A 113,069-nucleotide genomic window follows, 5' to 3' on the forward strand; every position below is an offset into this window, starting at 1 on the left:
ACCGCCCACAAGCTGCGCTTGTGGGTTCCCTTCGCGGCTTCGCCGCTACGGCGGCCCCTCACGTCAAACGTTAGCGCTCATCATGAAAATCTTCACGGTCTATTGCGATAACACGCTTGTTGGGCAAACGGAGCTAGAAAACGGCGACCCGCCAATGGGCGTTGCCTTTGGCCGATTCATTCCAGCCGAAGCGTACGGAGCGATCCAAAAGCAGTGCATTGAAAATCACTCAGATCAAAGTGCTTTGAATCTGACGGTTAGAACTCCTAACAATGAAACGATCCAGTGCGTTGGAGTTGGAATCTTGGATTGCTCGCCAGGAGCAGGAGAGGAAGGCATTGAGATAAATGTTTTGGGCATCTCACACCCGCCATATGAAGACCTGTTTCCTCATCATGTGGCTGGTTACGAGAAGCAATTCAAGTAACTGCATGACCTCGCATCTTTTCGCTGCGAGCGCTAACAATTCCGTCGAGAGGGACGGCCACAAGCTGCGCTTGTGGTTCCCTACGCCTTCGGCTCCGGCCGCCCCTCACGTCAAACGTTAGCGCGCAATATCTTCGGGCCTGATTACGATGCCTGTCCTGATCACCGTAGCTGCCTTGTTGTTGCTCTGGGGCTTTATCGTCTGGGATCGTCGAAAACCTTCCCAGAAGATGTCTCGCCATGAAATTGAAAAGGGGTGGTCCGCGAAGCCGTTGCTGAAGTGGCCATTGCTTCTCGCCCTGTCACTAGTTTTTCTCATGCTGGGCACAATCGAATGGCTTGATCCAAGCCTTCCGCCGTTCACAGGAAAACTGTCCGTTATCGTTTCCATTGCACATACGTCGTTTGGCGCACATGGCCCTGCGTATGTATATTTCTGCGTCGGCGTCATGCTGCTTGTCTTGGCCTTCGTTCTTTGGCAACGCAAAGAAAGGCAAGAGCCGTGAGCGGGCTGCGCGCTAACCATTCCGTCGAGAGGGACCGCCCACAAGCTGCGCTTGTGGGTTCCCTTCGCGGCTTCGCCGCTACGGCGGCCCCTCACGTCAAACGTTAGAGCGATTCAGATGAGTGCAATGCGAACGCTTGTCAGATTAAGCAAATCATGTGGTTTCGGGCTGCTTGCATCGTCGCTTGTCACATACGTGTTCGGTGAAGTGTGGTGGCGTATCTATGTCTGGAAAACAGGCGTCGGTAGTGCATCCGAGCTAGCGGAAGATTACGGCGGAGTGTTCTTTCAGCTTATTGCGATGCTTTTTGTTTTTATTGTCGTTTTTGCGCTGTCGTCCATTTTTATGTGGCACAAAGCCAAACCCAAGCTTAATTTTTCCGAAGGTGATGCTAAAACATCGCTCTAACCATTCCGTCGAGAGGGACCGCCCACAAGCTGCGCTTGCGGGTGCCCTTCGCGGCTTCGCCGCTACGGCGGCCCCTCACGTCAAACGTTAGCCGCTCTTCCTTAAGATTTTGCAGCCATTATTTTCACAAATCCTTCTTGTGATATGACGACGATAACTATCAAGGTTCTCCATGTGGTTGATGGGCACCAAGAATTGGTTCGCACAGTACACACTGAGTCAGGCTCAGAAAAAGCACTTAATGGAGCGCGGGCACTAAAAGCTCTGCGCCGCGAGTTCCCTGAAATTGGCTACGTTCATTCGCTCCGCAAAACCGTAGATGGCTGGCTACTCGCACGAACATTGGAGCCAAAAGAAACGTGTAGCTTTCACTACAAGTGGGTGCACTACATTGTGTCCTGATCTCGGGAAAGGCTGACCATGCTTTTTAAACTGTTAAAGTCAATCCCAGCAAGGAAATTTTGTGCTTAAAATTCCGCGGCTAACCATTCCGTCGAGAGGGACCGCCCAAAGCTACGCTTTGGGTTCCCTCCGCGCTTCGCGCTCCGGCCGCCCCTTAGCTCAAACGTTAGGCGCAGAGTTTGCCGCAGCTACTGGCGCCTTTTTCAACCTTGCGGCACAAAGGAGATGTGATGCGTCTATTGTTGGCAATTCTTCTGCCTTGGCTTCAATTTTTTACTATTGGCAGGCCATTCGCCGGAATATTTTGTTTGATCCTACAAATCACGATTATTGGCTGGATTCCGGCTGCCATATGGTCTGTATATGCGCTTAGTCAATACAAGACTGACAAAAAGATTGAAAAGGCTCTTGGTGCACAACGCACTTGAATTTATATAAATAGAAGATGGTTTTGCGTAGTCTAAACATTCAGGCAAAACAGTCGTCGTGAGAAATGCGCCTAACCATTCCGTCGAGAGGGACCGCCCACAAGCTGTGCTTGTGGGTTCCCTTCGCGGCTTCGCCGCTGCGGCGGCCCCTCACGTCAAACGTTAGGCCGCACGATGAAGCCCTGCCGGCCGCTCTTAGCTAGCCTTATGAAACATCTATTCCTGTCGTTCCGCCTTGCCGCAACGCTTCTAAGCCCAGTCGTTGCAATGATCTGCGCTTCTCAAATTAGCCAAGCAATCCTGCCTTCCGTCTACAGCGGCCCCAGCCCGGCCACAAGCGCAGGAATGGCAAATATCGGCCTTGCCATCGTTGTCCTTGGCGTTCCAGTTATTTATGCAATCGGCTATGGAGTCCTTCTACCTCTACTACTCCCACGCGTCGCAACCAGTAAAATCTACTCCCCCACATTTGCGGTTGGCCTGCTGTTGATACTTGGTTTCTTCACGTATCAATCACTCGGTCTTTTCTCAAGTAGCTTTGAATCCGAAGGCGGAAGTGGCTTTTTGTTGGTTGTAGTCGCCATGCTAATCATTGGGGCGCTCGACTACCTCCTTGCTTTTCACAACAACGTCGCGCTGCGAGAGTGGCATGGTCCATTCAAAAAGTGGCTCCTTCAGTGCTTGGTCCGTTGAAATACTCACACAAGCCAGCGATGCGGCCTAACCCTTCCATCGAGAGGACCCGCCCCGGCAAGCCGGGGCGAGCCTCTCATGTCAAACGTTAGGTGACTATGCGCGTCATCGATTACGAACCACAGTTTTGGTACCTGCTTACCGAGAATGAACAGCTCATTCTCAACGTTAGCTGTGAGCACAGTTTTGTTGGTTATGATTTCACGCTGCTGCTTTCTGAAGAGGAAACTAAGAAATTCAAAGAGGGCGGAAAGCCTTATATCAATTCCCTGGCAGAAGCCATCAACTATTCGGCGCCAATCGCCAGGGGCAGCTCTTCCGAGTACAAAAACCGCAATAGTCAATCTAAGTACGAAGAGTTCATATTGGATGCAATTGAACAATGGCAAAAAAAGACCTAGCTCTTTTGGGCGAGTCACCTAACCATTCCGTCGAGAGGGACCGCCCACAAGCTGCGCTTGTGGGTTCCCTTCGCGGCTTCGCCGCTACGGCGGCCCCTCACGTCAAACGTTAGCGCGCATATGAAAACCTTCACCGTCTACTCTGGTAGCACGCTCGTAGGACATACAGATTTGGAAAACGGCGATCCGCCAATGGGTGTTGCCTTCGGCCGGTTTATTCCCGTTGAAGCGTACAGAGCGATCCAGAAACAGTGCATTGAAAACCACGAAGACCAAAGTGCACTAAATTTGACGGTCCAGACACCAAACAACGAAACCATTCAATGTGCTGGGGTTGGAATTCTCGATTACTCACACGAAGCCGATGAAGAATTCATTGAGGTAAATGTTCTTGGTATTTCGCACCCGCCATACGAAAAGATGTTCCCACATCACGTCATCAGTTATGAGCAGCAGTTCAAGTAGTTTCCTGCGCGCCGCTCGTTCCACCGTGCGCGCTAACAATTCCGTCGAGAGGGACCGCCCACAAGCTGCGCTTGTGGGTTCCCTTCGCGGCTTCGCCGCTACGGCGGCCCCTCACGTCAAACGTTAGGGGGCCGCTAGTAACAGGCTTCCGTTTAGTTTCACACCGCCAATAAATTTGATTCGGAGAAAGTCATGATTGAAGCGCTTTGGTCAGTTGAGTTCAAATCCAGTTTCGGCTTAGGTGGTCACGGCATTGCTGTGTTTGAAACCGGCCGAGTTTTCGGCGGTGACAGCGCAATGATCTACACAGGCAGCTACAACATCGAGGGCGGCGTCATCCAAGCCAAAATTGATGTAAAGCGCTACGCGCACAATTCAATGGTGTCTGTCGTTGGCCTTGAAAAATTTACGTTGCAAGTAACGGGTAAGGTCGATACAAAATCTATGTCTTTCGAAGGCTTCGTTGTTGAAGATCCATCCCGAAAGCTTGCTATCCATGCAATTCGTCAAGCAGAGTTACCGTAGCCCCCTAACCCTGCAGTCGAGCGGGACAGCCACAAGCTGCGCTTGTGGTTCCCTCCGCGCTACGCGCTCCGGCTGCCCCTCACTTCCACGTTAGAGCTTGCTGGTTTGGGTTGTTGGTTGAGGGCTTGCGCGTTTCAGGTTGGCCGTGCCGATTTTCGCCAAAAGCTCCTTGTTCGGTCGTGCGGCTTTTGCCTTTGTTGTTTTCTGCTCTTTGCGCAAACAGTTTGTTTCGTATGCCAGGCGTGTAGCTGCGTTCACCGCGCTTGGCCGGTGGTAAATTCGAGGCTGTTCCGTGCGGTTTTGATTTCCGCAGTTCCGTTTTACCGGTGGCCCGTCACGGCGGGCTGTTGAAATTTAGTCCGGGTGCCTGCGCTTGAGGCTTGAAAGGTCGGGGTTTTCTGTCCGGTTTCTTAACCGCAAGCCCTAACTAATCAGTCGAGCGGGACGCCCAAAAGCTTCGCTTTTGGGTTCCCTCGCTGCGCTCGGCGCCCCTCACCTCAAACGTTAGGTGCATCTATGCCGTGGCTTCCCATATACGCGGATGAATCTGATTGCTCTGTTCTTCTAGACCATCTCAACCACTTGGAAGAAATTGCATTCATAGTTTCTGGAGGTATGGGGAAGTGGTTCGCAGTCAATCAGCTGAATTCACTAAAGTCAGGGCGTTATTGCCTTTGGCATGTTTCTAGCGGCCCTCTGCCACTCTTTCGTGGCGCAAGTGAATCTCCGGGTCAAATTGCCAATCCATTCGAAGGTTGGCTTGAAGTAAAAGCAGGCGCAGATTCTTCTCAGCCATATTTTGGTGCAGGTCATCCTGGAGTTTTTTGGCTAAACGTCAGGGGTACTGAAATACATCACTTGTCTGGTCTGGCAAGCATTGGGCTTAGCTCCTTCGAGTGGGTCGGAAATCACTACAAATCCATTGGCAGCTCTGCAACTCCAGAAACAGAAAAGCTATGGAAAAGCCTAGGGCGCTGGGTGAAGAAGAGCACTGTCAAAGTTCCTCGTGGCGGTCCAAACCAAGGAACTTCCCCCGAAATCTGGGCATTCCCCAATGCCGAAGCGCGGTTTGAAAATGGAGCAATTGGCGGCAATGTGTGAATATGCACCTAACAATTCCGTCGAGAGGGACCGCCCACAAGCTGCGCTTGTGGGTTCCCTTCGCGGCTTCGCCGCTGCGGCGGCCCCTCACGTCAAACGTTAGGCATCTCCTGCGCTATGAGCAGAATTCTATTGGGCACCGCGCTACTGATGGCGCCGATCACCTCGAATGCGGTTTATTTAGCGGAGCCAGAATTTAGTTATTTTGTTATTAAGATCCTTGTAGCTGCGGGGTTTGTTCTTGGCCTTGCCACACTAGGCTTGTCCTCCCTTCTAGCGAGGCCGCCACGCAAGGCGAAGATTATGAAGAAAATTGCCATCTGCTATTTCTCAACTTATGCGATTTTGTCAGCAAGTCTATTGTGGGCAATGGATTCAGCTCCAGGGTTTTCAATAAGCAGCAGGTTTGAAAAAACATGCGAAGCTGCCATCTGGATAGCACTGCTTGCATCCTTTGCCTTAGTGTTCTATGCGTACTTTGGTTCTCGTTTTCCAAAACGCCCCAAGCCACCGAAGGTTTAGCGCACCTCTCGATGCTCTGGCACAACGCGACTGATAAAAATCCGCGTAGTCTCAACATCGAAGTGCAACAATCATTTGAAGCGGCGATTTTCCAGCATTTGGACTGATCTAATCACTAAGCATCTTCGGCTCACCTGTACTTGGTCGGCACAGCCGTCAGGAAAAAGTGGGTAACCGCCTCAAACGTGAGACTGATCCGCGCAGCTGAAATAAAAAAGGGGAGCAAGGCTCCCCTTTTTTATTTCCAAGCGTCTGTTTACTCTTTCAACCCGCCACCCAACTGCTTGTACAACTCAACCCGGTTTTGCTCGCGCGCAAGGCGCGTGGTGATCAGGTTCTGCTGTGCGGAGTAATCGCTGCGTTGGGCATCGAGCACCAGCACGTAGTTGCTCACGCCTTTGTCGTAGCGGGCCTGGGTCAGGCGCAAGGCGTCGCTGTAGGCTTGGGACAAGGCCTGCTGGGCTTCAAGTTGCTCGCCAATCGTGGCCCGCTGTGCAAGGGCGTCCGCCACGTCACGGAAGGCGCTTTGCAAGGTCTTTTCGTAGGTGGCGAGCTGAGCACGCTGGCTAGCTTTGGCAGCATCGAGGTTAGCGATGTTGGCGCCGCCGGCGAAGATCGGGATGCTGATCTGCGGGGCGAAGCTCCATGTGCGGTTGTCTCCCGAGAACAGGCCTTCAAGCGAAGGGCTGGCAAAACCGGTGGAGGCCGTGAGACTGATGCGCGGGAAGAACGCTGCACGCGCTGCGCCGATGTTGGCATTGGCAGCGATCAACTGCTGCTCGGCAGCGCGCACATCCGGCCGCTTGAGCAGGGTTTCGGCGGGCAGGCCTGCCGGTAGCTCTGCGGCCTGGGTGACACGCTCAGGCAGGGCAAGCGGCAACAGCTCAGCCGGCACTTCGCCGCCGGTCAGCAGGGTCACGGCGTTGAAATCCTGCTCTACCAAGGCTGCGTAACGGGCCACATCGACGCGTGCCGCTTCAAGCGCGGCACGCGCCTGGGCCAGATCCAGCCCGGACGAAGTGCCGACATCAAAGCGGCGCTGGGCCAGGTTCAGGGTATTGCGCTGGGCGTCGAGCGTGGCCTGGGAGAACTTCTGGCGCTCGCGATCGGCAGCAAGGGTCAGCCAGGCATTCGCCAGCTCGGCGATGAGGCTGATCTGGGTGCTGTTACGGGCTTCTTCGGTCGCCAGGTATTGCGCCAGGGCCTGATCCTTGAGGCTCTGGATGCGGCCGAAGAAGTCCAGCTCCCAGCTGGCCATGCCGATGCCGGCGCTGTACTGGCGGCTAACACGATCCTGCCCGGTGGTGGAGAGCTGCGCCGGGGTGCGGGTGGCGCTCTCAGCGCCGGTGGCGTTGATGGCCGGCAGCTGAGCCGCCCTTTGCACCTGGTACTGGGCGCGCGCCTTGTCGATGTTGGCAGTGGCCACACGCAGGTCGCGGTTGTTTTCCAGCGCCAGGGTAATCAGGCGCTGCAGGCGCTCTTCGGCGAAGTACTCGCGCCAGCCGAGTTCAGCGGCGTTGTACTCACCTGCGCCGGCGGCTTTCCAGCCCTGGGCCACCGGTGCCACCGGGCGCTCGTAGCTGGGGGCCATCGAGCAGGCGGCGAGCACACTGGCGGCCAGCGTCGTAATGATCCATTGCGGGCGCTTCATCATGCTTGCTCCTTGCCTTCTGCAGCGGCTTGCTCACGCTGCGAGGGCTTGTATTTGAAAATGCTGCGCACCACCACGAAGAACAAGGGAATCCAGAAGACCCCGAGCAAGGTGGCGCTGATCATGCCGCCGAGCACGCCGGTGCCGATGGCGTTCTGGCCGCCGGAGCCGGCGCCCGTGGCAATGGCCAGTGGCAGCACGCCCAGCGCGAAGGCCAGCGAGGTCATCAGGATCGGGCGCAGACGCATGCGCACCGCTTGCAGCGTGGCGGCCACCAGATCCATGCCTTCCTCTTGCAGCTGCTTGGCGAACTCGACGATCAGGATCGCGTTTTTGGCCGCGAGGCCAATCGTGGTGAGCAGGCCGACCTGGAAGAACACGTCGTTCGACAGGCCTCGGCCGGAAGCGGCCAGCAGCGCGCCGATCACGCCGAGCGGCACCACCAGCATCACCGAGAAGGGGATGGACCAGCTCTCGTACAGCGCGGCGAGGCTCAGGAACACCACCAGCAGAGAGATCGCATACAGGGCAGGCGCTTGCGAACCGGCCTGACGCTCTTCGTACGAGATACCCGTCCACTCGTAGCCAACGCCTTCCGGCAGCTTGGCAGCGATTTCCTCGACAGCCTGCATCGCAGCACCCGTGGAGAAACCCGGCGCCGGTTGACCAACGAGTTCCACCGAGGGATTGCCGTTGTAACGCTCCAGACGCGGCGAACCATAGGTCCAGCGGCCGGTTGCGAAGGCTGAGAAGGCAACCATCTGGCCCTTGCTGTTGCGCACGAACCACTTGTCGAGATCCTCCGGCAGCATGCGCGAGGCAGCCTCACCCTGCAGGAAGACCTTCTTCACGCGCCCCTTATCGACGAAGTCGTTCACATAGGAACTCCCCCAGGCGGTGGCGAGAGTGTCGTTGATGTCAGTCAGCGACAGGCCCAGCGCGGTGGCGCGGGCATTGTCGATATCCACCTGGTATTGCGGCGTATCGTCCTGGCCGTTGGGACGCACGCCAACGAGGCGTTTGTCCTGCATGGCCATACCAAGGAACTGGTTGCGTGCGGCCATCAGCACTTCATGGCCCACACCGGTGCGGTCCTGCAGCTTCACATCGAAACCGGAGGCATTGCCCAGCTCGGGCACGGCCGGCGGGGCAATGGCAAACACCATCGCATCGCGAATCTGCGAGAAAGCCATCATGGCGCGACCAGCAATCGCCTTGACGCGCTGGCCTGCGCCGTGGCGCTCTTCCCAGGGCCTGAGCTTGACGAAGGCGAGGCCGGTGTTCTGGCCGCTGCCGGCGAAGCTGAAGCCTGCTGCCGTGAAGATGGATTCGACCGCCTCGGTCTCCTTCTCCAGGAAGTGCTTCTCGACTTGCTTGAGCACTTCAACCGTACGCTCCTGGGTGGCACCCGCCGGCAGTTGCACGATGGTGAACAGTACACCTTGGTCCTCATCCGGCAGGAAGGCGGTGGGCAGGCGCATGAAGAGCAGGCCCATGCCGACCACCAGCAGGCCATACACCGCAAGATAGCGGCCACGCTTGCCAAGGATGTTGCCTACGGTGCGGGTATAACGCAGCACCCCCGCGTCGAAAATGCGATTGAAGCCGCGGAAGAACCAGTTCTCCGAGAAGTGCTCGCCCTTGTGAATGGGTTTGAGCAGCGTGGCGCACAGAGCCGGGGTGAGCACCAGCGCGACGACCACCGACAGCACCATGGCGGAAACGATGGTGATCGAGAACTGACGATAGATCACACCCGTGGAGCCGCCAAAGAAAGCCATCGGCACAAACACGGCCGACAGTACCAGGGCGATACCGATCAGCGCACCCGTGATCTGGTCCATCGATTTGCGGGTGGCTTCATAGGGCGACAGGCCCTCTTCACTCATCACCCGCTCGACGTTCTCCACCACCACGATCGCATCATCCACCAGCAGGCCGATGGCCAACACCAAGCCGAACATGGTCAAGGTGTTGATCGAGTAGCCGAAGGCGGCCAGCACACCGAAGGTGCCCAGCAGCACCACCGGCACCGCAATGGTCGGGATCAGGGTCGCCCGCAGGTTCTGCAGGAACAGCCACATCACTAGGAACACCAGGATCACGGCTTCGATCAGGGTCCACACCACTTCCTTGATCGAGTTCTGCACGAACGGCGTGGTGTCATAGGGAATTTCAGCCTTCACGCCCGCCGGGAAGAAAGGCTTCATCTCCTGGATCTTGGCCTTCACGGCCTGCGCGGTTTCAAGCGCATTGGCGTTGGCCGCCAGCTTCACAGCCAGGCCGGAAGCGGGCTTGCCCTTGAAACGGGCCACCACGTTGTAGCCTTCGCCACCGAGCTCGGCGCGTGCCACATCCTTGAGGCGCACCGAAGAGCCATCGGGATTGCTGCGCAGCAGGATCTGGCCGAACTGCTCAGGCGTCTGCAGGCGGCTCGCCACGTTGATGGTGGCATTCAGCTGCTGGCCCTGCACGGCCGGGGCACCACCGAGCTGGCCCGCAGAGACCTGTACGTTCTGCGCCGTGATGGCGTTCTTCACGTCCGCCGGGGTGAGCTTGTAGCTGTTGAGTTTGGCCGGGTCCACCCAGATGCGCATCGCATATTGCGAACCGAACAGCTGGATCTCACCGACGCCTTCGACGCGGCTCAGCGGATCGATCACGTTGGCGACCATGTAGTCCGCCAGGTCGTTCTGACCAAGACTGCCGTCTTCAGACGTAAAGGCCACCACCATCAGGAAGCTGGAGGAGCTCTTGGTGACGGTCACGCCCTGCTTCTGCACTTCCTGCGGCAACGAGGAGAGCGCGGACTGCAGCTTGTTCTGCACCTGCACCTGAGCGATATCGGCATTGGTACCGGCAGCGAAGGTCAGGGTAACGCTCACCGAGCCGGAGGAATCGCTGGCCGAGCTCATGTAGAGCAAGCCATCGAGGCCCTTCATCTTCTGCTCGATGATCTGGGTGACGGAGTCTTCCAGGGTCTTGGCCGAAGCGCCGGGGTAAGTGGCGTTGATCGCCACCGTGGGCGGCGCGATCGTGGGGTACTGCGCAACCGGGAGGGTCTCGATGGAAAGCGCACCGGCCAGCATGATGACCAGCGCGATCACCCAGGCAAAGATCGGGCGATCAATAAAGAAACGTGCCATGGATCTTCTCCTTCTCAGCGGCCAGCGGCCGGCGCGGAAGCAGCGCCTGCCGGCACAGCATTGATCACGGTACCGGGGCGCAGGCGCTGGAGACCTTCCACGATGACCTGATCACCGGCCTTCACGCCTTCAGTCACCAGCCACTTGTCGCCGATGGCCTGGGTCGTCTTCACCACGCGCGGCGCGAACTTGCCTTCCTCGAGCGCCACCATGACCACCGCTTCGCCCTTGGTGTTGCGGGTCACAGCCTGTTGCGGCACGAGGAAGCTGCCTTCACGCACGCCAGTCTGCAGGCGCGCACGCACAAACATGCCCGGCAGCAGTTCCAGTTTCGGGTTCGGGAACACCGCACGCAGATTCACTGAACCGGTGCCGGCGTCCACCGTCACATCGGTGAAGGCCAGCTTGCCTTCGAGCGGGTAGATGCTGCCGTCTTCCAGCTCAAGACTCACCACAGCCTGCTTGGCTCCGCTCTTGAGGGCACCACTGGCCAGTTCGCGGCGCAGCTTGGCCAACTCGGCCACCGACTGGCTCACATCCACATACATCGGATCGAGTTGCTGCACGGTCGTCAGCGCCGTGGCCTGGTTGGCGGTCACCAGGGCGCCCTGGGTCACAGCAGACTTGCCGATACGGCCCGGAATCGGGGAAGACACACGGGTGTAGGCGAGGTTGATGCGGGCCGTGTCGAGTGCGGCCTTGTCGGATGCCACACTGGCTTCAGCCTGCTTCAGGGCTGCGTCAGCGTCATCGTAATCCTGCTGGCTGACGGCCTTGATGCCGACCAGATCTTTGTAGCGCTCAGCCTTCAGGCGGCTGCTGGTCAGCGTGGCTTCTGAGCGGGCCAGCGCGGCCTTGGCGCTCTCGAAGGCATTCTGGAAGCTGGCCGGCTCAATCTGATACAGCGTCTGGCCAGCCTTCACATCGCCGCCTTCGGCAAACATGCGCTGCTGGATAATCCCCCCCACTTGCGGACGAATCTCGGCAATCGCATAGGGCGCGGTACGTCCGGCCAGGCTGGTGGTCAGTGCCACACTGGCCGGGGCCAGGGTCACCACACCGACTTCGGCGGGCGGCATCTGGCCACCGGCCCCCTGAGCGCCGGGCTGGCCCTTGTTGCAGGCGCTCAGTGCCAGGACGGCGAGCAGGGCAGCCGGCAGCAGGCTGTTCTTGTGCGAGGAAAGCTTCATGCGATTCTCCGTTACGGGGGATGCCGTCTGGGCGGCTGGAAGTCAGATATGAAATGGTTGTTAAGCCCAACCATTTCCTTGGGTAGAAATATACATACATCCGTGCATGTATGTAAGTCATCAGCTAAGATGATTTACACGAATTCACCCACGACCAAATCAGTATGGCCCGAAAAACCAAGGAAGAAGCCCAGGCCACACGCGAGTTGCTGCTCGATACGGCCGAGCAGCTGTTCAGTACACACGGCGTCAGCCACACCTCGCTGAACGATATCGCCCGCGCTGCCAGCCTCACCCGCGGGGCTGTGTACTGGCATTTCGACAACAAAGCCGATCTTCTGAAGGGTCTCTGGGAGCGCGTCGCCCTGCCGCTTCAGCAAGGCCTCGAAGCGGTGGACCGGGAACAGGCAAGCAATCCTCGCGCCCGCATCGTGCAAAAAGCTTGCTGGATGGCCGACCATATTGGTGCTGACGCCCACATGCTGGCGATCATGAACATCCTCATGCTGCGCTGCGAGTTCACCGCAGAAACCGAGGGCGCCCGTGCGCACTTTCGCGAAGTGCGCGAAGAATGCCTGGCCGGCATGACCGACGAATTCCGCACGGCCATCGCCCAGCAGCAGCTCCCGCCGACCCTGGATGCCGAGCGCAGCGCATTGGGTCTATTCGGCCTAGTCGACGGCCTGTGCTTTCACTGGCTGATCGATCGCGAGCGCTTCTGTATCCAGGCATGCACCCGTGCAGCCGTCGAGGCCTACTTGAGCGGCCTTGAATGCACCAGATAAAGCCGTAAAATTAGTGTTTCCTCGGTATCGCCACACCAGATTGGTGCATACACTGAGCAAAGAAGTGAGTGACATGCCCAAACGTGCCGATTGGTACAGTTTTCGCATTAAGCTACTTCTATCGCCCTGCGCTCGCCGGGCGTCTGATTTCAGACAGGAGACCCTTTATGACCAAGTTCCACCTGCTTCTCGCCAGCGCCCTTCTCTGTAGTCTTGGCACCGCCCAGGCCCAGGTAGACGGCACCCTGAAGAAGATCAGCGACACCAAGAGCATCACCCTGGGCATCCGCGAATCATCCTTCCCGCTCTCTTATCTGGACGCGAACCAGAAGCCGATCGGCTATCACATCGACGTGTGCATGGCGATCGTGGAGGCCGTAAAGGCCCGCCTGCAGAACCCCAAGCTCGAAGTGAAGATGCAGGCCGTCACCTCGCAGAATCGTATTCCGCTGATGGTCAATGGCACCATTGATCTGGAGTGCGGCTCCACCACCAACAACCTGGATCGCCAGAAGCAGGTTGCCTTTGCCCCCACCACCTTCGTCACCAATGTGCGCATGGCGGTGAAGAAGGCCTCGGGCATCACCGATCTGGATCACTTGGGCGGCAAGCCAGTCGCCACCACCACCGGCACCACCAGTGTGGCGCTGATGCGGGCCAACGAAAAGGGCAAGAGCATCGACTTCAAGGAGGTGTATGGCAAGGATCACGCCGACTCCTTCCTGATGCTCGAAACCGATCGTGCCGTGGCCTTCGTGATGGACGACAACCTGCTCGCCGGCCTGATCGCCAACTCGAAGAGCCCGTCTGACTACGCGCTGGTGGGTGCCCCGCTGTCGATCGAGCCGATCGCCATCATGCTGCGCAAGGATGATCCGCAATTCAAGGGGCTGGTACACGCCACCATTTCCGACATGGCCAAGACCGGAGCCCTCACCAAGCTCTACAACAAGTGGTTCCTCGCGCCGATCCCGCCCAAGGGCATCAACCTGAACTTCGCCATGAGTGATGCACTCAAGGCGCTGATGGCCAAGCCCAACGACAATCCTGCCGAGATGTACAACACCAAGAAGTAATACACTCAGCAAGGAAGCGGCCGACAGGCCGCTTCCTCTTCATGCCTCCGGGAGAAACATGTGAACTACCACTGGAACTGGAACGTCTTCTTCCAGACCATCCCCTCTGGTGACGAGACCTACCTTGCCTGGATCATCCACGGGCTCGGCTGGACCGTTTCCATATCGCTGGCAGCCTGGGTAATCGCCCTTGTGCTGGGCAGCGTGATGGGCACCCTGCGTACCGTCCCCAACACCGGCCTGCGCCTGATCGGCCACGCCTGGGTCGAATTTTTCCGTAATGTACCGCTGCTGATGCAGCTCTTCATCTGGTTCTTCGTAGTGCCCGAGATGCTGCCGCGCGACTGGGGCATGTGGGTCAAGCAGGACATGCCTGCCAAGGAATTCATCACCGCCTTCGTGGCACTGGGCCTGTTCACCTCGGCACGGGTTGCCGAACAGGTGCGCGCCGGCATCCAGGCTCTGCCGCGCGGCCAGCGCAACGCTGGTCTGGCCATCGGTTTCACCCAGGCCCAGACCTATCGCTATGTGATCCTGCCGATGGCCTTCCGCATCATCATCCCGCCGCTAACCTCGGAATTCATGAACGCTTTCAAGAACTCCGGCGTGGCCTATACAGTGGGCGTGTGGGAGCTGATTTTCGTTTCGCGCCAGATGGTAGAAGAAACCGGCGGTCAGGTCATCGAATCATTGATCGTGCCGACTGTGCTCTACATTCTCTGCGCCTATGCCGCCAACCAGCTGATGGCCGTGATAGACCGGCGCGCCCATGTGCCCGGCTTCATCGTGGCGAAATAAGGAAGACGGCCATGTTCAGTACGCTCGATTTTTCCGTCATCCCGCTGGCCTTGCCCGCCATCTTCAAGGGCCTGGCTTTCAGTCTTGAACTCACCTTGATCGCCATGATTGGCGGCGTAATTCTCGGCACCCTGCTCGCCCTCGCCCGCCTCTCCGGCGGCAAGTGGCTCGGCCGCGCCGCCAAGTTCTATGTCGACATCATGCGTTCGATTCCACTGCTGATGATGATCCTGTGGTTCTTCTTCCTGATCCCGCTGCTTACCGGGCAGCCGATCGGCCAGGAAAAGTCCGCCATCATCACCTTCACGCTGTTCCAGGCGGCCTTCTACAGCGAGATCATGCGCGCCGGCATCCAGAGCATCCCGCGCGGTCAGGTCAATGCGGCACTGGCCATCGGCATGACCTACTGGCAAAGCATGGGGCACGTAATCCTGCCGCAGGCCTTCCGCAACATGGTTCCGGTGTTGCTGACCCAGACCTTCGTGCTGTTTCAGGACACCTCGCTGGTCTACGCTATCGGCGCTACCGATCTGCTCAAGGCCGCTGAAAACGCCGGCATGCTTTACGGCCGCACGGTGGAGATGTACCTCTTCGTGTCGCTGATCTATTTCGCCATCTGTTTCGCGTTGTCCATGCTCGTCAAATACATGAACAAGCGCATCGCCATCATTCGCTAGCCAGGTCTCCTCACCATGATCCAGATCCAGAACGTTTCCAAGTGGTATGGCCAGTTCCAGGTGCTCACCGATTGCACCACCAGCATCGCCAAGGGCGAAGTGGTGGTCGTCTGCGGCCCCTCCGGCTCCGGCAAGTCGACCCTGATCAAGTGCGTCAACGGCCTCGAGCCGGTGCAGCAGGGCAAGATCATCGTCGACGGCATCCAGGTGAACGCCCCCGCCACCAACCTGCCCAAGCTGCGCTCGCACGTCGGCATGGTGTTCCAGCACTTCGAACTGTTTCCGCACATGAGCATCATCCAGAACCTCGCCATCGGCCAGGTCAAGGTGCTCGGTCGCAGCCAGGACGAAGCCAATGAACGCGGCATGAAGCTGCTCGATCGCGTCGGCATCAAATCCCACGCCAACAAGTTCCCGGGCGAGCTCTCCGGCGGCCAGCAGCAACGCGTGGCGATTGCCCGTGCGCTGTCGATGGACCCGATCTGCATGCTCTTCGACGAACCCACCTCGGCGCTGGACCCCGAAATGATCAGCGAAGTGCTCGACGTGATGGTGGACCTCGCGCACGAAGGCATGACCATGATGGTCGTCACCCACGAAATGGGCTTTGCCCGCAAGGTGGCACACCGCGTGGTGTTCATGGACCAGGGCAAGATCGTTGAGGATGCCAGCAAGGACGAGTTCTTCGGCCAGCCGCGTTCGGACCGTGCCCAACAGTTCCTGTCCAAGATCCTCAACCACTGAGAACCAGACGGAGCCATGAGGACTGAGTGCCGAGCAGCATCTCGCGGCCCTCAGCCCTCAGCCCTCACGCCATGCCACGTCTAGCCTTGATTGCCACCGGCGGAACCATCGCCGGCAGCGGCTCGCAGGAGAACTACACCGCCGGCGTGCTCGGCGCTGATGTGCTGCTCGGCGCGGTCGCGGAGTTGCGCCGGCTGGCGGACTGGCATGTGGAGCAGCCCTTTGCACTGGACAGCCGCGATATGGAACCGGCTCACTGGCTGCTCCTCGCGGCCCGTGTGCAGGCCATGCTGGACGACCCGGCCATCGACGGCATCGTCATCACCCACGGCACGGACACGCTGGAGGAAAGTGCCTTTGCGCTGGACCTGTTGCTGCCTGCCGGCAAGCCGGTGGTGCTCACCGCCGCCATGCGCCCGGCCACCAGCCTGTCCTCCGATGGTCCGCTGAATCTCTTGCAAGCCGCCTGTGTGGCCCTGCATCCGGCGGCACGGGAGCGCGGCGTGCTAGTGGTGGCCAACGGCCTGATCATCGCGGCACAACAGTTGCGCAAGACCAGCACCCATGCTGTCGAAGCGCTGCAGCCACAGGCCGGCGCGGCGCCCCTCGGCCAGGTCATAGGTGAAATCGTGCAGCTGCCCCCCGGCCAGCCGCCACGCTCCGCGCCACTGCAAGTCCAACCGGGCGAATTGCCGCGCGTAGACATCCTGTATGCCCATGCCGGCGCCACACCAGATCTGATCGCAGCCTGTGTCGCCGCTGGCGCACGTGGGCTGGTGCTCGCCCTGAGCGGTCACGGCTCCATCCCACAATCCTGGCGCCCGGCGCTGGCACAAGCCCGGGCGAGCAGCCTGCAGGTGGTGCGCGCCACGCGCATCAGCGCGGGTGGTGTGTGGCCAAATTGCAACGAAGACGATACCGCTAACGGCTGGCTCGCCGCCGGCCCGCTGAGCCCACAGCAGGCGCGCGTGCTCCTCATCCTGGCACTGGCCGGGCAGGCACACCCTGATCCGCAGCCGCTCTCCGGACTATTTGCGCGCTACCACGCCTGAGACCGGCCTCGCCCAGCCCCGTTAGCAAGGGGGAAACCCCTGTGTAAAAGCGCCTGACACCCCTTGGAGCAGCCCTCTGGTCATGTTGCCAGCCCCTTCGGCGAGGAGTTGAATCGATTCATCCTGCGGGTGAATCGGCGGTCACACAGTTTTGCAAGAAAGGGCTGCCATCCACCTCAAGTTCAGCGCTGCTCCGACGTTAGCGTATTTATCCACGCAAGCGCCCACGGCAGCCGGGCTGATTGCGGGAATCGGGGTGAGGCCTGCGCCGCACTCTGCTCAAATCGACCACGCAGATGGTAACCAGCATGAACACGATGACCCGCCCCGCCCCGGCAGCAATCGAAACCTACAGTGACGAAGTGCTCAATGCCAACTGGCTGCCCCAAGCCATGCTAGCCGCCCTGGGCTTGCCGCCCGGCAACACGCGCAGCCGCCATGCCCGCAGCAGCAGCGTAAAGGATCCGGAGACCTTCATGGCGCGCCTGTACCGCGCCCAAGAATAAGCCCAGCCTCCGGCTTGACGGCTCGAGCAGGTCGCCACGAGCGATCTGCACACCTACCCGCACCACTGTAGCTCAACGCCGGCCGGCGTTGCTGGCCACCGCCGGCGCAGCATCACGTACCAGCCGCATATAGGCCAGCGCCGATTCATTCATGATCTGGCTGATGCGCTCGCTGGTCGTAGCCACATCGCGACGTGCGAACTCGAAACTCTTCTCGCGATCATTCACGGCCAACTCGAAGAACATCCACTGCTGCCGCGCAACCTCCAGATTGGCGCGAATCGTCGGGGTGTTTTCGGCTGCAGCCGCCAGCTCGCCGAAGGCAGCCTTGAATTCCTTGCGGGTCTGCTCCAGATCCACCTCCGCAGCCTTGCCACCCATTCCCGCCCGCATCTGCATATAGATACGCGCCAAGCGCTGCGCCAGCATGTCGCTGCGCGAGGCCAGGTCAACCAGGCGATAGAGTGGCGACTCCTGCGCCAGATCGAACTGCACGGCCAGGCTCTGCGCCGCAATCGAGATCTGCTCGGCTTCAGCCGACAGGCTGCTCGCGGCCGGGCCATTGAGTGGGGCCTCCAGAGCTTTGCGGAAACTCTCCCATTCACTCCCCATACGCCGTGCCGAGCGCGCCGCCGAACCGCTTTGGGCCGCGGCCTGCACGATCGGCAGGCAACGCTCGAACTCGGCAATGCTCTCGGCCAGACGCTGCTGCGCGGGTCCCTGCTCCACGCCCACACGGGCCTGCAGGTAAAGCTTGGCCTGACGCTGAGCCAGGCTACGCAGCTTGCCGGCCGCTTCCATCGGCGTCATCACGGCCGGCGAGGACGGCGCTGCCACGGCCGAGCAGGCGAAAGGAAAGCACAGGATCAGGCAGCGCGCCCACCAGCGTGAATTAATGCACATTTATTTATTACCAAAGTAGTAAGCAAATGTGAATTCTGCGTTGGCTGCATTAAAGCCAGATGACACCCCCGGTCGGTGCTGGACTTGAAGCCCGGCCCAGCAACGCCATCGCGAGAACTACAGGGCGTGGGTACGATCCCCGCGCAGAACGCCGAGCCAGGCTTCGTCGAGGCCACGCGTCAGCAACAGCACCTTGAACAGCTCGCCCATTTCATGCGGCGCCACCAGACGCAGGGCCGCGCGCGCAGCGCGCAGATAGGCCGGCGAATCACTGGGACCAACGCTGCCCAGCAACTCAAGCACACCACAGTTCTGCAGGAAGCTGGCCTGGCTGGTGTAGCCGGCCACGCTGAAGCCCGCTTCATGGGCTGCGGTCGCGATGGCCGTAAAATCAACGAAGCTTGTGATGTCATTAAGGCCGGGCCACAGCAGCACTTCGGGGTGGGCGCGGTGGCGGTAGTAGCACTGCAGGCTGCCGCTAGAGCGGCTGGGCAGGTAGTACTCAGCCTGCGGATAGCCATAGTCGATCAGCAGCAGTGCCCCACGTTCGATGCACGAAGCCCACTCAGCCACCCAGGCCTGGGCGGCAAGACAAATCTCGCTGAGGTATTCCCCCTCCTCCGGCATGTCGACGGGCAAGGCCTCGGCGGCTGCCAGCAGACGACCCGCAGCCGGGCGATCCTGCCAGGCAAATTCACCCTCCGCATCGAGCACCACACCGCGCTCGAAAATGGCGCCGTCGCGCCACACCACCAATTGCACCGGCATCACGTCGAGCACTTCGTTGGCCAGCACGCAGCCACTGAAATTTTCGGGCAGTGCATCCAGCCACACCACCCGCCCAGCCAGATGCGGCACCCGGGCCTGAATAGCTTCCGCCTGACGCACGCGCAGCTCGCCCGAGAGTTCAAGGATGCCGTACTGCGCGGGCAGGCAGCCACGCGCTTCAAGCTCCAGTAAAAGGTCGCAGGCCAGCGCCCCGGTACCAGCGCCCACCTCAATGAGCTCCGGAGCAGAAGCCTCCATGATCTGCAGCACCTGCGCAGCCAGTGCGCGGCCAAAAAGCGGCGAGATTTCCGGTGCGGTCACGAAATCCCCGTCCGGACCAAATTTGCGCGAGCCGCCGCTGTAGTAGCCGAGACCAGGGGCAAACAGGGCCAGCTCCATGAAGCGGGCAAAGCCGAGCCAGCCGCCGGCATCACGGATCTCCGTGGCGATCCGGGCAGACAGGCGGGCGGAATGTTCCAGCGCGTCGGCGCCGGGAGCGGGAAGCTGATTGTGCATAGCCGGATTGTAGCGGCGGCGGTGCTCGCCCGGCATCCACTACAATGACGCACCTGTTCAAAGCGCCCGCCCATGTCCGCCAGCCAGTCCCTGCCGCTTTTCCCGCTCCAGAGCGTGCTTTTCCCGCACAGCCGGATGAACCTGCGAGTCTTCGAAGCCCGTTATCTGGACATGATTGGCCGCTGCATGCAGGCCAATGCCCCCTTCGGCATCTGCCTGATTGCCGAAGGCAGCGAGGTGGGCGCCCCGGCCCTACCGCACCGCATCGGCACCGAGGCCCAGATCGTGGACTGGGACATGAGCCAGCCCGGTATCCTGGGCCTGGTCGTACGCGGTGGTCGGCGCTTTCGCATTCTCGAGCAGGAGGTCGATTCCCAAGGCCTCCTGACCGGCGAAATCGAATGGCTCGGCGAGCCCGACAATGAACCGCCTGCAGCGGAATTCCTGAATCTTCTACCGCTGCTGGCCGTGGTATTGAAGGACGCGGGTGAAGCACGCATTCCACGCCCCTATGCACTCGATGACGCGAGCTGGGTCGGCTATCGCTATGCCGAGATCCTGCCGATCCAGCCTCTGGCGCGCCAGCGCCTGCTGGAGCTCGATGATGCCCAGCTGCGCCTGCGCATCATTGCAGATTACCTCACTCAGCAAGGCCTGCTGAAGAGCGCCAGCTGATGCCGCCAGCCTATTGATTGTTTCAACGAATCAATCATTTGGCGGTTGCAGCCTACCATTCATAGCGGATATCCGCCCCTCGTCCGACGCTGGCGTAAAGCGTGACGGATTCCCTTGTACGCCGAAGGGGAAGCGATCGACACTCAGCACTCACCTGCCCCTAAAATGGACCGGAGAATCTTTCCGGGAGAGATGCCATGAGCGATTCAACGATGGATTTCAGCCAAACCATGCTGGAACTGAACGAAGCCATCAACCAGCTGCGCGAGCGCGAGCCCGAGGATGTCTGCTGCTCCTTCTGCGGCAAGCCGCAGTCTGCCGTAGGCATGCTGGTGCCGGGGCCCAACTCGGTCTATATCTGCGACCTGTGCGTCACGCGTGCCGCGCGCCTGATCTCAACCCGCAGCTAAGCCTCCAGTAGCTTGCGGATCGGTGCCGGGAGCCCCAACTGCGCCAACGCCTCACGCGACACCCAGCGCAAGGCCGCCTGCGCCACGCCAGGCGGCACGCGAGCGAGGCAAGTCCGCCAGGGCTGGATTTGCAGACGGAAATGGGTAAACACATGCTGCACCGGCGGCAGAGCCTCCCAGTTCTGAGGCGCCTGACCCAGATAGCGTAGCGCGGCCTGCGCCGGTGTTTCGCCCTCGATCATTTCGGGCAGGCTGAAGAGCCCTCCCCAGATCCCCTGCAGCGGCCGCTGCTCAAGCAAAACAGTGCCTTCAGCCTCGATCAACAGCAGCTCGGCACTGCGCTGAGGCTGCGCTTTCTTGGGCCGCGGCACCGGCAGACTGGCAGTCAAGCCATGCGCACGGGCATGACAGGATTCACTCAAAGGGCAAGCTTCACAGCGCGGCCGGCTGCGCGTGCACAGCGTTGCACCCAGATCCATCTGGGCCTGCGGATAGATTTCGAGCCCGGTCTCCGGCAGCAAGGATTCCGCCAAAGCCCACAGTTGCTGCTCCACCGCCCGCTCGCCGGGGAAACCACTGATGCCGAAATGCCGGCACAGCACGCGCTTCACATTGCCATCGAGAATCGCCACCCGCTCGCCGTAGCAGAAGGAGGCTATCGCCGCAGCAGTCGAACGGCCGATCCCAGGCAGGCTGGTGAGTAGCGCTGCGGTGGCCGGGAAGCGCCCACCATGCTCACTCATCACGGCCTGTGCGGCCCGATGCAGGTTGCGCGCCCGGGCGTAGTAGCCCAGCCCGGCCCACAGCGCGAGTACCTCGTCGAGCGGGGCTGTCGCCAGCGCAGCAACATCCGGAAAACGCACCAGAAAACGCAGGTAGTACGGGATCACCGTATCCACCTGGGTCTGCTGCAACATGATTTCAGACAGCCAGACACGGTAGGGATCGCGTGTGTTCTGCCAGGGCAGGTCGTGGCGGCCATGTTGGCGCTGCCAGGCCATCAGGCGGGTAGCAAAGTCACTCATGGGGCCGGAGCCTAGCATCGCTGACGACCGTCCGGGCCCAGAAGTATCGCACTCCGCTCAAGGCAGCCCCCCGCTGTGCCGCTAAGCAAGGAAGTTTCCGCATATTCCGGGTGTGATCATGGGCAAATTTTCTGCTGGGCTGCTCTGTGCCGTATGTTGCCTGCCACTGCAGGCGGCCGACTGGCTAGTGGTAGCCAAAGACAAGCTGCGCAGCATCGAGATTGATCGAGGCAGCGTAATGGAGTCCGACGGTGGCTCACGAGTAGCTTGGGGGCGCATCGTGCTCACCGAGACTCAGGCCGACAAAGCCGGCTACAAGACCCTGCGTGCACTGAACCGTTACGACTGCCGCACGCGCAGCTTCACCCTCGTCAAACGCGTCTATCTGTCGGCAGATGACCGCGTACTACGCGAGGAAAACGTTGATGCCAGCAGCCCCAGCGTCGTTCGCCCGGGCACCGTCGATGAGCGCTTCCTGAACGAAATCTGCCCGCCTCCTGCCGCTGAAACAGCGAAGAAAACCAGCCCGGCCAACAAACGCAGCCTGCAGGAAATCGCCGATGAGGCCGGTCGGCGTGCCGCCGCGGCCGGCAGTACGGAGGGCAGCGAGCGTCCCTTTCGCCGGGCCGAGCTCCGGCTCGTCAAGGACGAATCCCCCGCCGCCAGCGCAAAGCCAGCCGCTCCGGGCTCCACAGCCGCTCATGGAGAAATCTCCGCCAAGCCGCCGCTGAACCCGGAACCCAAAGCCGCCAGCCAGGAAGCTCCCACTCCGCCGGTGTATCGCGCGGCACCGCCGCAATACATGCCCCGGCCGGTCGCACCGAAAGCCCCCAAAGCCCCGGCCAGCCATGAGGTCGCGGCGGCTCCGGTAGCTCACAACCCACACGCCCACTGGAGTTACGAAGGCGAGACCGGCCCTGAATTCTGGGCCTCGCTGAATCCGGCCAACAGCACATGTAGCCGCGGCAGCCGGCAATCCCCGATCGACATCCGCGACGGCATCCGCGTCGATCAGGAGGAGCTGCTCTTCGACTACAAGCCCTCATATTTCCGCATCGTCGATAACGGCCACACGATCCAGGTCAATTACGGATCCGGCTCCATGCTCACGGTCATGGGGCGCAACTACGAGCTGCAGCAATTCCACTTTCATCGGCCGTCCGAAGAGCGCGTCGGCGGACGCTCCTTCGCGATGGTGGCGCATCTGGTGCATAAGGATCTGGAGGGGCGCCTGGCGGTCGTCGCGGTACTGATCGAGGAAGGCGCAGCCAACCCTCTGATCCAGACCCTGTGGAACAATCTGCCGCTGGAGAAGAACGAGGAATACACGCCAAAAGCCTCCATCCGCATGAGCGAACTGCTGCCCGCCAGGCTCGATTACTACAGCTACATGGGCTCACTCACCACCCCGCCGTGCACCGAAGGCGTGCTGTGGCTGGTGCTCAAGCAACCGATGAGCCTATCGCGCGAGCAGATCGAAATCTTCAGCCGCTTCTATAGCAACAACGCCCGCCCGCTCCAAGCCCAGAAGGGACGCGTAATCAAGGAGAGCCGCTAGGCAATGGAAGGCGCCGCGCCAGACCGTAGAACACCGGCTCGGCGCCACTTGCCCGTGCGGCGACATGGCCAAGGGTGGCGGCCAAAATCAGCGGGATCATCAATTGCTGATTGCTGCTCATCTCCAGCACCACCACGAAGGAGGTGATCGGGGCCTGAGTCAGCCCTCCCAGATAGGCAGCCATGCACAGCAAGGCCAGCGCCCCAAGCGTGCTGCCGGGGCAGAGAAACTCTACGAAACCGGATAAACCGGCGCCGATGGCCAGCGAAGGCGCAAAAATGCCGGCCGGAATGGAAGAGGCGAAAGTGATCAGCAGAGACAGCATCTTCAGCGGACTGTAGTACAAGGGCATACTGGCGGCGCTGGTCACGGCCTGTCGCGCCTCCTCATAGCCGGTTCCCCATGTCAGCCCGCCACTGGCCAATCCTAATAAAGCGGCGCAAAGCCCGCAGGCCGAGGCAAAGTACATCGGCCGCCCGACCCGCAAGCTGCGCAGGCGCGCCGGCAGAAGGCGTTCGACGTTGATCGCGGCACGCGAAAAGAGGCCGCCAGCCAGCCCACCCAATACACCGCACAGCAAGAGCGCATCGAGTTCGCTGAACACAGCCAGAGTGGCCGCACTGCGGCCGAAATACAGGTAGTTGCCAAGCAGTGCAGTTGAAGCCAGACCTGCCAGTACGACAGCCATCAGGGTGGTGGCATTGGCATTGAAGCTGCGCTTGCGGCTGAGTTCCTCGATCGCAAACATGATGCCCGCCAATGGCGTGTTGAAAGCCGCGGCGACCCCGATCGCACCACCAGCCACCAGCAACTGGCGCGGGCTCGCAGCGTGACGCAGGTAGGACCAGCGCGCGCCCCCCTGCATGATCGCAGCCCCCAGAAAGATACTTGGCCCTTCACGCCCGGCTGCCGCGCCCCACAACATGGCCAACGGCGTCAGCAGGAGTTTGCCGAGTGCGGCACGAAAGCCTGGCATGCGCACCCCATGATCGAGGGCAGCGGCGACCGTCTGTGGAACCCCACTCCCCTGCGTACCGGCAAAAATCCGCAGGCTCAGCCAGCTGCTCAACGCAAAACCGGCCGGCATCCACAGCAGGGCCAGCCAGGGCGACATCGCCATCAGCCGCAGGTGCATCAAGGCCGCCCAATCCGCCAGCACCGCCAGCAGGATCACCCCGCACGCAGCCAGCAGGGCCAGCGCACCGAACAGCCCCCGCCCCTGCCAGCGCCCGGCCCGCAGCGGAATCCGCCAACTGCGTGGCAACTTCGCCATCAGTGCTTCAAATCGCACATGCCTCTCCTCGTCTAAACAGCAACGAACTCATGCAAGCGACGTGCCTTCAGCCTTGCGCATCCAGCGCCTCACCCAGAAAACGCTCCAGGCGCACATCACCGCCATAAGCCACGTTCAGGCGCAACCACGGAGATGCCTGGCCTTGCGGGCGGAACAGGGTACCGGGCGCGAGAATGATGCCCTGCTGCGCAGCGCGTGCGGCCAGCGCTACGGCATCGTCCACGCCGGGAATCCTCGTCCAGATGAAGACCCCGCCTTGCGGCGCGATGAAGGGCGTGAGCCCCACCTTGTCGGCCAGGCGCAGGGTGCGCGCACTGGCCTCACCGAGACGGTTGCGCAAACGCTCCACATATTTTCGGTAGTGCCCCTCGGTCAACATCCGATACACCATATCCTCGGCCGCTTCAGGGGTGGCCAGCGAGGTCAGCACCTTGATGTTGGTGAGGGCCTCGGTGATGTCCGGACGGGCCGCCACAAACCCCACCCGCAGATTGCCGGACAGGGTCTTGGAGAAGCTGCTGATGTAGACCACCCGATCCAGGTGATCGAGTGCCGCCAGGCGCGTCGTAATGCCCGGATGCAGATCACAGTAAGTATCGTCTTCGACGATATGGAAATCGTGGCGCGCCGCGCACTGCAGGATGCGATAGGCATTAGCTGGCGAGAGACAGGCACCGGTCGGGTTATGCAACACCGACTGGGTGAAATACACCTTCGGTTTGTGTTCGGCGGCCAGGCGCTCAAGCTCGGCCGCATCCGGTCCCTCGGGCGTCCACGGCACACCGATCAGGCGCGCACCATGCAGGCGCAACAGGCCGAAAAGCGAGAAATAGCCTGGATCATCCACCAGCACCGCGTCACCGCGCCGGACGAAGTGGTGCACCGCCATATCCAGCGCTTGCGTGGCACCATGCGTCAGCACAATCTGCGCCGGCTGCACCGCGATACCCAGTTCGGCCAGCTTGAAGGGCAGATGCTGGCGCAGCGGCAGGTAGCCCTGCGGGCAGCCGTAGTCGCCCAAATTGCTGCCCTCGTCGCGCAGCATGGCACGTAACTGGCGCCGCAAGCCCTCCTCATCCAGCCAGCTGCGTGGCAGCCAGCCGGCACTCGCGCGCAAGCCCTCGGCCCCCGCATCCAGTGCCTGACGCATCAACCAGGCTGCATCCACAGCCGCACTGGCAATCGGTGCGGGATGAGGATTACTCGCTGGCAAGCTGCGATTAGCGACGTAAAAACCGGACCCACGGCGCGACTGGACATAGCCCTGAGCCACCAGCCGGTCATACGCCTCGACCACCGTGAAGCGGCTCACCTCATGGTTTTCGGCGAACTGGCGGATCGCCGCCAAGCGTGCTCCCGGGCGCAACACGCGATCTTCGATCTGGCCACGAATGGCGTGCACGATCTGATCTACGAGCGGTACGCCGCTCTCGGGGGAAAGGCTGATTTGCAGCATGTGTCGGCTCCTCCGGCCATGTCCGTGCCGGTGATTGGACCGGTACAGTGCGTTGCATTGCCAGAATTATTGTACCGGTCGGAAAACAGAATTGTCCGCTATTGTCTTGCTGCACGACAACAAAACCGGGAGCCATCATGTTGCCGCAAACTACCTCAGCCACCTCCAGTTTTTCACGCCTGCAAACCCTCGCACTGTGCGCTGGCGTCATCGCCATCCCACTCCTGCTGGGCCTGGCCGGCGAGAAAATGCGCGCCATCACGAGCCCGGCTCCGACGCTGCAAAGCTTCGACGCCAGTCGCCAGATGCTCTATGTAGCGCAGGCCGATGGCAGCGTGCGGGTGCTGAACCTGCGCAACACCGTCGGCGAAATCGGTGCTTTGCGCAGCGCCGAACGGCGTGAGGTGCGAGCCATGAAGCTGCAGGCAAACGGTCACGAACTGTGGCTGCGCGGCGACGATGCCGATTACCGCTACGACGCGCACAGCCTGCGTCTGATCGCTCGCGAAGCATCCGTTGCGCAAACCCTGGCCATGAGTGCACCGGCCGCCGGCCCGTTGCAACGCTGAACAAAAGAAACGCAGAAAAACAAAAAGGGACCACGAAGGTCCCTTTTTCATTTCGCCAGAATCTCTGGCGAAGCACCCGGCACTTACTTCACACGGCTCTTGTATTCATCGGTACGCGTATCGATTTCGATCTTGTCGCCGATTTCAACAAAGGCCGGTACCGGCAGTTCGAAACCGGTCGCCAGGCGAGCCGGCTTCATCACCTTGCCGGAGGTATCGCCCTTCACAGCAGGTTCGGTGTACTCGACCACGCGGACCACGGAGGTGGGCAGCTCAACCGAGATGGCCTTCTCGTTGTAGAACACCACTTCGCACTTCAGACCGTCTTCCAGATACTTCAGCGCGTCGGTCATGTTGTCGGCTTCGATGTCGTACTGGTTGTACTCATCGTCCATGAACACGTACATCGGCTCGGCGAAGTAGGAGTAGGTCACTTCCTTGCGGTCGAGTTGAACGACTTCAAACTTGTCGTCAGCCTTGTAGACGAATTCAGAGCCGGCTTCGGTGAGCAGGTTCTTGAACTTCATCTTCACTTGAGCGGCGTTACGGCCACCCTTGGAGTATTCAGCGCGTTGCACGACCAGCGGCTCGGAGCCGACCATCACGACGTTGCCGACGCGGAGTTCTTGAGCGGTTTTCATAGGGGACACCTTAAAGCGGCGCCCGGATGTGCGCCTGACAAGTTTACAAAGCCGGGCATTCTAGCAAGTTTTTACAGAAAATCAGCAGCTTGGAAGCCAGATCAGGCTCTGAAACAAGATTTTTTGTCCATCGCTGTGCGTGCTTCTGCAAGCCCGGCAGCTCGGCCAGCAGATCGGGCCAACAGGCGTCAGCCCCCTCCTCGTCTTCCCAGGCCTGCCAGAATTTGCACTGCGCACGACTTTCCATTTCCCCCAGAGTCTTGCAGTAAAGCGCGAGAAAAGCCGCCAGCTTGGGAAGATGGGCGCCCTCCTCCTGCTGATAGATGTGCCACACCAGAGGCCGCGCGGCCCACTGGGCACGCACAAAGGAATCTTCGCCGCGCACGAAGTTCAGATCACAGGCGGCCAGCAGCAGGTCGTAATCCTGCTGGGAGAGGAAAGGCAGGAAAGCCAGGCGCAGGCGCCCCACCTGCGGAAGCGGCCGGTGGGCGCGAGCCGGCATATCACCGCCGTTGGCCACGCCCTTAGCGGCAAGCCAGGCCTCAATCTGCGGCAGATGCCGCCCGGCAGTGACAGCGCAGAAGATTTCACGCTCGCCGTTTGCCCAAGCATCAAGCAGGCCCGGCAGCGCAGCGTTTTCATAGGCAAACATCGAGATCTTCAAGACCTCATCTGCCACGCAAGCGCCGCTGATGCGCTGCCAGAATGCGTTCTGAGCCGAGGCACTCGATTGAAATATGTGCAGCGTGTCGACCAGCCGGCTTTCGCGAATCAGACCACCAGTTGCTGGCGTAAAACCCGGAAAGAAGAAGTGTTTGACCAAGGGCAGGCGTGGATGCGGCGAGGGCAAGGCATGGCTGCCGGCGGCCCAGTCTTCCGCGGTGAGGTATTCGAGATTGATCCAGACCGGCCGGTGGGCGCGCGCCGCCATTGCCCGCACGTAAGCCTCGGGTGGGTCACAAGCAAAAGCTTCGATCACGAGATCAGCAGCTTCGGCCTGCACAGCGTCCCGCCAGCGGCAAATGCGCACCCCAGCCACCTCCTGCACCGCGACATCCACCGCCACGCCCCCTTCCAGCCGGGCAAAGACTGCCAGATCATCGACCCACAAGCACACGGCCAGGCCATGCTCGGCCACCAGTTGTCGGGCAAGGCGCCAGCACACACCGATGTCGCCATAGTTATCGATGACTTTGCAGAAGATGTCGCAGCGCGTGACGGACATGACAGGATTGATCAGAATGCGGGGTCCCCACATTGTCCCAGCAAGTCACAACAAGATGGAAAAACAGCTCAAAGCCGATGTGCGCGGCCTGCTTGGCCGCCTGCCGATGTTTGCCGCCGTGGATGGCGAAGCGCTGGACCGGATTGCCGCCAGTGTCACTGAACATCGCCTGGCGCGCGGTGATGTGCTGTTCCGCCAGAACTCGCCCTGTACCGGCTTCTATGTGGTGGTACATGGTCAGATGAAGCTGGCGGTGACGGCGCCCAACGGCAACGAAAAAGTGCTGGAAATCATCCCCGCCCACATGAGCTTCGGCGAGGCTGTGATGTTCCTCGGCCGCCCGTTCCCGGTGACTGCCGAAGCCCTGACCGACTCGCTGATACTGGGCGTGCCGCGCGACCCGGTGCAGGACCTGATCGACAGCGACAAGCTGTTTGCCCGCAAGATGCTGGCCGGCCTGTCGCTGCGCCTGCACTCGCTGGTCAAGGATGTAGAGGGCTATGCCCTGCGCTCCTCCACCCAGCGCCTGATCGGCTACCTGCTGCGTGAGGCGGGAGACGATGCCGCCGGCCCGGTCGAAATCGACCTGCCAACCAGCAAACAGGTACTGGCTTCGCGTCTCTCGGTCACCCCCGAGACCTTCTCGCGCATTCTTCACAACCTGTCGGCCGACGGGCTGGTGGAGGTGGATGGCAAGACCATCCGCGTCGCAAACCTTGCCCGCCTGCGCGACCATGAGGCCTGACGGCCTCCGAAACTTGTCAGACAAAGGCGCTAGAATGCTGCAATGCAGCTGACCCGCAACCAGATCCAGCTCTTTTCCCTCATTGCCGTCTCGATGCTGGCCCACATCACGATGGGGGGCGGGCGGATCGCTGCATCGCTCTACATGCTCAAGCATGGCGGCTCGGAAGCCCTCGCAGGCATTGCCTACAGCGGCTACAGCCTGCTGCCGGCCCTGCTCTCGCTTGCGATGGGTAAATGGATAGACCGGGTCGGCGCTCGCAAGGTGATGCGCACCAGCCAGCTGATCATGATCGCTGGCCTGGCCCTGCCAGCCTTGCAACCTTCCATGTTCACCGTCCTCGGCGCCGCGCTGGTTTGCGGTTTCGGTTTTGCCAGCTACATGCTGGCCGCGAACGTTGCCGTCAGCCTGATGCCTTTCCAGCACGAGGGCGAGCGCGTGGGCATGCTGGGCTGGCTGGGCATGGGAAATTCGGTGGCCGCCGTTGGCGGGCCGACCATTGCCGGCTTCGTGATCGACCACGGCGGCTTTGCGGCCGCCTACGCCACGATGGCTGCCATCGTGCTGGCCAGCCTGGCCATGTCCTTCTGTGTAAAAGTACCAGGAGGCGAAGCACAGCCACGCAAGGGCAAGGGGCAAGGCAGCAGCGTGGTAAAAATGGTGTTCTCGGATCCTCGCCTGCTACGCATCTACCTGCTGGCGATGGCGGTTTCGATGGCCTACGACTGCTTCGCGTTCATGACACCGGTGCTGGGGCATGAGCGCGGCCTGTCGGCCACGAGCATCGGCCTGATCATGTCCTGCTTTGCGGTGGGCACGTTCTCCTCGCGTGCGCTGCTGCCCTGGCTGTCCCGTCGTATGGTCGAATGGCGCTTGATGACGCTAGCCTATGCCATCACGGCGACAAGCTTCGTGTTGCTGCCATTTGCGCATCAGGTCTGGCTGCATGCCGCACTCGGCTTCTGCTTCGGCCTGTCCGCAGGCGTTGGTCAACCCGCCATCCTGGGCCTGATCTACCGGGTGATGCCAGCTGACAAAGCGGGTGAAGGTGCCGGCCTACGCGCCATGATGGGGAACACCATGGGGCTGACCGCACCCTCCTTGTACGGCGCAGTCTCCGGGCTGGTCGGTGCAACGCCAGTCTTTCTGGGTGTCGGTCTGGTCGCCGGTTTTGCCAGCTGGCAAGCGGACCGCGGCTGGCGCCTCAGTCGCCGGAGTTGAAGCGGGCGCGGTCAAAGCATCAGAAGCTGATCGCCATACCCAGAGACCAGCCGGACACCCCTTCACCAAACACATGACGCGCCACCAGGCGGGCGCGCTGAGTCAGCGGCAACCAGGTCGCGCTGGTATCCAATTCCAGACCAAATCCGAGCGAGAACAAACGCTTGAAACCCAAGGCATAGGCCTGATCACCGAAAAATTCGGAGTAGGTGCCTTCATAAACATAACGAACCGGCCGTTCGAACGCGACCCAACCGGTCGGCACCCGCAGTCGGCTCCATACATTCAGGCTTTCTGCGGTGGCACTGCCATTCATGGACGCATCCAGATCGCTCTTGGTGCGCAGAGTGACGTTCGTATAACGAATCTCCAGATCCGTGTCGTACTCAGGCGTGAATTTCTCCCAATCCAGCATCAGCGAACCGCCATTGCCATAGGCGCTCATCTTGCCGCCTTTCAGAAAATCGATATCCGAGCCGGTCCTGTAATTGATGAAACTCGCCGCAAGCGAAGCATCGCTACTGACATAGCCCTGGGTGTAATTGAAGATGGGTCGCAGAGAGAGCTCCGGCATCAGCTTAAAGTCCCAGCCAAGGCCTACAGTCACCGAAGCGGTATTCCATTTCGTCGGAACTTCTCGCTCTTCCGTACCGTTGCTGACAAGGAATTTCGGATCAAAGCGCGAGTAGGCCGCGTTCCCCTCCATATAAACAGGCACGTCTTTGCTCAGCGTGAAGCCGCCCCCCAACTGGGACATCTGCAAATTCGGATTACCCGTCGAGCCACTGCTCAGTGACAGGGAGCTGGTGGTGACGTCCGGCGTAATGGTGAAGGTCATCAGCGTCAGCACTGCATCAGCATTCCTCTTTACGTTCGTGCCGATGACTTGCTGCGCCTGTGCTTCCGACAGCGCACCCGCAGAGAACAGAAGGAGGGCCGCAAGACGGACTTGAAAGAAGCAGAGGCGAGGGTTGCGCATGGCATTCAAGGCAGAAGTAATGAAGTGATTCTGAGCGTACACTCCGAATGCTGCAATATGCCTGCAGGGACGGTCTCCATCGCAAAAGTCAGTACGGGAACCACGCCGAAGTATGCAAGTCGAACCAGTAAGCCCCGATATTTCAAACACTTCTGTTATTCACTCAGCGCACTCATGCTCCATCCAACCAACATCGAATTGCTCGCCGCGATCCTTTTTGCGCTGGCCCTGATTCACACATTCTCCACCCGCCTGTTTGAACGCTTGGCTCACCAGCACCCCAAACACGGAGGACTGTTTCACCTGCTGGGCGAAGTCGAGGTCGTCTTCGGCTTCTGGGCGATGGTGCTGTTCGTACTGATGCTCTTCCTCGATGGCAAGACTGCTGCTACCACTTACGTTTCTTCACGCAGCTTCATCGAGCCCCTGTTCGTGTTCGTCATCATGGTCATCGCAGCCAGCCGACCGATCATGGAGATGGCAGCACATCTAGTCAGAAGTCTGGCCAGACGCTTGCCACTTCCCCGCGACACGGCCCTCTACATTCTCTGCCTGGGGCTGCTGCCGCTGGCAGGCTCTTTCATCACCGAGCCCGCCGCAATGACCGTCGCCGCCTTGATGCTACGCGACAACTTCTATGCGCGCGAAATGAGCGAGCGCTTCAAGTACGCCACCATCGGTGTGCTCTTTGTGAATATTTCTGTCGGTGGCCTGCTCACCTCCTACGCGGCCCCCCCTGTGCTGATGGTGGCGGGCGCTTGGGGCTGGGACACCGGCTTCATGCTTAGCATGTTCGGCTGGAAGGCCGCCGTTGCGGTGCTGATCAATACCGCTACAGTCTGCTGGCTGTTCCGTAAGGAGCTGATGAACCTGCCTGAACGCGAAATGGCCGGCGGAGCGACGACCCCGTTAGCGGTCAATCTTATTCATATAACATTCTTGGCCGCCACGGTTTTCTTTGCCCACTACCCTATCGTTTGCATCGGCCTGTTAATGGCGTTCATCGGCTTCACGCATGCCTACAAGCGCTACCAGAGCCCATTGATGGTGACCGAAGCCTTGCTGGTGGCTTTTTTCCTCGGTGGTCTGGTGGTGCTCGGAGGCTTGCAGGAATGGTGGCTGAGCCCACTCCTGATGAGCATGAGCGAACAGGCGGTATTTTTCGGCGCCACCGCGCTGACAGCGATTACCGACAACGCAGCACTGACCTATCTGGGCTCACTCGTTGAAGGCCTCAGCGATGGCTTCAAATACGCCCTGGTTGCCGGGGCGGTCGCTGGAGGCGGCTTGACCGTGATTGCCAATGCACCGAACCCGGCCGGCGTTTCGTTGCTGCGCGGCCACTTTGCCGACGAATCGATCGGCACGCTGCCACTTCTACTGGCCGCATTGCCTCCCACGCTGGTCGCCATGGCGGCGCTATTCCTGCTTTGAGCGCAGCACACGTAAAAAAGCCTGCTGATGTGCGGGCTTTTTTACATGTGCCAACGCGGAATCAACGATCGTAAGGATCATCCTGATCCAGCACATCCCGCTGCCGCTGCACGAACTCCTGAGTGGAATCGATCCCACGCAACTGTAGGATGGTGTTGCGCACGGCCGCTTCCAGCAGCACAGAAAGGTTGCGGCCCGCAGCCACTGGCAGCACAACCCGGCGCACCGGCACCCCCAGAACATCCTGCGTGTCTTCATCATCCAGCGCCAGGCGCAGGGGCTCGTTCTGGGCCCCGGTACGGCGCTGCAAGTGGGCGATGAGCTTGAGCTTCATCTTGCGTCGGCAGGCCGTTTCGCCAAAGATGGTGCGGATATTGAGAATGCCCAGGCCACGTACTTCGAGGAAGTCCTTGAGCATGTCCGGACAACGGCCTTCCAGCACTCCGGCGGCTACGCGCGAGATTTCGACTACATCATCAGCCACCAGACCGTGGCCACGCGAAATCAGTTCCAGCGCCAGTTCAGACTTGCCGGCCCCCGAGTCGCCGGTGATCAGCACCCCGACCCCCAGCACATCCATGAACACCCCATGCAGTGAAACCCGCTCGGCCAGCTTGCGCGAGAGATAGGCGCGCAGTACATCGATTATCCGGGCGGACTCCAGCGGCGAAGCCATTACTGGCACCCCAGCCTCATCACAGGCGCGGCGGAAGAGCTCGGGCACTTCACAGTCATCTGCCACGATCATGCCGGGCGGGGTGGCGGCAAAAAGATCCATCATGTGCAGATCGAGCTTATCCCGGCTCTGCCGGCGCGCCCAGGCGAACTCAGCCTCACCGAGGATCTGCAAACGATTCGGGTGAATCATGTTGAGGTGGCCAACCAGATCAGCGGGCCACACCCGATTGTCAGACACCGACAGGAAGGAATCCAAACGCCCGGCCACATGGCGCAGCTGCAAGGCTGCGCGATTGACTTCAAACAGCTGAGCTACGCTCGCTCGCCGCATGGAGGCTCCAGTTCTGGAAGGCTGCCGCAATGGCGGCGGAATCTGGTGCGCTCAGCAGGGTGTCACGAAACCCCTTGTCACTGAACATCTGGGCGAGTTCGGCGAGCAGACGCAGGTGGGTCTCATTGGCCTGCTCCGGCGCCAGCATCACGAAGAACAGACTGACCGGCAACCCATCCGGCGCATCAAAAGGGATCGGGCTAGCTGTGCGCAGGAAAGCGCCCAGCGGCTCTTTGAGACCTTTGATGCGCTGATGCGGAATCGCAATTCCCATCCCAAGCCCTGTCGAACCAAGCTTTTCGCGCTGGTTCAGTGCATCCACCAGCTTGCGGGCCGCGAGGCCACTGTCGCGCTCGCACAGCTCGCCAATGGCGGCGAACAGGCCGTCACGCGCGGAGGCCGCTACATCGACACGGATGCGCACGGGGTCAAGGATCTGCGAAATCAGGTTCATGAGTCTTTACAGCACAGCGGCGAGTCTCCGGACCGGAGCTCGCCGCTTTCTGGGTTTCAGAGCGGTTGAGGCAGAAAGCCTCAACCATCGCCGGCCGGACAATTCTGCCTGTCCAGACCGGCTGCGTCCAGCGCTTCAGCTGGCGCTCTCAGCGCCTTGCCGTTTCATCGATTCACGGTTGTGATCGCTGATCTTTTCCTTGTGCTTGAGAACCTGACGATCCAGCTTGTCTGCCAGCGCATCAATGGCGGCATACAGGTCGTCGTCTTCACTTTCCACGTGGATATCCTTGCCGCGCACGTGAACAGTCACCTCTGCTTTCTGCTTAAGTTTCTGTACCGAGAGGGTCACATGGGTCGCCGTAACATGATCGAAATGGCGAATCACCCGATCGAGCTTGGAAACCACATATTCGCGCAAAGCGGGAGTGACTTCCAGATGATGGCCGGTGATGTTGAGATTCATAAAACTACTCCTCTCCTGTTAGATCGACTTGCGCTGACTGACCGGCGGAATATTCAGCGACTCCCGGTATTTCGCAATCGTCCGGCGTGCCACCACGATACCCTGCTGGCCCAACAATTCGGCAATCCTGGCATCCGACAGGGGTTTTTTCCCGTCTTCGGCCGCGACCAGCTGGCGAATCAGCGCGCGTATCGCCGTTGCTGAACATGCACCACCGGTATCGGTGGAAACATGACTGCCAAAAAAGTATTTCAGTTCGAACACACCGCGGGGACTGGCCATGTACTTCTGGGTGGTCACCCGCGACACCGTTGACTCATGCAGCTCCAGCTCTTCGGCGATTTCCCTCAGGGTCAGCGGACGCATGGCCACTTCACCATGATCAAAGAACTGGCGCTGACGTTCGACGATGGCCTGCGAAACACGCAGGATGGTGTCAAATCGCTGCTGCACATTCTTGATCAGCCACTTGGCTTCCTGCAGCTGTCCCGATAAGGAACTACTTACGCCCCTGTTCTGTTGAAGTATATCGGCGTAGACCCGATGGATCCTGAGTCTCGGCATGGCCTCTGGATTGAGGCTCACCGTCCAGCCGCTACGTTGCTTGCGCACCACCACGTCCGGAATCACGTAGCGCGTTTCCATCGGTGCAAATTGAGCCCCCGGACGCGGATTCAAATGACAAATGAGTTCCTGAGCTGCGCGCAAGGCATCATCATTGCAGCCCAGGCGCCGCTTGAGGCGCGCGAAATCGCGCGCAGCCAGCAATTCCAGATTGCCGTCCGCGATCAGCATGGCGTGATCGCGCGTGGCACTTTCCGGCAAAGCGCGAATCTGCAGGAGCAAGCACTCCTGCAAGTTGCGAGCGCCGATGCCGGCGGGGTCAAGGTTCTGGACCTGATGCAAGGCAATGTTCAACTCATCGAGTTCTACTTCCCATTCGGCCGGAATCAGCGGCAGAAGTTCCTCGAGGTCCTGCAGCAACAAACCGTCGTCGTCCAGCGCTTCGATGATCAGCTGCACCAGCGCACGATCACGATCAACCAGCGGCATCAGGGCGACCTGCCCCAGCAGGTGATCCCGCAAGGAAGTAGCGGCGGCCTGGAATTCCTGAAAGTCGGAATCATCGTCGTCCCCACCGCCATTCCGCGAGGCGCCTTCCGTGCGCCATTCGGCAGCTTCGCCGATATCATCATCCGAAACGCTGTCGTAAGCCTCTCCGATGTTGTCCGGCATGTCCGTCACGCTCGGCGACTCGAAATCCTCATCGCCGGAGGATGAAGCAGAGGATTCGATGCGGTATTCCTCACCCGCCGTCGCCACACTGGCTTCGCCCGCCTCGACAGGGACGGGTCCATCACTTTCTTCGTCACCGCCTTCACGCTCCAGCATCGGGTTTTCGAGCAGGATGCGTTCGATCTCCTGATTGAGTTCGAGCGTGGACAGCTGAAGCAGCTTGATGGATTGCTGCAACTGCGGGGTGAGCGCAAGTTGCTGGGAAAGGCGGAGCTGAAGCGAGGGTTTCATTCTTTACAGACGGGGAGGTGCGGAGCGGCCAAGCCTAGAGGCGGAAGTGTTCGCCAAGGTAAATCTGCCGTACCTGTTCATTCTGCACGATTTCTGCCGGTTTGCCGCCAGCCAGCACCTCACCCGCATTGATGATGTAGGCGTGATCGCAAATACCGAGGGTTTCGCGCACATTATGGTCGGTAATCAGCACGCCAATACCGCGCGCCTTGAGGTAACTGATGATTTTCTGGATATCAATCACTGCAATCGGATCAACGCCGGCAAAAGGCTCATCCAGCAGGATCAGACGCGGACGGGTGGCCAGCGCACGCGCGATTTCGACGCGGCGGCGCTCACCGCCGGACAAGGACATAGCGGTCGCTTCGCGCAAATGGCCGATGTTGAGTTCATCCAGCAGCTCATCCAGACGTTTTGCCATGTCTGCGCTGGAGAGCTTTTGCAACTCCAGCACCGCCATGATGTTCTCGGAGACCGTAAGTTTGCGGAACACCGAGTTTTCCTGCGGCAGATAGGAGAGCCCTTGGTGCGCCCGTTTGTGGATCGGCCAATGGGTGAGCTCGGTTCCATCGAGATGGATCTTGCCGCCATCGGCACGTACGAGGCCGACGATCATGTAGAAACAGGTGGTCTTGCCTGCGCCGTTCGGCCCCAGCAAGCCCACCACTTCGCCACTGCCAACCTCGAAGGACACGTCGTGCACCACGGTGCGTGCCTTGTAGCGTTTCTGCAGATTGCTAACCCTGAGCAGACTCATCCAGTGTTTCTTTCAAGAGTTTCCTGATGATGTCGACCGCAAACCCTCTGGTCTGCAGGAAGCGCGCCTGACGCGCCCACTCCCTGTGATCCTGCGGCAACACCCCGAATTTTTTCTGCCACACGCTGCGCGCGCGCATCAGTTCATCTTCCTGCAAAGCCTCGCCCATGGCGCCAGCTGCCGTCTCGCGATCCACTCCCCGGTCATCCAGCTCACGACGGATGCGCGCGGCACCAAAGCGGCTGGCGCGCGATCTCACGAAACTCTCGGCAAAGCGCTCGTCAGACTGCAGACCTGTCTCTGCCATGCGATCCAGCACGGCTTCGACATCATCGTCGGCGCCGGCTCTTGCCGCCAGCTTGCGCCGCAGCTCCAGCCTCGAATGTTCGCGCGTGGCGAGCAGACGCAAGGCTGTCGAGCTGAGCGAAGCGGCGGGCTTCTTCAAACAGCTTACTCCGCTTCAGCCACAGTAGGCATCACGGCAACCCCCACACTGGCACGCACCTTGTTTTCGATCTCGAGTGCCAGCGCCGGATTGGCACGCAGGAATTCACGTGCATTGTCCTTGCCCTGGCCGACCTTCTCGCCGTTGTAGGCGTACCAGGCACCGCTCTTGTCGACGATTTTGTGATCGACGCCCATGTCGATCACTTCGCCTTCACGCGAAATGCCTTCGCTATAAAGAATGTCGAAGTGGGCTTCCTTGAAGGGAGGCGCTACCTTGTTCTTGACGACCTTGACCTTGGTTTCGGAGCCGACGACTTCGTCGCCACGCTTGATCGTGCCGGTGCGGCGAATATCCAGACGGACCGAGGCGTAGAACTTGAGTGCGTTACCACCGGTGGTGGTTTCCGGGTTGCCGAACATCACACCGATTTTCATGCGGATCTGATTGATGAAGATGACCAGCGTATTGGTGCGCTTGATGTTGGCCGTCAGCTTGCGCAGAGCCTGACTCATCAGGCGCGCCTGCAGACCGGGCAACTGATCGCCCATTTCACCTTCGATTTCGGCCTTCGGCGTAAGCGCGGCGACCGAGTCGATAACCACGATATCGATACCGCCAGAACGCACCAGCATGTCGGCAATTTCAAGGGCTTGCTCACCGGTGTCGGGCTGCGAAATCAGCAGATCCTCGACCTTGACGCCAAGCTTTGCTGCGTATTGCACATCCAGGGCATGCTCTGCATCGATGAAGGCGGCCGTACCGCCAATTTTCTGCATTTCGGCAATGACCTGCAGGGTCAGCGTGGTCTTGCCGGAAGATTCCGGACCATAGATTTCCACCACCCGGCCACGCGGCAGGCCGCCGATGCCCAGCGCAATGTCCAGCCCGAGAGAGCCCGTGGAAACGGCCTGGATGTTTTCTTCCAGTTTGCCGTCACCCATGCGCATGATGGAACCCTTGCCGAACTGCTTCTCGATCTGGGAGAGTGCGGCGGCAAGTGCCTTGGCCTTGTTGTCGTCCATGAAAGTCCTCACTGAGTGGTCTGAAGGATTATGGCACAGAGCTTGCTGTACGAAACCGAAGTCCGCCCCGCATGCCAACTCGACTCCGCCCGGGAGCCGACTGCGCCAACTACTGTACAAATATACACCATCATTTCTGCGACACAAGTCACAGCTCGAAAACTTGCTTTGTGAGAACAAGTTAAGGCACTTGGCGCCCCTAACCGCTTAGGTGATGATTCGCGTCCGCAGCTCATGAATACACCGCCCCCAGCCCCGGAACCCCACCATGCTTCGTAAGTCGCTTGCCCTGCTCACCGCGTGTTGCCTGCTCAGTGCCTGTCAGAACAAGGAGGCTGCGCCAGCGGCAGAAAGCTCGGCTCCCGTCAGCGGGGTATCTGCGCCCGCCGCATCTGCTCAGGGCAGGCCGCAAAGCGTATCAACCACCATCAGCCGGGTGGAGGACGTGCCGATCGTGATCGAGACGCAAGGCAGCGTCGTACCGCTGGACGAAGTGGATCTGCGTCCGCAGAAAAACGGCATGATCACCGCCATTCATTTCACGGAAGGCCAGGAGGTACGCCGCGGCCAGTTGATGTTCTCGATGGACTCACGCGACGACGATGCCAACGTCGGCAAGGCCGAGGCCGGCGTGGCCAGTGCCGAAGCACAGGCGGCAATTGCCGAGCGTGATCTGAAGCGCGCTCAGGAAATGTCTGAAAAACAGTTCATCTCACCCTCGGCACTGGACACGGCACGCAACAAAACCGATACCGCCCTTGCCAATCTGGGTCAGGCACGCGCCAGTCTGGAGCAGGCTCGGGTCGGTCGTACCTATACCCGCATCGTGGCCCCTTTTAATGGTCGTGCCGGCGTGATCAATGTACGCCCCGGCAGCCTCGTGACTTCCAACTCCACCGCCACTGCACTGGTGCGCCTGACTCGCATGGATCCGATCGGGGTGAGCTTCTCGATCAGCGAACGTGACATGGGCCCCTTGCTCGTCGCGCTGCGTAAGGGCCCGGTCAAGCTCAGCGCGCGCACCAATGCGCAGGCCGTGCTGAAGGGCGAAGTGAGCTTCGTTGACAGTTCGGTAGATCGCGCTTCCGGCACCTTGCTGATCAAGGGGCGCTTGGAGAACAAGAATCGACTGGTATGGCCGGGCCAATACTTGTCGGTAAAACTCGAAGCCGGCAAGCTCGACAATGCCGTTGTGCTGCCGGCGCAAGCGGTGGTGAACGGTCCCAACGGGCGCTTCGTGTACGTGGTGCAGGACGATCAGACCGTGCAGCCGAAAAACATTGAACTGCAGCGCATCGCGGATCAGCGCGCCGTCGTGTCCGGCATTCCGGCGGGCGTGAAGGTTGTCTTGGAAGGCACCCAAAACCTGCGCCCCGGTGTGAAGATCACGGAAACGAAGGGGGACAAGGAAGGCAAAGGCAAGCGCGCCGAGAAAGCCTCGGACGACAAGGCCGCAGCCCAGCCCACAGCTGCCGCCAATACGGCCGGAGGCGTTGAAATACCCCCCGGGTTCACGCCACGCGACCCGGACCGCTGGGCTACCGCCAGCGACGAGCAGAAGCGCGAGATCCTTGCCCGCTGGCGCGAGCGTCAGGCACTCAAGGCGGCTGCGCAATGAAGTTCACCGAGCAGAGCATCCATCGTCCGGTCGCCACGACCCTGCTGTGGCTAGCCGTGATGATTGGCGGTATCGCCGCCTGGTTCAAGCTGCCGATCGCAGCCCTGCCCTCCTTCAACCAGCCGATCATCCAGGTCAGCGCCAGCCTGCCCGGAGCCAATCCGGAAACCATGGCCAACTCAGTGGCCACGGTACTGGAGCGCCAGTTTTCGACGATCTCCGGCCTCAAGATGATGACCTCCTCCAGCACCCTGGGGAGCACCAACCTGACGCTGGAATTCATCCCCTCGCGCGATATCGATGCCGCCTCGGTGGATGTTCAGGCAGCGATCATGCGCGCCAACCGCCTGCTGCCCAAGGACATGACCACGCCGCCAAGCTACCGCAAGGTCAATCCGGCGGACGATCCCATCCTCTTCATCACCCTGGACTCACCCTCGCTATCGCTGGACCAGCTCAATGACTACGCAGACAACCTGATCTCGCCGACCCTTGCCACGCTGGACGGGGTGGCCCAGGTCAGCATCAACGGCCAAAAGCGCTATGCCGTGCGCGTGACGGTCGATCCGGCTAAGCTCGCCGCACGCGACCTCTCCATCGGTGAGCTATCCACCGCTCTGGCCGCCGCCAACTCCAACACGCCGATGGGCTCACTCGAAGGTGCGCGCCAGACGCTGGTGATCACCGCCAACGACCAGCTCATGAACGCCACCGACTTCGGCCGCATGATCGTTGCCGTGAAGAACGGCCAGCCGGTACGCCTCGCCGATGTGGCTGAAGTGGTCGACAGCGTGGAGAACATCAAGAGCGCCAGCTGGGTCAATGGCAAGCGCGGCATCAACCTGCAGGTCCTACGCCAACCGAGCGCCAACACCGTGGCCGTGGTGGATGCGGTACGCGCCGCCATCCCCAAGCTGCAAGCGCAACTGCCGGCCTCGGTGGATATCAGCATCCTCAATGATCGTTCGACCTCGATCCGCGAATCCATTCACGACGTGAGCCTCACCATGCTGCTCACGATCGGGCTGGTGATGCTGGTGATCCTGATGTTCCTGCGCCGCATCTCGGCCACCCTGATTCCCTCGGTTTCCCTACCCGCCTCGCTTCTGGGCACCTTCGGCCTGATGCTGTGGGCCGGCTTCAGCCTCAACAACATCTCGCTGATGGGCCTCACCATCGCCATCGGTCTGGTCGTCGATGACGCCATCGTGGTGCTGGAAAACATCGTGCGCCACATCGAAAACGGAGTGAAGCCTTTCCCGGCCGCCGTGCGCGGCGTGCGCGAAGTGAGCTTCACGGTGATCTCGATCTCGATCTCGCTGGTCGCCGTGTTCATTCCGATCTTCTTCATGCCTGGCACCGTGGGCCTGATGTTCCACGAGTTCGCGGTGGTCGTGACGCTCTCCATCGCCGTCTCAGCGCTCGCCGCCCTGACCGTGATTCCGATGCTGGCGGCGCGCTTCATCCATCACCATCCGGAAGAAGCAACGCACGCCCCCGCCTGGAGCCGGGCCTTCGAGCGCGGCTTCGAGGCGGTGCTCAACGCCTACGGCCACAGCTTGGCCTGGACGCTCAAGCGCCGCTGGCTGATGCTGCTGCTTGCGCTGGCCACCTGCGTCGGCACCGTGTGGCTGTACCTGATCATGCCCAAGGGCTTCTTCCCGGATGAAGACATCAGCCAGGTGCGCGCTCCCGTCACCCCAGCTCAGGATATGTCCTGGCAAGCCGTACGTGACATGACATTGCAGTACGACGAGCGCATCCGCCGCAATCCCTACGTGTTGGATGTGGTCTCCAACATGAACGGCAGCGGCACCCGTGGTTTTATCTTCATCACCCTCAAACCCAAGGGTGAGCGTCCGCCTATGAAGGAAGTGCTGGAAAGCCTGCGCAAGGATGCGGCGGGCATTCCCGGCGGACAAATCTCCTTCTCCGCGATCCAGAACCTTCGCATCGGTGGCGTGAGCTCGGCTTCGCGCTTCCAGTACACCCTGCAATCGGTGGACTACGACCTGGCCGCCAATCAGGCCGAACGCATGCAGCGCCGACTGCGCGAATCGCCTCTGCTGAAAGATATCGCTACCAACTCCGAGCGGCGTGCCGTGCAGGCCAAACTGGTGATCGACCGCGATCAGGCCCTCGCCCTCGGGGTGGACATGCAGAGCCTGCGCAATGTGCTCAACGCCTCCTTCGGCGAACGCCAGGTGACCTCGATCTACGCGCCGCAGGACAACTTCCCGGTGCTGCTGCAGTGGGCCGACGAGTACCGCGATGACGAGAGCGGGCTGGACTTCCTGCGCGTGCGCGCCAAGGGCGGCCAGCTGGTGCCGGTCACCGCCTTTGCGCGCATCGAACGCGCAGCCGTCAACAACTCGGTGAACCACCAGGGACAGATCGGCGCGGTCACTCTGTCCTTCAACCTCGCCCCGGGTGTCACGCTCTCGCAAGCCATCGACGAAGTGAAGAAGATCAAGGAAGACCTGGCCATGCCGGCCAACGTCTTCGGCGCCTTCGCAGGTGATGCAGCGGTCTATCAGGAATCCCAGGGCAGCCAGCTATGGCTGATCCTGATCGCCATCGCCGTGATCTACGTAGTGCTGGGCGTGCTGTACGAAAGCTGGATCCACCCGATCACCATCCTTGCGGGCATTCCCTCGGCGGCCGTGGGCGCACTGCTCTCGCTGCAGCTCGCCGGGCTAGAGCTCTCCTTCATCGCCATGGTAGGCATCCTGCTGCTGATCGGCATCGTGAAAAAGAACGCCATCATGATGATCGACTTTGCGCTGGAGGCGCAGCGTAAGGAGCGCCTCTCACCGCACGACGCCATCCGCGCGGCCAGCCGCCTGCGTTTCCGCCCGATCATGATGACCACCCTGGCAGCCATCATGGGCGCGCTGCCAATCGCCCTGGGCCTCGGTGCCGGCGCCGAACTGCGCCAGCCGATGGGGGTCGCGATCGTGGGTGGCCTGATCTTCTCGCAGCTAATCACGCTCTACATCACGCCAGCGCTCTACCTCTCCTTCGACTGGCTGCAGCACAAGCTGGGGCTGGTCGAAAAGAAGGCGCACTGACAATACGGGCGGGCACCAGGCAGTTTGCCAGCCCCCGCCCCATGCCGCGTAAGATGGGCGCTCCTGCCCATCTCCTCGCGAGGCCCCCATGCACGCAGATCGCTTCGTAGCGCTGTTTATTGATGCCGACAATGCGCCGGCCAGCCATGTGGACGTCATCCTCAACGAGCTCGCCGGCTTCGGCACCGTCAGCATCCGCCGCGCCTACGGCAACTGGAAGGGCGAACGTCTGAACTCCTGGGAAAAGCTGCTGCATGAATACGCCATCCAGCCGATCCAGCAGTTCGATCTCACCAAGGGCAAGAACGCAACCGATATCGCACTGGTGATCGACGCCATGGACGCGCTCTACGCACGCCACGTGGACGTCTTCGCGCTGGTTTCGTCAGACTCGGACTTCACCCCGCTGGCGACCCGCCTGCAGGCCGACGGCAAAACCGTGGTCGGCTTCGGCGAACGCAAGACCCCGCTGCCCTTCGTGAATGCCTGCTCCAAGTTTCTCTACCTCGACCGCGAGGAAGAGCAGCCGGAAGCGGCCAGCGGCAACATCGTCAGCGTCAGGAAATGGAATGCCAACGAGCTCAAGGGCGACGCCAAGCTGGTGACCCTGCTGCGCAACGCCGTGCAGGCCGCCGAAGGCGATGATGGCTGGTCCCAGCTCGGCCGGGTCGGCGGCCACATCGCCAACCAGGCCTCCTTCGACGCACGCAACTACGGCTACAAGAAACTGGTGGATCTGTTCAAAGCAGTCGACCTCTTCGAGCTCGAGCAGCGCGAAGGCAAGGGCGTTTGTGTACGCGACAAGCGCCGCGCCAAGTCAACCTCCGGCGGGTAAGCCCAGATCTAGAACCCCTTGCAGCGCCCTTAGTACGGCCGCCTCGCGCACTGCGACCCGATCGCCAGGCAGCAGAAACGTGAGGCATTGGGCCGGGTAGCCACGCCGCTGCCAGCCGAAGCACACCGTTCCAACCGGCTTCTCGGCCGTGCCACCGGCCGGGCCAGCGATGCCTGAAATCGCCAGCACGACATGCGCAACGGACTTCGCCAGTGCGCCGGCCAGCATCTCGCGCACCGTTTCCTCGCTCACCGCCCCGTGAGCATGCAGCGTCAGCGGCGACACACCCAGCATCTCGACCTTGGCCTCGTTCGAGTAGGTCACGAAACCGCGATCGAACCAGCCGCTTGAGCCGGCAATTTCGGTCACCGCAGCGCAGACCAGTCCGCCAGTGCAGGACTCGGCCGTCGCCAGTTGCCAGCGTTGGGCCTGCAGGGCGATACCGACCTGCGCGGCGAGGGAGATGACTTCAGGCGACATGGGACACTCCGATTACGGGGATGTAACGGCATCTTACGCCTGGCATGTTGCGGCCACGCTCAGGCTGCGGGGGTATGTTCGCGTCTACCAGAAACGCAGCACCAGCCACAGACAGAGCAAGGTATAGAGCGCCGCGAGCAGATCATCGAACATGACGCCCAGGCCGTTCTTGAAGCGGCGATCCGCGATGTAGATCGGCCAGGGCTTGAGAATGTCGAAGAAACGGAACACCACCACGCCCGCCAGTTGCCAGCCAAAGCCCTGCGGAATCAGGGCCAGCACCAGCCACACGGCAACAAACTCATCCCACACGATAGCGCCATGATCCACCTCGCCCAGCGCCTTGCCGGTGTGCTCGATGCATACCGCGCCCAGCATGAAGCTGACAAGGATCAGCATCACGGCCATGCCCTCGAAGTGCCACGCCGCCGGCACCCGCCAGCTCAGCAGAGCGTAGACGCCCCAAGCCGCAAAGCTGCCGAAAGTACCTGGCGCTTTCGGCGCAAGGCCGGAGCCAAAGCCGAGCGAAATGAAATGGGCGGGATGGGAGAGCAGGAGCTTGAAGGTCGGTTGCATGGCAGCCTTGAGGACAATCAGCGCCGGAGGGGCAGGCCTCCAGGCCGTCAGTCTGTCTGGAAGTGATCGAAGCCGCCTGCCTGCAAAGCCTCGGCCACGCCGTCACCCCGTTGCAGCCACAGACCGGGTTTGTCGAGAATGCGGCCGATGCGGTGCAAGGGTAGTTCGAGGTGGCGGCCGATGGCTTCCACGTGCCCGCGCTGCTCACGTGGGGCGGCAAACAGCAGCTCGTAATCATCACCTCCGGAAAGCAGTGCTTTGGTAGCCGCCTCGGTACGTTTACAGGCGGCCAGCAAGGGCTCCAGTGGCAGGAGGGTTTCGTCCAGGATGGCGCCCACTTCGGAGGCCTCGAGAATATGACTGAGGTCCCCACACAGGCCATCCGACACGTCCAGCATGGCGCTCGCCACGCCGCGCAGGGCCAAACCTAACGCGACCCGCGGCAAGGGGCGGTGCAGGCGTTCGAGACAAGCCTCGCGCCAGTCGCTCACCAGTTCCAGGCGATCCTGCAGATGAGCCAACCCGAGCGCAGCCATGCCGGGCCAGCCGGACACCCACAGATCGTCACCATGATTCGCCCCCGTTCGGCGCACGGCTTTATCCGGCGAAACTTCGCCGAAAATGGTGGCGCAGAGGTTCAGCGGCCCACGCGTGGTGTCGCCCCCCACCCAGTCAACGCAATAGGCTTCGCAGCAGTCGCGAAAGCCCCGCGCCATCGCCCCGACCCAAGCCTCGTCAGCCTCTGGCAAGGCCAGTGCCAGCGTGATCCAGCGCGGCTCTGCGCCCATCGCGGCCATGTCCGAGATATTCACGGCCGCAGTCTTCCAGCCCAACAGAAAGGGATCGGCATCGGCAAAGAAATGGCGCCCGGCCACCAGCATGTCGGTCGACACGGCCAGTTGCATACCGGGGCGCGGCTGCATCAGCGCGGCGTCATCCCCAACCCCGAGCACAGAGTGACTCACGGGGTAGTGGAAGTGGCGCTTGATCAGCTCGAATTCGCCTGCCATGGGGAGTGGGGAGTTGGGAGTGGGGCCGGCTTGCCGACTCCCGACTCACTACTCCTTATTTTTTCCTCTGCTTGGCCGAGTGTTCAACTTCTGCCGCGCGCACAGTCGGCGCGAACTTGTCGAGCACGCCATTGATGTAGCGGTGACCATCCGTGCCGCCGAAAGACTTTGCAAGCTCGATGGCCTCGTTGATCACCACGCGATACGGCGTTTCGATGCGATGAGTCAGCTCGTAAGCGCCCAGCAGCAGGATGGCGCGCTCGATCGGCGAGATTTCGCCCAGGGGACGATCCACGAAAGCAGCCACGCTGGCTTCTAGCGCATCGGCGTTTTCGGCTGCGCCGCGCAGCAGCACCAGAGCCAAGGGCCGGTCAGCGCGCGTCCAGGCTTCATTTTCCTGTTCCAGGTGATCTTCGATCACCGGCAGGGAGTTGCCACTCATGCGCCACTCGTAGAGGCCCTGCATCGCGACTTCGCGCGCCAGGCGACGCGGAGTCTTCTTCGGGGCTTCTTGCGGGATCAGTACTTTGTCGTCGCTCATGCGCGGATTGTCCTCAACAGCTTGGCCATTTCAATGGCGCATTCGGCGCATTCACGCCCCTTCACATCCATGCGCACTTCAGCCTGTTCATCGGTATTGGTGGTCAGCACGCCATTGGCCACCGGAATATTGCAATCGAGCTGGACGCGGGTGATACCCGCTGCCATTTCATTGGAAACCACTTCGAAGTGGTAGGTATCGCCGCGAATCACGGCGCCGAGTGCGATCAGCGCATCGTATTTGCCGGTTTCGGCCAGGGTCTTGAGGGTCAGCGGCATTTCCAGTGCACCCGGCAGCTTGCAGACCAGGATGTCGCTGGCGGCCACGCCCCGAGCCAGCAGCTCGGTCAGGCAGGACTGCAGCAGGCCTTCACCGATGTTGGCGTTAAAGCGTCCGATCACGATGCCGATGCGCAAACCCTTGCCATCCAGATCGGGAGAAATTTTGGGGATGTTGTCAAAACTGGACATGGAATGCCTTCAGCGAGGTTCTTCGTAAGAGGTGACTTCGAGCCCGAAGCCAGTCATGTTCGGGATGCGGCGGGCCTGCGCCATCACACGCATTTTGCCGACACCGAGATCGCGCAGGATCTGCGCACCGATGCCGAACAGGCGCGGATCCCACTTGGCGGCTGGCTTCTTTTCCTCGCCCTTCACGCCCAGTGCAACGAGCATTTCTTCGGTGGACTCTGCGCGGCGCAACATCACCAGCACACCATGACCGTGGGCAGCAATACGAGCCAGCGAGTCATCGACCGGGAAGCTGTGACGGCTACCGGCCGGGTCGAGGAAGTCGAGCACCGAGATCGGCTCATGAACCCGCACCAGGGTCTCGACCTCCGGCTTGATCTCACCCTTGTAAAGCGCCAGGTGCAGATCGCCCGAAGCACCATCGGTAAAAGCAGCCAGGCGGAACTCGCCATGCGCGGTCGCCACTGCTTTGTCAGCCACGCGCTCAACCAGCTTCTCGACGGCCGCGCGATAGTGGATCAGATCACGAATCGCGCCAATCTTGAGGCCGTGCTGCTGAGCAAAGGGAATCAGGTCCGGCAAGCGGGCCATGCTGCCGTCTTCATTCATGATCTCGCAGATCACCGACGCCGGCTCCAGCCCGGCCAGATCAGCCAGATCGCAACCCGCTTCGGTATGGCCGGCACGCACCAGCACGCCGCCCGGCTTGGCCTGGATCGGGAAAATGTGGCCCGGTTGCACGATATCGGCCGGGCGCGCGTTACGCGCCACGGCGGCCTGCACCGTGCGGGCACGATCCGCTGCCGAGATGCCGGTAGTTACCCCTTCAGCCGCTTCGATGGAAACGGTGAAGGCCGTGGTGAACTGGCTACGGTTGTCGCGCGCCATCGGGTTCAGGCCCAGCTGGCGGCAGCGCTCTTCGGTGAGCGTGAGGCAGATCAGACCGCGCGCGAACTTCGCCATGAAGTTGATCGCCTCGGGCGTGACGTGCTGGGCGGCAATGACGATGTCGCCTTCGTTTTCGCGATCTTCGTCATCAATGAGAATCACCATCTTGCCGACACGGATGTCTTCGATAATGTCGCGAATCGGGGAGAGCTGGACGCTGCTCATGACTGGGCCTTCCATTCGAGCATGCGCTCCACGTATCGGGCGATCAGGTCAATCTCGAGATTGACCTGGCTGCCCGCCTTGAGGCGCTTGAGGGTAGTGACTTCAACCGTGTGCGGAATCAGGTTGATCGAGAATTCGCGGCCTTCAACCCGGTTGACGGTGAGGCTGACGCCATCAACCGTGACCGAACCCTTGCGCGCAATATAGCCGGCAATCGCGGCCGGGGCGCGAATCACCAGCTCATGACTTTCAGCCAGCGGCGCGAACTTCACGACCTCGCCGACGCCATCAACGTGACCCGTCACCATGTGGCCGCCAAGGCGGTCATTCAAGCACAGAGCTTTTTCGAGATTCAGCTCGCCACCCGCCTGGTCCAGGCCCACGGTGCAGTTGAGCGACTCACGCGACACGTCGTAGCGCAGCACACTGCCCGCCTTTTCAATGACGGTCAGACACACCCCGTTATGCGCGACCGAGTCGCCAATGGCGACATCCGACACGTCCCAGGCACCGACGTCCACGCTGATGCGTACGCCATCCTGCAGAGGCTCGCATAACTGGATGCGGCCAACTGCTGCAACAATTCCGGAAAACATGTGGGGGACAATCCCTTGATTTGATTCGCGAGTTGCAATTTTACGTCATTCCCCGTCGCGCCGCCTGCAAAGCTGCACGGCAGCACCGAGCGGGCACTTGCACGGCGGCCTGCCGGCAAGCAATGATCCGCACCAACCAAGCCTCGAGACTCATCATGAAACAAGCCCTCCTGTTCTGCGCATTGGCTCTGCCCGCCGCACTGGCACAAGCAGAAACGACGGATTCAGAACGCGTAAAGCTGTGCATGATCGAAAAATTCGTCGAAGCCAGCCCTGACACAACCGTTGGCCAGATCCGCAGCGAGTGCCAGCAACGCCCGGCCGAGTCCTTTGTCGTGGAAAGAGCCAAGGCAGAACAGCTGACCTATGCCGACGGTTACGCGATTGCTCCGCACAAGCCGAACTACATGCTCGGAGTGGTGCAGAGCAGCCACACCCCGTCCAGCCCACCTTTCCAGAACGCTAACAATGGGCAAGGCTCGGCCAACAAGACCGAAGCTGAATTCCAGATCAGCCTCAAGTTTCCGATCATCCCTGGCGACCTGGGCAGCATGAAGTGGATGGTGGCCTACACCAATCGCTCGTTCTGGCAGGTCTACAACGAGAACTGGTCGCGCCCCTTCCGCGAAACCAACCATGAACCGGAAACCTGGTTGCAGTTTCCAGTATCGATTTACCTCCCCGGCACCGGCCTGACCCTGCGCGCAGCCACAGTAGGCTTTAACCACCAATCCAACGGCCAGACGGCCGAATGGTCGCGCAGCTGGAACCGGATCACCTCCAGTTTCGTGGCCGACAGCGAAAACTTCGCGCTGGTGCTGCGCCCCTGGTGGCGCATTCCGGAAAGCGCCGCAAGCGACGACAACCCGGACATCAATCACTATCTCGGCAACTTCGATCTGAACGGCACATGGCGCTTTCAAAACCGCCATCGCCTGTCCTTCATGTTGCGTAACAACCTCGAGTTCGAGCACAACCGCGGTGGCTACGAGCTATCCTACGGCATCCCGATTCCCGGCTCCAACCATCTGCGCCTCTACTTTCAGGGCTTCAGCGGCTATGGCAAGAGCCTGATCAGCTACAACCACAAACAGGAATCCATCGGCGCCGGCATCGAACTGGTCGACTGGTAAGCTGCAGCGAACACGCCGGGCTTGCATTCAGCTCCGGTGCCCCCATCTGAAACAGGACTCCGCTCCTCCAAAGAAAGATCGCGCCATGGTGCCGCACCTGACTACCGCCCTCTCCGGGCCGCTGCAAGACCTCGAACGCGCGCTGCTGGGCAACGCGACCCGCATCGAACAATGGTTCCGCAGTGAATGGATGGAGCACACGCCACCCTTCTATGGCTCGGTGGACCTGCGCAATAGCGGCTTCAAGCTCGCTCCGGTCGACATGAATCTGTTCCCGGGTGGCTTCAACAATCTGGGGGCCGACTTCCTGCCTCTCTGTGTGCAGGCTGCCAGCGCGGCAGTTGAACGCCTCTGTCCGCAGGCCAGCCGCCTGCTGCTGATTCCCGAGAACCACACCCGCAACCTGTTCTATCTGCAGAACGTAGCACGCATTGCCAGCATCCTCAGCCTTACCGGGCTGGAGGTACGCATCGGCAGCCTGCTGCCGGAAATCACTGCACCCACGCCCCTCGAGCTGCCCGACGGCAGCACGCTATTACTCGAGCCGCTGGTACGCAATGGCAACCGTCTCGGCCTGAAGGACTTCGATCCCTGCGCAATCCTGCTCAACAACGATCTCTCCGCTGGTGCGCCGGCAATTCTGCACGGGCTGGACGAACAGTGGCTGCTACCCCCCATCCACGCCGGCTGGGCCACACGCCGCAAGTCCATCCACTTTTCGGCCTACGATCAGGTCGCCGCGCGCTTCGGCCGCCTGCTGGACATCGACCCCTGGCTGGTGAATCCCTATTTCGGCCGCTGCGGCTCGATCAACTTTCATGAGCGCACCGGCGAGGACTGCCTGGCCACCCAGGTCGACTCCCTGCTCACGATGATCCGCCAGAAATATGCTGAGTACGGCATCACCGAAACGCCTTTCGTAGTCGTCAAAGCGGATGCCGGCACCTACGGCATGGGCGTAATGACGGTGCGTGACGCCAGCGAAGTCATCGGCCTGAACCGCCGTCAGCGCAACAAGATGAGCGTTATCAAGGAAGGCCAGCAGGTCTCCGAAGTCATCATCCAGGAAGGCGTACACACTCTCGAAACAGTCAACGGCGGCGTCGCCGAGCCGGTCGTCTACATGATGGACCACTACGTGGTGGGCGGCTTTTATCGTGTCCATGCAGATCGCGGCCGCGACGAAAACCTCAATGCGCCCGGCATGCATTTCGAGCCACTAGCCTTCGAAACCTGCTGCAATATCCCTGATTGCAAACAGGCCCCGGATGCCGCACCGAACCGTTTCTATGCCTACGGCGTAGTCGCCCGCCTGGCCTTGCTGGCAGCCTCGCTGGAGCTGGAGCAAACCGCCCCGACGGAGTTGGTCCACGCATGAAAATCGCCTTCATCGTCGACCCGCTCGACAAGCTCAAACCCTACAAGGATTCCAGCGTCGCCATGATGCGAGCGGCACAGGCTCGCGGCCATCAGATCTTCGCCATCCGGCGCGAAGCCCTGCTGGTCCGCGATGGCCATGTGAGTGCTCACACCGTCGCCCTGCAACTCAGTGCGGACGACCATGCCTGGTATCAAGCAGCTCCCTCAGCGTTAACACCCCTGACGGACTTTGATGCCATCCTGATGCGCCAGGATCCGCCCTTCGATGCCGAATACGTCGCCGCCACCTGGATCCTCGAACGTGCCGCCGCCCAAGGTGCGCGAATCTTCAACGATCCACGTGCGATCCGCGATCACTCGGAAAAACTCTCGATCGCCGAGTTCCCGCAATTCACGCCCACCACGCTGATCGCACGGGATACGGCAGATCTGCAAGCCTTCATTGATGAATTGGGCGATGTCATCCTCAAGCCGCTGGACGGCATGGGCGGCAGCGGTATCTTCCGGGTGCGCCGCGAAGATCCGAACCGCAACGCCATTCTCGAAACCCTCACCGATCTGGGCCACCGTACGATCATGGCGCAGCGCTACCTTCCGCAGATCAGCGAGGGTGACAAGCGCGTACTGCTGATTGGCGGACAAGTCCAGCCTTACAGCCTGGCGCGCATCCCGATGGCCGGCGAAACCCGCGGCAACCTTGCCGCCGGTGGCAAGGGTGTGGCCATGCCACTCACGCCACGCGAACGCGAAATCGCCGAAAGCCTCGCCCCGGTATTGTGGCAACGCGGCCTGCTGATCGTCGGACTGGATATGATCGGTGGCCATCTCACCGAGATCAATGTCACCAGCCCGACCTGCATGGTGGAGATCGAACATCAGACGGGCCACGCTGTCGCCACCCAAGTCATCACCACCCTGGAAAGTCTGTAAGAAGCAGCTCACGATCTTACTGCGAGGCCGCTCATTGATAACTGAGAGGGCTCATGCGCAGCTCGGAATCCTCATTGATCAAAATAAATTCCGGTTCCTGTGCGGCGCTTCCCCACGGTTTGCTTGGCACAGCAAACCGGCCGCGGCAGCGCAGAGCAGGCTCTGCTAAACCCGGTCTCGCCCCTGCGACGGCCCCTCGCTACAGATCGTGAACAACCTCTAACAGCCCTCAATCCTCGCTGCAGCGCAGCACTCAAGCCATCCGGGACCTACCCTTTTTTGCGTACCGACCTACGGGCGCGCCAAGGATTGGTATCCGGCCGCTACGCATAATCAACTCACCAGCCCCCACTGCGCGAGTCTCTCGATCATGCGAACGTCCTCCACCCTCCTGCACCGCGGCAGCGTCGGCACCGTACTTGAGCATTCGCGCGCCAAAGGCTCCGACTGGCAGCATCTGGCTCCGGGAAGTGGCGAAACGCGTACCCGTCCAAGCCTGCTCAAGCGCCTGCAAGCACTGCTACTGTTGATGTCTGGCCTGCTCGCACTGGGGCTGGGTCTGCACCTGCTGAGCCCGATGCTCGCTCGCTCGCTGGCCGCCAATCTGCCTACAAACTGGATTCACGGCAGTTCCGAACGCGTCCTTGCCCGCCTCGACGGCAGCCTTCTGCGCCCCAGCCAAAGCGATGCAGCCCGCCAGACTGATTTACGCAAACGCTTCGCCAATCTCAACGCTCCGACCACAGGTGCCCCGCCTTACCGCCTCGTGTTTCGCCAGGGAGGCAGCGCCAGTCCGCTGCTGTTCTCACTCCCCAGCGGCGACATCGTAGTCACCGACGCCTTCTTCACGCACGAGCCAGACCCCGTTACCCAGCTCGCCCTGCTGTGTCAGCAACTGGGCCATCTACACCACCAGCACGCCTTGCACAACGCCATCGAACTCAAACTGCTGCGCCTCGCCACTGCCGCACTAGCTGGCAGCGCCGAACACAGCATCGGAGCGCTGACCGAAGGCCTGCAACGTGTCGAATACACACTGCCGCAACTGCAGGAAGCCGACCGTTACGCAGCCGCCATGCTGGCCGCAAACCGAATCGCTCCCGGAGTCCTGCAGGGGCTGCTGAGCGAACATGGAGAGAATGGCGCCGTCGGACAATTCAGCAGCCCCGAGCGCCTACCTGCCTACACTGAAGCGCGTCGCTACGTTCTGATGCTGCAACAGTGACCAAGCGGGGGCCCTACCGTATCATGCAGGCATGCCTGCCCCTACCCTGCCCGCCCTGCTGCGCCTGCTCTGCCTGACCCTTGCCCTGTTTCTCAGCGCCTGCGGTGACGGCCCTCTGGTACGACAGGAGTCCTTCGTTTTTGGCACTCGTGTCGAGGTGGTCAGCTACGGCAGTCCGGAAGCCGAAGCCCGCACCGCACTCAATGCCGTGCTACGAGAATTCGATCGCCTCCACCGCAGCTATCACGCTTGGCAACCCTCCGAGCTGACCAGCTTGAACGCCGCCATCGCCGCCGGCAAATCCACTCCGGTCAGCCCCGAAATGCTGAGCCTGCTGCAGGCCTCACAGCGCTATGCGGCGCTCAGTGACGGCCTATTCGATCCGGCTATCGGCAAGCTGATCGAACTGTGGGGATTCCATGGCGACAGCTTCACGCCGCACCTTCCAGAGCCTGCAGCACTGCAAGCTGCCATCGCCGCCGCGCCCAGCGTGCGCCAGTTGAGCCTGCAGGGAGAACTCGTTCGCAGCAGCAATCGTGCCGTGAACCTGGATTTTGGCGGTATCGCCAAAGGGTATGCGCTCGATCGCGCCGCAACCATCCTGCGCGAGCACGGCATCAAGAATGCCCTGATCAATATCGGCGGCAACGTAATGGCTCTCGGAGCCAAGGGCAAGCAGCCCTGGTCGGTCGGCATTCAGCATCCACGAGCGTCCGGCCCCCTGGCAACCCTCGCGCTCTATGACGGTGAGGCCATCGGCACCTCCGGCGACTACCAGCGCTTCTTCGAATTCGAGGGTCAGCGCTATAGCCACCTGATTGATCCACGCACTGGTGTACCCGCCAAACATACTGCTGCGCTCACCGTACTCGTCACCCCGCGCGAGAATGCCGGCATGCTCTCAGACGTTGCCAGCAAGCCGCTTTTCCTGGCTGCTGACGACTGGCCCGCGATGGCCCGTCGTTTTGAGATCCACCATGCTTTGCGTGTCGATGCGGCCGGCCATATCAGCCTGACACCGGACATGCGGGCACGACTGCGATGGGCGGACGGTGTGGGTCCGGCGACGGTGGTAGAGTAAGGGCTGGCGGGCATCTCGCCCGCATGCACCCTCCGCTCTGGTTTCACGCATGATCGGCATCCTCCTCATCACTCATGGCACGCTCGGCGAATCGCTGATCCAGTGTGCATGTCATGTCGTGAACAGGCGCCCGGCCCGGCTGGCCCAACTTGGTGTCGCTGCGCAGGATGATCCGCACGAATTGCTGCAAGAGGCGCAGCGCCTGCTCACCGCGGTTGACGACGGTCATGGAGTGCTGGTGCTCACCGACATTTTTGGCGCCACTCCCAGCAATATCGCAATGAAACTTCTGCAGCCGGGCAAGGTCGAGGGAGTAGCCGGGGTCAATGTTCCAATGCTGCTTCGCGTCTTGACCTACCGGGAAAAGCACGATATCGATACCGTAGTGCATAAGGCCATCACCGGTGGGTGTGATGGAGTGCTTCACATTAAAGGGAGTATCTGAAATGCCAAGAGCGATTGCCGAAATCGCAAACCGCCTGGGTCTGCATGCACGTCCCTCAGCCAAACTCACCCAGCTCGCCACGCAGTTCCGCTCTGACGTCTGGCTGGAGCGAGAAGGCCGCCGAGTAAATGCCAAAAGCATCATGGGAGTCATGATGCTGGCTGCCTCGCATGGCACCAAGCTCACTGTCGAAACCGAAGGTGAAGACGCCGATGCGGCACTCGCGGCCATCGTCGAACTGATCGCCAGCCGCTTCGGCGAGCGAGAGTAAGGCTCACGCATGCCCTTCGTCATCCACGGCCTGCCCGTATCGCAGGGAATCGCCATTGGCAATGCGCATTTGATTTCTCATGCGCTGCTGGAAGTCGACCATCTGCTGATCGCGCCACGCCATGTTGATGCCGAAGTCATCCGCCTCGAAGACGCCGCAGCCAAGGTACGCTTCGAGTTACGCGCACTGCGTGAAGTCTCTGCCAGTGCCCAGTCAGAAGTGTCTGCTTTTGTCGATCTGCACACCATGCTGCTCGACGATCCGATGCTGGTCGAAAATGCCATCAAACTGATCCGTGAGCGCCGCTGTAATGCCGAGTGGGCGCTGGTACAGCAGATGGAAGCAATCGTCGATGATTTCGACAATATCGACGACCCCTACCTGCGCGAACGCAAGGCCGACGTAATTCAAGTGGTGGAACGCCTGGTCAAGGCCTTGCTGGGCCACCCGAGCCACGTCGGCACGAAACGCAACAAGAACGGGCTGGACTCCATCGTGGTCGCCCACGATCTCTCGCCAGCGGACACCATCCATTTCAAGGACAGCCAGATTGCCGGCTTCGTCACCGATGTCGGTGGCGCAACCTCGCACACGGCAATCGTGGCGCGCAGCCTGGGTATCCCGGCGGTGGTGGGCCTGCGCCACATCCGCCAGATCACCCGCGACGGCGACATCATCATCATCGATGGCGCACGCGGGGTGGTCATCATCGACCCGGATGAGCGCGTCCTCGAGGAATACCGCCTGCGCCGCAGCGCGCTGGAGCTGGAACGCTCCAAGCTCAAGCGCCTGAAAGCCAATCGTGCGGCCACCATCGACGGCCACGAGATCGCCCTCCAGGCCAATATCGAGTTGCCGCGCGACGTGCCAGCAGTCAAGGATGTGTACGCGGACGGCATCGGCCTGTTCCGCACTGAGTTCCTCTTCATGAACCGTGACACGCTGCCCAATGAAGAGGAGCAGTTCGAAGCCTACAAGAGCGTGGCCCGCGCCATGGGCGGCAAACCGGTGGTGATCCGCACGCTGGATATCGGAGCCGACAAGGCGCTCAGTACCGGTGGCCCGCGCCCCGAACTGAACCCGGCCCTGGGCCTGCGCGCCATTCGATTTTGCCTAGCTGAACCACAGATGTTCCTGACCCAGTTGCGGGCCATCCTGCGCGCTTCCCTGCATGGCAAGATCAAGATCCTGATCCCGATGGTGGCACATGCCCACGAAGTGGACGCTGCGCTGGGTGCCATCGAGCAGGCCAAAGCCCAGTTACGGGCTGAAAAGATCAAGTTCGATGAGGACATCAAGGTCGGAGGGATGATCGAAATCCCCGCAGCCGCACTGGCGCTGGGCATCTTCGTGCGACGCCTGAATTTCCTCTCCATCGGCACCAACGACCTGATCCAGTACACCTTGGCCATTGATCGCACCGACGAGGCTGTCGCCCATCTCTACGATCCGCTCCATCCGGCCATCCTGCGTCTGATTGCTGCCACCATTCATGCTGGCGCCAAGGCCGACATCCCGGTTTCAGTGTGCGGTGAAATGGCGGGTGACAAGAAGTTCACCCGCCTGTTGCTGGGCATGGGCCTGCGTCAGTTCTCCATGCACCCAACGCAGATCCTTGAGGTAAAGCAGGAAATCCTGCGCTCGGACGCCGCCGAGCTCGCCATCAAGGTCGGCCGCCTGCTCAAGCTCGATGAACCAGACAAGATCCGTGAAGCAGTGGATAAACTGTAGTGACCGAACGCATGGTTTGACATCATTTTCCTGCGGGAGTAAGTTCTCTGCATTGCGCCGATTTGATTCAGCTTGCGGGCGCGTAACAAATACGGCTAAAGCGGATGGGCGCCCTCAAACCCGATCACGCTTTGGCTGATCGGGTTTTTGCATTTCATGACTACACATTCTCATAGCGTCGGCATTGTCACTCCGCAATGTGCGCACTTCGACGAGCCCTTGCCCCTGCGCAGCGGCAGCAGCCTGCCGGCTTACGATCTGGTCTATGAAACCTACGGCACGCTCAACGCAGAGCGCTCGAATGCCGTGCTGGTGTGCCACGCGCTCTCCGGCTCGCACCACGTTGCGGGCACCTATGCTGGCCAATCCAAGAGCACTGGCTGGTGGGACAACCTGGTCGGCCCCGGCCGGCCGCTGGACACCAACAAGTTCTTCGTGATTGGCATCAACAACCTGGGCGGCTGTTTCGGCAGCACCGGCCCGAAGAGCCTCAATCCAGCCACCGGCAAACCCTGGGGAGCCGCCTTCCCCTTCGTGACCGTGGAAGACTGGGTCGACAGTCATGCCCGCCTGATGGACCGCCTCGGCATCCAGCAACTCGCCGCAGTACTCGGCGGTAGCCTCGGCGGCATGCAGGCCCTGGCCTGGACTTTGCGCTACCCCGAGCGCGTGCGCCACGGCATGATCATCGCCGCCGCGCCCAAACTCTCCACCGAAAACATCGCCTTCAACGAAGTGGCACGGCAGGCCATCCTGACCGACCCTGAATTTCACAACGGCGACTACTACGAACATGGCGTGGTGCCCACCCGCGGCCTGCGTCTGGCGCGCATGCTGGGGCATATCACCTATCTCTCGGATGACGCGATGGCGGACAAGTTCGGCCGCAAGCTGCGCCACGGCGAACACCGCTACCACTTCGACGTCGAGTTCGAGATCGAATCCTATCTGCGCTATCAGGGCGACAAGTTCGCCGGCTTCTTTGACGCCAACACCTACCTGCTCACCACCAAGGCGCTCGACTACTTCGACCCGGCTTACGCCTTCGAGGGTGATCTGGAAGCGGCCCTTGCGGCTGCACGCGCCAAATTCTTCATCGCCTCTTTCTCCACCGACTGGCGCTTCTCGCCGGCCCGCTCGCGCGAACTGGTCTTCGCTCTGCTGCACAACGGTCGCGACGTGAGTTATGCCGAGATCGAGAGCGACGCCGGGCACGACTCCTTCCTGCTCGACGATCCGACATACCACGCCGCAATGCGCGCGTACTTTGCCAACATCGAGGTATGAGCAACATGGTGAAATTCGGCAATCAGGAACGCCACGACTACGACGTGATCGCTGGCTGGATCAGCACGGGTGCGCGTGTGCTCGATCTGGGCTGCGGCGATGGCGAATTGCTGCTGCATCTGGCCAGCATCCGTCAGGCACGCGGCTACGGCATCGAGCGCAACCCGGCGCATGTCATCAACTGCCTGAGCCACCGCATCAACGTACTGCAGAGCGACCTTGAACAAGGCCTCGCCGGCTTCAAGGACGGCGAGTTCGACTACGTGATCATGAGCCTCTCGCTGCAGGCGGTGCACAACACCGAAGGCATTCTCGCCGAGATGCTGCGCGTGGGCAGGGAAGCAGTTGTGAGCTTCCCGAACTTCGGTTACTGGCGCCATCGGGTCTCGATCAACGAAGGCCACATGCCGGTCTCCGACAGCCTGCCCCACCAGTGGTACAACACCCCGAACGTGCGCTTCTTCACTATGGCGGACTTCGAACAGTTGTGTGAACAGCGTGGCATTGCCGTGCTGGAGCGCGCCGCCTTCGACGAAGACCGTGCGATCGACATCGATCCCAACAATTACGCCAGCGTGGCGCTCTACCGGCTCGGTCGCAAAGCCGACTGAGGCCTCATCGCAGGCGTATTGCGAAGAACTGCACAGTCCTGCGGCGGTGCAGCTTGTGACCGATTTCACCCTGAGTTACTTTCCTGTTTGCACTAAGGCGCCCACAGCTCATCACTGATAGGGCGCCATAAAACAAACGGAGGTGACAAGGATGATTGCAGCAATTCGCCGCACGCTAGGCGTGCTTTGTCTCGGCTCGGCCATGCTCGGCCTGCTCGCTGCCTGCGGCGGCGGCGGTTCCAGCGGCACAAATTCCACTAGCAGCAGTGGCAATAACGGCGGCAGTGCCGCCAGCAGCCAGGCTACGAGCAACAGTGCCAGCAGCCAGAGCGAAGGGGACAGCGCTAGCAGCGCAGCTGCCCAGACCTCGGCCGCCAGCGCCCTCAGCGTACCGGTTGGCGTGACCGGCTGGGCCTCCCAAGGCACTGGTACCACAGGCGGAGCCGGCGCTCCGGCCAGCAACATCTACGTGGTGCACAACCGCGCCGAGCTGAAGGCGGCTCTGGCCAACCAGAACAGCCCGACCTATGCCACCAATGCCACCACCGCCAAGAGCGAAGCCAAGATCATCTACGTGGTTGGCTCCATCTACGGCACCGATCTGGGCAATGGCCAATTCGCCAACGAGGCGTATTACAAGACACTCACCACGACCTACAAGAACATCAACAACTGGGATTTTGAAGCCTACATCGGCTACGTGACCGCACAAGCCACCGGCGGCACTGCAACGACAGAACAGACGGCAGCGGCCTCGGCGCGCAGCATCATGCAGAACGCGCAGAAAGCCCAGATCGAATTCTCGGTTCCATCCAACACCACTATTCTGGGTGTTGGCGCCGACGCCAAGATCATCGATGGTTTCCTCACCGTTAACGCCACCAGCAACATCGTGATCCGCAATCTGGAGTTCCAGGCTCCGCAGGATCTCGGCACGTCCTACACCTGGACCGCAGGCAAGGAAGAGTGGAACGCCAAGTTCAAGGCCATCAACATGGTCACCGGCAAGCAAATCTGGATTGACCACTGCACCTTCAGCGACGGCGCCAACTTCGACAGCAAAGAAGTGCGCACCATCAACGGCGTGACTAAACACGTCCAGCGTCACGACGGCCTGCTCGACATCGAAGACAGCTCGGATTACGTCACTGTGTCCTACTCGATCTTCAAGAATCACGACAAGACCAACATGGTCGGCGGTTCGGGTGACGGCAACGGCGCCAAGGAGCGTGCCTACAATCGCCTCACCTTCAGCAACAACATCTGGCAGGACACCACCCAGCGCGCACCACGCGCCCGCTTTGGCCAGATCCACCTTTACAACAACAGCTACAGCGGCAATACCGACTCTGCCGACTACCCGGTCAGCTACTACGTCGGCATGGGCGCGGAATCGCGCATTCTGTCGGAAGCCAACGTCTTCGACATGAGCGGATCCAAAGCCACTGTCGCGCGCGTGATGTCCAACCTGAACGGCTACCAGTTCAAGGATGTCGGCTCCTGGTTCAACGGCGTAGCGGCTTCGGCCGAACTCGAAGCGGCCGCCAAGGCAGCCCTGGACGCTCGCTGGAATGATGCCCGCAAGGCCGCGGATGGCTCGTCCACTCCGACTGCTGACAAGATCAACAGCGTCTTCACCCTCGCCGCCTACACCAATCAACTTGGCTGGACGCCAGCCTACAGCTACACCCCGGGCAGTTCGGCGAACGTTGTACGGGCTCACAACCTGGTCAACGCCGGGGCCGGCAAACTGCCGGTAACGGCCGCCAGCAGCACACGCCCGATGCTCGACGATACGGCCGCCAGTAACGCCACCGTAGCCAAGGCGCTTGCCGGCTCGGACGCCTGGGCGCCGCAGAGCGTGAACGCCGGTCAACCGAATGCGGGTCGTCTCTACCCGGCAGGCTTCACTGCTGATTTCATCGTCACCAAGGATGGCAGCACGCCCTACAGCACGATCCAGTCCGCGCTGAACGCCGCCTCCACCAGCACCGCCGCGCGGGTCTACATCCAGGTCAAGGCGGGGGACTACAACGAGCAACTGATCGTCAGCAACACCGCCGCCGCCATCACCCTCTACAGCAGCGAAGCCGATGCCACCAAGGTACGCATCTACAACGCACTGTCGCAGGGCAGCCTCGGCGCCAGCTACAACACCTTCGTCACCAACAGCACTTACACCGGCAATACCGATGCCACCACGCTGTACAACGCGTGCTCAAAGAAAACCGGCAGCGTCGGCAAGGAGTGCTCGGCCACGATCCGCGTGCGTAACAACGGTTTTCAGCTGGTAAACCTCAGCGTTGAAAACGCCTGGGTGGAAACCGGCAGCAGTGATCAGGCGGTTGCCGTGATGGTCGACAAAGCCGACAAGGTGGTGCTCGATGGCGTACGCCTGATCAGCAACCAGGACACCCTGTATCTCGCCAACAGTGGCAAGCGCGTCTATGTCACCGCCAGCGACATCAGTGGTGACGTGGACTTCATCTTCGGCGCCGGCATCGGCGTGTTCGAAGGCAGCACCATCCGCACCCTCGGCACGCGCAAGCCCTCCGGCACATCGATCACCTCCCCCTCCACCACGGCTTCGACACAAACGGTCGGCCTGCTCTTCAACAACAGCGTCTTCCTGGCTGACAGCGCAACAACGGACAACAGCATCTATCTGGCCCGCCAGTGGGACGACAGCGCAACCGACGCACCAGGCAAGGTGCTGGTGCGCAACTCGGTGCTGGGCAAGCATGTGGCTTTGACAAGCGGGCCGTGGAGCCCGACCGTCATCGGCGGCTCGGCCACCCAGTACACCTACCTCAATGAGTACCGCAACTGGGATGAGGTGCAGAAGGCCAGCTCCTCGGCGACCAGCAGCGCCGCGGCCAGCAGCGCCGCAGCGAGTTCGGCGAGCAGTTCTTCGGCAACCGCCAGCTCGTCAGCCACGTCGTCGGTCAGCTCCAGTGTGGCCACCGGCAGCGGCTCGAACACCCCGATTACCGGCTCCACCACACTTACCAATGCCTATGTCGCCAGCGGCCTACCGGTCACCGTCAGCACCAGCTACGACAGCGTGAATGGCAAGTACACACTGGTTTCGGCCGGCATCATGGGGGGCACGACAGACTCGCTGCAGTTTTCCTACCAGCAAATCGCGGGCGACTTCACCATGATCGCGCGCCTGACCTCTCTGGAAGCGGTGCCCACGGGGCTGAGCACCGGCAACTGGCGCGCAGGCCTGATGGTGAGAAATAGCCTGGCCGACAACTCCCGATACTACGGCTTGCTCATGCGCAGCATCCCCCGCCTGCAATGGGAGCAACGCAAAACCGACGGCGACGTGACCAGCACGGGCACTCTAAGCCCCAGCTACACAACAGCCATCGGCAACAGCGCGCCTCTTTTCCTGAAACTGGTACGCAGCGGCAACTCAATCACGGTGTCTTATTCTTCAGACGGTGGCGTCACCTGGCTGGGCAGCAAGACCCAGGACTTCACCGCAACGGGCTACAGCGCACTGGACAGCACGGTCTATGTCGGTCTGGCCGGCGTCTCCGGCAGCACGACGGTCACCTCCACCAGCGTGTTCGATTTCGTGTCGATCACAACGCCCTGATCACGCTCTGACGACGCATCCCGAGCCCGCCTCCCCGGCGGGCTTTTTTTCGTCCTGCGCAAACCCCGTAGAATCCTCCCATGACTTCTGCCGCACACGCTTTCATCGTCAGCCCGTGGACTGCCCGCATCCGCATCGGCGCCTTCAACCCTGCCGCCGAGCACGACTGGCCAGGCCGCCGCACCGCCACGCTGTTCCTGCATGGCTGCCCGTGGCGCTGCGCCTATTGCCACAACCCCGAGCTGCAATCGCGCAGCAGCATGCGCCTGCTCTCCTGGGAGAAGATCGCCACGGAACTTGCAACCCATCGTCACACCATCGATGGCGTGGTGTTCTCGGGCGGAGAGCCCACGGCCGACAGCTGCCTGCCTGATGCCATCCTCGCCGTGAAGGGCATGGGTTTTGCGGTCGGGATGCATACCAGTGGCGCCTACCCTGAACGGCTGGAGAAGGTGCTGCCGCTGCTGGACTGGGTCGGCTTCGATCTGAAGAGTGATTACGACGGCTACGACACCCTCACCGGTGCACCGGGCAGCGCCGCACGGGCCACACGCAGCGCGCAGCTGATCGTGGCCAGCGGCGTGACGCATGAGTTCCGCCTCACCTGGCATCACGAGTTGCTGAGCGAAGACGCTGCCCTGCTCGCCGCCCACTTCGCGCAGCATCTGGGGGCCCAGCGCTTCGTGCTGCAAGTCTTCCGCCCAGAGGGCGTCACTCATCCGGCAATCGCGGCCCACTCGGTACCCAGCGCCGAACTGGTCGAACGGATCGGAACCTTGTTTGCCGACTTCGAGTTGCGCGGCGAGATCTGCGGGCTGGCGACCTAGCTCTTGTGGGAGCGACTTCCGACTTCGTCCATAATCGCCCCAGCCTCTACGCCCGACCATCCCATGCCCCTCGCCCACCTCGCCCACCTCGCCCGCATCCAGCGCCTCGCCGCCATACTGCTGCTGGGCTTTGCCTCCGGCCTGCCGCTGGCGCTCACTGGGCAGGCAATGCAGGCCTGGCTCACGGTGGATGGGGTGGATATCGTCACCATCGGCTTCCTCGGGCTGGTCGGCTTGCCCTATACCTTCAAGTTTCTCTGGGCGCCGCTGATGGATCGTTTCGAGCCGCCCTGGCTGGGGCGGCGACGCGGCTGGTTGCTGCTCTCGCAGCTCGCACTGGCCGCCCTGCTCTTCTTCATGGCCGGGCTCAGTCCGCAGGCCACGCCGGGCTTCTTCGCGATGATTGCGGTCGTCGTCGCCTTCCTTTCCGCCTCGCAAGATGTGGTGGTCGACGCCTACCGTACCGATGTGCTCACGGACCGCAGCGAGCATGGGCTGGGCGCGTCCATCCATGTGTTTGGCTACCGTCTGGCGATGATCCTTTCCGGCGGCATCGCCCTGATCTGGGCGGACCAGTGGGACTGGCCCACGGTCTATCGCACTATGGCGGCCATCATGCTCGGAATCGCCATCGCCTGCGCCCTGCTCGCGCCGCGCATCGACGCTGCACTCAAGCCGCCCACCAGCGAAGCGGGGCAGGATCTGCGCGGCTTCCTCGCCATGCTGCTCGCGGTGTTCGCCGGCTACTGGATCGCCCGCAGCGGGCTGACGCTGATCGGCTTCGACCCGGCCAGCAAGAACAAATGGATTGAACTGCTCTTCGTGCTGACGGAAATCGCGGTGGCCCTGCCGCTGGCCGCCTGGGCTGCACGCAAGGCGAAATTCGAGACCTTCAACCAATCGCTCACCAGCTATTTCAGCTTGCCCGGCGCGGCCGCCTTCCTGCTCCTGATCGTCCTCTACAAGCTGGGCGACGCCTTCGCCGGCAGCCTCACCACGCCCTTCCTGATCAAGGGCATGGGTTTCGCGCAGGCCGAAGTCGGCATCGCCAACAAGATCATCGGCATCTGGCTGACCATCTTCGGCGCCTTCCTCGGCGGCCTGCTGATGCTGCGCCTGAAACTCTATCGCGCCCTGCTGGTGTTCGGCGTGCTGCAGCTGGTGTCCAACTTTGGTTTCTATGCACTCGCCAGCCTGGGCAAGGGCGCCTGGGGTGCAGTGATGGTGCAGCCCTTCGACTGGGGCTTCGTGGCGCTGAAGGAAGCGGCCGCGCTAGACTGGCTGCTGCTTACCGTGATCGCCGGTGAGAACATCTCCGGCGGCATGGGCACCGTAGCCTTCGTGGGCCTCCTGATGGCGCTGTGCAACAGCCGCTTCTCCGCCACCCACTACGCACTGCTCTCTGCCTTCTCGGCAGTGGGCCGGATCTATGTCAGCCCGCTCGCCGGGGTGCTCTCCGAGAGTCTCGGCTGGCCGGTGTTCTTCATCCTATCCATCCTGCTCGCCATGCCGGGCGTGATCATGGTGCGGCTGATGCGCCACAGCATCCTCGCCCTGATCCAGCCCGCCAGACCCACTCCGGAAACCGATTGATGCCTGCTACTGCCCTCATCACCGCCGCCCGCACCCTCTCCGCCATGGTGGCGCCGATGCGCTTCGCCGCGCCGATCACCCACACCTACAACCCGCTGGACTATGCCTGGGCGCCGCATGAGGAATACCTGCGCAAGTTTGGCGCGGGCAAGAAGAAGATCATCTTCGTCGGCATGAATCCCGGCCCCTTCGGCATGGTGCAAATTGGCGTCCCCTTCGGCGAGATCGCCGCTGCACGTGACTGGATGGGCATTTCCGCTCCAGTCGAAAAACCTGCTGAAGAGACACCGGCCCGACCCATCGAAGGCTGGGAGTGTGCGCGCTCAGAAGTCTCAGGCCGCCGCCTGTGGGGTCTCTTCGCCGAGCGCTTCGGCACGGCCGAAGCTTTCTTCAAGGATCACTTCGTCGCCAACTACTGCCCGCTGGCCTTCTTCGAGGGCAAGCGCAACGTCACGCCGGACAAGCTCCCGGCCGCCGAGCAAGCCCCTTTGCTCACCGCCTGCGATGCGCACCTGCGCGCGCTGGTCGAGGCAACTGACGCCGAGTGGGTGATCGGCATCGGCGCCTGGAGCGAGCTGCGCGCGCGTGAAGCCTGTGCTGGCATGACCGTGCAGTTCGGCCGCGTGCTGCACCCCAGCCCGGCCAGCCCGGCCGCCAATCGCGGCTGGTCTGAAGCCGCAACAAAGCAGCTCACGGCGCTTGGGGTATGGGCCTGAGCCGGCTCAGCCGATAGAGATTTCGCCATGCTCCGGTGGCAACACCGCCGTCTTCGGAGGATGGGGCAAACAGCCCGGTGCATGGGGTGCCTCACCGTAGCGCAAACCTTCCGGATTGCTCTCGGTGGCAAACGCATCGTCCTGCCCGAAATCGCCGATCACCTGCGGTACGGGAACTGCCTTCTCGGTCTTGGCCATGATTCACCTCCATCGCCCGCACAAACGCGCCGGCCATGCTGTGTGATAGACCGTAAACGGCGCGCCCTGCCATCAGGGGAAACAAACCCCGGAGGGTCCCATACCTCTTTGCCCGCCAGCGAAGCGCTACAGGACCTCCTTGGCCTGCCGTAAACAGCTTCTGACCACGGTTATTCGGAGCGCAGCGATGGACGCCTATGAGGAGCACCGGGCCAGCAGTCAGACCCCTTATGTGCTGGTCGTCGACGATGTAGCGACGACGCGTGCCATGCATTCCCTGATGCTCTCCCGTCAGTTCGAGGTCAAGAATGCCGCTTCAGGCCAGGAGGCGCTGCAACTGTGCACCGAACGCCTGCCTGATCTTGTACTGCTGGATGTTGAGATGCCCGGGCTCAACGGCTTCGATACCTGCCGGGCACTGCGCCGGCACTACGACATCCCGATCATCTTTGCCACCTCGCATGAATCACTCGACGAGCATCTCAAAGCCTTTGATGCGGGCGCAAGCGATCTCTGCGTGAAGCCTGTATCGGCGGAGATCCTGCTTCGCAAGGTCCGGCTTGCCATCACGCAGTGGCGCGAACGCGCTGTCCTGCGTGCCGAAAAAGACGCCCTGCAGACCAAGGCCGAGCAATACCAGTCCAGCATGAGTGAGCGCCGCCTGCTGCTGCAATTTGTCCGCACCAGTCTGAACTGTGAAAACCCTGCCCAGCTTGCCCAGAACTTCCTGCAAGCCTGCCGGCATCTCGGTGTGCAGTGCTGCATCGCCATTCGCCACGAAGGAGGCGAATCGGCCTGGAGTCTTGAAGGTGAAGCCTCGGCCCTTGAGCGTGCGGTGCTCGCGCGGGTAGCCGGCATGGGGCAACTGGTCCAGTTCAAGAACCGCCTCGCCCTCAGTCATGAACGGCTCAGCGTTGTCGTAAGCAACATGCCGGATGAAGCATCGGAAGAAGCCACCCGCATTCGCGAGAACATGTCTGCTCTTGTGGAGATGGCTGCAGCCCTGGCCGACCATCTCGCCCAGCGCAGTGAGCGGCCAGCCGCATCTACTGCAGAGCCGCTGGAGCCCCCCATGGAAGCCCTGCCAGGCAAAATGGCGGCAGACATCCGTCTGCTCCTGCAGGAAATCCTCGACCGCCTCGAATCAGCCTTCGACCTGATGTCCACCGATCACCATCAGGAGGAACGCATCATGCATGCCGTGCGCGATCCGCTCGAACGCATCCTCGTATTGCTGAATCAGTGCAGCGACCAGAGTAGCGCTCCCGTATTGCGCCCCTAGGGCGACTGAGTCCCCGCATAACCTCGATTCAGCCCCCTTCAGGCGCAGCGGCCGGACCATTCATCCTGCATGGCCGCCCGCCCGGCCAGCGACCCCGGCATTCAGCCGCGACCAACGGCGCATCCGCACAGAGCACTCAGCTCATTCGTCACAATTCCGGCCTGATCGCTGCGATACGGCAGCCTTTTACCGGAACAAGACCATGCCTGCCTCTGCTTACCTCCGCGCCCTTGATGTGCGCAACGGTGCCACACTGCTTGTAGCCCTTCTGCTCGCCGCCTGCGGCGGCGGTGGAGGTTCCGGCGCCGGCAACTCAGGCAGCAGCACCAGCGTTACATCCGTCAGCAGCGCCTCGACCGCCAGCTCCGTACGCAGCAGCACCGCCAGCAGCGCGACCCAAAGCAGCTCGACCAGCAAGGCCGCCAGCACCAGCAGTCTTTCAAGCAGCAGCACCAGCCAGGCCAGCAGCGGGGCAAGCTGCACAGCACTGTCCGAGCGCATCCGCACCACCCAACCCACCCTGCCGACCCTCTCGGCCCCCAGCGATGAATACACGCCCGTGGTGCTCGCCCCCTATGGCAGCAATGGCAGCCTGATCGCCTGGAAAGAAAAAAATGCCAGCCAGATCCGTGTCGGCACCCTCGCCAGCGACGACAAACAGTTCAGCCCCCTGCTCACCACCGCGGGTGACGAAGTACACAGCATGGTCGGCCACAGCAGTGGCGGCGCCCTGCTGATGGTGGCGGACGACCCGGACATTTACAGCAGCAAGTACTGCAAGAGCGCTGCCACGCCCAGCAACGCGGCCTGCCAGAAAATGTCCCTGCTGCGCTTCGATGGCAAAGGCAGCGTGCTCTCTAGCACCACACTCACCGACAAGGCCAATGTCGATAGCGAAGGCGCACTCTTCATCTGGTGGTACGGCCACACCGGCCGCCTGGCCTGGGACGGCAGCCGCTATGCCGCCTACTTCCGCTCTGCCGGCTCCTACGCCCGCCCCAATGTAGCCGGCGAAATCGATATCCACGCCGGCGATACCCTGCGCATGCTCGACGCCAACGGCAATCGCCTCAGCGGCGGCTGGCAGTGGGGCTGCAGCCATAGCTGGTCCGTGCGCCTGGCCGGCAACAGCAGCGGCTGGAGCGCCTTCTGCCATGGCGACGCCTATCCTAATGCCCTGCGCCTGCAACAGCTCAGCACTACGGGCGTCAGCACAAAAACCAATGAATGGCTCAGCGGCACGAATGCCGACACCCGTGCTCTCGGCGGCGTAGTGGCCGATACCGACGGCTACTGGCTCAGCTACCTGGAAACCACCGGCAGCCTGCGCCTGCATCTGGCCCGCTTTAACAACAACGGCACACAGATCAGCGACCAGATCATCAGCAGCGCCACCGGCATCGACGCCCAATACCCTTTCCGCGCCTATCTGGGCAAGCTCGGCAGCCAACTCCTGCTCGGCTGGAAGAGCGGCGGCAAGCTCATCCTGCAGGCTACCGACGCCAGCGGCACGCTGCTCGGCACGCCTGTCACAAGCGCCGCCGGGGTCTCGAATTTCGACGAATTCGTCAGCCTGGGCAATGGCGATCTGGCCTTCGCCAACGCGACCAGTAGCGGGGCGGTATCGGTCACACGCGTGGCGGCCTGCAACTGAGCAAATAACCGTGGTGTTCAAGAAAGCAGGATGCCCGTCGTAAACCCTCAGACGAGCATCCGCCCCTTCCGAAAGAACACCATGAAAACAACCATCGCCTTCCGCCTACTCCTGATCGTCATCTTCTCAGCCATCACCGCGCTGACAGTCGGGCTGGTCGGCATGCTGGCCACGGGTTCGCTGACGGACTCCTTGCGCAAGGTCCAGTCGGTCACCGTGCCACAAGTGGACGCCCTGCACCGGATCATCGGCCAGTCGCTGCGCGTGCGCGTTCACGTGTACAACCATGCCCGGGCCGAAACCACCGAAGAGATGGACAAGATCGAAAAGGCCATGACCAAGAGCATGGCCGTGCTGTGGGAAGAGGTGGAAAAATACGAGAAGCTCGTCTCCGACCCGAAAGATCGGGAGATGCTGGAGGCCGACAAAGAGAGCCTCAAGGTCTTCGAAACCTCTCTGGCTCCGGCCGTTGCACAGAACCGCAAGAACATCCCGAGCGACCCCGACTCAGTAAAACTGATCAATGCCGTCGTGAAAACCTCGGCCGATGCCGCTCGCAGCCTCAACGCTCACTATGAGCAGTTGAAGAAAGACATCGAAGCGGATCGCACCACTGCCGAAGCTGCGGCGAGCCGCCACCGTAACATCTCGTGGGCCGTCATCATCATCGGCGTGGGCCTGATTGCCACCTTTGGCCTGCTGCTGGTGCGTAGCATTCGCAGCACACTGGAGGGCGTGCAAGGCGCCATCACCCGTATCGAACGCGAGCGCGATTTCCGCATCCGCGTACCGGAAAGCGGTCAGGATGAGCTGAGCCAGATGGGTGCCAGTCTGAATCGTCTGATCGGCTCCATGCAGAACAACCTCCAGCACATCGGCCAGAACGCTGAGGATGTGGCCAGCAAATCACGCCACATGGCGGGCACCGCCCAGCAGGTATCCATGTCCTCCGGCCAGCAGAGCGAATCCGCCTCGGCCATGGCTGCCGCCATCGAAGAGCTGACGGTCAGCATCGGTCACATCGGCGACCGTGCCTCCGAAGCCAACCAGCTCTCGCAGGAATCCGGCCGACATGCTCAGGAAGGGGGCCAGATCATCGGCCAGACCGTGCAGGACATCCACGAGATCGCCAGCACCGTGAATGAAACCAGCTCGCGCATCCGTATCGTCGAAGCCGAGAGCGACAAGATCTCTTCGGTCGTGGCGGTGATCCGCGAAGTGGCCGATCAGACCAATCTGCTCGCCCTGAACGCAGCCATTGAAGCCGCTCGTGCTGGCGAACAAGGCCGCGGTTTCGCGGTTGTGGCTGACGAAGTGCGCAAGCTCGCCGAACGCACCGCCAACTCCACCCGCGAAATCACCACCATGATCGATGGCGTGCGCAACGGCGCCAAGGACGCGGTCAACAGCATGGCGATTGCAGTGGATCGCGTCAGCGTTGGCGTGACCCGCGCTGAAGGCGCCAGCCAGGCCATCGCTCGCATCAGTGAAACCAGCGGCCAGGCAGTGGAGATGGTGCGCGAGATCACCGACGCCATCCGTGAGCAAAGTGCGGCCAGCCACAGCATCGCGCAGCAGGTCGAGCGCATCGCCCAGATGGCTGAAGTCGGCAACGAAGGCGCCGCCCTCAGCGCCAATGCAGCCCACGAGCTCGATGCACTGTCCGCCTCGATGCAGCAGATCGTGCAAACCTACAAGCTCTGACGAGAACGCGCTTCAAAAAAATGGGCCGCCCGAGTGATTCAGGCGGCCCATTTCATTTCAGCCAATCAGGCTCACATCGAAGAGCGACATTCCGGCACCAGCGGGGCCGAGACGCGAAGACAAGTCGCAGACAGTGCTTAAGCACGGCAAGACGCAGTCGACAAAGACTCGGCCCCGCTGGCGCCGGAATTACAGCTTGTGATAGACCTCGGCGCCCTTCTTCACGAACTCCACCGACTTGGTTTCCATGCCCTTCTTCAAGGCGTCGATTTCGCTGATGCCCTGAGCGGCGGCGAAGTCACGCACGTCCTGGGTAATCTTCATCGAACAGAAGTGCGGGCCGCACATGGAGCAGAAGTGCGCCACCTTGGCGCCTTCGGCGGGCAGGGTTTCGTCGTGGTAGCTGCGTGCGGTATCCGGGTCGAGGCCGAGATTGAACTGGTCTTCCCAGCGGAACTCAAAGCGCGCCTTGCTCATCGCGTTGTCGCGGATCTGGCTGGCCGGGTGGCCCTTGGCGAGATCGGCCGCGTGGGCGGCGATCTTGTAAGCAATGATGCCGGCCTTCACATCATCCTTGTCCGGCAGGCCCAGGTGCTCCTTGGGCGTCACGTAACAGAGCATCGCACAGCCGTACCAGCCGATCTGCGCGGCGCCGATGGCGCTGGTGATGTGGTCGTAGCCGGGGGCGATGTCGGTGGTCAGCGGGCCCAGCGTGTAGAACGGCGCTTCGTCGCACCATTCCAGTTGCAGATCCATGTTCTCCTTGATGAGCTGCTGCGGCACGTGGCCGGGGCCTTCGATCATCACCTGCACATCGTGCTTCCACGCGATTTGCGTCAGCTCGCCGAGGGTCTTCAATTCACCCAACTGGGCTTCGTCGTTGGCATCCCAGATCGAGCCGGGGCGCAGGCCATCACCCAGCGAGAAGGCGACGTCGTAGGCCTTCATGATTTCGCAGATCTCTTCGAAATGCGTGTAGGTGAAGTTTTCTTTGTGGTGCGCGAGGCACCACTTGGCCATGATCGAGCCGCCGCGCGAGACGATGCCGGTCATGCGATTCGCCGTCATCGGCACGTATTTGAGTAACACACCGGCATGGATGGTGAAGTAGTCCACGCCTTGCTCGGCTTGCTCGATCAGCGTGTCGCGGAAGATTTCCCAGGTGAGGTCTTCGGCCTTGCCGTTCACCTTTTCCAGCGCCTGATAAATCGGCACGGTGCCGATCGGTACGGGCGAGTTGCGCAGGATCCATTCGCGGGTTTCGTGAATGTTCTTGCCGGTGGAAAGATCCATCACCGTGTCGCCGCCCCAGCGGATCGACCAAGTCAGCTTGTCGACTTCTTCCTGAATCGACGAGGACACGGCGCTGTTGCCGATGTTGGCGTTGATCTTGGTGAGGAAGTTGCGGCCGATGATCATCGGCTCGCTCTCGGGGTGATTGATGTTGTTCGGGATGATGGCGCGGCCACGGGCGACTTCGTCGCGCACGAACTCGGGCGTGATCACCTCCGGAATCGCGGCACCAAAGCTCTGGCCGGGGTGACGGCGGCCCATGAAGGCGGCCATCTTCTCGCCGGTCGGGCCGCTGGCTTTCAGCGACTCGATGTAAGCAGCGCGGTTCAGGTTCTCGCGGATGGCGATGTATTCCATCTCCGGCGTGATGATGCCTTTGCGCGCGTAGTGCATCTGGCTCACGTTATGGCCGGGTTTGGCGCGGCGGGGCTTGCGCTGCAGGTTGAAGCGCAGCTCGTCGAGCTTGGGGTCGGCTTCGCGGGCGCGGCCGTATTCGCTCGTCATTCCGTCGAGCTGCTCGGTGTCGTTGCGCTCTTCGATCCATTTGGCGCGCAGCGCGGCGAGGCCCGAACGCACGTCGATCTTGGCGGCCGGGTCGGTGTAGGGGCCGGAGCAGTCGTACACATAGATCGGCGGATTCTTCTCGCTGGCACCACTGCCGCTATGGCTCATGGAGGTGTCGCTCTGGGTAATCTCGCGCATGGGCACGCGGATGTCTTCACGCGATCCAGTGAAGTAGACCTTGCGGGAATTCGGCAGCGGGGCAATCGCGGCTTCGTCAACCTGAGCCGATGCGGCGACGAATTGTTCTTTGGCGTTCATGGTGCTTCCTCTCAATGGGCAAGGCGAGGAAGCGGGCGCAGCGGGGCGCTGCACTCGCCTTCCCTACGCCGGCATGACCCGGATCAGGTTCCAAGGGTGTTTCTCACCGTCCGCAAAGCATTGGACGGACCCCCGGCGAATCCGGCCACCTTACTGAAAAGGCGCGCGCAGGGCAACCCAGCAGCGCACCGGGGCATTCAAGCCCTCTGGCAACAGCCCCGGCCGGCACCGCCGTTCATCCTGCCGCTTCAAGGCTTTCACCCTGGCTGCCGTTAGCACTGGCTGGACCTGTATATCCGTGAGGACCGGGCATGGCCCCGTTTCGCCTTTCCTGCTCTCTGCTGAGTTTGTCTGCCTTGGCCGCTTGCAGCCTGCTGGCCGACAAACCCGAGCCGCCGCCGGCGCCTCCCCCTGCGCCCGCCCCGCAAGTGATCGTCGAGCCGCCCCCACCGCCACCTCCACCTGCACCTGCACCCACCAAGCCAGTCACCAAAGCCAAGCCTGCCCCCAAAAGCAGCAAGGTCAGCAGCAAACCGTCAACGCCTGAGGCCGCACCGAGTGCGGTAGCGCCCGCCACCAGCGCCAAAGCCGTCACCCGCAAAGCTGCCGCGCCGATTCAGGGCCCAGACTGGCTGCAATACTGCAGCGCCCGCCAGCAAAGCCCTACCGGAATCCTGTGCGATGCCAACACCCTGCTCGCTCAGCCCTCGGCCAAGGTTCAGGTCTACGTTCGCGAAGCTGCGCTGGTACGCGATACACCTGGCGGCAGGATCCAGCTACGCGAGGGGCTACCGCGCCTGTATCGCTTCTTCGTGATTCCTTGAGAGTCACGCCTCGGTTTGCTTCCGCCCCCAAGTAACGGATAATTCGCGCCCATCTCCGCTGTACCCGGCCTGACCTGATGACTTCTCCCGCCCTTGCTTTCGACTCAAGCACCTTCCGCCGCACCCTGGGCATGTTCGCTACAGGGATCACGGTCATCACCGCACAGGCCAAAGATGGCAGCCTGGTAGGGCTGACCGCAAACTCCTTCAATTCGGTGTCGCTGACCCCGCCCATGATCGTGTGGAGCCTGGGCAACAACAGCGGCGTGCGCGAGGTGCTGGAGCACTGTGAGTATTACGCGGTAAATGTGCTCGCCGACGATCAGGAAGCTTTATCGAATCTCTTCGCCAGCAAGGCGGCAGACCGTTTCGCTGGCGTGGACTGGGAGCCGGGGCTGGGCGGAGCACCAGTACTGGCCGGCTGCGCAGCCGTGTTCGAAGTACGCAACAGCCTGCGCTACCCGGGTGGAGACCATGTGATCTTCATTGGCGAGGTGGCGCGTTGCGATCGTTCTGAGCGGGAGCCCCTGGTGTTCTTCAACGGCCGCTATCGCAAACTTGCTGCGTTGTAGAAGTCAGCCAGCGGCAAAACAAAGAGCCAGCCCCCTGATGGAAGCTGGCTCTTGTCGTATGAAGTGAGCGGCTTTTCGCACGGGGCTCCTGGCATCGCCGCCTGGCCGGCCCCGCACAGCCGCTCTCATGCTTTTACGGCCGGGATCGGCCCGGCTTGAGGGCAAACCCCGATCAAGCACTCATTTCTGGATCAGTACCTGATGCGGCACGGCAGCGGGCCAGCTGGCCTGCGTAGCAACTTCCAGAATCGCCTTGTTGGTATCGAAATACACCTGCCAGTAATCGTCGGTATGGCAGTAAGGGCGCACCACCAGCTTCACCCCGGCTGGATTGAACTCGAGGATCTCGACATCCGGCGCCGGCTTGTCCATCACATTCGGGATCTGCGCCACCCGAGCCTTGAGCAGGCTGATGGCATTAAGTGGATCAACGCCGTGGGCCAACTGAGCGGTGAGATCAACGCGGCGAAAGTCATTGCTGCTGAAATTCACGATGTTGTCGGCAAACAGCTTGTTGTTGCCCACCACGGTCCGTACGTTGTCCGGTTGATCAATCGTCGTGGCAAACATGCCGATTTCATGCACCGTACCGGTGATGCCGGCGGCGGCAATGAAGTCGCCCACGCGCAGCGGGCGCAGCAGAATCAGGAAGACTCCCGCCGCGAAGTTGGCGAGCAGGCCCGACCAAGCCATCCCGATAGCCACGCCGGCGGCCGCGATAATGGCGGCAAAGGAGGCCGTTTCCACACCGAACAGGCTCAGGATGGCGATCACCAACAGCACGCGCATGCTCATACCGATGGCGGACTCCAGATACTCGATCAGCGTGGCATCAAAACCGCGCGCATCCATGCCGCGCCGGGACAACAGCTTGACGCTCTTGATGATCCAGCCACCGATGACCCACAGCACGACGGCGCCGACGATCTTCCAGGCAAAGGGGACCAGGTTCTGCAGGATGATGGCCGGCAGTTGGGTTAACAGGGTTTCGTCCATGTTCTTCATTCTCCGTGAGGGCAGCAACAGGCTTGCTTGCCGAAACGATACCCGCCCCCCCTGCGGGCTGTCGTTTCCATTTGTGCCCCCAAAACCCTGCACAGCGTTCTAAACGCAGGCAGGAAGGGCTTTTCAGGACTCTCCGCCCGAAAGGGCAAGCGCCTCTGCAGCCAGCAGCTCGCGCTGCCAGAGCTCCGGCGTGAGGATCCTCAGGCGCTCGCGAAAGGGCGATTTGCGGGCGAGCTTGAGCAGCAGCTTGTCGCGCGTCAGAAGCAGGTCAGCCTCACCCAGCCAGGCCAGGGCAAGGAACTTCTGGTCATCGCGGTCCTTGCAGCGCGGCAGTGCGTCGAGCTCTGCCAGACGCGTGTCATCCGCCTCCGGCAGGCAACGGGCTGCCTGAGCGTAAGTCGCGTAAATCTGCGCACGCTGTGCAGGCTCAATGCGGAACTGGACATAAGCCAGCACGCGCGCCAGTTCATCGAGGCAGTCGGCACGCGTGAGCAACTCGACAGCGCTGGTTCCAACCCAGTCAGCCAAGGTGGCGAGAGCCGGATCACGGAAGTGCCACAGGGCCATCACCACGTTGGTATCGAGTACCACGCGCAGCCGGTGGGAGGAAGGCAAAGAAAAGGGCATGCCCGGATCTTACTACGCGCTCCGGACAGCCCCTTCAATCAGGCCTCAGCGCAATGCGCCAGATACTGACGGATCGAGTTTTCCGCCGAGAATCGCGCCAGCTCCCTGTCACCCACATGCGGATAGTGAGCAAGCGCTTCATCGATGCGGACGGCCAGCGCCAGGTGATCGTTGCGCGCACACAGGAAAGGCGACAGTCGCCCGGTGAGAATTTCACTCGGCCCGGTCGGGCAATCAGTACTCACCACCGGGGTGCCCAGAATCAGGGATTCAATCAAGACGGTGGGCAGGCCTTCACTATCGGAAGACATGGCAAAGAGTGCAGCGTGCTTGATCCACGGGTAAGGATTGGTCTGGAAGCCGGGCAGCAATACCTTGTCCTGCAGGCCCAGACTCGCGACCTGCAGCGCAATCTGCTCACGCCAGTTTTTTTCCGCCTCCGTGTAGGCATCGCCGATCAGCACCAACTTGTGGCTCTGGCAGGCATGGCTGTCGCAAAAGGCGCGCAGGAGCAGATCCTGCCGCTTGCGGGCGGAAAAACGCGCGGCATACACGATGTAGGGACCATCGACGGGTGGCTGGTACTCGCGGGCCAACTGCCGGATCGCCTCAAAATCAAAGGGGTTGTAGATGGTCCGGATCGAGTGCGGGTGCACACCCACTTCATCGACGATATCGCGCTGCAGCGCATCGGACACCGTAATGATGTCGCGCCCGCCATAGGTCAGATGAAAGCGGATACGCCATTTGAGCGTGCGGAACAGGCGCTTCAGCCCGGCCTTGTCGCCGATCTTTCCTCGCAGGTACTCCACCATGGAGTTGCGATAGCGGATATACACATGCGGCAGGCAAGCCAGACGCGAAATCCGGTCGGCATCCTCGGCATTCGAGATGAAGAAATCGAAGCGGCGGCCATCTGCCTCGATCTCTGCCACGCAGCGCCGCAGGCGCCAGGCCAGCATGAGTTTTTCCAGCGCCCGGATGGGGTTCAGCCTTCCGGCAGGGGCTAACGCATGCAGCCGGACCCCATCGGGCACGCGATGCTGGATCTGATCATGCGCAAGGATGATATGCACCTCATGCCCTTGCCGGCGAAAGCCTTCTGCCAGGTTCAGCACCACGCGTTCGGCCCCACCACCTATCAGGGAATCGATCAGCAGGCCGATGCGCCGCGAAGGGCCATCCCCGGCAAGTGTTTGATGCACTGCTTGCTGCCGACGGCCGGCTATCTCTGTAGCCCGGCCCGAGTGGCTCTGCTGATGCCGGAAAGTCAGCTGCGGGAAAGAAGGAAGGGGCAACATGATTTTCTCTTTTCGGGGGAGTGGTTTGTGCATCGCACAAACCATGGCAGCGCTATCGGCGCACGCCCCGAATTCTTGAGAAAAATTTCACCATTTTTCGATACCCGTCACCCCCCCAGATGCCGTGTTCCCGATCCCCATAAAGCCCGCAAGTACAGCTCCAGCACCACACACCGGCGCCGTAGACCTGACAGTCAGCCCGGACTCCCCAACATGCCTCAGCCCCCGGCCTCTTCCGCCCCGCTTCACCCCCCCGCCAGCCTGCGTCAGCTGAGCGTACTGCTGGCCGTCTGGACCTTGCTGGTCGCGGTATCGCTGGCGCTGAGCATCAGCCGCATCCAACAGCACGCGCATGACTTGATGCTGGAAGGCGCACGCAACGTGTTTCGCACCATCGTAGCGGCACGCGCCTGGAACGCCTCAAGCGGAGGCGTATATGTTCCCGCCAGTGAGCAGAATCCGCCCAATCCCTTCCTGTTCAGCCCTAGCCGCGATCTGCACACCGACAAACTGTCGCTCACCCAGATCAACCCTGCCTACATGACTCGCCAGATTGCTCATCAGGCTAGCCTGCAAGGCACGCTGAAAATCCACATGACTTCATTGCGTGTCCTTCGCCCGGAGAACAGCCCGGACAGCTGGGAAAAACAAAGCCTTGCGCGCCTTGAGCAGGGCGAACTTGAAGTCGGGGAGGTCGTAGAACGCGCAAATGAAGGAAAAGAATTCCGGTTCATAGCGCCACTGTTTGTCGATAAAACCTGTCTGGGCTGCCACGCTCACCAAGGCTATGCCATAGGCGATGTGCGCGGCGGCATCAGCATCAGCCAACCTTGGCAGGACTCCGCCACGCGCAACCAGATCATCCACAGCAGCCTGCTGCACGCCCTGGTCTTCCTGCTACTGGCGGGTGGCAGTCTGCTGGCACATCGGTCGCTGGCAAAACGCTGGGCGCAGACCGAACAGGCCATGTCAGGCCTCATGCAGGCCGAAAAAATGGCCTCGATGGGGCGTCTGGTGTCCGGCTTCTCTCATGAGCTGAACACCCCGCTGGGGGTGGCGATCAGCGCCCTCTCGCACCATGAACATTGCCTCGACGACTTCGGCCACCTGCTCCAGCGCGAGGAGGTGCCGGAGCAGGAGATCCGCGCCCTGCTCACCGACATGCGTGAAAGCGGCCAACTCGCCCAGTCCAACCTGCGCCGGGCCGCCAATCTGGTCAGCGGCTTCAAGCGCTCATCCACCGACATCGAACGTGAAGACATCCGCAGCTTCAAGCTGCGCGAGATCGTTGACGAGGTGCTGCAGACCCTGAGCAACGTATATAAGAAAACCGCCCGCATCGAGCTTGATTGCCCACCAGAACTCGCCATGACCAGTGTCCCGGGCCTGCTCGACCAGATCTTCACCAATCTGATCATCAATAGCGTCACCCACGCCTTCGGGCCCGAACGAAGCGATGGCCACATCCGCATCGCGATCGACAGCGACGGCGCCGGACAAATCCTCATCAGCTACGCCGACGACGGCAAAGGCATGTCCCCCGCAGTCCAGCGCCGCATCTTCGAGCCCTTCTTCACCACCCGTCAGGCTCAGGGCGGCACCGGTCTCGGTCTCTACATCTGCTACAGCCTGGTCACCGAGCGTCTGGGCGGCAGCATTCGCTGTGACAGCCTGCCCGGCGCCGGCACCCACTTTTTGATCCGCCTGCCCCAGCACACCCCCACCGCACCTTCGGGCGAGACACCATGAGAATCATCAAGGATGCCATCCAGTTCGAAGCCGAACGCGCCACGCCCGCCAGCCCGACAGCCAAGCCGCTCTACACCTGGAAGCTGCTGGTCGTGGATGACGAACCGGACGTACGCGCCGTAACCCGCCTCGGCCTGCGTAATTTCACCTTCGCCGAGCGGCCGCTCGAATTCATCGAAGCCAGCTCTGCCAGTGAGGCCCTGCAGCGTCTCGCCGAACATCCGGACATCGCCGTGGCGCTGGTGGACGTGGTGATGGAAACCGAGGATGCAGGGCTGCGCCTGGTCGAGAAGATCCGCAACGAACTCGGCAACAAGCTCATTCGCCTGGTGATCCGCACCGGCCAGCCCGGAGCCGCCCCCGAACGCTATGTGATCGACCACTACGACATCGACGACTACAAGGACAAGACCGAGCTCACCACCACCCGCCTCTACACCACGGTGCGCAGCGCCCTCAAATCCTATCGCGACCTCTGCGCCATCGACATCAACCGTCTCGGCCTGGAGCGATTGCTACAGGCCGCGCCGGACATCTACCGCCTGGCCAACGTCTCACTGCAGGAGTTCTTCTCCGGCGTGCTGACCCAAGTCGTCGGTCTCTGCCACCTCTCACCGGACTCCTTCATCTCCACCATCGAGGGCGTGATCGCCACGGTGGAAAGCGGCGAGCAGGCGGTGCATGCCGGTACCGCCCCCTTCATCGCCAGCGGGCGCTTCCTTGCCATTCATGAACAATGCCGCAAGGCCGTGCTCGCCGGGCAGGATCCCACGGATCTGCCCGGCAACGCCTTCATCATCCCGATCGTGATCCATGGTCAGGCCGAGGGCTACATCTACATCGAACCCACCCTGCCGCTCTCCGATGACGACAAACGCCTGATCCGCCTCACCGCCCAGCAAAGCGCGCAATCGCTCGAAAACCTGCGCCTGCACATCGATCTCGCCAACGCCTTCCGCTACGCCATCGACATGCTGGCCGAAATCGCCGAGTTCAAGGACAAGACCACCGGCCGCCACATCGAACGCATCGCCACCTATACCGAGAAAGTCGCACTGGCGATGGGCTGCTCGCGTGCCGAAGCCGAGCACATGGGCATCTCCAGCCGCCTGCACGATGTCGGCAAGATCGGTATTCCAGACGACATCCTCGGCAAGCCCGGCAAACTCGACCCGGAGGAAGTTCGCATCATGCAGCACCACGCCAGCATCGGCGGCAGCATCCTCGGCCACGACAAGGCACTCGGCCTCGCCCGCAGCATCGCCACCAGTCACCACGAACGCTGGGATGGCCTGGGTTACCCGGCTGGCATTCGCTCCGCTGAGCTACCGCTCGCGGTACGCATCGTCAGCGTGGTCGACGTCTTCGATGCGCTGGTCAGCCATCGCCCCTACAAAACCCCCTGGCCACTGCCCGAAGCCCGCGCCGAGATTCTCGCCGGCCGCGATATCCAGTTCGACCCACAGGTCGTTGACGCCTTCTTGGGCTTGCTCGATCAGGGGGTATTCGCACACATGATTGCGGAAGCAAGCCTCCCGCCAGAAGGATGAGCCCCGCGAGGCAGAACCGCCCAAGTCGCCGCCGCCGGACACAAGCCCGTATCATCCAGCGATGAATGAAGACTTTCTCTGGCAGGCCTGGTGCGATGGCTGCGCCCGCCCCAACCCAGGCCATATCGGCCTCGGCGCCATCTTGCTGGGGCCGCAGGGCGGCCGTCATGAACTCTCCGAGCGTAGCCCCCACACCGGCTGCAACAACGAAGCCGAAGCCCGTGCTCTGCTCGCCACCCTCAAACTGGCACGCGCGCTCGGCGCAGCACATCTGCAAGTGCAGTGCGACAGCGACGTGGTGGTGCGCCTCGCTCAGGACGCCGAAACCACCGAAGCGGCACGCCTGGCGCCGCTCTTTGCCGAGATCCGGCAGCTTGGCGCCGAGTTCAGCCACCTGGAATTGCGCTGGCTGCCTCAGCATCGCAACACCGCAGCCGACCAGCTAGCACGTGCCGCACTGGGCTTGCCGCCACGCGCACCAGCCAAACCGGCGCGCCGCAAGCGCTGATCAGGCCGGCTTCTTCTTCACCGGCCGCACCCAGCCAGTAAAACTCAGCTGGCGGGCGCGACCGATCGTCAGCGCATCCGCGGGAGCGTTCTGGGTCAGGGTGGTGCCCGCCGCAATGGTCGCGCCCTTGCCCACCGTGACCGGCGCCACCAGCTGGCTGTCGGAGCCGATGAAAGCATCGTCTTCGATCACGGTACGGAACTTGTTGGCGCCATCGTAGTTGCAGGTAATCACGCCAGCGCCAATATTCACCCGGCTGCCCACCGTCGCATCCCCCACATAGGCCAGATGATTGGCTTTGGACTGCGCGGCAATCTGGCTGTTCTTGATCTCCACGAAGTTGCCGACGTGCACATCCTCTGCCAGCACCGTGCCAGGGCGCAGGCGCGCATAGGGGCCGAGCACCCCGGCCGCACCGATCACCGCCTCCTCGAAATGGCAGAAAGGTTTGATGACGCTGCCAGCCCCCACCGTCACGTCCCTCAGCACGCAATGCGCCCCTACGCGCACACCGTCAGCCAGCTCCACGCGGCCTTCGAACACGCAACCCACGTCGATCTCCACATCGCGACCGCACACCAGCTCACCGCGGATGTCGATGCGCGCCGGGTCCAGCAGGGTCACGCCGGCTTCGAGCAGGGCATCGGCCTGATTGCGCTGATGGATGCGCTCCAGCTCCGCGAGCTGGGCCTTGTTGTTCACGCCGAGCACTTCCCACTCGTGCTCGGGTTGCTGGGCAACGACCTCAACGCCATCAGCCACGGCCATGGCAATCACGTCGGTCAGGTAATACTCGCCCTGAGCATTATTATTCTGGAGGCGGCCCAGCCAGCCACGCAGCATGGCGGTGGGCGCACACAGGATGCCGGTATTGACTTCCCTGATGGCCTTTTCGGCCGCAGAGGCATCTTTCTCCTCTACGATGGAAACGACGCGGTCATTCACGTCACGCACGATGCGGCCATAGCCCTTGGGGTTGGCCAGTGTCACCGTCAGCAAGGCCACGCGGGAGCTCCCCGCCGCGTCCACCAACGCCTGCAGGGTGTTGGCCCGGATCAGCGGCACGTCGCCATAGAGCACCAGCACCGCACCTTCGTCGCCCAGCAAGGGCATGGCTTGTTGCACAGCGTGACCGGTGCCCAGTTGCTGCGCCTGCTCTGCCCACAGGATATCGGGCGCAGTCAGCGCAGCCCGTACCTGATCACCGCCATGGCCGTACACCACGCACAGCGCCCGGGGCCCGAGCGAACGCGAGGTCGCCAGCACATGCCCGAGCATGGGCTGGCCGGCAATCGGCTGCAGCACCTTGGGCAGGCGTGAATTCATGCGTTTGCCTTGTCCGGCGGCCAGAATCGTGATTTGCATGGTTCGGAAAGCGCGTGCGCGCAGTAGCGAAAAGGAAGGGCGGAATTCTAGCATCGGCCGCTTTGCGCCCTCTTTTGCGGCAGCGCGGCAAGATTCCGCGGACGATTTGATGATCGTCACCAAAAGGGCAGGTCTCGATAGTTAACATTGATGCAAGAGGACGAAGCTCATGGATAGCACCAATACACCGCTCGAAACACTGGAGAACATCACTTACGACGAGATCAAGGTCGGCGACAGCGCCACCCTCTCGCGTACCGTGTGTCGTGAAGACATCCAGCTCTTCGCTATCGTGTCGGGTGACGTGAACCCCTCTCACCTTGACGATCAGTACGCCAAGGACAGCCCCTCCGGCGAAGTGACCGCCCACGGCATGCTCTCCGGCGCCATCATCTCGGCGCTCCTCGGCAACAAGTTCCCGGGGCCAGGCACGGTCTATGTCGGGCAGAACCTGCGTTTCAAGGGCCTGGTGCATATCGGCGACACCCTCACGGTAAAGCTCAGCTGCGCCGAAAAGAATGCGGACAAGAAGCAGCTGATCATCGCCTGCAAGGTCACCAATCAGGATGACGAACTGGTGGTCGAAGGTGAGGCCACGGTAGCCGCCCCCACTCAAAAGATCCGCCGCTCGCGCGCAGCCCTGCCGGAAGTCACCATCACAGACCAGCAGCGCCGCTACGACGAGTTGCTGGCCCAGAGCGCCGGCCTGCCAGCCATCAAGGTGGCGGTGGCCCACCCCTGTGATGCCGAGTCGCTCAAGGGCGCTCTGCAAGCCATGCACGAAGGCCTCATCGTGCCTTGGCTGATCGGCCCGGAAGCCAAGATCCGCAAGGCTGCCGAACAGATCGACCAAAGCCTGGACGGCTGCACGATCATCAATACCGAACACAGCCTGGAGTCGGCCGAGCGCGCCGTTGCTCTGGCGCGGGCCGGCGAAGTCGACGCGCTCATGAAGGGCAGCCTGCATACCGATGAGCTGATGAGCCAGGTGGTCAACAAACTCACCGGCATCCGCACCGCACGCCGTATCAGCCATGTTTTCTTCGCCGACGTCCCGCGCTATCCTCGCCCGCTGCTGATTTCGGATGCCGCCATCAACATCCAGCCCGAGCTGGCCGACATGGTCGACATCGTGCAGAACGTGATCGACGTGGCCCACGCCATCGGGATTGCCAAACCACGCGTAGCCCTGCTCTCTGCCGTGGAAACCATCAACCCGAAGATTCCCTCCACGTTGATTGCCGCCGCCCTGTGCAAGATGGCCGATCGCGGCCAGATCAAGGGCGGTGTGCTCGACGGCCCGCTGGCCTTCGATAATGCCGTGTCGCCCTTCGCTGCCCGCACCAAGGGCATCGTCTCGGAAGTCGCAGGCAATGCGGATATCCTCGTGGTGCCCGATCTGGAATCAGGCAACATGCTTGCCAAACAACTCGAATACCTCGCCGGCGCGCTGCTCGCTGGCGTCGTGGTGGGTGCCCGTGTGCCCATCGTCCTGACCAGCCGTGCGGACAAGGCAGAAGCCCGGGCCGCATCCTGTGCCATCGTCAAACGTCTAGTAGCCCACCGCCTCGCGGCGGCAACCCTGTAAGTCGGAGAAAGAAACAATGAAGTCCCTCCTCATCATCAACGCCGGCTCTTCGAGCCTCAAGTTCGCCGTATTCAATCTGCCCCTGGTCAAGGACGCTCCCTCGGTCTTCCGCGGTCAGATCGACGGCATCGGCGCCAACACCCAGTTCGTGGCCAAGGATATCGACGGCAAGACGCTGCTCGACACCATCATCAAGTCGCCGGAAGGTACCGAGCTGGAAGCCCAGCAGGAGCTGGCCCTGACCACCCTGCTCAACTGGGTTGAGGAACAGAAGGTCGAGCTGGCCGCAGTCGGTCACCGCGTACTGCAAGGCGGCGAGAAGTACAGCGCCCCGGTGGTGGTTACCCCGGAAGTGTTCCAAGTGCTCGAAACCTTCATCCCGCTGGGCCCGCTGCATCAGCCGCACAACCTGCGTCCGATCCGTGTACTGGCCGCCAAATACCCGAACCTGCCGCAAGTGGCCTGTTTCGATACTGCCTTCCACCGCACCCAGCCGTGGCAAGCCCAGACCTACGCGATCCCGCGCAAGATCACGGCCGAAGGCGTCAAGCGCTACGGTTTCCACGGTTCCTCCTACGACTACATCGCCCGCCAGCTGCCGGAAGTGATCGGCGACAAGGCTCACGGCTGTGTGATCGTGGCACACATGGGCAATGGCGCTTCGATGGCGGCCATGCGTGACGGCAAGTGCGTCGCCACCTCGATGGGCTTCACCGCCATCGAAGGCCTGATGATGGGCACCCGCACCGGCTCGATCGACCCGGGTGTGCTGCTGTACATGATGGACCGCCACGGCTACGGCCCGAAGGAAATCTCCAACTTCCTGTACAAGGAATCGGGTCTGCTGGGCGTTTCCGGCATCAGCCAGGACATGCGCACCCTCGAAGCCTCCGATGCACCGGAAGCCAAGGAAGCACTGGAACTGTTCTGCTACCGCGCAGCGCGCGAAATCGGCTCGCTGATGATGGCCGCCGGCGGCCTTGAGGCACTGGTGTTCACCGGCGGTATCGGTGAGAACTCGCAGTTCGTGCGCAACAAGGTCATCGGCTACCTCGAATGGATGGGTGCCAAGCTGGATCCGGAACTGAACAAGGTCCGCGGCAAGGCGCACTGCATCCACACGGCTGACTCCAAGATTGCCGTCGCCGTGATCCCGACCAACGAAGAATGGATGATCGCGCACCACACCACCTCGCTGCTGGGCCTCTAAGCCCTTGGCAGGATCGAAAAGGCCATCTCCGGATGGCCTTTTTCATTGCAGCACCCGTAGCACCGGCTTTCCCCCTACATAAAAAAAGGCTCACCATGGAACACAAGATCGTGACGTTCGGCGAGGTGCTACTGCGCCTCACCCCACCCGGCTATCTCAAGCTGTCGCAGACCAACATGTTCGCCGCCACCTTCGGCGGCAGCGAAACCAACTGTGCGGTATCACTGGCCCACTTTGGCCTCAAAAGCGAGTTCGTAACCCGTTTCCCGAAAAACGACATCGCTGACGCCTGCCTTGCCGAGTTGCGCTCGCACGGCATTGAAACCGCCAACATCGTCTTCGGCGGTGAACGCCTGGGGCTCTACTACTACGAAAACCCGGCCTCCCAGCGCGTCTCGAAAGTGGTGTATGACCGCGCCAACTCCTCCTTCGCCACCCTCCAGCCGGGCATGATCGACTGGCACACGGTCTTCCAGGGCGCCACCTGGTTTCACTGGTCAGGCATCGGCCCGGGCCTGAGCCAGGGCATCGCTGACGCTACCCGCGAAGCCATTGAAGTGGCGCGCAAAATGGGCCTGAAGGTGTCCTGCGATCTGAACTATCGCAAAAACCTGTGGCAATACGGCAAGTCTGCCCAGGAAATCATGCAGCCCATGCTGGCACTGACTGACGTACTCTTCGGCACCGGCAGCGAATACAAGGTGGTGTATGGCGTTGAGCCAGTGGCTTTCAAGGCGCGCAGCGCCGAGGAGAGTATCGATCTGGATCGCTATCAGCGCTTCTTCGAAGCAACCAGCGCCAAGGCAGGCGCCGACAAGAAGCTGTTCCTGGCGCTGCGCAACACCCTGGATGCCAACCATCACATCTTCACCGGCCTAGTCTGGGCCGACGGCAAGATGATCAAGGCCCGCACCCACGCCATCGAACACGTGGTGGATTGCGTCGGCGTGGGCGACGCCTTTGCGGCCGGCATGATCTACGGCTTGATCAACTACCCCGGTGACGACGCCTCGGCGCTGGAGTTCGCCGTCGCTGCCGGCACACTCAAGAACACCATCTATGGCGACTTCAACCTCGTTTCAGCAGAAGAAGTCGTGGCCTTGATGCAAAGCACGGGTGGCGAAAGCATCTCGCGCTAAGCACGCCTCGCCCAACAAAAAGGCCATCTCTCGAGATGGCCTTTTTCCCTGCAGCCCCTGCCCGGATCAGGGCGTTTCGGCCTTGGCGTTAGCCTGCTTCTCAAGCTCGGCGTCGAGCACGTCCCACACTTCGTTCTCTTCCAGCTCAACGTGCTTTTCCAGCATGTGCACGAACTCAACCAGCATCTCGGTGCTCGGATGATCCAGTGCCCGCTCCATGGCCCGCATCTGCTCGTGCTGGGCGAATACCTCGTCGGCCAGCGCCCCGTAGCCTGCCTCGCGCAGCATCGGCAGGGCGTAACGCTCCTCCTCTACGAAGTGCGGCTCCAGATCCGACACAAAAACCTGGCGCACACGGCGGGCAATTTCCGGGATGTCCGCCTCGCTCTCAGGACTGGCGCTACGCACCGCGGAAACGAAATGCATCACCGCCTGATGCTCCTGGGCCAGATGCTTGAGGCGAAGGCTAAGCTTTCTCATGAGTCTGTCTCTCTACTCTGCTGATATGGGTATGGGATCTGCCGGCAGGCATTTTTTGTCTTCGCAGCTAATCACAACTTGCCTGCAAGCCCGTTGACTCCAGTCAATCCCGTGAAACGCGCAGTCCTGCAAATGCAGCCGCAGGGCACGCACGGAGCTCGGTTACACTCGCCATTCTGCCCTTTCTGCCGCGCCACAACCATGTCTGATACGCCCGCTACGATTTACCTCAAGGACTACACCCCGCCGGCCTTCCTGATCGACACGGTGGCGCTGGATATCGCCATCCACACGGGCTTCACGCGGGTACAGGCCCGCCTCGCCCTGCGTCGCCAGGCGCCAGGCAGTGCCAGCGCGCTGGAACTCGACGGCGAGGAGCTGGAACTCGAGGCACTACGCGTGGACGGCGTGGCGCTGCCGGCAGAACGCTATCGCATCGAGGGCGACAAGCTGTGGATCACTGATCTGCCGGACGTGTGCGTGCTCGAAAGCGTGGTGCGGATCGCGCCGGACCAGAATACCCAGCTTTCCGGCCTGTATCGCTCGAAAGACGGCTACTTCACCCAGTGCGAGGCGCAGGGCTTCCGCCGCATCACCTATTACCCGGACCGCCCGGACGTGATGGCCAAGTTCGTCTGCCGACTCTCTGCCGACAAGACAAGCTTCCCGGTCCTGCTCGCCAACGGCAACCCGGTCGCCAGTGGCGACGAGGAGGGTGGCCGCCACTGGGCCACCTGGGAAGACCCCTTCGCCAAGCCGGCCTATCTGTTCGCCTGCGTGGCCGCCAAGCTCGATGTGCTGGAAGACTTCTACACCACCACCTCCGGCCGCCGCGTGCGCTGCGCCGTGTATGTGGAGCCGGGCAAGCTGGATCAATGCGATCACGCGATTGCCGCGCTGAAGAAATCGATGAAGTGGGACGAGGACGTGTTCGGTCTGGAGATGGATCTGGACCATTACATGATCGTCGCAGTGGGCGATTTCAATATGGGCGCGATGGAGAACAAGGGCCTCAACATCTTCAACACCAAGTACGTGCTGGCCCGCCCGGACACCGCCACCGACACCGATTACCAGAACATCGACCGCGTGGTCGCCCACGAGTATTTCCACAACTGGACCGGCAACCGCGTGACCTGCCGGGACTGGTTCCAGCTCTCGCTCAAGGAAGGCCTCACCGTTTTCCGCGACCAGCAGTTCGGCATGGACGTACACTCGGCTGGCGTGACGCGCATTCAGGAAGTGCGCACCCTGCGCGCCGCACAGTTCCCGGAAGACGCAGGCCCCATGGCCCACCCGATCCGCCCGGAGAGCTACGCCGAGATCAACAATTTCTACACCGCCACGGTGTATGAAAAAGGCGCGGAAGTGATCCGCATGATCCACACCCTGATCGGCAAGGAAGCCTTTCGCAAGGGCATGGATCTGTACTTCGCCCGCCACGATGGTCAGGCCGTGACTTGCGAGGACTTCGTCGCGGCCATGCAGGATGCTTCCGGGCTGGACCTCGCCCAATTCAAGCGCTGGTACTCGCAGGCCGGCACGCCGCGCCTCGTCGTGCGCAGCGAATTCGATGCCGCTGCGCGCCGCTACACCTTGCATGTCGAGCAGCAATTCGCGCCTACGCCTTACGAAGCCCGCTTGGAGAAGGAAGGCCTCGCCCTGCCGCGCGGGCCTTATCACCTGCCCATCGTGCTGGGCCTGCTGGATGCCGATGGGCACGCCCTGCCGCTGCAACTGGCGGGCGAAGCGGCACCGGCCGGCACCCAACGCACTCTGCAGCTGCGCGACACCAAGCAGAGCTTCGTGTTCGAAAACGTAGCAGCCGAACCCGTGCCCTCACTGCTGCGCGGTTTCTCAGCGCCGGTACTGCTGGACTATCCCTACACCACAGCACAACTGGTGCACCTGATGGCTTATGACGGTGACGCCGTCAATCGCTGGGAAGCTGGCCAGCGCCTCGCCACCGAGATCCTGCTCGCGGGTGCGAAAGCGGTGCAGCAAGGTCACAGCGGCACCGACTGGATCCCGCTGGATTACATCCATGCCATGGCGCGCCTGCTCGGTGCGGCATTTGTCGAAGGCGGCGATCCGGCGCTGGTCGCTGAAGCCCTGATGCTGCCGTCCGAAAACGTGCTCGCTGAACAGATGGAAGTGGTCGATCCGGATGCGCTTCACGCCGCCCGCCTCTCCCTGCGCCGCACCCTGGCGCGCGAACTGCGCGAAGCCCTGCTTGCCGCGTATCTGGAGCTGAAGATTGACGCGCCCTACTCACCCGAGGGCGAGCAAGCCGGCAAACGCGCCCTGCGCAACGCCTGCCTCGGCTATCTGGCCGAACTGGACGAGCCGGGCGCGCAGGCGCTGGTGATCGGCCATTTCGAGCAGGCCGGCAACATGACGGACAGCATCGCCGCGCTCGCCGCCGTGGCTAATCTAGACATCCCGGCGCGCCACGTGCTGCTCGACAGCTTTTACTCAAAGTGGCGCGATGAGGCGCTGGTGGTCGACAAATGGCTGCAGGTGCAGGCCACCTCGCGCCTGCCCGGCACCACGCAGGATGTGCGCGCCCTGATGGCCCATGAAGCCTTCGACATCCGCAACCCGAACAAGGTGTACTCGCTGGTGCGCGCCTTCTGCGCCGCCAACCCGAAGCACTTCCACGCCGCTGATGGCAGCGGCTACCAGCTCGCCGCCGACGTGATCCTGCAGCTCGATGCACTCAACCCGCAAGTCGCCTCGCGCATCGCGCGCTGCTTCGATCGCTGGAAGAAGTTCGACGCTCAGCGCCAGCACCAAGCCCGCACCCAGCTCGAACGGGTTCGCGCCCACGACGGCCTGTCCAGCGACGTGGCCGAAGTCGTCGGCAAGGCACTGGAATGAGGAGAATGAACATGAACAGGACGCTTTGCCTGCTTGGCGCCATCCTGCTTCTGGCCGCTTGCAGCAAGATCACGGCGGACAACTACGCCAAGCTGCATGCCGGCATGAGCCTCGCCGAGATCAGTGCCATCCTCGGCCAGCCCGGCCAGTGCAGCGAAGTCCTGCTGCTGAAGCAGTGCCGCTGGGGCGACGACAAGCACTTCATCGCGGTGAGCTTTGCCGCCGACGCGGCCGTCAGCCTATCCGGCCAGGGGCTGTAGCCAGCGCCTCGACTCAGGCCACCTTGCCAAGTGGGCGCACTGCGCTGCGCGCATTCAGGGTGTAGTTGCGCGTCCATTCGACCGCGGCCTCCGGCAGCATCGGCGGCGCATGGCAGGCGCCCTGAATGAAATCCACCTCCATGCCCAACAGCATGTCCCGCTGCAACTCGGTTTCCACCCCCTCAGCGACCACGCCATAACCAAAACCACGCGCCATACCGAGAATGGCGCGCAGCATCTGGTCGCCGGTGTGTTCGGAATCGCGCACGAAGCTGCGGTCGATCTTGATCGCATCGATCGGCAAGCGGTAGAGGTAGGACAGCGAGGAGTAGCCCGTACCGAAATCATCGATGGCGATACGGATGCCCATTTCGCGCAAGGCGCCAAGGACACGCGAAATAGCCCCGAAATCGTGTGCAAAAACGCTTTCGGTCAGCTCCAGCTCCAACCGGTGCGGCGGCAGGCCCGTCTCGCGCAAGGCATCGGCCACGTCACCAAGCAATTCGCCGGACATTACCTGCAGCGCCGACACATTCACTGCAATCACCGTATCACCACTCCAGGCCAGCGCTTCGTGGCAGGCGCGGAACAACACCCAGCGCCCGAGCGGGCCGATCAGGCCACCATCCTCGGCCACCGGAATGAATTCGGCCGGTGAAATCACGCCGCGCACCGGATGCTCCCAGCGCAGCAAGGCCTCCATCTTCAGCACATGGCCCGCCACTTCCGGCACCACCGGCTGAAACACCAGACTCAGCGCATCATGCGCCATCGCCTCGCGCAGAGCCTGGCCAAGTTCATGCTGGCGGCGGATGCTGTCGCCCATCGCCGGATCGTAGAGCTGCACGCCGGAGCGGCCCTTGAGCTTGACTTGGTACATCGCCACATCAGCCTGGCGTACCAGCACATCCACATCAGTCCCCTGCTCGGGGAACAGCGAGATGCCGATGCTGGCATCCAGCCGCACTTCGTGATCGCGCACCCGCACCGGCTCCATGATTGCGGCCCGGATGCCGCCGGCATGATTCAGCCCAGCCGGCGCTGGCACCACCACCACGAATTCATCCCCACCCCAGCGTGCCACCACAGCAGCTTCCGGCAGGGTACGGCGCAATCGCTGGGCCAGCTCGATCAGCACCTGATCGCCCACAAAATGGCCCTGCACGTCATTCACGTCCTTGAAGCGGTCCAGGTCGATGAACAGCACCTGCACGCCCATGCCGATACCAGCCGCCCTTGCCAGCACCTCATCCATCCGGCCCGCCAGCGCACGCCGGTTGAGCAGCCCGGTGAGCGGGTCGTGCAAGGCCAGCTCCTTGAGCTGATCGGCATAGCTTTCACGTGCATCCATCTCGACTTCGAGCTGAATGGTGCGCTCATGCACCCTATCCTCAAGGGTGGTGTTCAACTGCTCCAGCTCCAGTTGGCGCAACACCGATTCTTCCGCCAGTCGCTTGTTCTCACGGCTCAGCAGCAGCGCCGAGAGCGTGGTCTGGCGTGCCGCCATGGCCGAGGCGGCCAGCATTACTAGCAGGCCCATGCTGAGTACCGCCACAGTCACCTCAAGGCGGCTGCCTTCGGCCGCAAACAGCAGCACCTGGGGCAGGAGCATCAGGGACAGATAGAGCAGCGAGATCCGCCGCAAAGGCGCCAGTACCGCCGCACCCGCACCAGCCATGGCGGCAAACACAAAAGCCATGGCTATCCGTTGCAGGGCGCTCGCCTCGGCAAAGAACAGCACCGGAAAACAGCCCCACACCAGTGCCATGGCCAAGGCCCCGGCACTGAAATGGCGAATCGCGGTCGGGCCGTCGAAATCCGTGTCGCGCACCGCGTGCCAGCGCAGGTAAGCCGTGGTGCGGGCCGTCAGAACGCCGAGCGATACAGCCCACCAGCAATACAGCATGATGCGTTCAGGATGGCCCAGGAAGACCGTCACCAGCGCCGCCGAAGTCACCAGCGAGGCCGGCACCACGCTGCCGGTGTAGCCATACAGCACCGCAGCGATTTCGCGCGACAGCAACACATCGTGACCGGCCGGCACCAGTACCGCCACCGGCGGCGCCAGCAACATCCACAACCCGAGCCCAAGACAGAGACTGGCAATGCTGTAGGCAAGCAACTTGAAGCCGCCGAGGCTAAGGCTCTTGGCCACCGCCTTCTGCTGCGCCTGAACCTCACGCCGGATCTCGTCGATATAGGCCTGCAACTGGCGTTCGGCCGGAATCAAGCTGCTATACACAAGGGCATTGGCAGCATCGCGCTGGCCAGTCATGGCCACCATGGCCGTCCTGCCGGCGGCTTGCTGATAGGCCTCGGTGACTTCATCAAGTGCCGGGCTGCTCATGCCCAAACCACGCAGGGCCGCCAGCCCGCCTTGCAGGTGCAGCAGATCGCGCTCATAGCGCTCCCGGAAGGCTTCACGCTCTCCCGCATCAGGCTCCTGCGCCATCCCCTGCAGCACGGCGCGCAATTCACGGTAGTCGGTGCTGATGTCAGTCACCGCGATCAGCGCCGGCACCGCGCGCTGATTCATGCCGTCCACATCAGTGCGTACGCCGGACCAGGCCACCCAGCCCCCCAGGCTGAGCAGCAGGAAGCCGGCGATAGCGAGAATCAAGAGGGCACTGCGATTGAGTTTTCCGGGCATGGGAAGAGCGGCTCAATTTGGAGTCAGGGCGAACAATAACCGATCCCGTCGGGCGCCCCCTGCGCAGCGCAACAATGCGGTCAGGCCGCCACACAGGCCGTGGGGTTCAGGCAACACCGCCCCCCTTCAAGGCGGGGCTCAGCACCATGTCGAGAAATTTCAGGAAGGCCCGCACCGGCGCCGAGTTCTGATGCCCCCCCGGATACAGGGCCAGCACCGCAGGACCGGGGCGGCGCCAGTCCGGCAACACACGCACCAATTTTCCCTCCTGCAGGTGCGGGCGCAGCAGGAAATCGAAGTCCTCATAGATGCCCAGCCCAGCCAGGGCGCAAGTCAGGCCAGCACGTGCGTTATCCACCGCCAGGTCACCATCGGCCGTCACACTGATTTCCTCACGCCCCTTCACCAGCACGTAATCGATGGCTCGCCCGGCATCGGCATCGAAGAAATCGATAGTCTGGTGACGCAACAAGTCGTTCGGATGGCGCGGCACACCAAAGCGCGCCAGATAGGCCGGACTCGCCGCCATCACGAAACTCACCTGGCCGAAACGCTTGTAACGATAGGCCGAGTCCTTGTTATCCGAGAGGCGCAGGGCCACGTCAATGCCTTCAGCCGCCAGATCCGGCGCGCGCTCGGAGAGTGAGATGCGCAGCGCGAGATCCGGATAGGCACGCAGGAACTCCGCCATCCGCGGCAGCACCAAGGTATTGGCAATCGACTCGGTCATCTGCACATGCAGGCGCCCGGCGACCCTCCCTGCCCGCTGCGAGAACTCCGCAGTCAATTCCTCCAGCCCGCTCACCAGCACCCCGGCACGTGCCGCGTAACGCTCACCATCGGCCGTCAGCGAAACATGCCGTGTGGTGCGGTGAAACAGCGCCAGCCCCAGGGCCCGCTCCAGCGCCTGCACCTGGGTACTGACGGTCGAACGGGCTAGTCCGAGTCGCTTGGCCGCCGCCGAAAAGGACCCCAGCTCAGCTACCGCCAGAAAGGTCTGCAATTCAGAAAAATGCTTGAGAGCCCGCATTATTCAATATTTCCGAACAATGAATTAAGCCCATTCGACCAGATCAGCACCTATAGTTCAAGCACTTGAACGAGGTGACCCCATGTCAAACCGCATTTCCAGCGGGACAAACGCAAGGCGCCCGGCTGCTTTCCGCTGTCTCCTTGCGAGCCCTCCCCGCAGCTCAGGCCGTCGCGCCCGAGCCATGTGCCCCGAGCCGTCGCGCTGACGCGCGACTCGCCCGTACGGCCCATTCATGCGCCATCTTGCCCCTGCAGGAAAGCCCGCGCACGCCAGAATTCAAGGAGATCACCATGAAACTCGCCCATCCTGTCCACATCCCGCATGGACTGCACTTCACCCTTTCGGACCGCAGCCGCAAGATCCTTGTGGCCATCCTGAGCACGCTGGCACCGTATGCGCTGGCCGCTCTAGGCGTGTTCGTCTACCACGAACAATATGGCCTTTAGGCGGCATGCTCGATACTGTGGCCCCAAGCGTCGACCGCCCCTCCGGGCGGGATTTTTTATGTGTTTTTTGACATACCCGGTATAGAACCAAGGTATTAGTTTCACGCATGGACAGCGTTCTGCGTTTTCCATACCATTGCGTACACCCTTGGTTCGTCTTTTCAACTATTCCGGAGTAAGAAAAGCTCATGCGCGCGATCCACACCTTCGCCTTGGCCCTCGGCCTCGTCTGTGCCGCCACCGGCGTGCAAGCCCGCGACTGGGCAGCCGTCAAACAATCCGGCACGCTGATCGCCGCCAGTGAAGGCGCTTACCCTCCGTTCAATTATTTCCAAGGCTCGCGTCTCACCGGTTATGAAATCGATGTGATGGAAGCCGTCGCCAAGAAGCTAGGCCTCAAGCTTGAATGGCGCGCCCTGGCTTTCGACGCCCTGATCGCCAGCATTCGCCAGGATCGCTTCGATGTCGCCATCGCCAGCCACGGCTACACCGAAGAGCGCGCCAAGTCGGTCGACTTCACCACACCGCACTACTGCTCCGGTGGCCAGATCGTGGCCAAGGCCGGCGGCCCGTTGAAGGCCACTGAACTCACTGGCAAGACCCTTGGCGTGCAACTCGCCACGACCTACGCTGAAGCCGCCAAGAAGGTTTCCGGCGCCAAGGAGGTCAAGACCTATCCGAAGGACACCGACGCACTTCAAGCCCTGCTGGGTGGTCGCGTGGACGCCTGGATCACCGATCGCTTCGTTGCCAAGAACGCACTCGCCAAGAATGCTGCTGAAGGCATCAAGGGCGGCGATATGGTCTTCGTCGAGCGCGTCTCGATGATTCACCGCAAGGGCAATAACGAACTGCACGAGCAACTCAACAAGGGTCTGGCTGCGATCAAGGCTGATGGCACGCTGAAAGCGATCTCGGAAAAGTACTTCCAGGAAGACATCAGCTGCACGAACTAAACTTCGTGCACTTTCGCTGACACCGCGGGCATCCTTGCGATGCCCGCCGACTTGTTGAGAACATGATCCATAAACTCAAAGATCGCGACTCGCTGATCCTTGCCGGCTCCGTTATCGGTCTCGGCCTCATCCTGTGGCTGATGGCCCTGCCACTGGCCGCCTTGCCGGACCCCATCGGCCCGGCCGCGACCCAGTTCGCTGAAGGCGCCCTGACCACCATCCAGCTCACCCTGTGGGCCTGCTTCTTCGGCATTGTGCTGGGCGTACTCACGGCACTTGGCAAACGCTCACACCTTCCCCCACTGCGCTGGATTGCCGACCTTTATGTCTGGATCATCCGCGGCACACCCTTGCTGCTGCAGATCCTGTTCTTCTTCCTCGCCCTGCCCGCGATTGCGCCGCAGCTCCAGCTGTCGGAATTCTGGACGGCCGTCATTGCGCTTTCGTTAAACGTCGGCGCCTACAACGCTGAGGTTATTCGCGCCGGGATCAACGCCGTTCCGAATGGTCAGGTAGAAGCCGCCCGTTCCCTGGGTCTGAGTGCGCTATACACCTTCTGGGACATCGTGCTGCCACAGGCCGTGCGCATCTCACTGCCCCCCTTGGCCAACAACATGGTGGCCCTACTCAAGGATTCCTCGCTGGCTTATGCCATCGGCGTGGTGGAACTTTCGATGGTCAGCTCGCGCGTCCAGGCCGAGAGCTTTCAGCCCGTCCCTGTATTCATCACCGTGGCAGCCATCTACCTGTTGCTCACCACCACCTTCACCCAGTTCGCCGCGGCGCTCGAGCGCAAGCTGGCTGTCGGAAAACGCTAAGCACCATGCGCAACGGCAAACCGATCATCGAAGTCGAAAACGTCCGCAAGAGCTGGGGCAGCTTCACTGCCCTCAATGACGTCTCGGTCACCTTCCGCGAAGGTGAAGTGGTCTGCATCATCGGCCCCTCCGGCTCCGGCAAATCCACCCTGCTCCGCAGCATAAATCATCTGGAGAAGCACGATGCCGGACGCATCACGGTCGACGGCATCCTGCTTGACGACGACCTCAAGCACATCGACGCCGTGCGTACGGAAGTCGGCATGGTTTTCCAGAGCTTCAACCTGTTCAGCCACATGACCGTGCTGGACAACATCACCCTGGCACCACGCCGGGTGCGCAAATGGAGTCGCGCCAAAGCCGAGCAAGTGGCACTGGAATTGCTAGAGCGGGTAGGCCTCTCAGCGCATGCTCATAAATATCCGAGCCAGCTTTCAGGCGGTCAGCAGCAGCGTGTCGCAATTGCCCGCGCACTCGCCATGCAACCCAAGGTGATGCTCTTCGACGAACCTACTTCGGCGCTGGACCCGGAAATGGTTAACGAAGTGCTGCTGGTCATGCGGGATCTCGCGAAAAGTGGCATGACCATGCTGATCGTGACCCACGAAATGGGCTTTGCCCGAGAAGTAGCTGACCGTGTGATTTTTTTCGATCACGGCCAGATCGTAGAAGAAAGTACAGACCCGCAACAGTTCTTTTCTGCCCCGAATCACCCGCGTGCCCAGGCTTTCCTGAAGCAGATCAAGCACGCAGCATGAGCTTTGCCCGTCCTTTCAACCATCAAGTGAGTGTGAATCCATGAAAAAACGCATCCTTGTCGGCGCCGTCGCCGCAGCACTGAGCCTTCCTTCCTTCGCCGCCGATACCAAGCTTGATCTGCTCGAAAAGCAGATCGCTGAACTGCAGAAGCAGATCGCTGATCTCAAGACCAGCCAGGCTGCCGAAGCCAAGCAGCGCCAGGATCTGGCCAATCAGGTCGAAGCTCAGAGCAAGGAAGTGGTCATGAAGGGCGACATCCCCGGCTCGACGCGTCGTGCCGGCGAAGAGACTTCGGTGCGCCTGTACGGCTTTGCCCGCCTCGATGCGGTGCATAACTTCGGTGGCCGTAACAACCGCAGCAACGGCGGCGACTACGCAGCCTATCAGCCCAACATCGCCCTGAACGGCACGGCGGACGCTGCCCGCAAGAACGAAACCTATATGTTCGCCAACGTTTCGCGCCTGGGCTTCGAAGCCTTCACGCCGACCGCGCTGGGCTCGCTCACAACCAAGGTTGAAGGCGACTTCTACACCGACTCCAACACCATGCGCCTGCGTCACGCCTACGGCCAAGTGGGTGGCTGGCTGCTCGGCCAGACCTGGTCCACCTTCATGGACCTGGATTCCAGCCCGGATGTGGTGGACTTCAACGGCCCGACCGGCAACACCTCGCTGCGTCAGCCGCAAATCCGCTACACCTACGCCACCGCTGGCGCTGGCAACTTCATCGCCGCACTCGAAACCAAGGGTACAGGCAAGGACAGCGGCGACAACATCTCGCGCACGCCGGATCTGGTCCTGCGCTGGGATCGTGCCTTCGACTGGGGCCACATCGCCGTGCGCGGCCTGACCACTGACAACGCCATCAAGAGCGATGTCACCAGCGCCGCCAAGCGCGGCTACGGCCTCGGCCTCGGCAACTCGTTCAAGATCACCGACAGCACCGCCTTCCTGACCAGCTTCAGCTACGGCGAAGGCATGGGCCGCTTCTTCAACGAATCCGTTGGTGCTATCGCCGACTCGGCCACCAGCAAGGTTTACCTGCCGCGCGAACTGGGCATGGTCTTTTCGCTGCAACACAAATTCAGCGATACCCTGCGCTCGACGCTCGCTTACGGTCAGCAACGTACCTACAACGGTAACTACGTTGAGTACGCCAACCAAAACGGCAAGGGCACCCTTAACCGCTCGATCCGCAGCGGCAGCATCGGCCTGCTGTGGAACCCGGTGGCCAACATCGAGCTGGGCAGTGAGTTCATGCTCTCCCACCGCGATACGCTGGACGGCCAGAGCGGTACCGAACCGCGCCTGAACCTCGCTGCGACCTACAGCTTCGGCAACTAATCCTGGCGGGGCCACTCACCGGCCCGCAGCAAGGAAAAAGCCCCCGGGTTCCGGGGGCTTTTCTTTTTCAGGGCCAGCGCGATGCCAAGAACGGCAACCACAAACCCTAAGTCCTGCGTAGAGCAGACGGTTCAGATCATGCCGCCCTTGAGCAACAGCTTCATGCCTTCTTCCTCGGCGCGCCCATGCTCGCCCACAATCAGGTCTTCCAGAATCCTTCCACGATCGAAGTCCGGCGCGAGCTCAGCCTCCAAACCATCGTGTTCGCGATCATTGTCACTATGAAAAGTCTCGTGTTTCAGCACCGGCAGCGGAGCGCTTGCAATGGCAGCCATGATGAACCTCCTGTAGTTGAAGCGGAAAACCGGCCTTGCTTCATCCTATGCAGGAGATGAGGAAAAATTTATCAGGGTTTGCGAATAGGGGTTTCTGCAGGTCTCGGCATAACACTTCCTGGCACGCCGCAAGACGCACATAAAAAAACGGGAAGTCACGCCGTGACTTCCCGTCCCAAATTGAGGAAATCCGAATCGCGGATTTCCCTCCCCCTTCTTGTGACCCCCTCGGTCACCTGCCCCAAGCTCAGCTGAGCTAAGGGCCAAATTCGTCTGACCGGGCAAACCGGGCCCCCCGGGGCCCGGCTGCTCGCTGCTACCAGGAGCAGCTGCCCGTGGCGCGCTCCATATAAGGCATTCTCTGACGGAACGCCCTGTCTCCTCACTCTCCCCGGTGTGCCCTGGCGCCTTGCGGTCGCGGAGCTGACTCCGTGGTGAGAAGAATTCTTACACATCATTGCGACTTATGGGTGTATCAAAATACTTTTTTGGCTTAAAACTTTTTTATCGTCGCGCCGTAACAACACCAATAGAATCAAATAGATAAGGGAAAACCCTTACACCCTAGGGTATAAGCCCCTGTTTCCATTTCAAACACCCTGCGCTTTCTTAGCTGGGCACTTGCCCAGGGGGCTTTCCATCAGCAAAACGGACTCGTGCTCAGGCATCCCGCGCCAGTGTCGCCAGAATGAATTGCCACTCTTCGGGGGCGACTGGCGTGATCGACAAACGACTGGCGGGTTGAAGCAGGCGCATTTTTGCCAGCTCCGCATGACGGCGCAACTCAAGCAGCGGAATCAGTTCAAGCTTGCGCTCAAAACGCATATCAACATTGAGCCAGCGTGGCTGCTCGGGCACGGACTTCGGATCAAAGAAACGACTGGCCGGATCGAATTGGCTGGCATCCGGATAGGCCAGACTCGCCACCTGTGCAATGCCAGCGATCCCGGGCCTAGGGCAGGATGAATGGTAGAAGAAGGCCAGATCGCCAGGGCGCATGGAGTCGCGCATGAAGTTGCGCGCCTGATAGTTGCGTACGCCGTGCCACGCCACCGTCTGTTGCGGCATGGCGGCCAGATCGTCGATGCTGCAATCGTCCGGCTCGCTCTTCATCAACCAGTAGCGCATGCTTCCCTCGGCAAGAAACCTGATTCACGCATTGTGCCGCCAGCCGGTCCAGAGAGGCCAGTCACCCGGCGGCGGCCCGGAAAAATGAAAAGGCGCGAAGCCGGAAGCTTCGCGCCTTTGTTGGGTCCCCCGCATGTGCCGTCGAGCCGTATTCCTGAACCTGGGTTCAGGGGGTCATCTACCCGGCCGCTTCAGGTGCGCCCGGCATAAGGGGCGCTCACAACAGCGGCTTGGTGGGCCGACAACCATGTCGCGTAGACATTGGTTCAAGGAGCTTAAGGCTCAAACGAACACCGCAGGGGAAAACTTGCCGGACCGCCTTTGTTTCGGCCGTCCTTGAATTCTTTATCGGCCAGGATCAGTCACTGCGCTGTGAGGACATATCCTGACTACACAAACCGCTCAGAAAAGCTTCTCCTGTTTCATTGAAGCCTGATCGATCTGGCGGATCATGGCCTCGATTCTACGCTGATAGGAAGGCATGTCCAAGCCTGCCGTGCGCTGAGCCACCACGGCCTCATGCGCAATCATCAGGGCACACATCACGGCAGTGGATTCGCTGCCCGATGAGTTCTTGCCGAGCAGTTGCTGAAGCTTCGCGTTGACCATTTCCACCGCCGCCTGCAGCGTTTCACGCTCATCGGGCTTGACCGATACCTGGTACTCACGGCCCATAATCTGGATCTTCACGGCTTCGCTCATTTTTCATCCTCGACCGGCAGACGTTTGAGCAGCGCTTCAACGCGTTCCGTTGCCACCGCCACCTTCTCGCCGAGGCGTTTGTTTTCGGCTTGCAGAGTGGCCACGCGAGTAGTCAGTTCGCGGTTTTCGAGGTGCAGGCCTTTGTACTCGGCGAGCAGCGTGGCGAGACGGGTTTCGAGACTGGTGAGTTCGGCATCCATCTGCTGATGGTAGTGCTGCGCAGCAAAACCGGTCAACGCAAAGCACCTGCCGTTCGGCTAAAATGCGCGCTGCTTCAGGTGTCCGCCCCATGCCCTTGGTGCGGATTAAACGGGAAGCCGGTGCGCCGTATCCACAGGATATTGCCATTCCGGCACTGCCCCCGCAACGGTAAGCGAGTCAAGACGCAGCAGGCAGCCACTGTGCTTTTGCACGGGAAGGCGTTGTGTCGGAAGAGTTTTCTTCACTCGCGAGTCCGGAGACCGGCCCGAAGCGTATTCGAGGCGCATCGCGGAGGGCGGTGACCGGAACCGCTCCCTCACGTTCCGCGTTTTCTCCTTCCCGACGCCCCGCCCCTGTCTATGATCCGTGCGGGCGGCACGGAAGGAGTCTGTCTTGAATTTCACTCACAAAACCCTGCCGGCGGCCTTGCTGCTGGCCCTCTCCCATCCTGTGCTGGCTCAGGAAACCGAACTCGCGCCAGTGGTGATCACCGCCAACCGCGTGGCGCGCAGCGCCGAGGAAACCCTCACTTCGGTCAGCGTCATCACCCGCAAGGAGATCGAGCAGCAACAGGCCCGCTCGGTGCCGGATCTGCTGCGCGGTCTGCCCGGCGTGCAGTTCGCCAATAACGGCGGCCCCGGCAAGACGACCTCCTTGTTCCTCCGCGGCACCAACTCGGATCACACCCTGGTGTTGATCGATGGCGTGAAAGTCGGCTCGGCCACCAGTGGCGGCACCGCACTGCAAGATCTGCCGATCGAACAAATCGAGCGCATCGAACTCGTACGCGGCCCGCGCGCCAGCCTGTATGGCTCGGAAGCCATCGGCGGCGTAATCCAGATCTTCACCAAAAAGGGCGTGCAACCCACCAGCCTGAGCCTCACTGGCGGTTCGCGCCACAGTTTCGAGGGCTCGGCTGCCGGCGGCTTCGGCTCGCCGGACGCCTGGCTTAACCTCGGCGCATCAGGCCTTACCACGCGCGGCATCAACGTCAAGGATGGCGGCAGCGCACCCGAATCGGATCGTGACGGCTACACACGCAGCACAGTGAATGTGCGCGGCGGCGGCCGCATCGGTGAAAACCTGAGTTACGACGCCCAGGCCCTGCACACCGAGGGTCGCAATGAATATGACGGCAATCCGAACGTTACCGATCTGCAACAGGATCTCTACGCTGGCAATCTGCGCTGGGCGGCCAGTGAGCGCTACACCACGTCCTTCAAGCTGGCTCAGACCCTGGATGCCTCCAAGAATTTCAAGGATGACAAGTTCTCCTCGCGCTTCGACACACGCCGCAGCCAAGCCAGCTGGCAGAACGATTTCACCCTGGCCGAAGGCCACCAGCTGGTCGGCGGCTACGACTACCTGTATGACGAAGCGCTGAGCAGTACCAGCTACGCGCTGGATAGCCGCGTCAATCAGGCCGTGTTCGGGCAGTATCTGGCCGACATCGGCCGTTTCGATCTGCAAGTTGCCGGGCGTCACGACAAGAACGAACAGTATGGCCATCACAATACCGGCAGCCTCGCGCTGGGTTACACCTTCACCCCCGCCCTGCGACTGCGTGCCAGTTATGGCACGGCCTTCAAGGCACCGAGCTTCAATGACCTGTACTACCCGGGTGCCGGCAATCCGGATCTGCAACCCGAGAAATCACGCAGCAGCGAACTTGGTGCTTCCGGCAAGACCGGCGGCTTCAGCTGGGAAGCCAGCCTGTTCCGCACGGAGGTCAGCAACCTGATTGCCTGGGCACCGATCAGCACCGGCTCGGCTATCTGGATCCCGAGCAATGTCTCCAAGGCCCGCATCACCGGGTTGGAGCTGGGCGCCAAGCAGCACTTCGGCAACACCACGCTGGCCGCCAGTGCCACCTTGCAGAATCCGCAGGATCAATCCGGCAGCAGTACCGATGGCAATCTGCTGGTGCGCCGAGCCCGCCAGTTCGGCCGTCTTGACGCAGACCACCAGCTCGGCGCCTGGAGCATCGGCGCCAGCCTGAACGGTGTCGGCTCGCGTTATGACGATGCTGCCAACAAGGTCAAGCTGGGTGGCTATGCCACCACCGATCTGCGTGCCGAATACGCACTCAACAAGGACTGGCGCGCCCAGACCCGCCTCGAGAACGTGTTCGACAAGAACTACCAGACGGCGTATGGCTATAACCAGGCGGGTACCAGTGCCTGGCTGACCCTGCGCTATCAACCCAAGTAAAGTGCTTACCCGCAGCCGGCACCCGCCGGCTGCGCCCGAGGAGAGAACATGAGCGAAGCCGCCCACAACGAACGCGAAGCCCGCCACCTGGCGCGCATGGCCCGCAAGAAAGCCATCATCGACGCGAATATCGCAGCTGCCGATGAAGAGCGCGGCCTGCTGCTGGTCAATACCGGCAACGGCAAGGGCAAGAGCAGTGCAGCCTTCGGCGTACTCGCCCGTGCGCTCGGACACGGCATGAACTGTGCCGTCGTGCAGTTCATCAAGAGCCGCTCGGATACCGGCGAGGAAGCCTTCTTCCGCGAGCATCCGAGCGTCAAATGGCATGTAATGGGCGATGGCTTCACCTGGGACACCCAGAACGATGCGCAGGACAAAGCCACCGCCCGCGCAGCCTGGCAACAGGTCGTGACTTATCTGCGCGACCCGGCAATCGATCTCTTGATCCTCGACGAATTCACCTACACCCTCAAATACGGCTGGCTGCCGCTGGACGAAATCAGCCGCGAACTCATGAGCCGGCCGGACATGCAGCATGTGATCATCACCGGTCGGGCTGCGCCGGAGGGCCTGATCGAGATAGCCGACACCGTCACCACCATGGACCTCACCAAACACGCCTATCACGCCGGCGTGAAGGCCATGCCGGGGGTGGAATGGTGATGAATCCTTACTCGACGGAACACGCTACATGACTTGCCGCGCCTTCCTGATTGCTGCGCCGGCTTCCGGCCAGGGCAAGACCACCGTTACCGCTGCCCTGGCTCGTCAGGCGCGTAGCCGGGGCGAGCGCGTACGGGTGTTCAAGACCGGGCCGGACTTTCTCGACCCGATGATTCACCAGGTCGCCAGCGGCGCGCCCTGTTACCAGCTAGATCTCTTCATGGGTGGCCTTGAGCATTGCCGCGCCCAGCTCGCGCAGGCTGCACAGGAAGCTGACCTGATCCTGGTTGAAGGCGTGATGGGCCTCTTCGATGGCAAGCCCTCCAGCGCCGATCTGGCACGCGCGTTCAATCTGCCGATTGTGGCCGTGATTGACGGCAGCGCCATGGCCCAGACCTTCGGCGCACTGGCCCATGGCCTCGCCAGCTTCCAGCCGGATCTGGAATTTGCCGGCGTGATTGCCAACCGTGTCGGCAGCGAACGCCATGCCGGCATGCTCTTCGAATCACTACCGCCGCACATTCCTGGGCTGGGCTGGCTGCTGCGCGAAGCCTCGATCACCCTGCCGGAACGCCATCTGGGCCTGCTGCCCGCTGCCGAGCTGGCTGATCTGGATGCCAAGCTGGACCACGCCGCCGCTGCGCTGCGTTTCGACCCCTCGCTGCTGCTGGAATGGGACGCGGCAGCGGCATCCGCAAGTGCGACGTCAGTCGCACCTGGCGGACTGAAGCCCGCCCTACAGAACAAGCGCATCGCCATCGCCCGCGACGAAGCCTTCTGCTTCACCTACCCCGCCAATCTCGACACCTTGCGTGCGCTCGGCGCGGAGCTCAGCTTCTTCTCGCCGCTGCATGATGAAGCGCTACCGGACTGCGATGCCGTGTGGCTGCCCGGCGGCTACCCGGAGCTGCACGCGGCGAAAATCGCTGCCAACACCACCATGCAGCTTGCATTACTCGCTCACAGCACGGCCGGCAAACCTCTGCTCGCCGAATGCGGCGGCATGATGAGCCTGTTCGAGACTCTGGTGACCAGCGATGGCGCCATGTACGCCGGCTTCGGCCTGCTCGAAGGCGCCGCGCTGATGCAGAAAAAACTCGCCGCACTGGGCCTGCAAGCCATCGACCTGCCCGAAGGCAGCCTGCGCGGCCACAGCTTCCACTACTCCCGCAGCGAAACACCACTGACGCCGATTGCCACCGGCACGAATCCGAATGGCGGACCGACAACGGAGGCCGTCTATCGCGTCGGCCGCACCACCGCGAGCTACATCCACTTCTACTTTCCCTCCAACCCGGAAGCGGTCGCCGCGCTGTTCACGGCATGAGCGGCGCCCAACGCATCGTTTGTCTGACGGAAGAAACCACCGAGACGCTCTATCTACTCGGCGAGGAGGCCCGTATCGTCGGCATCTCCGGCTACACCGTGCGGCCCGAGCGGGCCCGCAAGGAGAAGCCCAAAGTCTCGGCCTTTACCAGCGCGAAGATCGACAAGATTCTCGCCCTGGAGCCAGATCTGGTCATCGGCTTCTCCGACCTGCAAGCTGACATTGCTTCGCAGCTGATCCGCAGCGGCGTGAACGTGCTGATCACCAATCAGCGCAGCATCGAGGAAATTCTCGCCACGATCTACACCGTGGGCGCGCTGGCTGGCGTGCCGGACAAAGCCGCGGCGTTGGTAGCCGAGTTACGTGCGGGGCTGGATAGGATCGCACAGGAAACCGCCCGCCTGCCGCGCCAGCCACGCGTGTATTTCGAGGAATGGAACGAGCCACTGATCTCCGGCATCCGCTGGGTCGCCGAGCTGATCGTGCTGGCCGGTGGCGAAGAATGCTTCCCGGAGCTCAAGCAGCACAAGTCAGCGAAGCAGCGCATCATTGCCGACCCACTCGAAGTGGTCCGCCGTGCGCCGGATATTCTGATCGCATCCTGGTGTGGCAAGAAATTCCAGCCCGAGCAGGTGCTGGGGCGCCCCGGCTGGAACGCCGTGCCTGCTGTACGCAACGGCCAGCTGCACGAGATCAGATCCTGCGACATCCTGCAGCCCGGCCCGGCTGCGCTCACCGATGGTCTGCACCAGCTCGCCACCATCATCCGGCGCTGGGCGGAGCGCCACGCATGAGCATCAGCCTGTCCATCCTGCTCGGCGTGCTGCTCGACCGCCTCTTCGGCGAAGTGCCGCGCTGGCATCCGCTGGTGGGCTTCGGCAACGCGGCAGCCTGGCTCGAAAAGCGCCTCAACAGTGGCCGCGCGCGCATCCTGCGCGGTGCGCTGGGCTGGGCACTGCTCGTCGCACCCCTCACGCTGGTAGCCGCGTGGCTGAACAAAACCCCGTATGGCTGGATCATGGACGGCATCGCACTCTACTTCGCGCTGGGCGCCCGCGCCCTCACCGAGCATGGCAGCGATGTAGCGCAGGCGCTGCAGCACGGCGACCTGGAAGAAGCACGCCGCCGCACCGGCTATCTGGTCAGCCGCGAAACCGCGCAGATGAACGAAGAGCAGATCGCCCGTGCCACCACCGAATCCCTGCTCGAAAATGGCAACGACGCCATCTTCGGCGCGATCTTCTGGTGCGCCATCGCCGGCGCGTCCGGCGTGATCCTGTTCCGCCTTGCCAATACGCTGGACGCCATGTGGGGCTATCGCAATGCGCGCTTCGAACGCTTCGGCAAAGTGGCCGCGCGTATCGATGATGGGCTCAACCTGATTCCCGCACGCCTCACCGCATTGACTTACGCCCTGCTCGGCCAGACTCGCCGCGCGCTTGCCAGCTGGCGCGCCCAGGCCGGCTCATGGAGCAGCCCTAACGCCGGCCCGGTGATGGCCGCTGGCGCAGGCAGCCTGGGCCTGCAGCTGGGTGGCAGCGCCATCTACGAGGGCATCATCGAAGAGCGCCCAGCGCTCGGCGCGGGCCGGCCTGCCGAGGGGCGCGACATCCCGCGCGCACTGGACCTGATTGCACGCAGCCTATGGCTCTGGATGCTGGTGATAGGCTTGGGGGATGCTCTTGCTCACTTCCTCTAAGCTTACGCATGGCGGCCGCCTGCGCACCGCCGCGCATGAGTTCCGCATTCCGCTGCAACACTGGCTGGATCTCTCCACTGGCATCAACCCACTGGGCTGGCCGGTACCGCCCCTGCCTGCCGAAGTATGGCGCCGCCTGCCGGAGGAGGATGACGGCCTCGCCATGGCCAGCCTCGCCTATTTCGGCGGTCAGCGCGTGCTGCCACTGGCCGGTTCGCAAGCGGCGATCCAGACTCTGCCGCAGCTGTTCACGCCGCGTCGCGTCGGCATCCTTTCGCCCTGCTACGCCGAGCACTTCAAGGCCTGGCATGGCGCCGGGCATCAGGTCGAACTCATCGACTATGCCGATGCCGCGCAGGCCATCGAACGACTCGACGTGCTGCTGCTCACCAACCCGAACAATCCCACCGGCCGCATCGTGCCACCCACCACGCTGCGCGAATGGCATTCACGCCTCGCCGCTCGCGGTGGCCTGCTGGTGGTGGATGAAGCCTTCATCGATGCCACGCCCGAAATCAGCGTGCTGAGCGACACACGTCAGCCAGGGCTGATCGTGTTGCGCTCACTGGGCAAATTCTGGGGCCTCGCCGGCATCCGCTGCGGCTTCATCGCCGCCGAAGATCGCTTGCTGGATGAGCTGGCCGAACGCCTCGGCCCGTGGACCGTCAGCGGCCCGGCGCGCTGGGTAGCCCAACGCGCGCTGGCCGACCCCGCCTGGCATGCCGAGCAATCAGCACAACTCGCTGCCGCCAGCGCACGCCTCGCCGCCCTGCTGAGTGCGCACGGCCTGCACAGCCCCTCAGGTTGCGCGCTGTTCCGCTGGGTACCCACGCCGCTGGCCGGCGAACTCTTCACTGCCTTCGCCCGAGGCGCCGTACTGGTTCGCGCCTTCGATGGTGGTCTGCGTTTCGGCCTGCCAGGGGATGAAACGCAGTGGCAGAAGCTTGAAACCGTACTCAATGAGGTCATGCCATGAGCGTGTCCAGCCGCGGAGCCGTATTCTTCGATCTGGACGAAACGCTCGTCGATCGTCAGGCCGGCTTGCGTCAATTTGCAGCGCAGCTCTGGCAAGAGGGCCTGGTGCGAAAACTCGGCATGACTGAGTTCATCGAACACTTCATCCTGATCGATGACAATGGCCGCGCCCCTGGCCCGGAGCGCTTCACATCCCTCTGCGCCGAACATCTCCCGGGCATCAGCCCGCAAGACCTGATCACCCGCATCCGCAGTGAAGCCTGGCGTGCACCCCAGCTCTTCCCGGACGCCGTCCAGACACTCGATACACTGGCCGCACGCGGCTTCCGCGTCGGCATCGTCAGCAACGGATCCTCGATCAGCCAGCGCGCCAAGCTTCACAACACTGCGCTACGCCCGTGGAACGATGTCGCCGTGATTTCCGGCGAACTCGGCTGCAAGAAACCCGACGCGCAGATCTACCAGCATGCCATGGCAATGCTGGGCGTCAGCGCCACTGAAAGCTGGTTCATCGGCGACTGCCCGGTCAACGATGTGCTCGGCCCGGCAGCGCTCGGCATGAAGCCGATCTGGATCGAACGGCATGTCAGTTGGGCGCCGCAGCACGCCCCGGCCTACGTCGCACGCGTCACTCGACTCACCGAGGTGCTCGATGTCATCCAGTAAGCCCACAGCCCACAGCCTGATGGTGCAAGGCTGCACCTCGGACGCCGGCAAGAGCACCGTGGTCGCCGCGATCTGCCGCTGGCTCGTACGCAAAGGCGTACGCGTCGCACCCTTCAAGCCGCAGAACATGGCGCTCAATTCTGCCGTCACGGCGGATGGCGGCGAGATCGGCCGCGCCCAGGCCGCCCAAGCCATGGCCTGCCGCATTGCGCCGACCACCGACATGAACCCGGTGTTGCTCAAGCCGAATACCGATGTCGGCGCGCAGGTGATCATTCAGGGCCATGCCATTGGCAACATGGATGCACTGGATTACCACGCCTACAAAGCCACCGCGCAAGCTGCCGTACTCGACTCCTTTGCCCGCCTGTGCAGCCAGTACAAGGCGGTGATCGTAGAAGGCGCCGGCTCGCCCGCCGAGATCAATCTGCGCGCGAATGACATCGCCAACATGGGCTTCGCCGAGGCGGTGGATTGCCCGGTGATTATCGTGGCGGATATCGACCGTGGCGGCGTGTTCGCGCATCTGGTCGGCACCCTCGATCTGCTCTCCACAACCGAGCAAGCTCGCGTGAAGGGCTTCGTGATCAACCGCTTCCGGGGCGACATCGCCCTGCTGCAGAGTGGTCTGGACTGGCTGGAAGAGCGCACCGGCAAGCCCGTGCTCGGCGTGCTGCCCTATCTGCACGGCCTGCAGCTGGAAGCCGAAGACGCGATTGCGCGCGATGTCGTCGCTCCGACTGGCGCAGGTCAGCGCCTGCGCGTGATTGTGCCGGTTACGCCGCGTATCTCGAACCACACCGATTTCGACGCTCTACGCCTGCACCCGCAAATCGACTTCCGCTTCATTGGCCCGGATGAAACCATCCCGTCCGCCGATCTGATTGTCCTGCCCGGCTCCAAGGCCGTACGTGCGGACCTCGAATTCCTGCGCGCACAGGGTTGGGACACGGCGATTGCCAAACACCTGCGCTACGGCGGCAAAGTGATCGGCATCTGTGGCGGCTTTCAGATGCTTGGCACCGAGATCACCGACCCGGAAGGTCTGGAAGGCTTGCCGGGCGTAGCTTCCGGACTGGGCTATCTGGAAATGCGCACCACGCTTGCACCGCAGAAGCAGCTACGCAATGTGCAAGGCTCGCTGAGCCTTGGCAATGAGCCGGTGCGCGGCTACGAAATCCACGCCGGTGTCACGGCCGGCCCGGCACTTGAACGCCCAGCCTGCCGTGTAGCCCGGATGGAGGCCGAAGGCCGGAATCCGGAATCGGACGCAGGAGAAACCCCTGATTCCGCTGCGTGGCATCCAGGCTACATACCGGACGGCGCCATCTCGGATGACAATCAGATTCTCGGCACTTACCTGCACGGCCTCTTCGATTCGCCCTCCGCCTGCGATGCACTCCTCGCCTGGGCGGGCCTGAGTGAAGCGAAGTCGCCGGACATTGCGGCACTGCGTGATGCAAGCATCGAACGGCTAGCAGACACGATTGAGGAATTCATGGACACAGACAAGCTGATGGCGCTTCTGGAGCGCCGCGCATGACCCTCAAGCCGCCACCGCTGACCCTCGCCCTGCTGCTCGCCACCGTAGGCGTGCCGGCCGCGCTGCTGCTGGGCTTGCTCTCGGGCTCCTCCGGCTGGGGCTGGCCAAGCGAGGAGATCTTGTGGCTGATCCGCGTGCCGCGTGTACTCGCCGCCTTTGGCACCGGTGCGGCCCTCGCCTTGGCCGGTGCGTTGATTCAGCTGGTGACGCGCAATCCGCTCGGCGACCCGCATGTGCTGGGCGTGACCAGCGGCGCTTCGGTCGGCGCGCTGCTGATGCTGCTGCTCGCCCCGGCGGGCATGCTGCTGGCGCCGGAAATCGGCGCGGTGCTCGGCGCGCTCGGCGCCATGACACTGGTCTTCGCGCTGGCCTGGCGCAGCATGGGTCGCGGCCTCGCCCCCAGCGCCCAGCCCGGCACGGTGATCGTACTGCTGGTGGGCGTGATGATCGGCGCGGCCTGCGGCGCAATGGTGTCTTTCATGCTCTCGATGGCGAATGACTTCCAGCTGCGCAACATCGTGTTCTGGCTGCTCGGCGATCTGAATGGCGCCGCGCTGTGGTGGCCGGTATGGGCTGCGGTGGGCATTGCCCTGCTGCTGGCCTGGCCGCGCGCGCAGGAGCTGGACTGGATCGCGCGCGGCGATGCCTGGGCGTGGACGCTGGGCGTGCCGGTCGCCAAGCGCCGCCGCACCGCCATCTTCGCAGCTTGCCTCGCCACCGGCGCGGCGGTCGCCACGGCGGGCAGCATTGGCTTCGTCGGGCTGGTTGCGCCGCACATCGTGCGCCTCACCGGCCTGCGCCATGCCAAGGTCCTGCTGCCTTTCTCAGCCTTGTTCGGCGGCGTGTTTCTGGTGCTCGCCGACACCGTGGCACGCACCGTGATCGCCCCGGCCCAGCTGCCGGTGGGCGTAATCTCGGCCAGCGTGGGCGTGCCGCTGTTCCTGATGCTGCTCTTGCGGAGGCGTGCATGAGTCTGCGTTTGGAAAAACTACGCCTCAATGCCGGCGGCAAGCCGGATGGCCGCGTGCTGATCGGCGACCTTTCCCTGTCGATGAACCCGGGTGAGCGCTGGGTACTGCTGGGGCCGAACGGAGCAGGCAAGTCCACCCTGCTCGTTGCGCTGGCCGGGCTGCTGCCACCCAATGCTGGCAGCATCCTCTTGCAGGGCAAGCCGCTGGCCGACTGGCCGGGTGAGGCGCTGGCGAAACAACGCGCCTGGTGCCCGCAGTTCTGGCTCGATCCCTTCCCGGTGAGTGCCTGGGAAACCGTGGCCTGTGCGCTCTTCGCGCTGCAACCCGAGCAATCCGCCAGTGCGGTGGAAAGCAGGGCACGCCACTGGCTCACCGAGTTCGACGTCAGCCATCTGGCCGATACCGATGTGCGCATGCTCTCCGGCGGAGAGCGTCAGCGTGTGGCGCTGGCTACCGCCTGCGCGCAGGGCGCGCCGCTGCTGCTGCTGGATGAGCCCAGCTCGCATCTGGACTGGTCGCACCAAGCCCTGCTGCAGGCGCGCCTCAAGACCTGGGCCGCAGAGGGCGGCATGGTGCTAGCCGCTGTGCATGATCTGAATCTGGCCTGGACACTCGCCACCCACGCCCTGCTGCTCGATGGTAAGGGCGGTGCGGTGCATGGGCGGCGCGAGGACGTGCTGACCACCGAACAATTGAGCGCCGCCTACGGTGTGCCGGTGAGTCTGCGCGAAGAAAATGATGCGCGCTGGTTCCGCGTCGACCTGGAAAATTCCGTATGAATATTTTGAAGCGCGTGCAGGTTCTCTTAGGGTGGGTTAGCGGCTTTTTGCGTAACCCACCGCTTGTAAGTATGCGGCCGCAAGGCGAACGGAAAATAATGGATCGGCGGGTTACGGCCTGCGGCCTAATCCGCCCTACGATCACTCTTCTGTGCCTTTTCGCTGGCCTCGCCCACGCCGCCCCGATCACAGTGAAGGACGACGCGGGCAAGGCGCTCACCCTGCAGGCGCCCGCCCAGCGGGTAATCTCGCTGGCGCCCAGCCTCACCGAAATGCTTTACGAAGCGGGGGGTGGCGACAAGCTGGTCGGCGCGGTGGAGTACAGCGATTTCCCGCCACAGGCCTTGAAGGTGCCGCGCATCGGCAGCAACCAGAAGCTCGATCTGGAACGCATCGCCACGCTGAAGCCTGATCTGGTGCTGGTCTGGTTTCACGGCAATGCGCAGCGCGAAGTCGAGCGTCTCACCGCCCTGAACATCCCGATGGCCTACTTCGAGCCGCACGGCATCGCCGACATTCCTGGCGTGCTGGAACGCATCGGCCAGCTGATGGGGAGCGAGCGCGTGGCCAGCGCGGCGGCGACGAAATTCCGCGCCCGCCATGCCACGCTGCAGAAGGAAAACGCCGGACGCGCACCTGTCCGCGTGTTCTACCAGATCGCGCAGAAGCCCCTGCTGACGATCAACGATCAGCAGATCATCTCCGATGTAATCCGCCTGTGTGGCGGCGTTAACGTGTTCGGCAAGGAGCCGATGCTGGTGCCGCATCTGTCTACCGAGAGTGTGGTTGCCACCAACCCGGACGTCATTCTGACCGCGCGTATGGGCGGCCATGGCGATGGCCCTCAGCGCGCCATGGACGAAGCCTCACTCACCGGCTGGCTGAAGTTCGGCTCGCTGACTGCAGTGAAGAACAGACAACTGTGGCTGATCCCGGGCGACACCATCAGCCGCCACGGACCGCGCATCCTCGATGGCGCGCAATCTGTTTGTGCGGCGCTGGACGACACAAGGAAGACGAAATGAGTCGTCACCTCGTCATCGGCGGCGCCCGCTCCGGCAAAAGCAGCTTTGCCCAAGCCATGGCTGAAGCGCACACGGGCGACGTGCAGCTGATCGTTACCGCCGAAATTCTCGACGAGGAAATGCGCGAACGCGTCGCCAAGCATCGCGCCGAGCGGCCAATCCATTGGCATGTCACCGAAGCGCCCGTCGACTTGCCCGAAGCCATCGAACGCTTGAACTTAGGGTGCGCATTGCGCACCGATCTGGCCGATGCACAAGGGCACCCGGTGCGCAATGCGCACCCTACGTTCGTGCTCGTAGATTGCCTCACCTTGTGGCTCTCCAACATCCTGTGCACTCAGCCTGAGACCTTGAGCGAACGTATCGATGCTCTATGTTCGGCGATCAAGTCAGCTCAGGGCCAACTGGTGCTGGTCTCCAACGAGGTGGGCTGGAGCATCGTGCCCGAGAACAAACTCGCACGCCTGTTCCGCGACGAGCAGGGCAGGCTGAATCAGCGCGTGGCGGCACTGTGTGACGAGGTCACGCTGGTGGCGGCGGGGCTGCCACTGAAGCTGAAAACACTGGCATGAATCTGCACATTATCGATGCCCCCGAAGCCTACCTCGCGCCCTGCGCGATCATCGACTTCGAGCACCCCGCCATTGCCGCCAAAGCCGCTGAGTTGCGCGCCAGCCATACCGACACGCTGAGTCTGGCGCGCGCCAGTTTCGAATTCGTACGCGATGAAATCGCCCACAGTTGGGATGTGCGTCAGGGGCCGGTCACGCTCAAAGCATCCGAGGTGCTGCTGACAGGCTTCGGCTACTGCTACGCCAAGAGTCATCTGCTCGCCGCGCTGCTACGGGCTAATGGCATTGCCGCCGGGCTGTGCTATCAGCGCCTGTCGGTCGGCGACAGCGGTGCGCCGTATTGCCTGCACGGGCTCAACGCCGTGCTGTTGCCTGAGCATGGCTGGTATCGCTGCGACCCGCGCGGCAACAAGCCGGGCGTGAATGCCGTGTTCAAACCGCCTCTCGAACAGCTGGCCTTCCCGATCAAGGAGGCCTCTGAACACGATTTCGCGCAGATCTTCGG

The 113,069-nt window shown here is 61.9% G+C and carries 110 protein-coding genes, 1 other RNA gene and 2 riboswitches (1 of these 113 running past the window's edge); of the genes, 72 read left to right on the forward strand and 39 right to left on the reverse strand.

Features of this window, described 5'->3' with window-relative positions:
* From Q3Y64_RS12090 to Q3Y64_RS12130, 10 genes are all read left to right on the forward strand, one after another.
* A partial coding sequence (locus Q3Y64_RS12090; RefSeq protein ID WP_303562189.1) for a hypothetical protein occupies window positions 1-427 on the forward strand: 427 nt, incomplete at its 5' end.
* Window positions 428-575: 148 nt separating this feature from the next.
* Window positions 576-932 carry a hypothetical protein gene (locus tag Q3Y64_RS12095; protein WP_303562191.1) on the forward strand — a complete coding sequence of 119 codons (357 nt, stop codon included), beginning with the start codon at window positions 576-578 and terminating at the stop codon, window positions 930-932.
* 126 nt (window positions 933-1,058) lie between these two features.
* The gene (locus Q3Y64_RS12100) at window positions 1,059-1,340 is read left to right on the forward strand and encodes a hypothetical protein (RefSeq protein WP_303562193.1); all 282 of its coding nucleotides are present in this window, start codon (window positions 1,059-1,061) and stop codon (window positions 1,338-1,340) included.
* A 632-nt stretch (window positions 1,341-1,972) separates the two neighbouring features.
* Window positions 1,973-2,170 (forward strand): YqaE/Pmp3 family membrane protein, encoded by a 198-nt coding sequence (locus tag Q3Y64_RS19510; protein ID WP_368506652.1) that lies wholly within the window; start codon window positions 1,973-1,975, stop codon window positions 2,168-2,170.
* A 207-nt stretch (window positions 2,171-2,377) separates the two neighbouring features.
* Window positions 2,378-2,863, forward strand: a complete 486-nt coding sequence (locus Q3Y64_RS12105; RefSeq protein WP_303562195.1) for a hypothetical protein — start codon at window positions 2,378-2,380, stop codon at window positions 2,861-2,863.
* A gap of 98 nt (window positions 2,864-2,961) precedes the next feature.
* A complete protein-coding gene (locus tag Q3Y64_RS12110; RefSeq protein ID WP_303562196.1) occupies window positions 2,962-3,264 on the forward strand; it encodes a hypothetical protein in 303 nt (100 codons plus the stop codon).
* A 120-nt stretch (window positions 3,265-3,384) separates the two neighbouring features.
* Window positions 3,385-3,729 carry a hypothetical protein gene (locus Q3Y64_RS12115; protein WP_303562197.1) on the forward strand — a complete coding sequence of 115 codons (345 nt, stop codon included), beginning with the start codon at window positions 3,385-3,387 and terminating at the stop codon, window positions 3,727-3,729.
* Between the two features lie 192 nt (window positions 3,730-3,921).
* Window positions 3,922-4,254, forward strand: a complete 333-nt coding sequence (locus tag Q3Y64_RS12120) for a GrlR family regulatory protein (protein ID WP_303562198.1) — start codon at window positions 3,922-3,924, stop codon at window positions 4,252-4,254.
* A 516-nt stretch (window positions 4,255-4,770) separates the two neighbouring features.
* A complete protein-coding gene (locus Q3Y64_RS12125; protein ID WP_303562199.1) occupies window positions 4,771-5,355 on the forward strand; it encodes a hypothetical protein in 585 nt (194 codons plus the stop codon).
* A 150-nt stretch (window positions 5,356-5,505) separates the two neighbouring features.
* A complete protein-coding gene (locus Q3Y64_RS12130) occupies window positions 5,506-5,877 on the forward strand; it encodes a hypothetical protein (protein WP_303562200.1) in 372 nt (123 codons plus the stop codon).
* Between the two features lie 256 nt (window positions 5,878-6,133).
* On the opposite strand, the gene Q3Y64_RS12135 is transcribed toward Q3Y64_RS12130, so the two are convergent.
* The 3 genes from Q3Y64_RS12135 to Q3Y64_RS12145 are packed head-to-tail and all read right to left on the reverse strand — an operon-like array spanning window position 6,134 to window position 11,864.
* Entirely contained in the window at window positions 6,134-7,531 is a 1,398-nt protein-coding gene (locus Q3Y64_RS12135) for an efflux transporter outer membrane subunit (RefSeq protein ID WP_368506653.1), read from the reverse strand.
* A complete protein-coding gene (locus Q3Y64_RS12140; protein ID WP_170022509.1) occupies window positions 7,528-10,674 on the reverse strand; it encodes an efflux RND transporter permease subunit in 3,147 nt (1,048 codons plus the stop codon). Before Q3Y64_RS12140 ends, Q3Y64_RS12135 begins: the two co-directional genes overlap by 4 nt.
* 14 nt (window positions 10,675-10,688) lie before the next feature.
* Window positions 10,689-11,864, reverse strand: a complete 1,176-nt coding sequence (locus Q3Y64_RS12145) for an efflux RND transporter periplasmic adaptor subunit (RefSeq protein WP_303562205.1) — start codon at window positions 11,862-11,864, stop codon at window positions 10,689-10,691.
* A 164-nt stretch (window positions 11,865-12,028) separates the two neighbouring features.
* Between Q3Y64_RS12145 and Q3Y64_RS12150 the strand changes: the two genes are divergently transcribed.
* The 7 genes from Q3Y64_RS12150 (at window position 12,029) to Q3Y64_RS12180 (ending at window position 17,502) form a co-directional block, all read left to right on the forward strand.
* Entirely contained in the window at window positions 12,029-12,649 is a 621-nt protein-coding gene (locus Q3Y64_RS12150) for a TetR family transcriptional regulator (protein WP_101940973.1), read from the forward strand.
* A 167-nt stretch (window positions 12,650-12,816) separates the two neighbouring features.
* A complete protein-coding gene (locus Q3Y64_RS12155) occupies window positions 12,817-13,725 on the forward strand; it encodes a transporter substrate-binding domain-containing protein (protein ID WP_303562207.1) in 909 nt (302 codons plus the stop codon).
* A 60-nt stretch (window positions 13,726-13,785) separates the two neighbouring features.
* Window positions 13,786-14,523 (forward strand): amino acid ABC transporter permease, encoded by a 738-nt coding sequence (locus Q3Y64_RS12160; protein ID WP_170022505.1) that lies wholly within the window; start codon window positions 13,786-13,788, stop codon window positions 14,521-14,523.
* 11 nt (window positions 14,524-14,534) lie between these two features.
* Complete coding sequence (locus Q3Y64_RS12165; protein WP_101940970.1) at window positions 14,535-15,200, forward strand: amino acid ABC transporter permease; 666 nt, start codon at window positions 14,535-14,537, stop codon at window positions 15,198-15,200.
* A 15-nt stretch (window positions 15,201-15,215) separates the two neighbouring features.
* A complete protein-coding gene (locus tag Q3Y64_RS12170; protein WP_101940969.1) occupies window positions 15,216-15,944 on the forward strand; it encodes an amino acid ABC transporter ATP-binding protein in 729 nt (242 codons plus the stop codon).
* A 71-nt stretch (window positions 15,945-16,015) separates the two neighbouring features.
* Entirely contained in the window at window positions 16,016-16,996 is a 981-nt protein-coding gene (locus Q3Y64_RS12175; protein WP_303562213.1) for an asparaginase, read from the forward strand.
* Window positions 16,997-17,304: 308 nt separating this feature from the next.
* The gene (locus tag Q3Y64_RS12180) at window positions 17,305-17,502 is read left to right on the forward strand and encodes a hypothetical protein (protein ID WP_101941049.1); all 198 of its coding nucleotides are present in this window, start codon (window positions 17,305-17,307) and stop codon (window positions 17,500-17,502) included.
* 72 nt (window positions 17,503-17,574) lie between these two features.
* Here the strand turns inward: Q3Y64_RS12180 and Q3Y64_RS12185 are convergent, their stop codons facing one another.
* Both Q3Y64_RS12185 and Q3Y64_RS12190 read right to left on the reverse strand, forming a co-directional pair.
* Window positions 17,575-18,405, reverse strand: coding sequence for a hypothetical protein (locus tag Q3Y64_RS12185; RefSeq protein ID WP_303562216.1), 831 nt, complete (start codon window positions 18,403-18,405; stop codon window positions 17,575-17,577).
* A gap of 117 nt (window positions 18,406-18,522) precedes the next feature.
* On the reverse strand, window positions 18,523-19,689 hold the full coding sequence (locus tag Q3Y64_RS12190; RefSeq protein ID WP_303562218.1) for a class I SAM-dependent methyltransferase: 1,167 nt from the start codon (window positions 19,687-19,689) through the stop codon (window positions 18,523-18,525).
* A gap of 72 nt (window positions 19,690-19,761) precedes the next feature.
* On the opposite strand from Q3Y64_RS12190, the gene Q3Y64_RS12195 reads away from it, so the two are divergent.
* Complete coding sequence (locus tag Q3Y64_RS12195; protein ID WP_303562220.1) at window positions 19,762-20,364, forward strand: LON peptidase substrate-binding domain-containing protein; 603 nt, start codon at window positions 19,762-19,764, stop codon at window positions 20,362-20,364.
* 197 nt (window positions 20,365-20,561) lie between these two features.
* The gene (locus tag Q3Y64_RS12200; protein ID WP_216821637.1) at window positions 20,562-20,774 is read left to right on the forward strand and encodes a ClpX C4-type zinc finger protein; all 213 of its coding nucleotides are present in this window, start codon (window positions 20,562-20,564) and stop codon (window positions 20,772-20,774) included.
* On the opposite strand, the gene mutY is transcribed toward Q3Y64_RS12200, so the two are convergent.
* Window positions 20,771-21,799 (reverse strand): A/G-specific adenine glycosylase, encoded by a 1,029-nt coding sequence (gene mutY, locus Q3Y64_RS12205; protein WP_303562223.1) that lies wholly within the window; start codon window positions 21,797-21,799, stop codon window positions 20,771-20,773. The genes Q3Y64_RS12200 and mutY overlap by 4 nt on opposite strands.
* A gap of 118 nt (window positions 21,800-21,917) precedes the next feature.
* On the opposite strand from mutY, the gene Q3Y64_RS12210 reads away from it, so the two are divergent.
* Window positions 21,918-23,357: a carbonic anhydrase gene (locus tag Q3Y64_RS12210; protein ID WP_303562226.1), complete on the forward strand. Its 1,440-nt coding sequence runs from the start codon at window positions 21,918-21,920 to the stop codon at window positions 23,355-23,357.
* On the opposite strand, the gene Q3Y64_RS12215 is transcribed toward Q3Y64_RS12210, so the two are convergent.
* Window positions 23,341-24,648: a chloride channel protein gene (locus tag Q3Y64_RS12215; protein ID WP_303562228.1), complete on the reverse strand. Its 1,308-nt coding sequence runs from the start codon at window positions 24,646-24,648 to the stop codon at window positions 23,341-23,343. The two genes, Q3Y64_RS12210 and Q3Y64_RS12215, sit on opposite strands and share 17 nt — an antisense overlap.
* Before the next feature lie 49 nt (window positions 24,649-24,697).
* Entirely contained in the window at window positions 24,698-26,107 is a 1,410-nt protein-coding gene (locus Q3Y64_RS12220) for a PLP-dependent aminotransferase family protein (protein ID WP_101940963.1), read from the reverse strand.
* 137 nt (window positions 26,108-26,244) lie between these two features.
* Here Q3Y64_RS12220 and Q3Y64_RS12225 point away from each other — a divergent pair, with 137 nt between their 5' ends.
* The gene (locus Q3Y64_RS12225) at window positions 26,245-26,676 is read left to right on the forward strand and encodes a hypothetical protein (protein ID WP_101940962.1); all 432 of its coding nucleotides are present in this window, start codon (window positions 26,245-26,247) and stop codon (window positions 26,674-26,676) included.
* A gap of 83 nt (window positions 26,677-26,759) precedes the next feature.
* On the opposite strand, the gene efp is transcribed toward Q3Y64_RS12225, so the two are convergent.
* Both efp and earP read right to left on the reverse strand, forming a co-directional pair.
* Window positions 26,760-27,317 carry an elongation factor P gene (gene efp, locus Q3Y64_RS12230; RefSeq protein WP_101940961.1) on the reverse strand — a complete coding sequence of 186 codons (558 nt, stop codon included), beginning with the start codon at window positions 27,315-27,317 and terminating at the stop codon, window positions 26,760-26,762.
* A gap of 43 nt (window positions 27,318-27,360) precedes the next feature.
* Window positions 27,361-28,542 (reverse strand): elongation factor P maturation arginine rhamnosyltransferase EarP, encoded by a 1,182-nt coding sequence (earP, locus tag Q3Y64_RS12235; RefSeq protein ID WP_303562234.1) that lies wholly within the window; start codon window positions 28,540-28,542, stop codon window positions 27,361-27,363.
* Window positions 28,543-28,597: 55 nt separating this feature from the next.
* Between earP and Q3Y64_RS12240 the strand changes: the two genes are divergently transcribed.
* Together Q3Y64_RS12240 and Q3Y64_RS12245 are read left to right on the forward strand one after the other, a co-directional pair.
* A complete protein-coding gene (locus Q3Y64_RS12240; RefSeq protein WP_101940959.1) occupies window positions 28,598-29,287 on the forward strand; it encodes a Crp/Fnr family transcriptional regulator in 690 nt (229 codons plus the stop codon).
* A gap of 42 nt (window positions 29,288-29,329) precedes the next feature.
* A complete protein-coding gene (locus tag Q3Y64_RS12245; protein ID WP_101940958.1) occupies window positions 29,330-30,508 on the forward strand; it encodes an MFS transporter in 1,179 nt (392 codons plus the stop codon).
* Between the two features lie 19 nt (window positions 30,509-30,527).
* On the opposite strand, the gene Q3Y64_RS12250 is transcribed toward Q3Y64_RS12245, so the two are convergent.
* A complete protein-coding gene (locus Q3Y64_RS12250) occupies window positions 30,528-31,529 on the reverse strand; it encodes a hypothetical protein (protein WP_216821636.1) in 1,002 nt (333 codons plus the stop codon).
* A gap of 132 nt (window positions 31,530-31,661) precedes the next feature.
* Between Q3Y64_RS12250 and Q3Y64_RS12255 the strand changes: the two genes are divergently transcribed.
* Complete coding sequence (locus Q3Y64_RS12255; protein WP_101940957.1) at window positions 31,662-32,921, forward strand: putative Na+/H+ antiporter; 1,260 nt, start codon at window positions 31,662-31,664, stop codon at window positions 32,919-32,921.
* Between the two features lie 61 nt (window positions 32,922-32,982).
* Here Q3Y64_RS12255 and hprK read toward each other — a convergent pair whose 3' ends face one another.
* From hprK to recA, 7 genes are all read right to left on the reverse strand, one after another.
* Window positions 32,983-33,930 (reverse strand): HPr(Ser) kinase/phosphatase, encoded by a 948-nt coding sequence (gene hprK, locus Q3Y64_RS12260; RefSeq protein WP_101940956.1) that lies wholly within the window; start codon window positions 33,928-33,930, stop codon window positions 32,983-32,985.
* The gene (locus Q3Y64_RS12265) at window positions 33,899-34,384 is read right to left on the reverse strand and encodes a PTS sugar transporter subunit IIA (protein WP_101940955.1); all 486 of its coding nucleotides are present in this window, start codon (window positions 34,382-34,384) and stop codon (window positions 33,899-33,901) included. The genes hprK and Q3Y64_RS12265 overlap by 32 nt, the downstream gene beginning before the upstream one ends.
* 135 nt (window positions 34,385-34,519) lie before the next feature.
* Complete coding sequence (gene raiA / locus Q3Y64_RS12270) at window positions 34,520-34,849, reverse strand: ribosome-associated translation inhibitor RaiA (protein WP_101940954.1); 330 nt, start codon at window positions 34,847-34,849, stop codon at window positions 34,520-34,522.
* Window positions 34,850-34,867: 18 nt separating this feature from the next.
* Complete coding sequence (locus Q3Y64_RS12275) at window positions 34,868-36,376, reverse strand: RNA polymerase factor sigma-54 (protein WP_303562243.1); 1,509 nt, start codon at window positions 36,374-36,376, stop codon at window positions 34,868-34,870.
* 34 nt (window positions 36,377-36,410) lie between these two features.
* Window positions 36,411-37,133 (reverse strand): LPS export ABC transporter ATP-binding protein, encoded by a 723-nt coding sequence (gene lptB / locus Q3Y64_RS12280; protein ID WP_303562245.1) that lies wholly within the window; start codon window positions 37,131-37,133, stop codon window positions 36,411-36,413.
* On the reverse strand, window positions 37,114-37,578 hold the full coding sequence (recX, locus tag Q3Y64_RS12285) for a recombination regulator RecX (protein ID WP_303562247.1): 465 nt from the start codon (window positions 37,576-37,578) through the stop codon (window positions 37,114-37,116). The genes lptB and recX overlap by 20 nt, the downstream gene beginning before the upstream one ends.
* 5 nt (window positions 37,579-37,583) lie before the next feature.
* Window positions 37,584-38,603, reverse strand: coding sequence for a recombinase RecA (recA, locus tag Q3Y64_RS12290; protein WP_303562249.1), 1,020 nt, complete (start codon window positions 38,601-38,603; stop codon window positions 37,584-37,586).
* 268 nt (window positions 38,604-38,871) lie between these two features.
* Here recA and Q3Y64_RS12295 point away from each other — a divergent pair, with 268 nt between their 5' ends.
* The 3 genes from Q3Y64_RS12295 (at window position 38,872) to Q3Y64_RS12305 (ending at window position 44,127) form a co-directional block, all read left to right on the forward strand.
* Window positions 38,872-40,221, forward strand: a complete 1,350-nt coding sequence (locus tag Q3Y64_RS12295) for an efflux RND transporter periplasmic adaptor subunit (RefSeq protein ID WP_303562251.1) — start codon at window positions 38,872-38,874, stop codon at window positions 40,219-40,221.
* Window positions 40,218-43,292: an efflux RND transporter permease subunit gene (locus Q3Y64_RS12300; RefSeq protein WP_303562253.1), complete on the forward strand. Its 3,075-nt coding sequence runs from the start codon at window positions 40,218-40,220 to the stop codon at window positions 43,290-43,292. Before Q3Y64_RS12295 ends, Q3Y64_RS12300 begins: the two co-directional genes overlap by 4 nt.
* Window positions 43,293-43,380: 88 nt before the next feature.
* Window positions 43,381-44,127, forward strand: a complete 747-nt coding sequence (locus Q3Y64_RS12305; protein WP_303562254.1) for an NYN domain-containing protein — start codon at window positions 43,381-43,383, stop codon at window positions 44,125-44,127.
* Here Q3Y64_RS12305 and Q3Y64_RS12310 read toward each other — a convergent pair.
* The 7 genes from Q3Y64_RS12310 to Q3Y64_RS12340 form a co-directional block, all read right to left on the reverse strand.
* Entirely contained in the window at window positions 44,110-44,607 is a 498-nt protein-coding gene (locus tag Q3Y64_RS12310; RefSeq protein WP_303562255.1) for a CinA family protein, read from the reverse strand. The genes Q3Y64_RS12305 and Q3Y64_RS12310 overlap by 18 nt on opposite strands.
* Before the next feature lie 84 nt (window positions 44,608-44,691).
* Complete coding sequence (locus tag Q3Y64_RS12315; RefSeq protein WP_303562257.1) at window positions 44,692-45,183, reverse strand: phosphatidylglycerophosphatase A; 492 nt, start codon at window positions 45,181-45,183, stop codon at window positions 44,692-44,694.
* Between the two features lie 47 nt (window positions 45,184-45,230).
* On the reverse strand, window positions 45,231-46,193 hold the full coding sequence (gene thiL / locus Q3Y64_RS12320) for a thiamine-phosphate kinase (RefSeq protein WP_303562259.1): 963 nt from the start codon (window positions 46,191-46,193) through the stop codon (window positions 45,231-45,233).
* Window positions 46,194-46,248: 55 nt separating this feature from the next.
* Window positions 46,249-46,734 carry a transcription antitermination factor NusB gene (gene nusB / locus Q3Y64_RS12325; RefSeq protein WP_101940943.1) on the reverse strand — a complete coding sequence of 162 codons (486 nt, stop codon included), beginning with the start codon at window positions 46,732-46,734 and terminating at the stop codon, window positions 46,249-46,251.
* Complete coding sequence (ribH, locus tag Q3Y64_RS12330; protein ID WP_170022477.1) at window positions 46,731-47,204, reverse strand: 6,7-dimethyl-8-ribityllumazine synthase; 474 nt, start codon at window positions 47,202-47,204, stop codon at window positions 46,731-46,733. Before ribH ends, nusB begins: the two co-directional genes overlap by 4 nt.
* Window positions 47,205-47,213: 9 nt before the next feature.
* Complete coding sequence (gene ribBA, locus Q3Y64_RS12335; protein WP_101940941.1) at window positions 47,214-48,317, reverse strand: bifunctional 3,4-dihydroxy-2-butanone-4-phosphate synthase/GTP cyclohydrolase II; 1,104 nt, start codon at window positions 48,315-48,317, stop codon at window positions 47,214-47,216.
* Complete coding sequence (locus Q3Y64_RS12340; RefSeq protein WP_101940940.1) at window positions 48,314-48,913, reverse strand: riboflavin synthase; 600 nt, start codon at window positions 48,911-48,913, stop codon at window positions 48,314-48,316. The genes ribBA and Q3Y64_RS12340 overlap by 4 nt, the downstream gene beginning before the upstream one ends.
* Before the next feature lie 155 nt (window positions 48,914-49,068).
* Here Q3Y64_RS12340 and Q3Y64_RS12345 point away from each other — a divergent pair, with 155 nt between their 5' ends.
* From Q3Y64_RS12345 to Q3Y64_RS12410, 14 genes are all read left to right on the forward strand, one after another.
* Window positions 49,069-50,046, forward strand: a complete 978-nt coding sequence (locus Q3Y64_RS12345) for a phospholipase A (protein ID WP_158239132.1) — start codon at window positions 49,069-49,071, stop codon at window positions 50,044-50,046.
* An 85-nt stretch (window positions 50,047-50,131) separates the two neighbouring features.
* Window positions 50,132-51,424, forward strand: a complete 1,293-nt coding sequence (gene gshA, locus Q3Y64_RS12350; RefSeq protein WP_303562267.1) for a glutamate--cysteine ligase — start codon at window positions 50,132-50,134, stop codon at window positions 51,422-51,424.
* A complete protein-coding gene (gene gshB, locus Q3Y64_RS12355; RefSeq protein ID WP_101940937.1) occupies window positions 51,421-52,356 on the forward strand; it encodes a glutathione synthase in 936 nt (311 codons plus the stop codon). Before gshA ends, gshB begins: the two co-directional genes overlap by 4 nt.
* Before the next feature lie 370 nt (window positions 52,357-52,726).
* Window positions 52,727-53,581 (forward strand): hypothetical protein, encoded by an 855-nt coding sequence (locus Q3Y64_RS12360; RefSeq protein ID WP_303562270.1) that lies wholly within the window; start codon window positions 52,727-52,729, stop codon window positions 53,579-53,581.
* A gap of 31 nt (window positions 53,582-53,612) precedes the next feature.
* Window positions 53,613-54,662 carry an FAD:protein FMN transferase gene (locus Q3Y64_RS12365; RefSeq protein WP_303562272.1) on the forward strand — a complete coding sequence of 350 codons (1,050 nt, stop codon included), beginning with the start codon at window positions 53,613-53,615 and terminating at the stop codon, window positions 54,660-54,662.
* A gap of 49 nt (window positions 54,663-54,711) precedes the next feature.
* Window positions 54,712-55,107: a PTS sugar transporter subunit IIA gene (locus Q3Y64_RS12370; RefSeq protein WP_101940934.1), complete on the forward strand. Its 396-nt coding sequence runs from the start codon at window positions 54,712-54,714 to the stop codon at window positions 55,105-55,107.
* A 1-nt stretch (window position 55,108) separates the two neighbouring features.
* Entirely contained in the window at window positions 55,109-55,378 is a 270-nt protein-coding gene (locus Q3Y64_RS12375; RefSeq protein WP_101940933.1) for an HPr family phosphocarrier protein, read from the forward strand.
* A gap of 9 nt (window positions 55,379-55,387) precedes the next feature.
* The gene (gene ptsP / locus Q3Y64_RS12380; RefSeq protein WP_101940932.1) at window positions 55,388-57,109 is read left to right on the forward strand and encodes a phosphoenolpyruvate--protein phosphotransferase; all 1,722 of its coding nucleotides are present in this window, start codon (window positions 55,388-55,390) and stop codon (window positions 57,107-57,109) included.
* Between the two features lie 156 nt (window positions 57,110-57,265).
* Window positions 57,266-58,396 (forward strand): homoserine O-acetyltransferase, encoded by a 1,131-nt coding sequence (locus Q3Y64_RS12385; RefSeq protein WP_303562276.1) that lies wholly within the window; start codon window positions 57,266-57,268, stop codon window positions 58,394-58,396.
* A gap of 5 nt (window positions 58,397-58,401) precedes the next feature.
* Entirely contained in the window at window positions 58,402-59,007 is a 606-nt protein-coding gene (metW, locus tag Q3Y64_RS12390; protein ID WP_101941044.1) for a methionine biosynthesis protein MetW, read from the forward strand.
* A gap of 151 nt (window positions 59,008-59,158) precedes the next feature.
* Complete coding sequence (locus tag Q3Y64_RS12395; protein WP_303562278.1) at window positions 59,159-62,614, forward strand: pectinesterase family protein; 3,456 nt, start codon at window positions 59,159-59,161, stop codon at window positions 62,612-62,614.
* Between the two features lie 80 nt (window positions 62,615-62,694).
* The gene (locus Q3Y64_RS12400) at window positions 62,695-63,441 is read left to right on the forward strand and encodes an anaerobic ribonucleoside-triphosphate reductase activating protein (protein WP_303562280.1); all 747 of its coding nucleotides are present in this window, start codon (window positions 62,695-62,697) and stop codon (window positions 63,439-63,441) included.
* Between the two features lie 63 nt (window positions 63,442-63,504).
* Window positions 63,505-65,034, forward strand: coding sequence for an MFS transporter (locus tag Q3Y64_RS12405; RefSeq protein ID WP_303562282.1), 1,530 nt, complete (start codon window positions 63,505-63,507; stop codon window positions 65,032-65,034).
* Window positions 65,034-65,750: a single-stranded DNA-binding protein gene (locus Q3Y64_RS12410; protein WP_303562284.1), complete on the forward strand. Its 717-nt coding sequence runs from the start codon at window positions 65,034-65,036 to the stop codon at window positions 65,748-65,750. Before Q3Y64_RS12405 ends, Q3Y64_RS12410 begins: the two co-directional genes overlap by 1 nt.
* Before the next feature lie 6 nt (window positions 65,751-65,756).
* On the opposite strand, the gene Q3Y64_RS12415 is transcribed toward Q3Y64_RS12410, so the two are convergent.
* Window positions 65,757-65,948: a hypothetical protein gene (locus tag Q3Y64_RS12415; protein ID WP_303562286.1), complete on the reverse strand. Its 192-nt coding sequence runs from the start codon at window positions 65,946-65,948 to the stop codon at window positions 65,757-65,759.
* A 187-nt stretch (window positions 65,949-66,135) separates the two neighbouring features.
* Between Q3Y64_RS12415 and Q3Y64_RS12420 the strand changes: the two genes are divergently transcribed.
* From Q3Y64_RS12420 to Q3Y64_RS12430, 3 genes are all read left to right on the forward strand, one after another.
* Complete coding sequence (locus Q3Y64_RS12420) at window positions 66,136-67,230, forward strand: PleD family two-component system response regulator (protein ID WP_303562288.1); 1,095 nt, start codon at window positions 66,136-66,138, stop codon at window positions 67,228-67,230.
* A 202-nt stretch (window positions 67,231-67,432) separates the two neighbouring features.
* Window positions 67,433-68,884: a hypothetical protein gene (locus Q3Y64_RS12425; protein ID WP_303562290.1), complete on the forward strand. Its 1,452-nt coding sequence runs from the start codon at window positions 67,433-67,435 to the stop codon at window positions 68,882-68,884.
* A gap of 81 nt (window positions 68,885-68,965) precedes the next feature.
* A complete protein-coding gene (locus Q3Y64_RS12430; protein WP_303562293.1) occupies window positions 68,966-70,588 on the forward strand; it encodes a methyl-accepting chemotaxis protein in 1,623 nt (540 codons plus the stop codon).
* Between the two features lie 189 nt (window positions 70,589-70,777).
* Here the strand turns inward: Q3Y64_RS12430 and thiC are convergent, their stop codons facing one another.
* The gene (thiC, locus tag Q3Y64_RS12435) at window positions 70,778-72,703 is read right to left on the reverse strand and encodes a phosphomethylpyrimidine synthase ThiC (protein WP_303562295.1); all 1,926 of its coding nucleotides are present in this window, start codon (window positions 72,701-72,703) and stop codon (window positions 70,778-70,780) included.
* A 42-nt stretch (window positions 72,704-72,745) separates the two neighbouring features.
* A riboswitch (TPP riboswitch) is annotated at window positions 72,746-72,847 on the reverse strand.
* A gap of 167 nt (window positions 72,848-73,014) precedes the next feature.
* On the opposite strand from thiC, the gene Q3Y64_RS12440 reads away from it, so the two are divergent.
* Both Q3Y64_RS12440 and Q3Y64_RS12445 read left to right on the forward strand, forming a co-directional pair.
* Entirely contained in the window at window positions 73,015-73,527 is a 513-nt protein-coding gene (locus Q3Y64_RS12440; RefSeq protein WP_303562297.1) for a hypothetical protein, read from the forward strand.
* 77 nt (window positions 73,528-73,604) lie between these two features.
* On the forward strand, window positions 73,605-74,099 hold the full coding sequence (locus tag Q3Y64_RS12445) for a flavin reductase family protein (protein WP_303562299.1): 495 nt from the start codon (window positions 73,605-73,607) through the stop codon (window positions 74,097-74,099).
* A 180-nt stretch (window positions 74,100-74,279) separates the two neighbouring features.
* On the opposite strand, the gene Q3Y64_RS12450 is transcribed toward Q3Y64_RS12445, so the two are convergent.
* From Q3Y64_RS12450 to Q3Y64_RS12460, 3 genes are all read right to left on the reverse strand, one after another.
* Entirely contained in the window at window positions 74,280-75,095 is an 816-nt protein-coding gene (locus Q3Y64_RS12450) for a mechanosensitive ion channel family protein (protein WP_303562301.1), read from the reverse strand.
* Between the two features lie 132 nt (window positions 75,096-75,227).
* Entirely contained in the window at window positions 75,228-75,731 is a 504-nt protein-coding gene (locus tag Q3Y64_RS12455) for a putative toxin-antitoxin system toxin component, PIN family (RefSeq protein ID WP_303562304.1), read from the reverse strand.
* Between the two features lie 38 nt (window positions 75,732-75,769).
* Window positions 75,770-76,936, reverse strand: coding sequence for a glycosyltransferase (locus Q3Y64_RS12460; protein WP_303562306.1), 1,167 nt, complete (start codon window positions 76,934-76,936; stop codon window positions 75,770-75,772).
* A gap of 309 nt (window positions 76,937-77,245) precedes the next feature.
* On the opposite strand from Q3Y64_RS12460, the gene Q3Y64_RS12465 reads away from it, so the two are divergent.
* The 3 genes from Q3Y64_RS12465 (at window position 77,246) to Q3Y64_RS12475 (ending at window position 80,839) form a co-directional block, all read left to right on the forward strand.
* Window positions 77,246-78,781, forward strand: coding sequence for an ATP-binding protein (locus tag Q3Y64_RS12465; RefSeq protein WP_303562308.1), 1,536 nt, complete (start codon window positions 77,246-77,248; stop codon window positions 78,779-78,781).
* Window positions 78,778-80,331 carry a response regulator gene (locus tag Q3Y64_RS12470; RefSeq protein WP_303562310.1) on the forward strand — a complete coding sequence of 518 codons (1,554 nt, stop codon included), beginning with the start codon at window positions 78,778-78,780 and terminating at the stop codon, window positions 80,329-80,331. Before Q3Y64_RS12465 ends, Q3Y64_RS12470 begins: the two co-directional genes overlap by 4 nt.
* 61 nt (window positions 80,332-80,392) lie before the next feature.
* Window positions 80,393-80,839, forward strand: a complete 447-nt coding sequence (locus tag Q3Y64_RS12475) for a ribonuclease HI family protein (protein ID WP_303562312.1) — start codon at window positions 80,393-80,395, stop codon at window positions 80,837-80,839.
* Here Q3Y64_RS12475 and glmU read toward each other — a convergent pair whose 3' ends face one another.
* Window positions 80,840-82,204, reverse strand: a complete 1,365-nt coding sequence (gene glmU, locus Q3Y64_RS12480) for a bifunctional UDP-N-acetylglucosamine diphosphorylase/glucosamine-1-phosphate N-acetyltransferase GlmU (protein WP_303562314.1) — start codon at window positions 82,202-82,204, stop codon at window positions 80,840-80,842. It abuts the gene before it with no gap.
* 169 nt (window positions 82,205-82,373) lie between these two features.
* Between glmU and Q3Y64_RS12485 the strand changes: the two genes are divergently transcribed.
* From Q3Y64_RS12485 to Q3Y64_RS12495, 3 genes are all read left to right on the forward strand, one after another.
* Window positions 82,374-83,792: a bifunctional enoyl-CoA hydratase/phosphate acetyltransferase gene (locus Q3Y64_RS12485; protein WP_303562316.1), complete on the forward strand. Its 1,419-nt coding sequence runs from the start codon at window positions 82,374-82,376 to the stop codon at window positions 83,790-83,792.
* 16 nt (window positions 83,793-83,808) lie between these two features.
* A complete protein-coding gene (locus Q3Y64_RS12490; protein ID WP_303562317.1) occupies window positions 83,809-85,002 on the forward strand; it encodes an acetate/propionate family kinase in 1,194 nt (397 codons plus the stop codon).
* Window positions 85,003-85,097: 95 nt separating this feature from the next.
* A complete protein-coding gene (locus tag Q3Y64_RS12495) occupies window positions 85,098-86,141 on the forward strand; it encodes a sugar kinase (RefSeq protein WP_303562319.1) in 1,044 nt (347 codons plus the stop codon).
* Between the two features lie 66 nt (window positions 86,142-86,207).
* Here the strand turns inward: Q3Y64_RS12495 and Q3Y64_RS12500 are convergent, their stop codons facing one another.
* Entirely contained in the window at window positions 86,208-86,621 is a 414-nt protein-coding gene (locus Q3Y64_RS12500) for a hemerythrin domain-containing protein (RefSeq protein WP_101940912.1), read from the reverse strand.
* A gap of 201 nt (window positions 86,622-86,822) precedes the next feature.
* Here Q3Y64_RS12500 and pepN point away from each other — a divergent pair, with 201 nt between their 5' ends.
* Entirely contained in the window at window positions 86,823-89,501 is a 2,679-nt protein-coding gene (gene pepN / locus Q3Y64_RS12505) for an aminopeptidase N (RefSeq protein WP_303562322.1), read from the forward strand.
* Window positions 89,502-89,506: 5 nt separating this feature from the next.
* Window positions 89,507-89,761, forward strand: coding sequence for a hypothetical protein (locus Q3Y64_RS12510; protein WP_368506654.1), 255 nt, complete (start codon window positions 89,507-89,509; stop codon window positions 89,759-89,761).
* 13 nt (window positions 89,762-89,774) lie between these two features.
* Here the strand turns inward: Q3Y64_RS12510 and Q3Y64_RS12515 are convergent, their stop codons facing one another.
* Together Q3Y64_RS12515 and Q3Y64_RS12520 are read right to left on the reverse strand one after the other, a co-directional pair.
* Window positions 89,775-92,411 carry an EAL domain-containing protein gene (locus tag Q3Y64_RS12515; RefSeq protein ID WP_303562325.1) on the reverse strand — a complete coding sequence of 879 codons (2,637 nt, stop codon included), beginning with the start codon at window positions 92,409-92,411 and terminating at the stop codon, window positions 89,775-89,777.
* A gap of 106 nt (window positions 92,412-92,517) precedes the next feature.
* Window positions 92,518-93,441, reverse strand: coding sequence for a LysR family transcriptional regulator (locus Q3Y64_RS12520; RefSeq protein ID WP_303562326.1), 924 nt, complete (start codon window positions 93,439-93,441; stop codon window positions 92,518-92,520).
* 293 nt (window positions 93,442-93,734) lie between these two features.
* Between Q3Y64_RS12520 and Q3Y64_RS12525 the strand changes: the two genes are divergently transcribed.
* The 5 genes from Q3Y64_RS12525 (at window position 93,735) to Q3Y64_RS12545 (ending at window position 97,767) form a co-directional block, all read left to right on the forward strand.
* Window positions 93,735-93,890 (forward strand): hypothetical protein, encoded by a 156-nt coding sequence (locus Q3Y64_RS12525; RefSeq protein ID WP_158239129.1) that lies wholly within the window; start codon window positions 93,735-93,737, stop codon window positions 93,888-93,890.
* Window positions 93,891-94,078: 188 nt separating this feature from the next.
* Window positions 94,079-94,846, forward strand: coding sequence for an ABC transporter substrate-binding protein (locus Q3Y64_RS12530; protein WP_101940907.1), 768 nt, complete (start codon window positions 94,079-94,081; stop codon window positions 94,844-94,846).
* A 62-nt stretch (window positions 94,847-94,908) separates the two neighbouring features.
* Window positions 94,909-95,664, forward strand: a complete 756-nt coding sequence (locus Q3Y64_RS12535; protein ID WP_101940906.1) for an amino acid ABC transporter permease — start codon at window positions 94,909-94,911, stop codon at window positions 95,662-95,664.
* 5 nt (window positions 95,665-95,669) lie between these two features.
* Window positions 95,670-96,422 (forward strand): amino acid ABC transporter ATP-binding protein, encoded by a 753-nt coding sequence (locus Q3Y64_RS12540; protein WP_101940905.1) that lies wholly within the window; start codon window positions 95,670-95,672, stop codon window positions 96,420-96,422.
* A gap of 40 nt (window positions 96,423-96,462) precedes the next feature.
* Complete coding sequence (locus tag Q3Y64_RS12545) at window positions 96,463-97,767, forward strand: DcaP family trimeric outer membrane transporter (protein WP_101940904.1); 1,305 nt, start codon at window positions 96,463-96,465, stop codon at window positions 97,765-97,767.
* A gap of 131 nt (window positions 97,768-97,898) precedes the next feature.
* Here the strand turns inward: Q3Y64_RS12545 and Q3Y64_RS12550 are convergent, their stop codons facing one another.
* The 5 genes from Q3Y64_RS12550 to Q3Y64_RS12570 form a co-directional block, all read right to left on the reverse strand.
* The gene (locus tag Q3Y64_RS12550) at window positions 97,899-98,102 is read right to left on the reverse strand and encodes a hypothetical protein (protein WP_101940903.1); all 204 of its coding nucleotides are present in this window, start codon (window positions 98,100-98,102) and stop codon (window positions 97,899-97,901) included.
* A 660-nt stretch (window positions 98,103-98,762) separates the two neighbouring features.
* A complete protein-coding gene (locus Q3Y64_RS12555) occupies window positions 98,763-99,230 on the reverse strand; it encodes an EVE domain-containing protein (protein ID WP_303562327.1) in 468 nt (155 codons plus the stop codon).
* Window positions 99,231-99,352: 122 nt separating this feature from the next.
* Window positions 99,353-99,535: non-coding RNA, 6S RNA (ssrS, locus tag Q3Y64_RS12560), on the reverse strand.
* A gap of 97 nt (window positions 99,536-99,632) precedes the next feature.
* Window positions 99,633-99,932: a cell division protein ZapA gene (locus tag Q3Y64_RS12565; RefSeq protein ID WP_101940901.1), complete on the reverse strand. Its 300-nt coding sequence runs from the start codon at window positions 99,930-99,932 to the stop codon at window positions 99,633-99,635.
* Entirely contained in the window at window positions 99,929-100,168 is a 240-nt protein-coding gene (locus Q3Y64_RS12570; RefSeq protein ID WP_216821635.1) for a hypothetical protein, read from the reverse strand. Before Q3Y64_RS12570 ends, Q3Y64_RS12565 begins: the two co-directional genes overlap by 4 nt.
* A 23-nt stretch (window positions 100,169-100,191) precedes the next feature.
* A riboswitch (cobalamin riboswitch) is annotated at window positions 100,192-100,417 on the forward strand.
* Between the two features lie 109 nt (window positions 100,418-100,526).
* Between Q3Y64_RS12570 and btuB the strand changes: the two genes are divergently transcribed.
* From btuB to Q3Y64_RS12635, 13 genes are all read left to right on the forward strand, one after another.
* On the forward strand, window positions 100,527-102,344 hold the full coding sequence (gene btuB / locus Q3Y64_RS12575) for a TonB-dependent vitamin B12 receptor (RefSeq protein ID WP_101940900.1): 1,818 nt from the start codon (window positions 100,527-100,529) through the stop codon (window positions 102,342-102,344).
* A gap of 48 nt (window positions 102,345-102,392) precedes the next feature.
* Window positions 102,393-103,007: a cob(I)yrinic acid a,c-diamide adenosyltransferase gene (gene cobO / locus Q3Y64_RS12580; RefSeq protein ID WP_101940899.1), complete on the forward strand. Its 615-nt coding sequence runs from the start codon at window positions 102,393-102,395 to the stop codon at window positions 103,005-103,007.
* A gap of 28 nt (window positions 103,008-103,035) precedes the next feature.
* Window positions 103,036-104,334, forward strand: coding sequence for a cobyrinate a,c-diamide synthase (locus tag Q3Y64_RS12585; RefSeq protein ID WP_303562328.1), 1,299 nt, complete (start codon window positions 103,036-103,038; stop codon window positions 104,332-104,334).
* Window positions 104,331-105,128 (forward strand): cobalamin-binding protein, encoded by a 798-nt coding sequence (locus Q3Y64_RS12590; protein WP_101940897.1) that lies wholly within the window; start codon window positions 104,331-104,333, stop codon window positions 105,126-105,128. The genes Q3Y64_RS12585 and Q3Y64_RS12590 overlap by 4 nt, the downstream gene beginning before the upstream one ends.
* A complete protein-coding gene (cbiB, locus tag Q3Y64_RS12595) occupies window positions 105,125-106,033 on the forward strand; it encodes an adenosylcobinamide-phosphate synthase CbiB (protein ID WP_303562329.1) in 909 nt (302 codons plus the stop codon). Before Q3Y64_RS12590 ends, cbiB begins: the two co-directional genes overlap by 4 nt.
* Window positions 106,017-107,009: a threonine-phosphate decarboxylase CobD gene (cobD, locus tag Q3Y64_RS12600; protein WP_303562331.1), complete on the forward strand. Its 993-nt coding sequence runs from the start codon at window positions 106,017-106,019 to the stop codon at window positions 107,007-107,009. The genes cbiB and cobD overlap by 17 nt, the downstream gene beginning before the upstream one ends.
* Complete coding sequence (locus Q3Y64_RS12605; RefSeq protein ID WP_303562333.1) at window positions 107,006-107,674, forward strand: HAD family hydrolase; 669 nt, start codon at window positions 107,006-107,008, stop codon at window positions 107,672-107,674. The genes cobD and Q3Y64_RS12605 overlap by 4 nt, the downstream gene beginning before the upstream one ends.
* Window positions 107,661-109,217 (forward strand): cobyric acid synthase, encoded by a 1,557-nt coding sequence (locus Q3Y64_RS12610; RefSeq protein WP_303562335.1) that lies wholly within the window; start codon window positions 107,661-107,663, stop codon window positions 109,215-109,217. The genes Q3Y64_RS12605 and Q3Y64_RS12610 overlap by 14 nt, the downstream gene beginning before the upstream one ends.
* Window positions 109,214-110,188, forward strand: a complete 975-nt coding sequence (locus Q3Y64_RS12615) for an iron ABC transporter permease (protein WP_303562337.1) — start codon at window positions 109,214-109,216, stop codon at window positions 110,186-110,188. Before Q3Y64_RS12610 ends, Q3Y64_RS12615 begins: the two co-directional genes overlap by 4 nt.
* The gene (locus Q3Y64_RS12620) at window positions 110,185-110,967 is read left to right on the forward strand and encodes an ABC transporter ATP-binding protein (RefSeq protein ID WP_303562339.1); all 783 of its coding nucleotides are present in this window, start codon (window positions 110,185-110,187) and stop codon (window positions 110,965-110,967) included. Before Q3Y64_RS12615 ends, Q3Y64_RS12620 begins: the two co-directional genes overlap by 4 nt.
* A 98-nt stretch (window positions 110,968-111,065) precedes the next feature.
* Window positions 111,066-111,992 carry a cobalamin-binding protein gene (locus tag Q3Y64_RS12625; protein ID WP_303562341.1) on the forward strand — a complete coding sequence of 309 codons (927 nt, stop codon included), beginning with the start codon at window positions 111,066-111,068 and terminating at the stop codon, window positions 111,990-111,992.
* Window positions 111,989-112,564 carry a bifunctional adenosylcobinamide kinase/adenosylcobinamide-phosphate guanylyltransferase gene (gene cobU, locus Q3Y64_RS12630; protein WP_303562343.1) on the forward strand — a complete coding sequence of 192 codons (576 nt, stop codon included), beginning with the start codon at window positions 111,989-111,991 and terminating at the stop codon, window positions 112,562-112,564. The genes Q3Y64_RS12625 and cobU overlap by 4 nt, the downstream gene beginning before the upstream one ends.
* Window positions 112,561-113,069, forward strand: partial view of a transglutaminase family protein gene (locus Q3Y64_RS12635; protein WP_303562344.1) — the 5' portion only. The gene runs 103 nt beyond the window's last position; the window shows 509 of its 612 coding nt (coding positions 1-509); the start codon lies at window positions 112,561-112,563; its stop codon lies beyond the right edge, outside the window. The genes cobU and Q3Y64_RS12635 overlap by 4 nt, the downstream gene beginning before the upstream one ends.

Source organism: Uliginosibacterium sp. 31-12, from assembly GCF_030548425.1.
GTDB lineage: Bacteria > Pseudomonadota > Gammaproteobacteria > Burkholderiales > Rhodocyclaceae > Uliginosibacterium > Uliginosibacterium aquaticum.

Coding starts and splice junctions, on each gene's coding strand:
- Q3Y64_RS12300 (WP_303562253.1), top strand. CDS start 40,218: ATGAAGTTCACCGAGCAGAGCATCCATCGTCCGGTCGCCACGACCCTG.
- Q3Y64_RS12425 (WP_303562290.1), top strand. CDS start 67,433: ATGCCTGCCTCTGCTTACCTCCGCGCCCTTGATGTGCGCAACGGTGCC.
- metW (WP_101941044.1), top strand. CDS start 58,402: ATGGTGAAATTCGGCAATCAGGAACGCCACGACTACGACGTGATCGCT.
- Q3Y64_RS12265 (WP_101940955.1), bottom strand. CDS start 34,384: ATGAACCTGATTTCGCAGATCCTTGACCCCGTGCGCATCCGTGTCGAT.
- Q3Y64_RS12625 (WP_303562341.1), top strand. CDS start 111,066: ATGGATCGGCGGGTTACGGCCTGCGGCCTAATCCGCCCTACGATCACT.
- Q3Y64_RS12220 (WP_101940963.1), bottom strand. CDS start 26,107: ATGCTGCAAATCAGCCTTTCCCCCGAGAGCGGCGTACCGCTCGTAGAT.
- Q3Y64_RS12245 (WP_101940958.1), top strand. CDS start 29,330: ATGCAGCTGACCCGCAACCAGATCCAGCTCTTTTCCCTCATTGCCGTC.
- Q3Y64_RS12605 (WP_303562333.1), top strand. CDS start 107,006: ATGAGCGTGTCCAGCCGCGGAGCCGTATTCTTCGATCTGGACGAAACG.
- gshA (WP_303562267.1), top strand. CDS start 50,132: ATGGTGCCGCACCTGACTACCGCCCTCTCCGGGCCGCTGCAAGACCTC.
- Q3Y64_RS12210 (WP_303562226.1), top strand. CDS start 21,918: ATGGGCAAATTTTCTGCTGGGCTGCTCTGTGCCGTATGTTGCCTGCCA.
- Q3Y64_RS12255 (WP_101940957.1), top strand. CDS start 31,662: ATGCTCCATCCAACCAACATCGAATTGCTCGCCGCGATCCTTTTTGCG.
- Q3Y64_RS12180 (WP_101941049.1), top strand. CDS start 17,305: ATGAACACGATGACCCGCCCCGCCCCGGCAGCAATCGAAACCTACAGT.
- Q3Y64_RS12590 (WP_101940897.1), top strand. CDS start 104,331: ATGAGCGGCGCCCAACGCATCGTTTGTCTGACGGAAGAAACCACCGAG.
- Q3Y64_RS19510 (WP_368506652.1), top strand. CDS start 1,973: ATGCGTCTATTGTTGGCAATTCTTCTGCCTTGGCTTCAATTTTTTACT.
- Q3Y64_RS12410 (WP_303562284.1), top strand. CDS start 65,034: ATGCCTGCTACTGCCCTCATCACCGCCGCCCGCACCCTCTCCGCCATG.
- Q3Y64_RS12125 (WP_303562199.1), top strand. CDS start 4,771: ATGCCGTGGCTTCCCATATACGCGGATGAATCTGATTGCTCTGTTCTT.
- Q3Y64_RS12275 (WP_303562243.1), bottom strand. CDS start 36,376: ATGAAACCCTCGCTTCAGCTCCGCCTTTCCCAGCAACTTGCGCTCACC.
- Q3Y64_RS12620 (WP_303562339.1), top strand. CDS start 110,185: ATGAGTCTGCGTTTGGAAAAACTACGCCTCAATGCCGGCGGCAAGCCG.
- Q3Y64_RS12465 (WP_303562308.1), top strand. CDS start 77,246: ATGCCTCAGCCCCCGGCCTCTTCCGCCCCGCTTCACCCCCCCGCCAGC.
- Q3Y64_RS12225 (WP_101940962.1), top strand. CDS start 26,245: ATGTTGCCGCAAACTACCTCAGCCACCTCCAGTTTTTCACGCCTGCAA.
- Q3Y64_RS12475 (WP_303562312.1), top strand. CDS start 80,393: ATGAATGAAGACTTTCTCTGGCAGGCCTGGTGCGATGGCTGCGCCCGC.
- Q3Y64_RS12530 (WP_101940907.1), top strand. CDS start 94,079: ATGCGCGCGATCCACACCTTCGCCTTGGCCCTCGGCCTCGTCTGTGCC.
- Q3Y64_RS12150 (WP_101940973.1), top strand. CDS start 12,029: ATGGCCCGAAAAACCAAGGAAGAAGCCCAGGCCACACGCGAGTTGCTG.
- glmU (WP_303562314.1), bottom strand. CDS start 82,204: ATGCAAATCACGATTCTGGCCGCCGGACAAGGCAAACGCATGAATTCA.
- Q3Y64_RS12130 (WP_303562200.1), top strand. CDS start 5,506: ATGGCGCCGATCACCTCGAATGCGGTTTATTTAGCGGAGCCAGAATTT.
- Q3Y64_RS12310 (WP_303562255.1), bottom strand. CDS start 44,607: ATGTCGCCTGAAGTCATCTCCCTCGCCGCGCAGGTCGGTATCGCCCTG.
- lptB (WP_303562245.1), bottom strand. CDS start 37,133: ATGAGTCTGCTCAGGGTTAGCAATCTGCAGAAACGCTACAAGGCACGC.
- Q3Y64_RS12405 (WP_303562282.1), top strand. CDS start 63,505: ATGCCCCTCGCCCACCTCGCCCACCTCGCCCGCATCCAGCGCCTCGCC.
- Q3Y64_RS12615 (WP_303562337.1), top strand. CDS start 109,214: ATGACCCTCAAGCCGCCACCGCTGACCCTCGCCCTGCTGCTCGCCACC.
- Q3Y64_RS12190 (WP_303562218.1), bottom strand. CDS start 19,689: ATGCACAATCAGCTTCCCGCTCCCGGCGCCGACGCGCTGGAACATTCC.
- Q3Y64_RS12105 (WP_303562195.1), top strand. CDS start 2,378: ATGAAACATCTATTCCTGTCGTTCCGCCTTGCCGCAACGCTTCTAAGC.
- Q3Y64_RS12175 (WP_303562213.1), top strand. CDS start 16,016: ATGCCACGTCTAGCCTTGATTGCCACCGGCGGAACCATCGCCGGCAGC.
- Q3Y64_RS12145 (WP_303562205.1), bottom strand. CDS start 11,864: ATGAAGCTTTCCTCGCACAAGAACAGCCTGCTGCCGGCTGCCCTGCTC.
- Q3Y64_RS12445 (WP_303562299.1), top strand. CDS start 73,605: ATGACTTCTCCCGCCCTTGCTTTCGACTCAAGCACCTTCCGCCGCACC.
- ptsP (WP_101940932.1), top strand. CDS start 55,388: ATGCCCTTCGTCATCCACGGCCTGCCCGTATCGCAGGGAATCGCCATT.
- Q3Y64_RS12555 (WP_303562327.1), bottom strand. CDS start 99,230: ATGCGCTACTGGTTGATGAAGAGCGAGCCGGACGATTGCAGCATCGAC.
- Q3Y64_RS12440 (WP_303562297.1), top strand. CDS start 73,015: ATGGCCCCGTTTCGCCTTTCCTGCTCTCTGCTGAGTTTGTCTGCCTTG.
- ribH (WP_170022477.1), bottom strand. CDS start 47,204: ATGTCCAGTTTTGACAACATCCCCAAAATTTCTCCCGATCTGGATGGC.
- Q3Y64_RS12240 (WP_101940959.1), top strand. CDS start 28,598: ATGGAAAAACAGCTCAAAGCCGATGTGCGCGGCCTGCTTGGCCGCCTG.
- gshB (WP_101940937.1), top strand. CDS start 51,421: ATGAAAATCGCCTTCATCGTCGACCCGCTCGACAAGCTCAAACCCTAC.
- Q3Y64_RS12345 (WP_158239132.1), top strand. CDS start 49,069: ATGAAACAAGCCCTCCTGTTCTGCGCATTGGCTCTGCCCGCCGCACTG.
- Q3Y64_RS12510 (WP_368506654.1), top strand. CDS start 89,507: ATGAACATGAACAGGACGCTTTGCCTGCTTGGCGCCATCCTGCTTCTG.
- Q3Y64_RS12115 (WP_303562197.1), top strand. CDS start 3,385: ATGAAAACCTTCACCGTCTACTCTGGTAGCACGCTCGTAGGACATACA.
- Q3Y64_RS12095 (WP_303562191.1), top strand. CDS start 576: ATGCCTGTCCTGATCACCGTAGCTGCCTTGTTGTTGCTCTGGGGCTTT.
- Q3Y64_RS12165 (WP_101940970.1), top strand. CDS start 14,535: ATGTTCAGTACGCTCGATTTTTCCGTCATCCCGCTGGCCTTGCCCGCC.
- Q3Y64_RS12420 (WP_303562288.1), top strand. CDS start 66,136: ATGGACGCCTATGAGGAGCACCGGGCCAGCAGTCAGACCCCTTATGTG.
- Q3Y64_RS12415 (WP_303562286.1), bottom strand. CDS start 65,948: ATGGCCAAGACCGAGAAGGCAGTTCCCGTACCGCAGGTGATCGGCGAT.
- Q3Y64_RS12315 (WP_303562257.1), bottom strand. CDS start 45,183: ATGCAACCGACCTTCAAGCTCCTGCTCTCCCATCCCGCCCATTTCATT.
- Q3Y64_RS12500 (WP_101940912.1), bottom strand. CDS start 86,621: ATGAGAAAGCTTAGCCTTCGCCTCAAGCATCTGGCCCAGGAGCATCAG.
- Q3Y64_RS12400 (WP_303562280.1), top strand. CDS start 62,695: ATGACTTCTGCCGCACACGCTTTCATCGTCAGCCCGTGGACTGCCCGC.
- Q3Y64_RS12395 (WP_303562278.1), top strand. CDS start 59,159: ATGATTGCAGCAATTCGCCGCACGCTAGGCGTGCTTTGTCTCGGCTCG.
- Q3Y64_RS12525 (WP_158239129.1), top strand. CDS start 93,735: ATGAAACTCGCCCATCCTGTCCACATCCCGCATGGACTGCACTTCACC.
- pepN (WP_303562322.1), top strand. CDS start 86,823: ATGTCTGATACGCCCGCTACGATTTACCTCAAGGACTACACCCCGCCG.
- Q3Y64_RS12360 (WP_303562270.1), top strand. CDS start 52,727: ATGCGAACGTCCTCCACCCTCCTGCACCGCGGCAGCGTCGGCACCGTA.
- Q3Y64_RS12535 (WP_101940906.1), top strand. CDS start 94,909: ATGATCCATAAACTCAAAGATCGCGACTCGCTGATCCTTGCCGGCTCC.
- Q3Y64_RS12585 (WP_303562328.1), top strand. CDS start 103,036: ATGACTTGCCGCGCCTTCCTGATTGCTGCGCCGGCTTCCGGCCAGGGC.
- thiC (WP_303562295.1), bottom strand. CDS start 72,703: ATGAACGCCAAAGAACAATTCGTCGCCGCATCGGCTCAGGTTGACGAA.
- Q3Y64_RS12195 (WP_303562220.1), top strand. CDS start 19,762: ATGTCCGCCAGCCAGTCCCTGCCGCTTTTCCCGCTCCAGAGCGTGCTT.
- nusB (WP_101940943.1), bottom strand. CDS start 46,734: ATGAGCGACGACAAAGTACTGATCCCGCAAGAAGCCCCGAAGAAGACT.
- hprK (WP_101940956.1), bottom strand. CDS start 33,930: ATGCGGCGAGCGAGCGTAGCTCAGCTGTTTGAAGTCAATCGCGCAGCC.
- Q3Y64_RS12455 (WP_303562304.1), bottom strand. CDS start 75,731: ATGCCCTTTTCTTTGCCTTCCTCCCACCGGCTGCGCGTGGTACTCGAT.
- Q3Y64_RS12365 (WP_303562272.1), top strand. CDS start 53,613: ATGCCTGCCCCTACCCTGCCCGCCCTGCTGCGCCTGCTCTGCCTGACC.
- Q3Y64_RS12565 (WP_101940901.1), bottom strand. CDS start 99,932: ATGAGCGAAGCCGTGAAGATCCAGATTATGGGCCGTGAGTACCAGGTA.
- Q3Y64_RS12110 (WP_303562196.1), top strand. CDS start 2,962: ATGCGCGTCATCGATTACGAACCACAGTTTTGGTACCTGCTTACCGAG.
- cobO (WP_101940899.1), top strand. CDS start 102,393: ATGAGCGAAGCCGCCCACAACGAACGCGAAGCCCGCCACCTGGCGCGC.
- Q3Y64_RS12370 (WP_101940934.1), top strand. CDS start 54,712: ATGATCGGCATCCTCCTCATCACTCATGGCACGCTCGGCGAATCGCTG.
- Q3Y64_RS12515 (WP_303562325.1), bottom strand. CDS start 92,411: ATGCCCGGAAAACTCAATCGCAGTGCCCTCTTGATTCTCGCTATCGCC.
- Q3Y64_RS12135 (WP_368506653.1), bottom strand. CDS start 7,531: ATGATGAAGCGCCCGCAATGGATCATTACGACGCTGGCCGCCAGTGTG.
- Q3Y64_RS12200 (WP_216821637.1), top strand. CDS start 20,562: ATGAGCGATTCAACGATGGATTTCAGCCAAACCATGCTGGAACTGAAC.
- raiA (WP_101940954.1), bottom strand. CDS start 34,849: ATGAATCTCAACATCACCGGCCATCATCTGGAAGTCACTCCCGCTTTG.
- Q3Y64_RS12120 (WP_303562198.1), top strand. CDS start 3,922: ATGATTGAAGCGCTTTGGTCAGTTGAGTTCAAATCCAGTTTCGGCTTA.
- Q3Y64_RS12450 (WP_303562301.1), bottom strand. CDS start 75,095: ATGGACGAAACCCTGTTAACCCAACTGCCGGCCATCATCCTGCAGAAC.
- Q3Y64_RS12545 (WP_101940904.1), top strand. CDS start 96,463: ATGAAAAAACGCATCCTTGTCGGCGCCGTCGCCGCAGCACTGAGCCTT.
- Q3Y64_RS12485 (WP_303562316.1), top strand. CDS start 82,374: ATGGATAGCACCAATACACCGCTCGAAACACTGGAGAACATCACTTAC.
- Q3Y64_RS12340 (WP_101940940.1), bottom strand. CDS start 48,913: ATGTTTTCCGGAATTGTTGCAGCAGTTGGCCGCATCCAGTTATGCGAG.
- Q3Y64_RS12185 (WP_303562216.1), bottom strand. CDS start 18,405: ATGTGCATTAATTCACGCTGGTGGGCGCGCTGCCTGATCCTGTGCTTT.
- earP (WP_303562234.1), bottom strand. CDS start 28,542: ATGTCCGTCACGCGCTGCGACATCTTCTGCAAAGTCATCGATAACTAT.
- thiL (WP_303562259.1), bottom strand. CDS start 46,193: ATGGCAGGCGAATTCGAGCTGATCAAGCGCCACTTCCACTACCCCGTG.
- Q3Y64_RS12430 (WP_303562293.1), top strand. CDS start 68,966: ATGAAAACAACCATCGCCTTCCGCCTACTCCTGATCGTCATCTTCTCA.
- efp (WP_101940961.1), bottom strand. CDS start 27,317: ATGAAAACCGCTCAAGAACTCCGCGTCGGCAACGTCGTGATGGTCGGC.
- Q3Y64_RS12100 (WP_303562193.1), top strand. CDS start 1,059: ATGCGAACGCTTGTCAGATTAAGCAAATCATGTGGTTTCGGGCTGCTT.
- Q3Y64_RS12155 (WP_303562207.1), top strand. CDS start 12,817: ATGACCAAGTTCCACCTGCTTCTCGCCAGCGCCCTTCTCTGTAGTCTT.
- Q3Y64_RS12550 (WP_101940903.1), bottom strand. CDS start 98,102: ATGGCTGCCATTGCAAGCGCTCCGCTGCCGGTGCTGAAACACGAGACT.
- Q3Y64_RS12305 (WP_303562254.1), top strand. CDS start 43,381: ATGCACGCAGATCGCTTCGTAGCGCTGTTTATTGATGCCGACAATGCG.
- mutY (WP_303562223.1), bottom strand. CDS start 21,799: ATGAGTGACTTTGCTACCCGCCTGATGGCCTGGCAGCGCCAACATGGC.
- Q3Y64_RS12520 (WP_303562326.1), bottom strand. CDS start 93,441: ATGCGGGCTCTCAAGCATTTTTCTGAATTGCAGACCTTTCTGGCGGTA.
- Q3Y64_RS12610 (WP_303562335.1), top strand. CDS start 107,661: ATGTCATCCAGTAAGCCCACAGCCCACAGCCTGATGGTGCAAGGCTGC.
- Q3Y64_RS12170 (WP_101940969.1), top strand. CDS start 15,216: ATGATCCAGATCCAGAACGTTTCCAAGTGGTATGGCCAGTTCCAGGTG.
- Q3Y64_RS12490 (WP_303562317.1), top strand. CDS start 83,809: ATGAAGTCCCTCCTCATCATCAACGCCGGCTCTTCGAGCCTCAAGTTC.
- cbiB (WP_303562329.1), top strand. CDS start 105,125: ATGAGCATCAGCCTGTCCATCCTGCTCGGCGTGCTGCTCGACCGCCTC.
- cobU (WP_303562343.1), top strand. CDS start 111,989: ATGAGTCGTCACCTCGTCATCGGCGGCGCCCGCTCCGGCAAAAGCAGC.
- Q3Y64_RS12140 (WP_170022509.1), bottom strand. CDS start 10,674: ATGGCACGTTTCTTTATTGATCGCCCGATCTTTGCCTGGGTGATCGCG.
- Q3Y64_RS12540 (WP_101940905.1), top strand. CDS start 95,670: ATGCGCAACGGCAAACCGATCATCGAAGTCGAAAACGTCCGCAAGAGC.
- recA (WP_303562249.1), bottom strand. CDS start 38,603: ATGGACGACAACAAGGCCAAGGCACTTGCCGCCGCACTCTCCCAGATC.
- ribBA (WP_101940941.1), bottom strand. CDS start 48,317: ATGAGCAGCGTCCAGCTCTCCCCGATTCGCGACATTATCGAAGACATC.
- Q3Y64_RS12385 (WP_303562276.1), top strand. CDS start 57,266: ATGACTACACATTCTCATAGCGTCGGCATTGTCACTCCGCAATGTGCG.
- Q3Y64_RS12470 (WP_303562310.1), top strand. CDS start 78,778: ATGAGAATCATCAAGGATGCCATCCAGTTCGAAGCCGAACGCGCCACG.
- Q3Y64_RS12295 (WP_303562251.1), top strand. CDS start 38,872: ATGCTTCGTAAGTCGCTTGCCCTGCTCACCGCGTGTTGCCTGCTCAGT.
- Q3Y64_RS12495 (WP_303562319.1), top strand. CDS start 85,098: ATGGAACACAAGATCGTGACGTTCGGCGAGGTGCTACTGCGCCTCACC.
- Q3Y64_RS12375 (WP_101940933.1), top strand. CDS start 55,109: ATGCCAAGAGCGATTGCCGAAATCGCAAACCGCCTGGGTCTGCATGCA.